The sequence below is a fragment of the Paenibacillus allorhizoplanae genome (assembly GCF_927798215.1).
Classification (GTDB): Bacteria; Bacillota; Bacilli; order Paenibacillales; family NBRC-103111; genus Paenibacillus_E; species Paenibacillus_E allorhizoplanae.
This window is the reverse complement of record NZ_CAKMMW010000018.1, coordinates 1-115,343: the sequence shown is the minus strand read 5'-3', so window position 1 is coordinate 115,343 and position 115,343 is coordinate 1. Positions and strand designations below refer to the sequence as shown.

General features: G+C 45.3%; 104 protein-coding genes, 1 pseudogene and 1 other annotated feature (1 of these 106 running past the window's edge). Of the genes and pseudogenes, 82 read left to right on the top strand and 23 right to left on the bottom strand.

What is annotated here, in order from left to right:
- The 4 genes and pseudogenes from L6I86_RS24810 to L6I86_RS24800 form a co-directional block, all read left to right on the top strand.
- Positions 1-3,608, top strand: a pseudogene (locus L6I86_RS24810) (ATP-binding protein) (its annotated part extends 1,084 nt beyond the left edge of the window); the annotation flags it as partial.
- 48 nt (positions 3,609-3,656) lie between these two features.
- Positions 3,657-4,112 (top strand): sensor histidine kinase, encoded by a 456-nt coding sequence (locus L6I86_RS35965; RefSeq protein WP_420851926.1) that lies wholly within the window; start codon positions 3,657-3,659, stop codon positions 4,110-4,112.
- 145 nt (positions 4,113-4,257) lie between these two features.
- Complete coding sequence (locus L6I86_RS24805; protein WP_236291087.1) at positions 4,258-5,427, top strand: iron-containing alcohol dehydrogenase; 1,170 nt, start codon at positions 4,258-4,260, stop codon at positions 5,425-5,427.
- Positions 5,424-6,344: an EamA family transporter gene (locus L6I86_RS24800; protein WP_236291086.1), complete on the top strand. Its 921-nt coding sequence runs from the start codon at positions 5,424-5,426 to the stop codon at positions 6,342-6,344. Before L6I86_RS24805 ends, L6I86_RS24800 begins: the two co-directional genes overlap by 4 nt.
- A gap of 76 nt (positions 6,345-6,420) precedes the next feature.
- Here the strand turns inward: L6I86_RS24800 and L6I86_RS24795 are convergent, their stop codons facing one another.
- From L6I86_RS24795 to L6I86_RS24780, 4 genes are all read right to left on the bottom strand, one after another.
- A complete protein-coding gene (locus L6I86_RS24795) occupies positions 6,421-6,753 on the bottom strand; it encodes a hypothetical protein (protein WP_236291085.1) in 333 nt (110 codons plus the stop codon).
- Between the two features lie 460 nt (positions 6,754-7,213).
- Complete coding sequence (locus L6I86_RS24790) at positions 7,214-8,101, bottom strand: LysR family transcriptional regulator (protein ID WP_236291084.1); 888 nt, start codon at positions 8,099-8,101, stop codon at positions 7,214-7,216.
- Between the two features lie 78 nt (positions 8,102-8,179).
- On the bottom strand, positions 8,180-8,938 hold the full coding sequence (tatC, locus tag L6I86_RS24785; protein ID WP_236291083.1) for a twin-arginine translocase subunit TatC: 759 nt from the start codon (positions 8,936-8,938) through the stop codon (positions 8,180-8,182).
- Between the two features lie 32 nt (positions 8,939-8,970).
- Positions 8,971-9,201 (bottom strand): MerR family transcriptional regulator, encoded by a 231-nt coding sequence (locus L6I86_RS24780; RefSeq protein WP_082595234.1) that lies wholly within the window; start codon positions 9,199-9,201, stop codon positions 8,971-8,973.
- Between the two features lie 220 nt (positions 9,202-9,421).
- Between L6I86_RS24780 and L6I86_RS24775 the strand changes: the two genes are divergently transcribed.
- From L6I86_RS24775 to L6I86_RS24750, 6 genes are all read left to right on the top strand, one after another.
- A complete protein-coding gene (locus L6I86_RS24775) occupies positions 9,422-11,029 on the top strand; it encodes a flavin monoamine oxidase family protein (RefSeq protein WP_236291082.1) in 1,608 nt (535 codons plus the stop codon).
- Between the two features lie 20 nt (positions 11,030-11,049).
- Positions 11,050-11,610, top strand: coding sequence for a RidA family protein (locus tag L6I86_RS24770; protein ID WP_236291081.1), 561 nt, complete (start codon positions 11,050-11,052; stop codon positions 11,608-11,610).
- Positions 11,611-11,631: 21 nt separating this feature from the next.
- Positions 11,632-11,844, top strand: a complete 213-nt coding sequence (gene tatA, locus L6I86_RS24765) for a twin-arginine translocase TatA/TatE family subunit (RefSeq protein ID WP_056609959.1) — start codon at positions 11,632-11,634, stop codon at positions 11,842-11,844.
- Between the two features lie 195 nt (positions 11,845-12,039).
- The gene (locus tag L6I86_RS24760) at positions 12,040-12,885 is read left to right on the top strand and encodes an AraC family transcriptional regulator (RefSeq protein ID WP_236291080.1); all 846 of its coding nucleotides are present in this window, start codon (positions 12,040-12,042) and stop codon (positions 12,883-12,885) included.
- A 112-nt stretch (positions 12,886-12,997) separates the two neighbouring features.
- On the top strand, positions 12,998-14,797 hold the full coding sequence (locus tag L6I86_RS24755; RefSeq protein ID WP_236291079.1) for a CBM96 family carbohydrate-binding protein: 1,800 nt from the start codon (positions 12,998-13,000) through the stop codon (positions 14,795-14,797).
- A gap of 125 nt (positions 14,798-14,922) precedes the next feature.
- Positions 14,923-15,432 carry a hypothetical protein gene (locus L6I86_RS24750; protein ID WP_236291078.1) on the top strand — a complete coding sequence of 170 codons (510 nt, stop codon included), beginning with the start codon at positions 14,923-14,925 and terminating at the stop codon, positions 15,430-15,432.
- A gap of 48 nt (positions 15,433-15,480) precedes the next feature.
- On the opposite strand, the gene L6I86_RS24745 is transcribed toward L6I86_RS24750, so the two are convergent.
- The gene (locus tag L6I86_RS24745) at positions 15,481-16,551 is read right to left on the bottom strand and encodes a bifunctional 3-deoxy-7-phosphoheptulonate synthase/chorismate mutase (protein WP_236291077.1); all 1,071 of its coding nucleotides are present in this window, start codon (positions 16,549-16,551) and stop codon (positions 15,481-15,483) included.
- A 127-nt stretch (positions 16,552-16,678) separates the two neighbouring features.
- Positions 16,679-17,842: an FAD-dependent monooxygenase gene (locus tag L6I86_RS24740; RefSeq protein ID WP_236291076.1), complete on the bottom strand. Its 1,164-nt coding sequence runs from the start codon at positions 17,840-17,842 to the stop codon at positions 16,679-16,681.
- Positions 17,843-18,043: 201 nt separating this feature from the next.
- On the opposite strand from L6I86_RS24740, the gene L6I86_RS24735 reads away from it, so the two are divergent.
- On the top strand, positions 18,044-18,637 hold the full coding sequence (locus L6I86_RS24735) for a hypothetical protein (protein ID WP_236291075.1): 594 nt from the start codon (positions 18,044-18,046) through the stop codon (positions 18,635-18,637).
- 10 nt (positions 18,638-18,647) lie between these two features.
- Here the strand turns inward: L6I86_RS24735 and L6I86_RS24730 are convergent, their stop codons facing one another.
- Complete coding sequence (locus L6I86_RS24730) at positions 18,648-19,655, bottom strand: LacI family DNA-binding transcriptional regulator (protein WP_236291074.1); 1,008 nt, start codon at positions 19,653-19,655, stop codon at positions 18,648-18,650.
- A 123-nt stretch (positions 19,656-19,778) separates the two neighbouring features.
- On the opposite strand from L6I86_RS24730, the gene fucU reads away from it, so the two are divergent.
- From fucU to L6I86_RS24715, 3 genes are all read left to right on the top strand, one after another.
- On the top strand, positions 19,779-20,204 hold the full coding sequence (gene fucU / locus L6I86_RS24725; protein WP_236291073.1) for an L-fucose mutarotase: 426 nt from the start codon (positions 19,779-19,781) through the stop codon (positions 20,202-20,204).
- A gap of 66 nt (positions 20,205-20,270) precedes the next feature.
- Positions 20,271-21,239 (top strand): aldo/keto reductase, encoded by a 969-nt coding sequence (locus L6I86_RS24720; RefSeq protein WP_236291072.1) that lies wholly within the window; start codon positions 20,271-20,273, stop codon positions 21,237-21,239.
- A 73-nt stretch (positions 21,240-21,312) separates the two neighbouring features.
- Positions 21,313-24,015, top strand: coding sequence for a UxaA family hydrolase (locus L6I86_RS24715; protein WP_236291071.1), 2,703 nt, complete (start codon positions 21,313-21,315; stop codon positions 24,013-24,015).
- Positions 24,016-24,321: 306 nt separating this feature from the next.
- Here L6I86_RS24715 and L6I86_RS24710 read toward each other — a convergent pair whose 3' ends face one another.
- Complete coding sequence (locus L6I86_RS24710; RefSeq protein WP_236291070.1) at positions 24,322-25,170, bottom strand: AraC family transcriptional regulator; 849 nt, start codon at positions 25,168-25,170, stop codon at positions 24,322-24,324.
- 132 nt (positions 25,171-25,302) lie between these two features.
- Here L6I86_RS24710 and L6I86_RS24705 point away from each other — a divergent pair, with 132 nt between their 5' ends.
- From L6I86_RS24705 to L6I86_RS24655, 11 genes are all read left to right on the top strand, one after another.
- Positions 25,303-27,444: an alpha-N-acetylglucosaminidase gene (locus L6I86_RS24705; RefSeq protein ID WP_236291069.1), complete on the top strand. Its 2,142-nt coding sequence runs from the start codon at positions 25,303-25,305 to the stop codon at positions 27,442-27,444.
- The gene (locus L6I86_RS24700; protein WP_236291068.1) at positions 27,441-28,481 is read left to right on the top strand and encodes a glycoside hydrolase family protein; all 1,041 of its coding nucleotides are present in this window, start codon (positions 27,441-27,443) and stop codon (positions 28,479-28,481) included. The genes L6I86_RS24705 and L6I86_RS24700 overlap by 4 nt, the downstream gene beginning before the upstream one ends.
- A 190-nt stretch (positions 28,482-28,671) precedes the next feature.
- Positions 28,672-29,700 (top strand): response regulator transcription factor, encoded by a 1,029-nt coding sequence (locus L6I86_RS24695; protein ID WP_236291067.1) that lies wholly within the window; start codon positions 28,672-28,674, stop codon positions 29,698-29,700.
- A complete protein-coding gene (locus L6I86_RS24690) occupies positions 29,697-31,526 on the top strand; it encodes a sensor histidine kinase (protein ID WP_236291066.1) in 1,830 nt (609 codons plus the stop codon). Before L6I86_RS24695 ends, L6I86_RS24690 begins: the two co-directional genes overlap by 4 nt.
- A gap of 83 nt (positions 31,527-31,609) precedes the next feature.
- Complete coding sequence (locus L6I86_RS24685) at positions 31,610-32,572, top strand: ABC transporter permease (RefSeq protein ID WP_236291065.1); 963 nt, start codon at positions 31,610-31,612, stop codon at positions 32,570-32,572.
- A gap of 20 nt (positions 32,573-32,592) precedes the next feature.
- Positions 32,593-33,456 (top strand): carbohydrate ABC transporter permease, encoded by an 864-nt coding sequence (locus tag L6I86_RS24680; protein WP_236291064.1) that lies wholly within the window; start codon positions 32,593-32,595, stop codon positions 33,454-33,456.
- 58 nt (positions 33,457-33,514) lie between these two features.
- The gene (locus tag L6I86_RS24675; protein ID WP_236291063.1) at positions 33,515-35,044 is read left to right on the top strand and encodes an extracellular solute-binding protein; all 1,530 of its coding nucleotides are present in this window, start codon (positions 33,515-33,517) and stop codon (positions 35,042-35,044) included.
- A 365-nt stretch (positions 35,045-35,409) separates the two neighbouring features.
- Entirely contained in the window at positions 35,410-37,821 is a 2,412-nt protein-coding gene (locus L6I86_RS24670) for a discoidin domain-containing protein (protein WP_236291062.1), read from the top strand.
- Positions 37,822-37,919: 98 nt separating this feature from the next.
- Positions 37,920-38,660 carry a sugar phosphate isomerase/epimerase family protein gene (locus L6I86_RS24665; protein WP_236291061.1) on the top strand — a complete coding sequence of 247 codons (741 nt, stop codon included), beginning with the start codon at positions 37,920-37,922 and terminating at the stop codon, positions 38,658-38,660.
- Position 38,661: 1 nt separating this feature from the next.
- Entirely contained in the window at positions 38,662-39,711 is a 1,050-nt protein-coding gene (locus L6I86_RS24660) for a Gfo/Idh/MocA family protein (RefSeq protein ID WP_236291060.1), read from the top strand.
- 58 nt (positions 39,712-39,769) lie between these two features.
- The gene (locus tag L6I86_RS24655) at positions 39,770-42,118 is read left to right on the top strand and encodes a glycosyl hydrolase family 95 catalytic domain-containing protein (RefSeq protein WP_236291059.1); all 2,349 of its coding nucleotides are present in this window, start codon (positions 39,770-39,772) and stop codon (positions 42,116-42,118) included.
- A gap of 215 nt (positions 42,119-42,333) precedes the next feature.
- On the opposite strand, the gene L6I86_RS24650 is transcribed toward L6I86_RS24655, so the two are convergent.
- Complete coding sequence (locus L6I86_RS24650; RefSeq protein ID WP_236291058.1) at positions 42,334-43,284, bottom strand: hypothetical protein; 951 nt, start codon at positions 43,282-43,284, stop codon at positions 42,334-42,336.
- A gap of 158 nt (positions 43,285-43,442) precedes the next feature.
- On the opposite strand from L6I86_RS24650, the gene L6I86_RS24645 reads away from it, so the two are divergent.
- The 7 genes from L6I86_RS24645 to L6I86_RS24615 all read left to right on the top strand — a co-directional run bounded on the left by L6I86_RS24645 (position 43,443) and on the right by L6I86_RS24615 (position 51,552).
- Entirely contained in the window at positions 43,443-43,895 is a 453-nt protein-coding gene (locus L6I86_RS24645; protein WP_236291122.1) for a cupin domain-containing protein, read from the top strand.
- Between the two features lie 138 nt (positions 43,896-44,033).
- Positions 44,034-44,660 carry a hypothetical protein gene (locus L6I86_RS24640; protein ID WP_236291057.1) on the top strand — a complete coding sequence of 209 codons (627 nt, stop codon included), beginning with the start codon at positions 44,034-44,036 and terminating at the stop codon, positions 44,658-44,660.
- Positions 44,661-44,856: 196 nt separating this feature from the next.
- Positions 44,857-46,215: a response regulator gene (locus L6I86_RS24635; RefSeq protein WP_236291056.1), complete on the top strand. Its 1,359-nt coding sequence runs from the start codon at positions 44,857-44,859 to the stop codon at positions 46,213-46,215.
- Between the two features lie 108 nt (positions 46,216-46,323).
- Positions 46,324-47,751, top strand: coding sequence for an ABC transporter substrate-binding protein (locus L6I86_RS24630; RefSeq protein ID WP_236291055.1), 1,428 nt, complete (start codon positions 46,324-46,326; stop codon positions 47,749-47,751).
- Positions 47,752-47,835: 84 nt separating this feature from the next.
- Complete coding sequence (locus L6I86_RS24625; RefSeq protein WP_236291054.1) at positions 47,836-48,747, top strand: carbohydrate ABC transporter permease; 912 nt, start codon at positions 47,836-47,838, stop codon at positions 48,745-48,747.
- Positions 48,744-49,625 carry a carbohydrate ABC transporter permease gene (locus L6I86_RS24620; protein WP_236291053.1) on the top strand — a complete coding sequence of 294 codons (882 nt, stop codon included), beginning with the start codon at positions 48,744-48,746 and terminating at the stop codon, positions 49,623-49,625. The genes L6I86_RS24625 and L6I86_RS24620 overlap by 4 nt, the downstream gene beginning before the upstream one ends.
- Before the next feature lie 154 nt (positions 49,626-49,779).
- Positions 49,780-51,552, top strand: coding sequence for a cache domain-containing sensor histidine kinase (locus L6I86_RS24615; protein ID WP_236291052.1), 1,773 nt, complete (start codon positions 49,780-49,782; stop codon positions 51,550-51,552).
- A gap of 48 nt (positions 51,553-51,600) precedes the next feature.
- Here the strand turns inward: L6I86_RS24615 and L6I86_RS24610 are convergent, their stop codons facing one another.
- Positions 51,601-52,467, bottom strand: coding sequence for a helix-turn-helix domain-containing protein (locus L6I86_RS24610; RefSeq protein WP_236291051.1), 867 nt, complete (start codon positions 52,465-52,467; stop codon positions 51,601-51,603).
- Between the two features lie 130 nt (positions 52,468-52,597).
- On the opposite strand from L6I86_RS24610, the gene L6I86_RS24605 reads away from it, so the two are divergent.
- Complete coding sequence (locus tag L6I86_RS24605) at positions 52,598-54,100, top strand: L-fucose/L-arabinose isomerase family protein (RefSeq protein WP_236291050.1); 1,503 nt, start codon at positions 52,598-52,600, stop codon at positions 54,098-54,100.
- Positions 54,101-54,363: 263 nt separating this feature from the next.
- Here the strand turns inward: L6I86_RS24605 and L6I86_RS24600 are convergent, their stop codons facing one another.
- Positions 54,364-54,558 (bottom strand): hypothetical protein, encoded by a 195-nt coding sequence (locus tag L6I86_RS24600; protein WP_236291049.1) that lies wholly within the window; start codon positions 54,556-54,558, stop codon positions 54,364-54,366.
- 208 nt (positions 54,559-54,766) lie between these two features.
- Between L6I86_RS24600 and L6I86_RS24595 the strand changes: the two genes are divergently transcribed.
- From L6I86_RS24595 to L6I86_RS24585, 3 genes are all read left to right on the top strand, one after another.
- A complete protein-coding gene (locus tag L6I86_RS24595) occupies positions 54,767-55,768 on the top strand; it encodes an LLM class flavin-dependent oxidoreductase (RefSeq protein ID WP_236291048.1) in 1,002 nt (333 codons plus the stop codon).
- 381 nt (positions 55,769-56,149) lie between these two features.
- A complete protein-coding gene (locus L6I86_RS24590) occupies positions 56,150-56,365 on the top strand; it encodes a hypothetical protein (RefSeq protein WP_171635149.1) in 216 nt (71 codons plus the stop codon).
- A 188-nt stretch (positions 56,366-56,553) separates the two neighbouring features.
- Positions 56,554-57,027, top strand: coding sequence for a GlcG/HbpS family heme-binding protein (locus tag L6I86_RS24585; RefSeq protein ID WP_236291047.1), 474 nt, complete (start codon positions 56,554-56,556; stop codon positions 57,025-57,027).
- 86 nt (positions 57,028-57,113) lie between these two features.
- On the opposite strand, the gene L6I86_RS24580 is transcribed toward L6I86_RS24585, so the two are convergent.
- Genes L6I86_RS24580 through kduI form a run of 4 tightly spaced genes read right to left on the bottom strand, consistent with a single transcriptional unit; the run spans position 57,114 to position 60,377 of the window.
- A complete protein-coding gene (locus L6I86_RS24580) occupies positions 57,114-57,947 on the bottom strand; it encodes a sugar phosphate isomerase/epimerase family protein (protein ID WP_236291046.1) in 834 nt (277 codons plus the stop codon).
- Complete coding sequence (kduD, locus tag L6I86_RS24575) at positions 57,948-58,700, bottom strand: 2-dehydro-3-deoxy-D-gluconate 5-dehydrogenase KduD (protein ID WP_276574892.1); 753 nt, start codon at positions 58,698-58,700, stop codon at positions 57,948-57,950.
- 53 nt (positions 58,701-58,753) lie between these two features.
- Positions 58,754-59,509, bottom strand: a complete 756-nt coding sequence (locus L6I86_RS24570; RefSeq protein ID WP_236291045.1) for a DeoR/GlpR family DNA-binding transcription regulator — start codon at positions 59,507-59,509, stop codon at positions 58,754-58,756.
- A 34-nt stretch (positions 59,510-59,543) separates the two neighbouring features.
- A complete protein-coding gene (kduI, locus tag L6I86_RS24565) occupies positions 59,544-60,377 on the bottom strand; it encodes a 5-dehydro-4-deoxy-D-glucuronate isomerase (protein ID WP_056609867.1) in 834 nt (277 codons plus the stop codon).
- Between the two features lie 205 nt (positions 60,378-60,582).
- Between kduI and L6I86_RS24560 the strand changes: the two genes are divergently transcribed.
- The 6 genes from L6I86_RS24560 to L6I86_RS24535 all read left to right on the top strand — a co-directional run bounded on the left by L6I86_RS24560 (position 60,583) and on the right by L6I86_RS24535 (position 66,497).
- Positions 60,583-60,747, top strand: a complete 165-nt coding sequence (locus L6I86_RS24560) for a hypothetical protein (RefSeq protein WP_236291044.1) — start codon at positions 60,583-60,585, stop codon at positions 60,745-60,747.
- Positions 60,748-60,840: 93 nt separating this feature from the next.
- The gene (locus L6I86_RS24555; protein ID WP_236291043.1) at positions 60,841-61,752 is read left to right on the top strand and encodes an AraC family transcriptional regulator; all 912 of its coding nucleotides are present in this window, start codon (positions 60,841-60,843) and stop codon (positions 61,750-61,752) included.
- A gap of 107 nt (positions 61,753-61,859) precedes the next feature.
- The gene (gene melA, locus L6I86_RS24550) at positions 61,860-63,365 is read left to right on the top strand and encodes an alpha-glucosidase/alpha-galactosidase (protein ID WP_236291042.1); all 1,506 of its coding nucleotides are present in this window, start codon (positions 61,860-61,862) and stop codon (positions 63,363-63,365) included.
- A 133-nt stretch (positions 63,366-63,498) separates the two neighbouring features.
- Positions 63,499-63,816, top strand: a complete 318-nt coding sequence (locus L6I86_RS24545; protein ID WP_057314467.1) for a cupin domain-containing protein — start codon at positions 63,499-63,501, stop codon at positions 63,814-63,816.
- A gap of 76 nt (positions 63,817-63,892) precedes the next feature.
- On the top strand, positions 63,893-65,746 hold the full coding sequence (locus tag L6I86_RS24540; protein ID WP_236291041.1) for a sensor histidine kinase: 1,854 nt from the start codon (positions 63,893-63,895) through the stop codon (positions 65,744-65,746).
- On the top strand, positions 65,739-66,497 hold the full coding sequence (locus L6I86_RS24535; RefSeq protein WP_236291040.1) for a response regulator transcription factor: 759 nt from the start codon (positions 65,739-65,741) through the stop codon (positions 66,495-66,497). The genes L6I86_RS24540 and L6I86_RS24535 overlap by 8 nt, the downstream gene beginning before the upstream one ends.
- A gap of 57 nt (positions 66,498-66,554) precedes the next feature.
- On the opposite strand, the gene L6I86_RS24530 is transcribed toward L6I86_RS24535, so the two are convergent.
- Genes L6I86_RS24530 through L6I86_RS24520 form a run of 3 tightly spaced genes read right to left on the bottom strand, consistent with a single transcriptional unit; the run spans position 66,555 to position 69,451 of the window.
- Positions 66,555-67,610, bottom strand: a complete 1,056-nt coding sequence (locus L6I86_RS24530; RefSeq protein WP_236291039.1) for a TRAP transporter substrate-binding protein — start codon at positions 67,608-67,610, stop codon at positions 66,555-66,557.
- A 45-nt stretch (positions 67,611-67,655) separates the two neighbouring features.
- Positions 67,656-68,948 carry a TRAP transporter large permease gene (locus L6I86_RS24525; protein WP_236291038.1) on the bottom strand — a complete coding sequence of 431 codons (1,293 nt, stop codon included), beginning with the start codon at positions 68,946-68,948 and terminating at the stop codon, positions 67,656-67,658.
- Positions 68,948-69,451, bottom strand: coding sequence for a TRAP transporter small permease (locus L6I86_RS24520; protein WP_236291037.1), 504 nt, complete (start codon positions 69,449-69,451; stop codon positions 68,948-68,950). Before L6I86_RS24520 ends, L6I86_RS24525 begins: the two co-directional genes overlap by 1 nt.
- 219 nt (positions 69,452-69,670) lie before the next feature.
- On the opposite strand from L6I86_RS24520, the gene L6I86_RS24515 reads away from it, so the two are divergent.
- The 5 genes from L6I86_RS24515 to L6I86_RS24495 all read left to right on the top strand — a co-directional run bounded on the left by L6I86_RS24515 (position 69,671) and on the right by L6I86_RS24495 (position 72,906).
- Positions 69,671-69,997 carry an L-rhamnose mutarotase gene (locus L6I86_RS24515; RefSeq protein ID WP_236291036.1) on the top strand — a complete coding sequence of 109 codons (327 nt, stop codon included), beginning with the start codon at positions 69,671-69,673 and terminating at the stop codon, positions 69,995-69,997.
- Between the two features lie 173 nt (positions 69,998-70,170).
- On the top strand, positions 70,171-71,097 hold the full coding sequence (locus L6I86_RS24510; protein ID WP_236291035.1) for a prenyltransferase: 927 nt from the start codon (positions 70,171-70,173) through the stop codon (positions 71,095-71,097).
- A 30-nt stretch (positions 71,098-71,127) separates the two neighbouring features.
- Positions 71,128-71,856 (top strand): DUF6081 family protein, encoded by a 729-nt coding sequence (locus L6I86_RS24505; RefSeq protein ID WP_236291034.1) that lies wholly within the window; start codon positions 71,128-71,130, stop codon positions 71,854-71,856.
- Between the two features lie 120 nt (positions 71,857-71,976).
- Positions 71,977-72,735 carry a C1 family peptidase gene (locus L6I86_RS24500; RefSeq protein WP_236291033.1) on the top strand — a complete coding sequence of 253 codons (759 nt, stop codon included), beginning with the start codon at positions 71,977-71,979 and terminating at the stop codon, positions 72,733-72,735.
- Between the two features lie 30 nt (positions 72,736-72,765).
- A complete protein-coding gene (locus tag L6I86_RS24495) occupies positions 72,766-72,906 on the top strand; it encodes a hypothetical protein (protein ID WP_056609849.1) in 141 nt (46 codons plus the stop codon).
- Positions 72,907-73,072: 166 nt separating this feature from the next.
- Here L6I86_RS24495 and L6I86_RS24490 read toward each other — a convergent pair whose 3' ends face one another.
- Complete coding sequence (locus tag L6I86_RS24490; RefSeq protein WP_171635169.1) at positions 73,073-73,279, bottom strand: DUF1657 domain-containing protein; 207 nt, start codon at positions 73,277-73,279, stop codon at positions 73,073-73,075.
- Positions 73,280-73,474: 195 nt separating this feature from the next.
- Here L6I86_RS24490 and L6I86_RS24485 point away from each other — a divergent pair, with 195 nt between their 5' ends.
- The 18 genes from L6I86_RS24485 to leuS all read left to right on the top strand — a co-directional run bounded on the left by L6I86_RS24485 (position 73,475) and on the right by leuS (position 90,928).
- The gene (locus L6I86_RS24485; protein WP_338113441.1) at positions 73,475-74,335 is read left to right on the top strand and encodes a DUF421 domain-containing protein; all 861 of its coding nucleotides are present in this window, start codon (positions 73,475-73,477) and stop codon (positions 74,333-74,335) included.
- A 24-nt stretch (positions 74,336-74,359) separates the two neighbouring features.
- Positions 74,360-74,830 carry a stage V sporulation protein AC gene (gene spoVAC, locus L6I86_RS24480; RefSeq protein ID WP_056609847.1) on the top strand — a complete coding sequence of 157 codons (471 nt, stop codon included), beginning with the start codon at positions 74,360-74,362 and terminating at the stop codon, positions 74,828-74,830.
- Positions 74,831-74,834: 4 nt separating this feature from the next.
- Positions 74,835-75,854, top strand: a complete 1,020-nt coding sequence (gene spoVAD, locus L6I86_RS24475) for a stage V sporulation protein AD (protein WP_236291032.1) — start codon at positions 74,835-74,837, stop codon at positions 75,852-75,854.
- Complete coding sequence (spoVAE, locus tag L6I86_RS24470; protein WP_056609845.1) at positions 75,851-76,201, top strand: stage V sporulation protein AE; 351 nt, start codon at positions 75,851-75,853, stop codon at positions 76,199-76,201. The genes spoVAD and spoVAE overlap by 4 nt, the downstream gene beginning before the upstream one ends.
- Before the next feature lie 353 nt (positions 76,202-76,554).
- Entirely contained in the window at positions 76,555-77,514 is a 960-nt protein-coding gene (locus L6I86_RS24465) for an AAA family ATPase (RefSeq protein ID WP_236291031.1), read from the top strand.
- A 4-nt stretch (positions 77,515-77,518) separates the two neighbouring features.
- Positions 77,519-78,805 (top strand): DUF58 domain-containing protein, encoded by a 1,287-nt coding sequence (locus L6I86_RS24460; RefSeq protein ID WP_236291030.1) that lies wholly within the window; start codon positions 77,519-77,521, stop codon positions 78,803-78,805.
- Positions 78,798-81,029, top strand: coding sequence for a transglutaminase TgpA family protein (locus tag L6I86_RS24455; RefSeq protein ID WP_236291029.1), 2,232 nt, complete (start codon positions 78,798-78,800; stop codon positions 81,027-81,029). Before L6I86_RS24460 ends, L6I86_RS24455 begins: the two co-directional genes overlap by 8 nt.
- Positions 81,030-81,089: 60 nt before the next feature.
- Positions 81,090-81,866: an alpha/beta hydrolase gene (locus L6I86_RS24450; RefSeq protein ID WP_236291028.1), complete on the top strand. Its 777-nt coding sequence runs from the start codon at positions 81,090-81,092 to the stop codon at positions 81,864-81,866.
- A gap of 206 nt (positions 81,867-82,072) precedes the next feature.
- Entirely contained in the window at positions 82,073-82,567 is a 495-nt protein-coding gene (locus L6I86_RS24445; protein WP_236291027.1) for a YqeG family HAD IIIA-type phosphatase, read from the top strand.
- A 9-nt stretch (positions 82,568-82,576) separates the two neighbouring features.
- The gene (gene yqeH, locus L6I86_RS24440; protein ID WP_236291026.1) at positions 82,577-83,692 is read left to right on the top strand and encodes a ribosome biogenesis GTPase YqeH; all 1,116 of its coding nucleotides are present in this window, start codon (positions 82,577-82,579) and stop codon (positions 83,690-83,692) included.
- Between the two features lie 20 nt (positions 83,693-83,712).
- Positions 83,713-84,573 carry a shikimate dehydrogenase gene (gene aroE / locus L6I86_RS24435; RefSeq protein ID WP_236291025.1) on the top strand — a complete coding sequence of 287 codons (861 nt, stop codon included), beginning with the start codon at positions 83,713-83,715 and terminating at the stop codon, positions 84,571-84,573.
- A gap of 20 nt (positions 84,574-84,593) precedes the next feature.
- Positions 84,594-84,887 carry a ribosome assembly RNA-binding protein YhbY gene (gene yhbY, locus L6I86_RS24430; RefSeq protein WP_056609831.1) on the top strand — a complete coding sequence of 98 codons (294 nt, stop codon included), beginning with the start codon at positions 84,594-84,596 and terminating at the stop codon, positions 84,885-84,887.
- 12 nt (positions 84,888-84,899) lie between these two features.
- On the top strand, positions 84,900-85,487 hold the full coding sequence (gene nadD, locus L6I86_RS24425; RefSeq protein WP_236291024.1) for a nicotinate-nucleotide adenylyltransferase: 588 nt from the start codon (positions 84,900-84,902) through the stop codon (positions 85,485-85,487).
- The gene (gene yqeK / locus L6I86_RS24420) at positions 85,477-86,049 is read left to right on the top strand and encodes a bis(5'-nucleosyl)-tetraphosphatase (symmetrical) YqeK (RefSeq protein WP_236291023.1); all 573 of its coding nucleotides are present in this window, start codon (positions 85,477-85,479) and stop codon (positions 86,047-86,049) included. The genes nadD and yqeK overlap by 11 nt, the downstream gene beginning before the upstream one ends.
- Before the next feature lie 19 nt (positions 86,050-86,068).
- The gene (gene rsfS, locus L6I86_RS24415; RefSeq protein WP_028557974.1) at positions 86,069-86,416 is read left to right on the top strand and encodes a ribosome silencing factor; all 348 of its coding nucleotides are present in this window, start codon (positions 86,069-86,071) and stop codon (positions 86,414-86,416) included.
- Positions 86,413-87,309 (top strand): CvfB family protein, encoded by an 897-nt coding sequence (locus L6I86_RS24410; RefSeq protein WP_236291022.1) that lies wholly within the window; start codon positions 86,413-86,415, stop codon positions 87,307-87,309. Before rsfS ends, L6I86_RS24410 begins: the two co-directional genes overlap by 4 nt.
- A 1-nt stretch (position 87,310) precedes the next feature.
- Complete coding sequence (locus tag L6I86_RS24405; protein WP_236291021.1) at positions 87,311-88,072, top strand: class I SAM-dependent DNA methyltransferase; 762 nt, start codon at positions 87,311-87,313, stop codon at positions 88,070-88,072.
- 71 nt (positions 88,073-88,143) lie between these two features.
- Positions 88,144-88,387: a binding site (T-box leader), on the top strand.
- 81 nt (positions 88,388-88,468) lie between these two features.
- Positions 88,469-90,928, top strand: a complete 2,460-nt coding sequence (leuS, locus tag L6I86_RS24400) for a leucine--tRNA ligase (protein ID WP_236291020.1) — start codon at positions 88,469-88,471, stop codon at positions 90,926-90,928.
- A gap of 28 nt (positions 90,929-90,956) precedes the next feature.
- Here the strand turns inward: leuS and comER are convergent, their stop codons facing one another.
- Complete coding sequence (comER, locus tag L6I86_RS24395) at positions 90,957-91,790, bottom strand: late competence protein ComER (RefSeq protein WP_236291019.1); 834 nt, start codon at positions 91,788-91,790, stop codon at positions 90,957-90,959.
- Between the two features lie 193 nt (positions 91,791-91,983).
- Between comER and L6I86_RS24390 the strand changes: the two genes are divergently transcribed.
- Entirely contained in the window at positions 91,984-92,583 is a 600-nt protein-coding gene (locus L6I86_RS24390; protein ID WP_236291018.1) for a ComEA family DNA-binding protein, read from the top strand.
- Positions 92,584-92,686: 103 nt separating this feature from the next.
- Positions 92,687-93,199, top strand: a complete 513-nt coding sequence (locus L6I86_RS24385; protein WP_068670901.1) for a deoxycytidylate deaminase — start codon at positions 92,687-92,689, stop codon at positions 93,197-93,199.
- A 160-nt stretch (positions 93,200-93,359) separates the two neighbouring features.
- Here L6I86_RS24385 and L6I86_RS24380 read toward each other — a convergent pair whose 3' ends face one another.
- Together L6I86_RS24380 and L6I86_RS24375 are read right to left on the bottom strand one after the other, a co-directional pair.
- The gene (locus L6I86_RS24380) at positions 93,360-94,631 is read right to left on the bottom strand and encodes an MFS transporter (protein ID WP_236291017.1); all 1,272 of its coding nucleotides are present in this window, start codon (positions 94,629-94,631) and stop codon (positions 93,360-93,362) included.
- 12 nt (positions 94,632-94,643) lie between these two features.
- Positions 94,644-95,099 carry a MarR family winged helix-turn-helix transcriptional regulator gene (locus L6I86_RS24375; protein ID WP_236291016.1) on the bottom strand — a complete coding sequence of 152 codons (456 nt, stop codon included), beginning with the start codon at positions 95,097-95,099 and terminating at the stop codon, positions 94,644-94,646.
- A 211-nt stretch (positions 95,100-95,310) separates the two neighbouring features.
- Between L6I86_RS24375 and L6I86_RS24370 the strand changes: the two genes are divergently transcribed.
- The 4 genes from L6I86_RS24370 (at position 95,311) to holA (ending at position 101,147) form a co-directional block, all read left to right on the top strand.
- Positions 95,311-97,884 (top strand): DNA internalization-related competence protein ComEC/Rec2, encoded by a 2,574-nt coding sequence (locus L6I86_RS24370; RefSeq protein WP_236291015.1) that lies wholly within the window; start codon positions 95,311-95,313, stop codon positions 97,882-97,884.
- 261 nt (positions 97,885-98,145) lie between these two features.
- On the top strand, positions 98,146-98,694 hold the full coding sequence (locus tag L6I86_RS24365) for an RNA polymerase sigma factor (RefSeq protein WP_056609807.1): 549 nt from the start codon (positions 98,146-98,148) through the stop codon (positions 98,692-98,694).
- On the top strand, positions 98,691-99,920 hold the full coding sequence (locus tag L6I86_RS24360) for an anti-sigma factor family protein (protein WP_236291014.1): 1,230 nt from the start codon (positions 98,691-98,693) through the stop codon (positions 99,918-99,920). The genes L6I86_RS24365 and L6I86_RS24360 overlap by 4 nt, the downstream gene beginning before the upstream one ends.
- A 207-nt stretch (positions 99,921-100,127) precedes the next feature.
- Positions 100,128-101,147 carry a DNA polymerase III subunit delta gene (gene holA, locus L6I86_RS24355; protein WP_236291013.1) on the top strand — a complete coding sequence of 340 codons (1,020 nt, stop codon included), beginning with the start codon at positions 100,128-100,130 and terminating at the stop codon, positions 101,145-101,147.
- A 65-nt stretch (positions 101,148-101,212) separates the two neighbouring features.
- Here the strand turns inward: holA and rpsT are convergent, their stop codons facing one another.
- Positions 101,213-101,464, bottom strand: coding sequence for a 30S ribosomal protein S20 (gene rpsT, locus L6I86_RS24350; protein WP_056609803.1), 252 nt, complete (start codon positions 101,462-101,464; stop codon positions 101,213-101,215).
- 195 nt (positions 101,465-101,659) lie between these two features.
- On the opposite strand from rpsT, the gene gpr reads away from it, so the two are divergent.
- From gpr to dnaJ, 11 genes are all read left to right on the top strand, one after another.
- A complete protein-coding gene (gpr, locus tag L6I86_RS24345) occupies positions 101,660-102,658 on the top strand; it encodes a GPR endopeptidase (protein ID WP_236291012.1) in 999 nt (332 codons plus the stop codon).
- A gap of 179 nt (positions 102,659-102,837) precedes the next feature.
- On the top strand, positions 102,838-104,067 hold the full coding sequence (spoIIP, locus tag L6I86_RS24340) for a stage II sporulation protein P (protein ID WP_236291011.1): 1,230 nt from the start codon (positions 102,838-102,840) through the stop codon (positions 104,065-104,067).
- Positions 104,068-104,095: 28 nt separating this feature from the next.
- A complete protein-coding gene (locus tag L6I86_RS24335) occupies positions 104,096-104,488 on the top strand; it encodes a DUF3679 domain-containing protein (protein ID WP_236291010.1) in 393 nt (130 codons plus the stop codon).
- Between the two features lie 73 nt (positions 104,489-104,561).
- Positions 104,562-106,376: a translation elongation factor 4 gene (lepA, locus tag L6I86_RS24330; RefSeq protein ID WP_056609796.1), complete on the top strand. Its 1,815-nt coding sequence runs from the start codon at positions 104,562-104,564 to the stop codon at positions 106,374-106,376.
- Between the two features lie 83 nt (positions 106,377-106,459).
- Complete coding sequence (gene hemW / locus L6I86_RS24325) at positions 106,460-107,611, top strand: radical SAM family heme chaperone HemW (protein ID WP_056609794.1); 1,152 nt, start codon at positions 106,460-106,462, stop codon at positions 107,609-107,611.
- Between the two features lie 141 nt (positions 107,612-107,752).
- A complete protein-coding gene (locus tag L6I86_RS24320; protein ID WP_236291009.1) occupies positions 107,753-108,226 on the top strand; it encodes an N-acetyltransferase in 474 nt (157 codons plus the stop codon).
- Between the two features lie 110 nt (positions 108,227-108,336).
- Positions 108,337-109,365 (top strand): heat-inducible transcriptional repressor HrcA, encoded by a 1,029-nt coding sequence (hrcA, locus tag L6I86_RS24315; RefSeq protein ID WP_056609791.1) that lies wholly within the window; start codon positions 108,337-108,339, stop codon positions 109,363-109,365.
- Entirely contained in the window at positions 109,362-110,903 is a 1,542-nt protein-coding gene (locus tag L6I86_RS24310; protein ID WP_420851925.1) for a TCP-1/cpn60 chaperonin family protein, read from the top strand. Before hrcA ends, L6I86_RS24310 begins: the two co-directional genes overlap by 4 nt.
- Positions 110,904-110,960: 57 nt before the next feature.
- Positions 110,961-111,524 carry a nucleotide exchange factor GrpE gene (gene grpE / locus L6I86_RS24305; RefSeq protein ID WP_056609787.1) on the top strand — a complete coding sequence of 188 codons (564 nt, stop codon included), beginning with the start codon at positions 110,961-110,963 and terminating at the stop codon, positions 111,522-111,524.
- A 214-nt stretch (positions 111,525-111,738) separates the two neighbouring features.
- Positions 111,739-113,577: a molecular chaperone DnaK gene (gene dnaK, locus L6I86_RS24300; RefSeq protein ID WP_236291007.1), complete on the top strand. Its 1,839-nt coding sequence runs from the start codon at positions 111,739-111,741 to the stop codon at positions 113,575-113,577.
- A gap of 125 nt (positions 113,578-113,702) precedes the next feature.
- Entirely contained in the window at positions 113,703-114,836 is a 1,134-nt protein-coding gene (gene dnaJ, locus L6I86_RS24295) for a molecular chaperone DnaJ (protein ID WP_420851923.1), read from the top strand.
- The last annotated feature ends 507 nt before the right edge of the window (positions 114,837-115,343 follow it).

Sequence of the window (115,343 nt, the reverse complement as noted above, 5' to 3'; positions counted from 1 at the left end):
ATCATGTTTCGTATCATGCCATTGCAAAAGCGTTGAGAGAACTAGTTCGGCAACTGTTGACAGGTAAAGATGATCAACTCGCTGAATATCGCGTGCAGTTACTTCGAGTACTAGGGTCGAGCGGAAAAGTATTAATCGATCTGGTGCCGGAACTGGAGCTTCTAATTGGTGAGCAACCTGCCGTCAAGCAACTGCCTCCGCAAGAAACGCAGAATCGGCTTCACTTCTTGTTGCAGCAATTTTTGCTATTTTTTTGTGCGAAGGATCGGCCGATCGTGTTGTTCCTTGATGATTTGCAATGGGCGGATGCAGCATCCTTGCAGGTGTTAGATCTACTTTTGAACGATGCACAGTTGAAATACTTCTTATTCATTGGCTCCTATCGGAGTGAGTATGAGAAGAACAGCTTATCCTCCTTGCATGTTCAGCTACTCAATAAGTTGCCCGCGCGTCTTGTTGAGGCACGAATTGTATTACAAGAACTTAACATTCAAGATGTTGGGCAACTTATCGCAGAATCGTTGAAGTCAGAAATAGGGCAAGTCGCTGAATTAGCGGATCTCGTTGTAAACAAAACTGGAGGAAACCCTTTCTTTGTTAAACAATTCCTAACGGAATTGCATGAGCAAAAGTTACTTGCATTTAATTATGAAGTTAATCGCTGGCAATGGGATATGAACGAAATTCAAAAGCTTCGGATTACAGATAATTTAATGTTTCTTCTTGCTGAGAAACTGGAGCGTATGCCTTCGCGAACGCAACGTGTGATGCGTTTGGCTGCTTGTCTGGGTGTTTCATTTGATTTGGAGGCGTTGGGGATTATCATGCAGGCGTCTTATGGTGCGACGTTGCATGAACTGGAAGGGGCTATCCAAAGCGGATTAATAATTCCGGTTGGGATGGATTATAAATTTTTTCATGATGCTCTGGGGAGATCAGTTGCCCGTAATATCCGGTTTGTTTTTGTTCACGACTCGATTCAAGAAGCGATCTATGGCTCAGTGGAAACTGCTAAACTATCTGAGATGCATCATAACATTGCTCAAATGCTGCTAACAGAATTATCAGAAGATGAAATAGAGCAGCGTTTATTTGAAATCGTCAATCATTTGAACATTGGATCGGAATTGGTGACAGAACATCCGGCTTTTATACAGCTTTTTGAATACAATGTTAGTGCTGGGCGTAAAGCAAAATCCTCCAACGCGTATCGATCGGCGCTTCAATATTACAATAAAGCGTTGCAAATTTTGAAACAAATAAAGGGTATGGAATTAGCGGAGCTTAGTTATACCATTCGGTTAGAGAAATCTGAGGTTCTCTATTTGAATGGTCAGGCGGACGAAGCGGAATCCTCCTATGAACAGCTACTGCAAGAAGCTACAACAGTTGAACAAAAACTTGAGCTGTATAACTTGCAGGTGGTTTTATATACGAATGTTGGGAAGCAGCATCAGAGTGTAAAATTAGGCTTGAAAGCTCTGGCGGAGCAAGGGATACGAATCCCTGAAGCGCCAGTAAGCGCAAGCATATTACTAGCTTACCTCGATGTGAAACGGAAGATTGGCTTCAGAAATACGTTGCAGCTTTATGATTTGCCCATTATGGAAGACGCCTATCGATCCAAATTGATGAATCTCATGATGAGCGTCGCTATTTCGGCCTATTTCGTGAATACGAACTTATACGTACTGTTCATGCTTAACATGACCAAGCTTGCTATGAACTACGGGAATTCACCGACAATGGCATATGTGTATGGTTCATATGGCCTAATACTCGGCTCAGGGTTCGGGGATTATCAAGGAGGCTATCAATATGGACAACTTGGTAAACGAATGAATGAGCGATTCCAATCCCATCAATTCCGTAGTAAAAGCTATTTTTCATTCGGATTGTTTGTCACACCGTGGGTGAAGCCTCTTCACAATTGTCTTGCGCTTTTAAAGGATTCCTTCCGCACCGGAATTGAGGACGGTGACTTAGTATTCGCGGGGTACGCACTCACCTATCAAGTTTTGGTTAAAGATTTGCAAGGCGTTGCCCTCTCTGAATTATATGAATATTTAGTGAAAAACTATCGGATTCTGGAGCAGACCAACCATCACGATACATTGCTAATGATGGAAATGCTGCGCATGGTCATTTTGAATTTGGAAGGAAAAACGTTAAATCCTTTGCTTATCGGCAATGATGAAGGGGAAGAAGAAAGATTCGTTCGTAAGTTGGAAGTTCATTCGAATCAAGTTATTATTCATGTATTTAGCGTCAAAAAAATGATGTTGTCGTTCTTATTTGGGCAATATGACGACGCGGTGAACATGGGGAGAATGGCAGAGTCGCGACAAGTAGCGTCCTTTGGATTATTTCATATTCCAGAAAATTATTTCTATTTTGTGTTGTCCATTACGGCGAAGTTCCCTGAAGCTTCATTAAGTGATCGCAAATGGTTTACCAAACAAGTGAAGAAAATGTTGCGGAAAATGGAGAAATGGTCTTCGCATTGTCCGGAGAATTTCTTGCATCTCAGTCTATTAATGCGAGCGGAATGGGATCGTGTTACTGGACACGGTCGAAGGGCGGAGCAAAGATATGAGAATGCCATTCGACAAGCGAGGGAACAGGGCTTTATCCAACATGAAGCCATCGCCTCGGAGTTGGCTGGAAGGTATTATAAACAAATAGGTCGTGAACGGATTGCTAAAACGTATTTCGTTGATGCTTACTTTGGTTATGTGAATTGGGGGGCAAAAGCGAAGGCGGATGATCTAAGGCTTAGATATCCGGCATACTTTACAGGTCGTGCGGAGTCTCTTGATTGGGCGACAACCAAAATCAGTGATTATTCCTTACAAGCAATTGATTTCAAAACTATTATGAATACGTCGCGCTCTCTCTCAAGTGAAGTGAATCTAGAGCAATTGATCAAGCGATTGATGGAGATTGTTACGTATTCTTCCGGTGCAGAGCGTAGTATCCTTGTTCTGAAAGATAAGGATCGCTTGTATGTTGAAGCGGAGATGCTTGCGAGCGCAGGGAAGGATTCCTGTAGGGTGAGCTCTGTTTTGCTCGAAACACGTGATAATGTTCCGCAATCCGTGATCCAGTATGTTGCGCGTATGAAAGAGGGGATCGTGTTAGATGATGCAGAGAAATCAACGCTTTTCTCATACGATCCTTACATTAGACAAGCGGAAAGTAAATCCATCTTCTGCGAACCGATTCTACATCAAGGTAATCTAATTGGCGTCTTTTATTTGGAAAATAATTTAATTCGCAATGCCTTCACATCAGATCGCTTGGATGTGATCAAGTTACTATCCGCTCAAGCTGCGATATCCATTGAGAATGCTAGATTATACAATGATCTGGAGTCCAAGGTAAAAGAACGTACAAATGAGTTAATCTTGATGGAGACTTCGCGGCGGGATCTTTTATCGAACATTTCCCACGATCTAGGGACGCCACTCACATCGATCCAAGGTTATGTAGAAGCGATTCTGGATGGTGTCATTCAAGAACCAGAAGAACAGAAGAAATATTTGAGCGTAGTACATATGCGCATCGTTGGTATTCAACGCTTGATTACGGATTTGTATCAACTGAGCCGACTTGAAACGAAGCAGTTCCATTTCCAACTGGCTTCAACGTCTTGTATGACGATGATTCGTCAGCTTTTTGACAAATATGAATTAGATACTCAAAATGCTGGAATTGCCTACACGTTAAACATGGCGCAGATGAATGGGCAGGACATGCTGACTGTGGATGTGGATCGAATTGAGCAGGTGTATGCCAACATTATTTACAATGCGATTAAATTTTCGACCAAGGGATGTTCCATTCATGTTCAAGCCGAGATAAGGGACCAGCCACGTGAACTCGTTATTCGGGTATCCGACACAGGCGTGGGGATTAGTGAGGAGGATCTACCTCATATTTTCGAGCGGTTCTATAAGGTATCCAAATCGAGAAGTAACTCGGGCGGAAGCGGCTTAGGGCTGGCAATAGCCAAGGAAATCGTGCAATATCACGGTGGGCAAATTTGGGCGGAAAGCCGATTAGGTCAGGGTTGCAGCATTTCATTCTCACTTCCTTTACATCGCATATAAGTGCTCCGAACCGTACATCTTACTAAGAGGTGTGCGGTTTTTCTCATGGAAAGGGGTGTCTATGCCAAAGGTGTTTCCAATGCTATTGAATTCGAGTTGTGATATACTTCTGTAGATATTAGTCATCGAAGGAGTTTACACACATATGCAATCATTTATTCAGTTTAATCCAACACGATTATGGTTTGGCGTAGGTCAGATCAAACAGTTGCAACAAGAGCTAGGAAATACCGGAAAACGCGTGCTGCTAGTTTATGGTGGAGGTAGTATCCGGAGAAATGGTGTATACGATGCTGTGATGAAGCAGCTTCTAGATAGGCAAGCTATTGTAGTCGAAATGTCGGGTGTTGAACCTAACCCCAGGTTGACAACAGTGAAAAAAGGTATTGAGCTATGCCGAGTAAATCAAATCGATCTCATCCTTGCTGTTGGTGGGGGGAGTGTCATTGATTGTGCCAAAGCCATTTCGATAGGTGTTTATTACGATGGGGATGTTTGGGACATCATTACGAGGAAAGCTGAACCGCAGGAGGCTCTGCCTCTGGGGACCGTATTAACAATAGCCGCGACAGGCTCGGAGATGAATAACATCTCTGTCATTACCAATTGGGATCGAAATGAGAAGCGCGGTTGGAGCAGTCCATTAGCTTATCCGGCTTTTTCTATTTTGGACCCAGCTTATACCACAACCGTTCCATTAGATCAGACGGTTTATGGCATTGTAGATATGATGTCACATGTGCTAGAACAATATTTTCACCGCACGGAACATACCCCGATGATGGATCGCTTCATGGAAGCAGTCTTGTTGACTGTTATGGAGGCTGCGCCGAAGCTATTATCGAATCTGGAAGATATCGAGCATCGTGCGACGATTATGTATGCGGGAACTACCGCCTTTAATGGTTTGCTGTCTTGTGGGACAGATGGCGGCGATTGGGCGTCTCATCAAATTGAGCATGGTTTATCCGCGGTTTACGATATCCCTCACGGAGGCGGACTTGCTATTGTATTCCCGAATTGGATGATGCATTGTGCAGAAGATGATCCTTCGCGGATGAAGAAGTTGGCTATATCGGTTTTCGGGATCGATGCCACGGGAAAAACGGATCACGAAGTGGCTCTAGAAGGAATTCAAGCTTTACGGCAATTCTGGGATTCTCTCGGAGCGCCGAGCCAGCTTGGCTATTATGGTATTGATGATCAACGCATCGAAGAATTAGTGCACAAATCATTCATGAAATCTACGATTGGTCAATATAAAGTCATGACTAGAGATACTGTCAGAGATATCTTGATAAGGTCATTAGCATGAAATACTATGTTTATGTATTAGCTGGCGCTTGCAGCTTTGGGTTGTTGTCAACATTCGTGAAGAAGGCCTACGAGTCTGGTTTTCATGTGGGTGAGGTGGTTGGCTCACAGATCTTTTTTGGACTCATCATGATGTGGATCATGGCTTTCGTAACGGCCAAATCAGCTAAACAAGGATCAGCAGAAGCCGAAACGTTTCGTGTCTCACCACGTAATGCCCTCCTGCTCATGTTAGTGGGAACAAGCTCAGGATTAACCGGGATATTTTATTATGCAGCATTGCAATATGTTTCCGCATCATTTGCCATTCTTTTATTATTTCAATTTACATGGATTGGTATCGTATTAGAAGCTATTATGGATCGTAAACGTCCCAGCAAAGATAAACTCATCGCACTTATTTTCTTATTTATCGGCATTATTATGGCAAGTGGTTATCTAAAAGGAAATCTCGAAGCACCCTCGTGGCTTGGAGTGGGGTTGGGCTTGCTATCCGCATTGACGTACGCGGTGTTTATTGCCATGAGCGGTAAGGTTGCTAAGCAAATTGCGCCAATCACAAGAGGTGCTGTGATGCAAACTGGCTCCTTTATCATTGTCATGCTGATCTTCCCACCTCATTTCTTGTGGAATGGCTCCTTGCATGAATCGCTATTGCCATGGGCATTACTGCTAGCCTTGTTCGGTGTCGTAATACCCCCATTGTTCTTTGCCATCGGTGTACCGCGCATTGGCGGTGGAATGGCCACGATCATGAGCGCAGCGGAGCTGCCGACGGCTGTCATTATGTCCTTCATCGTACTCCACGAATCTGTGAGTGGACTGCAGTGGTTAGGTGTAATTGTGACGATGTTAGGCATAGCGTTGCCAGAGTTATTGAAACGAAGACAACGTGCCCATCGTCTTCAAACCGAATAATACAAGCGGATCTCCGAGTAAGCAGGAGATCCATTTTTTTACACAAAAAAAGGCCTATAGGCCTTTAACATGAAAGCTATACAATCGCAAGCTGTTTCACTTCAAGCTTAACTGTTGTTAAGTGAGTGAGCTCAGGGAGCGAGAAATACTCAGCTAATCGACGAAGGCGCATGTAAATCGTTCGTAAAATTACAGAATCCAATTCGGTAATCATTGCTCGATTCGCGATATAGTCGGTCATACTCATTTTGATTAGAAAAGGACTGTTTCTTAAATCTGTAAATTTCTTAGGTTGAAGCGGGTTACCCAAGTTAGTCAAATATTTGGTTTGCTTCAATGCGGATTGGAATCGTTCGACACAGGTTTTGGAAACGGGTATGTACCTTTTGCCGCCCATAGCGTCAGACACAGTAAGTATTTGCTTTTTTTCATCTAAGGAATTACTTTTCAAATAAACAATTTCGTGAGGGGCGACACCCTCGATAAGTAGGCGAATAATAATAGCATCTTGCGGATTGATACATTGTGTCTCGATAAATTGGATTTTCTCTAGTGTAAGAATACGAAATCAACATCCCTTCAAGTTTGAACTTAATTTTCTGCAAATTACATTTGGTTTTCAGAAATAAGCAACTATACATGATATGAGATGTGCGGATGGAATATGCCTAGAACTTTGTTATGAGGTAACTATAGCTGAAAATGTAGGATGGAACAATGAGGGAAAAGCCCTAAATAATGTTAGTCTAATTTCGACAAATTCATCGAGTGCCACATTATTTCGAGCTATAGAAAAGGGGGTAGCTATGGATTTTCGTTGATAGGGAAAGGATCAGAGCTGGTAGGTGGGACATGTATGACTACGGATGTCACATTGCTGCAATAATGGTTTTGAGTTCCTTCGTAAATTCTTTGCAAGGCAGTGAAAGATGTCGGCTCTTTAGGCGCAAGGTTCGGAAGGAAACCCCAAAATCTACACCAGTGACTTCTATTGCAACAATGCTCCCTGTTTCTAAATAAGGGTCATACCGCATCCCTGTCTCCGTATAGAAGCCAATCGCGATTCCTTCAGCAATAATCCGTTTAGCTGCTTCTGAATTTCCTAGCTTAAAAAGAATATTAGGCTCCCCATGCTTTTTGAATATGTTAATTAAGTAATCAGAGGAAATCAAAAGAGGTTCTTGAAGGAGTTCTTCAATAGTGATGCTATTTCGGTGCGCTAAAGGGGATTTTTTACCCACATAGGCCATGATTCGGCAATCCATCAAATGTTCCGAGATTAGCTGCGTGTTGGGGCTTTGATAATTTCTTGCGACAGCAATGAGTCCCAAATCGACTTGTCCACCAAGAACCTCTTGGATGATCTGTGGATAATTCAACTCCATCATAACAAGTTCCACATCCGTGTGCTTATTTTTGAAAATAGCCAGTGTTGGAGGCAATACACTCAAACAGAGACTTGGCACAGAGGCAATGGAGAGAGAGCCTGAAAGTTGATTAAATTGAAAACCTGCTGTTTCGCGAAGCTCTTCTACTTTATTCATGATCTCTATAGCTTTGCTAATAATTAATTTCCCGTCTTCCGTAGGAATGGCTCCGGTGCGCGAACGGACGAAAAGCTTCACGCCTAGCTCTTCCTCTAAGCTGACAATTGCTTGAGAGATGTTCGGCTGGGATACGTGAAGCTTTTCCGCTGCTAAAGAAATGGAACCTGTTTGATTAATTTCAATAATATAAATGAGTTGTTCAATTCGCATAGTTCACCTTTTCTGCATGTCAGTTAACGTAACTATATCCGAATTGATAGAGATGAACAATATGAGAGAAGGACTATTTTAAGAGATACCATATTCAACTTGACTGAGGCTCTGTTCCCGTTGTTGCCCGTTATACACGATGCGAGAAAGTAAAATGCTGATTTCATATAAAGCGAATAAGGGAATAGCTACCATAAGATGAGAGATTAGATCAGGAGGAGAGATGAGACTGGCTGTAATAATTAGAATCAAATAGGCGTATCTGCGTACTTTGTGAAGTAATTTAGGATTCAGCAGCTTCAGCTTCGTGAGGAACATAACGACAATCGGAAGCTCGAAGGCTAAAGACAATGGAATGATAATATTGAGCATAAAGCTGAAATATTGAGCAACACCGTAGGTTTGAGTTAATCCAAGGTTTTCGGTAACGCTCAAAGTAAATTTGATACACATCGGGAACACAACGAAGTAACCGAAAGCTAAACCAATCATGAAGCATAAAAATGTATAGGGGATGTACCGCAGTGTGGCGACTTGCTCTTCTTTAGTAAGTCCTTTTTTAACGAATGCCCATATTTGATAAAGGATAAAAGGAAGCGTTAGCGTGAGAGAGACGGCGAATGCGATCAACATATAAATGCGAAGGCTATCCATCGGTGAGAAGACATGCCAAGTAATATCGGATGCTGTAGAGCTGTGTTTGAGGTAAAGGAGAATCTGCTGGGCAAAAATGAAACCAATAATTAACGTTAGGATTACGGCAATGAGGACGCGAATAATGCGTGTACGTAGTTCGGTTAGATGTTCGACAAGTGACATCATTTCTTTGATCTGCATAGGAGCCCTCCAGTCTAATGGGTATGGAAGTGTTAGGAGCCGGCTAGCATTCGTCTTAATTCTACCGTATGAAAGCCGTCAGTTAGCTTTGTATGTATATCCATAATCGTTTGAATATCCTCGAATGAATATTTGCGAACGCCTCCCTTGCTTCTGTCTGGAAAAATAAGCTTGCGGTCCTCGTAGTATCGAATTTGCCTTTCTGTTAATCCCGTCAGTTCACTTACGATACCAATTTGAATTACCTTTTTCTTTGTCATCATCAGCCTATCCCTCCAGTTAAATGTAAGGTTAACTAACTTATAAGTGACATTAATTAATGAAACTCTATCATTATTTGGAAAAACGATCAAATAGGCATTGGTTATCTTAGTATAAGTAAAATTTATGTCATATTACCTTACATGATATAATGACTATTCATTTCCTCGCTGTTAAGTTTAAGTAGCGGATAGCAAAACTCAAACACGAGGAGATGGATGTATGGAGAAGACACCGATCCAGGAAGATCAAATTACACGCAGACAATTTCTGACAACAGTCGGCAAACTAGGAGGGTCAGCTGCAATATTCAGTGTGATGGGTACTTTAGGACTACTCTCCCCCGAAACGATGAAAGCAGCTGATTATACACCGCCGTCGGGCAGGGATCTTACATCAACAAATCGCAATGGAAAGAAAGTTATCATCCTTGGCGGTGGGATTGCTGGGATGACGGCGGCGTATGAGCTGGGAATGGCAGGCTATCAGTGCACCATCCTAGAAGCGAGAGCGCGTTCAGGTGGACGAGCATGGACAGTGCGCAGAGGTACGACCGTTACAGAAATTGGTGGCACGAAACAGGTGGCACGATTCGACAATGGCATGTACTTCAATGCAGGACCAATGCGAATTCCTCAATTTCATGTGACACTGGATTATGCCCGTAAATTCGGTGTTGCTATCGAACCCTTTAACAATGTGAATGAGAGCGGGTACTACTATAATGAAAATGTAGGCGAGTTGTCTGGCGTGAAAGTTCCTAAGCGGCAGGCCAAAGCAGATGTGCGTGGTTATGTCGCAGAAATGCTGGCTAAAGCTGTTAATCAGAAAGCGTTAGATCTACCTTTGACAACAGAAGAAAAAACGAAGCTAGTTGCGTATTTGAAAAGTGAAGGGGATCTGAATGCGGATCTGTTCTATAAAGGTTCAAGCAGAGCTGGATATGTGGAAGAGCCGGGCGGCAAATTTGACGCTGGTGTTCGCAAGGATCCATTTAGCTTGAAAGCGATTATTAATTCTGGTTTTGGTCAATTTCTCAGCAGTGAGTATGGTTATGATCAGCAAATGATGATGTTCCACCCCGTAGGCGGGATGGATATGATTGCGAAGGCGTTCGAGAAACGCGTAGGCGATAAAATTCAATTTAATGCGGAAGTTCACGAAATTAAGCAATCTTCCGATGGTGTTAAGATTTTGTATAAAGACTTGTTGAGCGGTGCAAATAAAGAGGTTTCTGGCGATTTCTGCATCTGTACTATCCCACTTCCAGTTCTCAAGAACATTAAAGCAGATTTCTCTCCAGAGATGTCAACAGCTATCGCGAATATTAGCTATGCTGCAGCAGGCAAGATTGGCCTTCAATTCAAGCGTCGCTTCTGGGAAGAAGATGAGATGATTTATGGTGGAAGCTCATTAACGAATATGGATATTGCCAATATCTATTACCCGCCGACCGACTATTTTTCTAAAAAAGGAATTCTGTTAGGCTATTATTCATTTGGAGGAAACGCAGATAAACTAGGTAGTATGTCACTTGCAGCTCGCGAGGAATATGCATTAAGCCAAGGTGCGAAGATTCATCCGCAATACCACAAGGAGTTCGAAACTTCGTTCTCTGTGGATTGGAAGAAGGTTAAGTATAATCAAGGTGGCTGGGCCTCCTATACGGCTGACGATCGTAAAAACTACTATCCAACTCTATGTAAACCGGATGGCCGTATTTATTTGGCAGGAGAGCATATCAGTTATATTACTGCATGGCAGGCCGGGGCTATTGAGTCTGCACGTAAAGTCGTTACCGAAATTCATGAGCGAGTAATGAAAGAGTAGAGGAGAAGGAGTGAATCATGATGATTATAACGAAGAAGTGGAAGACGATCGTAGCAGCTACCGTTGGTTCATGCCTGATTTGTGTAAGTGCTTATGCGGCTGGGACAGAAAAATCAAGTAAATACAATGCAGAGCCCATTAACGAAGTTGAATTTTATGGTAATCCAGCTTCTTCCATTGCTGCGGGTGTGTCGGTCCCTGCTGGGGCTTCCTATTTATTTACTAGTGGCACGGTACCACCCGTTATTAATAAAGAAGGCAAGACCGTATATGAGCGTTACGGGGATACGAAAACACAGGGGATTGGCATTCTAAAAGCCATTGAAACGCAATTAAAAGATAAAGGTCTCACACTTGCAGATGTTGCCTATCTTCGTGTCTATGTAACACCAGATGCAGCCAAAGAAGGCAAATTCGATTATCAAGGTTGGTTTGACGCATATGCGCAATTTTTTGGTACAGAAGCTAATCCTGTGAAGCCGGCACGTTCCACGGTTGGGATTGCAAGCCTCGTTAGCTCGGATTGGCTAATTGAAATTGAAGCTGTTGCTGTGTATCCAAAGCGCCATAACCAAGACTAATGAAACGGAGATGATGTGCCTATGCTGCAAAATATTGGATTACCTGGACTCATGTTAATTTTAGTCGTGGTATTGGTATTGTTTGGACCGTCTAAGCTGCCTGAACTTGGTCGAGCTGTAGGTCGTACCCTGCACGAATTTAAAAATTCAGCCAGGGAGCTCGTAGGTGAAGGGAAAGAATCCCCTGAACACTTGGAAGCTCCGGACAAACGCGTAGAAAAGGTCAACGTTTAAGTTGATCTCGTAAACAGATCTTGTTGATTTTCTCTCCAGGAGAAAATGGCAGGATCTGTTTTTTGTGTGCGTGTAACCATCTAAACAAAACACAGGAATTCCTAGAATTTGTACAATTGTTTTATTCAAGAATGTGATAGAGTGTGCTCACGCTTATATTGTAAACGATTTCCAAAAAAACGGGAGGGATAGCTGTTGAAACTTAGCACAAGTGTTGATGTCACCAAAGAGCCCTTTCATCTGAATCATGAGAAATCAAGTCGAAAGCAGTATTGGGAGATCTATCATGCCCATTCATGTATGGAATTCCTCTATGTGTATGAAGGGGTAGGACGTGTGGAAGTGAACAAACGCTGGTACACCATTGAGCCAGGCAGCCTTTTGATTTTCCAACCATTTCAATTGCATCGTATTCAAATCCAAGGTCCCTTTGTTCGATCTATTCTGATGTTTGATCCCTACAGATTGGACACAGCGCTGCGCGCTTTTAGCGGAATTCGTACATGGTTTAATACGCTTTGGAAGCATGCGTTAACCCGTCATGTGATCCCTCAGCAACAGCATCTAGCCAAATTATATGAGCATTTACATAGGAAACTAAGTCGTGTTTCGATGCATAAACAGCAAGAAGAATTTGTCCTATGCTTAATATCCATACTTCAGCAGCTTGAGCCATTTGAAAGTGAAATTTGCGAAGCGCCGAAGGAGAAGATGAAGCTGAGCAGTAATCATACGGCTGGGCAGATCACAGAATGGATTGAAAAACATTACAAAGATAAATTTGATTTACAACGGATGTCGGAGGATTTGCATCTCTCCACCTTTTATTTATCTCATGTTTTTCGGCAGTCAACGGGGCGCACCATAACGGAATTTATTATATCTCGCAGATTAAGGGAAGCCTGTCTCTTGCTTGAAACCACGTCGAAATCGGCTAGTTATATCGCTCAGGAGGTGGGCTTTCAGAATGTCTCTTACTTTTCACGTGTGTTTAAAAACATCCTTGGAACGACACCGAAGTCGTATCGCATGCAGGTATAAAAGACAGCAACACAGTGCAAGTTCTGAACAATAGCGGGAAACATGTGCAGGCGATGATCTCTTATAATTCTATTTGTAAGCGCTATCTAATGGGAGCTGAGGAGGAATAGTAATGAGAAAGCTTTTCAAGAAATACAGAGGTAAGACAGGGATATTTGCCATGCTTTCCACAGTTGTGCTGCTTGCAATTCCTACAGTGGCAGGAGCAGCGACAACCACATTAAGCCCATCTGATGATTCCTATGTGCATGAAGGTAACCCGACAAGCAATTATGGCACAGCCACTTCGTTGTATGTGAAAAATGACCCAGGTGCTTCTCGGTATACGTATCTCAAATACAGTCTCTCAGGCCTTTCGGGTGTAACGAGTGCGAAACTCCGGATTTATGGCAGCGCATCCGCGTCAACCGTTCTATCCGCGTATCAAACGACCGACAGCTGGACACAATCCGCGATTACCTGGAGCACGAAACCAACGGTCGGCAGCTCTGCGGGTAGTGTTGCCATCAATACGACGACGACATACAACGAGATTGATGTGACAGCTTATGTGACTGCGGAAGCGGCAGGAGATGGTGTCGTTTCATTTGCACTGCAAGAAAGTGTAGGTAAATACACCACATTGAATAGTAATGAGAATGCCTCGAACAAGCCGCAGCTTGTTGTCGTTAGCGGTGGAGGTACAGGTGGGGATACCCAAGCGCCAACAGTGCCTGCTGGATTCAATGGGACGGCGGCTTCCAGCAGCCAGATCAATATCAGTTGGAGTGCATCGACAGATAATGTTGGCGTAACGGGATATGATGTGTATCGGAATGGCGCATTCCTTAAGACCGTGACGGGCACTTCCACGAGTGACACGGGTTTAGCGGCGTCTACGTCGTATAGCTACTATGTGAAAGCTAAGGATGCGGCTGGAAATGCTTCAAGCCAAAGCAGCACAATCAATGTGACAACGTCTGCGGGGACGCCACCTACAGGTTGTTCCAATGCACTGACAACAACGGTTGCGATTCAAAATGCGATGAAGAATGCAGTGGCAGGGTCCGTTATTCTGCTTGCCCCTGGTAATTATGTAGGCGATCGTTCGACGAGTGGTGATCCAGGTGGGCAAGGATTATTTTATTCGGATCAAAGTGGAACAGCTTCCAATCCGATCGTTCTGCAGAGCTGTGATGCAGCTAATCCAGCCGTGCTCAAGGGCGTGAATGTGAACGATGGCTCCTATGGTATTCACCTGACGGGCAACTATTGGCAGATTCGTGATGTTGAGATTACGAATGCGCAGAAAGGGATTATCATCGATAACGGGAATAACAATCTGCTGAACAATGTAGAAGTTCATTATGTTGGTGATGAGGGTGTCCATTTCCGCGACGGCAGCTCCTATAATACATTGTCGTACTCGCTTATTTACGATACAGGGTTGTATCAAGCGGGGTATGGGGAAGGTGCTTATGTGGGTTCTGATTCCAGCTCGCCTTATGAGCATGTTGTAACAGGGAATGTGATCAGTCATACGAATTTCGATGGTGGTATTACAGCTGAACATATTGATGTGAAGGAAGGTGCGAGCGGAACGATTATCGAGTACTGCACATTTAATGGTACGGGGATAAGTGGTGCGAATAGTGCGGACAGCTTCGTTGATGTAAAAGGTGTGAATACGATTGTCCGCTACAATCAAGGGTATCGGAATGGCAATGCGAATGTAGTCGATGCTTTCCAAGTCCGTACGCATGGTACGGACTATGCGACAGGTGCGAATAATTCTTTTAACAATAACACCGTAAATTTGGATAGCTCGGCAGGATACGTCGTCTATGCAACGAGTGCGGCAACAGGAACCACAGCGGTGAATGACGTACGTACAGGTGGAGGAAATCTGTATAACTCCAATGTGAACCAATAGGGTAGTGTAGGAGTCCGAGAGGGCTCCTTTTTGCCGTGTATGACAAGCTAAATATCGACATTCTGGCGTAAGTATGGGATTATGAGGAGAAGAGTTTGGTAACTATTACGCAGGGAGTGAAAGGCATGTCACGCAAGTGGGAAAGAATGGTAAGTAAGAATACGAAAAAGGCCAATCAAACTAGATCTAAACAAGGGAAGGCGCCGATTTCAACAGATCCGGATCGTCCGGTCGTATTTAAGGGGAGAAGCATCCTGTTGGCTGCGTTCTTCATCGTAGTTTCGCTCTTCTTGTTATTTACGTTGACGAAAACCGAAGGGGACAAAATGTACTGGTATACAACGCTTAGCTACTTGGTAGTCGGCGTACTTATTTATTTCGTGCGGAGACCGTACTTGCGAGTGACCAAGACGAATCTCTCGAAGCGAGGTCTGGCCCGAGAATTAGTGCTTGGTGCGGAAAATATTAAAGAGATTGTGCACGCACCTGGTCAAATTATCATTGAGCTTACGGGCAAGTCTCCTCGTTGGGTATATAACAAAACATTGAACCGTTTTGATATCGCGGCGATGGCGTCTAAACTGAAAAAATTTGCTGAGACCAATAAAATTTCCTTTGTAGATAAAACCGTATAGGTAAGAAGCCTCCAATTCCACTTGTGTGGGGTTGGGGGCTTTTTTGCATTAAAACAATCCGGATCGCTGAATCGCTGCATAAAATTGGTTGAACTCCTCAATCGTTAGCTGCTGCTGTGCATCGGAAAGAGCAGTAGCTGGATTCGGATGGACTTCGACCATGATTCCATCCGCGCCTGCGGCCAATGCTGCCTTGGCACAAGGTGCGAAAATGTCCTTGCGTCCCGTGGAATGGGTCACATCAACCAGGACAGGCAAATGGCTTTCTTGCTTCAGAATCGGAACTGCCGAGATGTCGAGTGTATTTCGAGTTGCCCGCTCATAGGTTCGGATGCCGCGTTCAATTAACATCACCTGCGTATTGCCGCGAGATAGGATGTACTCGGCAGCATGCAGGAATTCATCGAGCGTAGCAGACAGGCCGCGCTTCAACAGTATCGGAATTCGTACTTCGCCAGCCGCCTTCAGTAGTTCAAAATTGTGCATGTTTCTCGCGCCGATTTGGATCACGTCGATGTACTGTCCCGCGATTTCGATATGTGCGGGATCGACGATTTCGCTGATCGTCTGGAGTCCGAATTCATCGGCGACTTCTTTGAGTATTCGTAATCCTTCCAGACCGAGCCCTTGGAAATCATATGGAGATGTGCGAGGCTTGAAGGCACCTCCGCGCAGCACGGTCACACCAGCGTTTTTTAAAGCTGCAGCAACCGCGCGTACTTGCTCAACACTCTCTACAGAGCAGGGACCCGCGATCATGATCGGTTTACCTCCGCCGATGGCTGCAGGACCAAGCTGAATGATGGTATCTGCTTGTTGCCGCTTACGGCTTACGAGGAGTTGCTTCTTGTGGGCCGTTTGTTGCAGAGTCAGCGAAGCTTGGAATATTTGTTTGAAAAGGTGACGAATTGTTTCGTCATCGAATGGACCAGTATTTCGTGCAACCAAGGTGTCTAGCATTTTCTTTTCGCGTAGCGGGTCGAATTTCGGCACGCCTTGTTTTTCCTTTTCCAGCCCGATCTCTTGGGTAATGCGTGCTCTTTCGGAGAGCAGCTCTTGCAGATTCTCATTTATTTCATCAATTCGATTTCTAAGCTCATTTAACTTCGAATTCTCCATTTATGTTCACCCTTTGGCTTTAAAACATATCAGCTTTATAGCTTTGACTTCTATGCGCTTAAACCAATTTATGTTACAAGGCAGCCGATGTGCAGTATCTTACAGTAAAAAAGTGTTTATATCCACTCTACAGCTCATATCCAATGATAGGATCGAAACGGCTTATATAACGAGCATCAGACAAGGATGCCAACAGCTTATTGCGGCAGTAGATCAGAAATGGGTTCTCGAGTTGTACCATTCGTCCCATCGACCGAGACATCCGCACGATTCGGTTTGTCCGAGCCATTCGTGCATTCTCATATGCTGAAAGTGCTGCCGGAATATCAGGATTTCGGAGGCACCTTGCCAGTACGATGGCATCTTCAATTGCCTGAGCACCTCCCTGTCCCAAATTGGGCAGCATCGGATGTGCAGCATCGCCGAGAAGCGTCACTCTGCCTGAACTCCATTTGGATAGGAGAGGGCGGTCAACGATGTTATGCGCCAGAATGGTCGATGCCTCTGTTGCCTCAATCGCCGACACGACTGGGTTGTACCAACCGTGAAATTGACGCAGCAACTCAGATTGTCTCTCTTTAACCGGAGGTAGTTTTCCTTGTGGTGCATTAATCGCGGCAAACCAGAATACTCGGCCATTGCCGAGGCTGGAGAGCCCGAAACGTTTTCCTGGTCCCAGTGCCTCGAACCCGCCACCCTGAGTTGTGTTGCGCGCCTCCTCCTGTGTACACACGCCTCTTAAAGCAATATATCCCGAATAACGGACTGGGCTTTGACCAAATAGTCGTTCTCGTACGGCAGAGTGAAACCCATCAGAGCCGATAATGACATCTGCATATTCCTGCGTACCATCTTGGAAAACGGCTTTAACTCCTTGTTCACTCTGTGTCCCATCGATCCATTGTTTATTGGTCTGAATAGTTGTTGTGTCTGTTACTGCTTGCACAAGAATCGCTTGTAAGTCAGCTCTATGAATGACATAGCTTTGCGTTCCGTATAGTGCTGCTTGTTTGGCAGCTGGGAGACTCGTAATTATCGTGCCATCCCATTTTCGAATGTCAGCTTGAATAACAGGTGCCCCCACGTTTCGTACTGTTTCTCCAATGCCAAGCAAATCGAGTGCTTTCATGGCGTTAGCTGCGAGCACGATTCCAGCCCCGGCTTCTCTCAGTGATGTTGCCTTGTCGTAAATCGCTACACGCCATCCCTGTTGCTGAAGTGACAATGCCGTGCATAATCCACCGATTCCCGCTCCAATGACTATTGCTTTCCGTGACGTTCCTGCATCCATGTGTATAACCTCCAGCTTCGTTAGATCGCCGCTATAATGCTTAGTCTCATCATAAACAATGAGTCCCCTAATGACCACTCAAAAAAGTAAGCCAAAAGTCATATTCGTTAGGATATAAATGGGTAGTCTCTTTTCGTTGTAGTCATTTTTCTGCTAGATTCGGAATAATAGTTTAGGAGGGAGAAGAAGGGGGAGTATGCTATGCTCACACTAAAATCATGGACGGGCTTGTTTCAACGGGGAGGGGCGGATACGGATATTTACCAGACGGTTAAAGTGAGGGCACCTCGGGATTATTTCGACCGAGCAGATGCTTTTCTGGAGGATATTGTCTATACCTCACAAGAGGAGTTAACTGGAATCAACAAAACATTCCTAGTCAAACTATTATTTGATAATTTTATGGATCATGTGCGCAAGGGCAAGGATTTATATACATACATTTTACAGCTTAGAAGCAAATTTGGAGGTATTGTTGCTTCAGCAAACACGAATGAGCGACCGAACGGTGGAACTGTACCCGGCTTTCAATGGGGACTTTCCTTTCAGGAGGGGCATTCGGATAGTGCTGCTTATCTAACACTTAACGTCAGACTACACCCAGCCGAGACGAATCGGATGCGTGTTTTTTTCGACGATATGAACTGGAAACACCATCAAGCGCTCAACATGGATATGAATGAGCTCTTATCCCTGCTTTTTATTGAATTTATTACGGAACTTCGGAATGGATTAACCGAGGCGACGAAGGAAGAGATTGTAGCGGCTATTGTTCATAAATGGGAAGAACAATAGCTCGCTGTCTCTATGAGAGAGGTTGTGTGGATGAGCGAACAATGAGCTCTGAAGGCAGCATGATTCTTCGAGTTGCATCGCTAGCTGCTCCTTCTATGCGTTCAATAAGTAGTTGCATGCCTAATTTCCCGAATTGGTAAGCTGGTTGTGACGCAACGGTGAGGAATGGATTGATTGCACCTGCGGGTCCGAAGTCGTCGAAACAGACAACAGACATGTCCCTTGGTACTTGTAGGCCGCGTTGGCGCAGGGATTGGATGACGCCAACGGCCAGCATATTATTAGCTGCGAAAATGGCTGTAGGTGGATCATCAAGCTGGAGCAACTCATGGAGTGCAGTCTCATCGTGGAAATCGCGGTAACCTAGATGGAGCACGAGTGAATCATCGGGGGTTATTCCGCCTAGTTGAAGCGCCTCATTATAGCCTATGTATCGCAATCGAGCTGTTGAAACATCTTGTGAACCGTTAACTAAAGCGATGCGCTGATGCCCCTGAGCAATCAAATGTTCAACCAGATTACGGGCACCTTCCTTGCTGTCGCCAAGGACAACATCCGCATCAATACCGGGGATTTCACGATCCAATACAACAAATGGAATCTGATGCTTCTGCAATTGCAGTAAATTGTCATGTGAATGATCGCCTGCTGGTGCGAATAATACGCCATCTACCCGTGTGGATAGAATCATATCGACGTAATCCTTCTCTTTCTCATAGTCCTCATCACTATTGGCAAAAAGCAATCGATAGCCCGCCTTCTTCGCTGCATCCTCAGCGCCTCGTGCTAAGGTCGTATAGAACGGATTGGTAATATCCGTGATGAGAAGAGAGATGAGATTCGTCTTCTGGGAAACTAAGCTGCGTGCCAATGCATTAGGAATATAATGGAGCTCTTCCATGACTTTCCGTACTCGCTTACGCGTCTCTTCGCTGATTCGGCCCGTATTATTGATCACTCTGGAAACCGTCATCGCGGAAACACCAGCCTTCTCGGCGATGTCATAGATTGTTATCACGTGTTAATCTCCTTTGCTAGCCGGTTTATTTCATATTGTATAGAAATAAAGGATTGACAGCAAGGCATAAAGTTGTTAATTTTGAGTTATCGATAACACAATCTTCTTAAGGAGATGATGAGTATGTTAAAAGGGATACCTTCTATCCTTTCGCCAGAGTTGCTCAAAGTATTAATGGAGATGGGGCATGGGGATGAAATCATCTTGGCAGACGGGAATTTCCCGGCAGCCAGTCATGCGAACCGTCTGTTACGTTGCGATGGCCATGGTGTACCGGAATTGTTGAAAGCGGTATTATCCCTGTATCCACTTGATACATACGGTAATGAGCCTGTTGCGCTAATGGCTGTAGTTCCTGGAGATCAAGTTGACACACCGATCTGGGGCGAGTACGAGGGGATCATACGTGAACATACAACACCTGCCATCGAGTACGTGGAACGATTCGCTTTTTATGAGCGGGCGAAGAAAGCTTATGCCATTGTAGCGACGAGTGAAAAGGCACTGTATGCCAATATTATTTTAAGAAAAGGCGTTATTAGTGACTAAATGAATTATCGATAACTCTGAGGTGTTTCAACCTAAATAATACTTAATAAGAAGCGAGGTTACTTTATGTCAACTACATCCCTTTACTCGAATCGACCAATTGGTAGCACTGGCCTGTTTGTCTCTGCGCTTTGTGTTGGTGGAGCTCCGTTTGGTGATATGCCGGAAACCTTTAATTTTAGCGCACCCGAGGAAACCGCTATGGACACAATTCGCGCTGCCTTTGCTAGCCCGATTAACTTTCTCGATACAGCTGCTGCCTATGGTGAAGGCGAGAGTGAGCGTCGAATTGGCAAGGTCATAAAAGAGAACGGCGGACTCCCAGCGGGTTTTGTGCTCGCGACCAAAGCAGATCGGTGTTTACGGACCGGCGACTTCAGCGGGGAGCAAATAAAAAGGTCCATTGAAGGAAGTCTTAGTCGATTAGGGCTGGATCGTCTACAATATGTTTATATCCATGACCCGGAGCATTCCACCTTTGAAAATGTTATGGGAGCAGGAGGGCCGCTTGAGGTGCTGAAAAACTTCAAGGAGCAGGGGGTCATAGATCACATTGGCATATCTGGTGGACCTATCGACATGCTTATTCGTTATGTAGAGACTGGGGAGTTTAGCGCCGTTGAGACCCATAACCGCTATACACTGCTCAATCGCTCAGCTGATCCTTTGCTTGATATAGCCAATCAATTAGGGGTTGCTGTCATTAACGCAGCACCTTATGGCAGCGGAATATTGGCAAAAGGGCCGGATGCCTACGCACGTTATGCGTATAGTGAGGCACCACCTTTGTTAATTGAACGTGCAAGATCCTTAATGAAAGTTTGCCAGGAATATGATGTACCTTTAGCCGCTGCTGCGCTCCAATTCTCCATGCGTGACTCCCGCGTCGCGAGTACTGTCGTTGGAATGAGCAAGCCGGAACGAGTAGCACAGACATTGGAACTTGCCAATTATCCAATTCCTTCAGAGCTTTGGCCTGCACTGGACGACATCGGATATGCTACGGATGATCCCGAATCAGAAAGATTTTCATAAAAATGTTGCGTGCATTCTCTCTTCAGACAATTCGTATTTGATGAGTCATTTTTCAAAAAGGAGATAGGTATCGATGAATGAAATTTACCAATTTGATGAAATTGCTAGACTGCCGTTACCTGGGGATAACTGTGCTGTTGCAACGCGCAATTTGGACGCTGGCACCGTCATTTATTATGAAGGCGAAACCATAATCATAGATTATACGGTTTTGGAAGGTCATCGTTTTGCTGTGAAGACAATTGATCCCGGTGTTGAACTGCTATCTTGGGAAATGCCGTTTGGCGTGGCTCTGCAAGTGATTCAGCCCGGTCAATATGTGATTAATGAGGCAGTGTTAGATGCACTTAGCGGGCGTCAGCTGAAATTTTCACTGCCTACAAGGCCTAATTTTACGGATAAAATTCCGCCATATGTTTTTGCTGAGGCGAATTTTAAGCCCGCACCAGCATCACCCGCTTATTCAGATATTCGCACTTTTATGGGTTATCGCCGCAGTGAACCCCGTGGCGTGGGTACTCGTAACCACATAGTTATATTAGGTACCACCTCGCGTACGGGCAGCTATTCGAAGCAGCTTGCCGCTCGACTACAAGGTGAACTGAAGAACTATCCCCATATTGATGGGATTGTACCTGTGGCGCATACAGAGGGCAGTACGGATAAGCTTAATAACCTGGATTTACTGCTGCGGACACTCGCCGGATTTATCGTGAACCCTAACGTGGGTGCCGTCTTAGTAGTTGATTATGGCAATGAACCGGTAACCAACAAAATGGTGGAATCGTATATACAAGAACACAGCTACCCGATCGATGATGTATTGCACAAGTTTGTGTCGCTCCAGGGCGGCTTTGAACAGAATCTGGCTCAAGGCGAAGCGATTATCAGGGAGTGGCTGCCTACGGTTAATGCGATGCAACGGACGGAGGAATCGATTAGCCACCTGAAAATTGGGCTGCAATGCGGTGGCTCGGACGCCTTTTCCGGTATTTCAGCGAACCCGCTGCTTGGCTGGATATCTGAAGAATTGGTGCGCTACGGCGGCGCTGCCAGCATAGCTGAAACCGATGAATTAATTGGCGCGGAACCCTATATTCTGTCGAAGGTTCGTAACCTTGAAACCGCCAATAAATTCTTGGAACTTGTGAACCGTTTCAAAGAGCGCACGTCTTGGCACGGTGCTAGTGCAGAGGGAAATCCATCTGGCGGTAATATATTTCGCGGCCTTTATAATATTTATCTCAAATCCATTGGTGCTGCCCGTAAGAAAGATCCGATCACTCGCCTCGATTATGCCACAGAATATGGGGAGCTCATGAAAGATGGCGGATACTATTTCATGGATAGCCCTGGCAACGACCTCGAGAGTATCGCTGGACAGGTGGCTGCCGGCTGCAACATGATTTTCTTTACAACAGGTAACGGCTCAATCACCAATTTCCCTTATGTCCCAACGGTCAAGGTCGTCACGACGACGCGTCGCTACCAATTGCTGAATAATGATATGGATGTCAACGCTGGTAAATTTTTGGAAGGTGTGTCCATGGATGAGCTCGGCAAAGAGGTCTTCGAACTGACTATCCAAACGGCTTCTGGTCAGCGCAGTGTCGGTGAGAAGGCGGGTCATTCCCAAGTGCAGATCTGGCGCAATTGGCAGCAAAACGATGCAAGTCAGTTGGATCTATTGCTCCATCCCTATACGCCAACGGGAGAGCCAATTGAAATTCTAGAAGATACAGATGCGTTGGATAGCTCGTATCAATTCTCCGTCACACGGCATCAAGATCGCCAAGCGAGCGACAATATCGGCTTGATCCTGCCAACCAGTCTCTGTGCTGGACAGGTAGCAAATATGATAACGCAGAAGCTGAATAAACAGGGTGTTGGGCAACCTGAGGTCTCACGTTTTGTGGCTTTGGCACATACGGAAGGCTGCGGCAATTCGGGGGGCCAAGCTGAAAAGTTGTATGCCCGAACAATGATCGGTTATATCACACACCCGATGGTGAAGCATTGTTTGCTGCTGGAGCATGGCTGCGAAAAAACCCACAACGACTATATGCACCATCTAATGGAAGAGATGGGTGTTGAAACGAGCTCCCTTGGTTTTGCCAGCATTCAGCTTGACGGCGGAATTACAAAGGTGACGGAGAAGGTAGAAGCGTGGTTTGCCGATCAAGTGGCAGCAGCTGGAGTAACTGAGAAGGAGACAGTCGGTCTGGCAGGACTGCGTATTGGCATCCTAAGTGATGGTTCCATCTCCGATGATGAAGGAGAACAGTTGGTGAAGCTGACTCAAATGGTTGTTGGCGCTGGTGGGTTAGTGGTAATTCCAGAGAACAGCGGGCTACTTTCCACGGCTTCTTATAGCCAAAATATATTGACTTCGACCAATGTCCAGCCGTCAATTGCGTATGGGGAACATGTCCGCCGCAATGGCTTCCACATCATGGAGACCCCGACGGAGCATTGGGTGGAGACGGTTACTGGCCTAGCTGCTACTGGGGTAGAGATCATTATCGCGCTAGTCGGTAATCGCCCGATGCAGACGCATCCGTTCGTTCCTATGCTGCAAATAGCATCAGAAACGGGTATGCAGCAAAACGATGACAATGATCTGGATCTACTGCTCAGTGGAGATCCGAACGCTTGGACGAACAGTATACTCGAGCGCGTCAAACAAGTCATTGAGCATACCTATACGCCTCGTCTCTACCAGCAGGGTAATATTGATTTCCAATTAACACGGGGCTTTTTGGGTGTTTCATTGTGATTTAAATGTGGAATTAGACAGCTGAGGTATGGAAAGAGCCACTCTCAACGTTGGTTGAGGCCACTCAAAAACTTGCGTTTTTTCTATTTGTTAGTTTTGTATATAAAAAGACGACAATTACTCCACTTATCGAGTAGTTGCCGTCTTTTTACTTATTTAGGGACCTTTTGTTCTGAGAACCATAGTCCTTTAGTTTCAATATTCACTTCAGATTCACAGCGAATACAGCCAATGCACCCTGCGACTCCTTAAGGTGACTTTTTCAGTGGCCTTCCGGTATTACGGTGGGTGTTTCTATATCATCTTTTAAAGCACTATGTTGCTTTGATGAGTTTTCACAATACGGTACTCAAGTGGAGAAAGGCTTTCTTGAGATTTAAAAAGACGGCTGAAGTAGTGCAATTCAAACCCAACTGACGCAGCAATTTCGGTCACGCTTAGGGTGGAATGGATGAGAAGTGACTTTGCTTTTTCAATCCGCATCCGATTCAAATACTGCATGGGTGATAATCCAAGCATATTCTTGAACAATTTCGCGAAATAATTGGGCTCTACATGGATAATCAGTGCAAGCTCTTCCAGCTTTATAGGTAAAGAGAGGTGCAGATTTATATATTGAATGACGGTCGTTAATTTTTCAAACGATAGGGGCGATTGCTTGAACATATTGTGGACGCCTGCGCGTTCCAGGAAAAAATGAAGCAATTCTAATAAGGCTGCATTAACCAGTAAAGCAGATAGAGCGTGATTCTCTTTCAGTTGTAGAATTAGCTTTTCAAAGATGTTCTCGATGAGCGGAAATTCATGTTGTGGAATTGTAAGTAAATAGGATGTATCTAACATTTGAAATAGATCGGTATCTCCGATGGATGCTGAGAAATGACACCAATATTTCAAGTAGGTATTTGAGCTAATTGAAGCAAGAGACTGACGTGTTTCTGCTGGAAGAAGCAATAGTTGGCCTGGTTTGGGCTCAAATACTTGATCATCGATTTGAATCCAACCCTCCCCTTCCTTGATGAAATAGAGCTTATGCAAATGGGGAATGAAATCATGTGCACCCCAACTTCGTGGCACTTGAGTCATCGCAGCGCTTACAACATTGGTGCGCAGATTGGAAAGGCACTGTCTCAGTATGTCTGATGTGGTTAACATAGGTTTTATCTCCAAAATATGGGTTATTTAATTTTTAATTCACGATATTCTACAAATTCATTATAGACCAAATCCGTTAAAGTTAGTAAGAAAGAGCACGAGTGTAACATACATAATGGAGGGAATAACAAAATGGATGTATTGGGTAATCAAGCAGTAAGAGGATTATTAAAGAGATTACTTCCTGATCATGCGGATCAGTTCGAGCTTGAAACAATAGGGCAAGAGCAGGGTAAGGATGTTTTTGAAATTGAGAGTTTGGGGAACCAAATTGTATTGCGTGGCTCTAATGGGGTTAGTCTAGCATCGGCACTGCACTGGTATTTAAAATATGTGTGTCATTGTCATATTTCTTGGTCGGGTAATCAATTATCTCTTCCCAATCAATTATCTACGGTTCCGGGCAAGATTCGTAAAGTAACATCCTATCAATTTCGGTATATATACAATTTCTGTACATTTAATTACAGTATGACCTGGTGGGATTGGGAAAGATGGGAACGTGAGATTGATTGGATGGCACTACATGGGATCAACATGCCATTGGCTATGACCGGTCAAGAAGCTGTCTGGATGGCAGTGGGTAAACGCTTGGGATTGACGGATGAGCAAATGTTAGATCATTTAACAGGGCCAGGTTATCTGGCTTGGCACTATATGGGCAACGTCGATGGCATTGCCGGACCACTCCCGCAAAGTTGGATTGAAGGCCAGAAGCTGCTTCAGCAGCGAATAATTGAACGTGAGCGGGAATATGGCATGACCCCTGTCTTGTGTGGATTTTATGGTCATGTGCCCAAATCACTGAAAGAGATCAATCCAGAGGCAAACATTACACAGCTGAAATCTTGGTTTGGTATGCCTGGCATTTATTTTCTCGATCCGAGCGATCCGTTATTTGCCGAGGCAGCTGGATTTTTCTACGATGAGCAGCGCAGGTTATATGGAACAGATCATTTATATGCCATGGATTTGTTCCATGAAGGAAGCTCTCCAGATGCAACAGAAAGCTATTTGATGCAAACCGCTGCAACAGTGAGTAATACGATGTTGCAGAACGATCCTCAAGCGGTATGGGTGATGCAAAGCTGGACGCTGTCGGAGCCTATGGTCAAAGCATTGCCTGATGAGCATCTCTTAATCCTCGATCTTTATGCTGAGGTTAAGCCCGTATGGAAGCGAACGGAGGCTTTTTACGGAAAGCCGTGGATCTGGTGCATGCTGCATAATTTCGGTGGAAGAAATGGGATGTTCGGCAATCTGGAGAGTATCGCTAATGGTCCAGTAGACGCATTGCATGACCCAGGCAAAGGAAGAATGGCTGGAATTGGATTTGCTCCTGAAGCCATTGAAGAGAATCCCGTTATGTACGATCTGCTTGGCGAAATGATCTGGCGTACGGAATCAATAGAGGTAGAAGTGTGGTTAAAGGGCTATACGTTACGACGTTATGGACAATCACATGATCAAGCTGAGGCTGCGTGGGAATTGCTGCGTCAATCGGTGTATTCCGGATTGAATGTGCATGGAAGTGTTGAATCCGTCATCCATGCAAGACCGGCGCTGAGTATTACTAGAGTATGCAACGGCTCTGTCGTCCCTTTTTATGATATCCACACTGTCGTTAAAGCATGGGAGCTATTAGTGGCAGCATCCGATAGGCTAGCAGATTCCGTTACTTTTCAATATGATCTCATCGACGTCGGAAGAGAAGTATTAGCCGGGCTTGCCCATCCGATCTATCTACAAATGATCAAGTCCTTTCAAGCCAGTGATCAAGCTGCGTTCCATCACAATCGAATTTTATTCGAGTCACTAATCGCCGATTTAGATGAATTAGTTGGAACGAACCCATATTTTCTAACAGGGAGATGGATGGAAGCAGCGAAATCCTGGGGAAACAAGGCGGATGAGACGGCGCTATATGAATTTAACGCACGTTCCATTATCTCGACGTGGTGGCCAGAGCCGTTAACATTCGATGATTATGCTCATAAGATGTGGTCAGGTATGTTAAAAAGTTATTATTTGGATAGATGGAAGCAGTTCAATAATAGACTTGAGGAGTCAATTGTTGAACCGACTGCCTTCAACGAGGTTGCATTTGAACAAGATATTCGCGCATGGGAGATTGCATGGATGTATAGATCGAACTCATTTGCCATCGAGCCATTAGGTGACTCAATTGAATTTTCCAAACGTATGTTGGAAAAATATGGACATCAAGTCAATTGTTATTGGGGTCAAAATCAGTTGGAGGAGGATATTCAATGAAATCTATGGATACTGCAAAGTCATTGTTTGAGCGCTTTCTTCCGGCCCCGAGAAATGGCGGTTTTCGCATGCTAGACTATTGGGTTTGGTGTGGTTCAGTTATTAAAGGAGAGGACGGCCGATTCCATATGTTTGCTTCTCGGTGGCCCAAATCACTGCCGATGCATCCAGGATGGATTGTCGCGTCTGAAGTAGTGCGAGCGGTATCGTACACACCTGAGGGCCCATATTCGTTTGAGGAAGTCGTCCTTCCAGCTAGAGGAGCGGAATACTGGGATGGACGGAGTACGCACAATCCTCACATAATGAAAATTGGTCATACGTATGTTTTGTATTATATGGGTTCCACTCATCCGTTCGCGGATGTCATAGGGGAAGAGTTAACCCTAGATGATCCGCGTACGATTGTGGGGCGTTCCAATAAACGAATTGGCATAGCGACGTCAAATAGCGTGTTTGGTCCTTGGCAACGTTACGATACACCCATCCAACCGACTCGGCCAGGCCATTTTGATAGTTTTCTCACAAGTAATCCTGCTCCATGCCTAAATCCGGACGGGTCCATCCTACTTATTTATAAAGCCAGAAGTTATGAGGGTTATAAGCATGGAGAGATGACGATCGGCGCCTCGCGAGGAGACACTTACATGGGGCCATATCAAGTTCAATTAGAAGGACCGATTTTTCCTCCAGAAACCTTCCATCTTGAAGACCCGTTCGTTTGGAAAACAAGTCAAGGTTACGAATTGATTGCGAAAGACATGGACGGCACACTTTGTGGTGAAAAACATTGCGGCATTCATGCCTTCTCGCCGAATGGGATCGACTGGATGCTTCAATCGAATCCTAAAGCTTATTCTCGCACCGTACTTTGGGATGATGGGGTGGTTCAGACGATGGGGAGCTTGGAGCGTCCATTTCTACTATTTGAGAACGGCAAACCGACCCATTTGTTTGCAGCTACGGCAGACGGGCCAGGTGGCTTCCAACAAGCTACGGAGACCTGGAACATGGTGATTCCGATTGGTAATGAATAATGTTATTCTGATCCGCAAAAGACATTTCCAATCTTCAGATTGGCGTAGTAAGAAAAATGAGCTTTTTTTTGAAAGCGTCTACATGTTATAATGCTTCTGGAAAAATGCTATAGCCTACAGATACTATTGGGAAAATGAAATGGAAATTCATCCTGTCATTGTCGGGTGACCGCAAAGGGGCTTCATGAAGATGTATACGATTTTACTTATAGATGATGAGCCAATGATGCTTAAAGGGATGAAATATATGCTAGAGCATTCGGACATTCCGATTCGCTCTATTCTGGAAGCCACGGGAGGCCATGAGGCTATTAGGCTGTTGCAGCAATTTGGTGCAGATTTAATCGTTACGGACATCCGGATGCCTGATATGACGGGCTTGGAGCTTTGCCGTATGTTGTCGGAGCAATTTCCGTTGGTCCCATGTATGATTGTATCGGGTCATGATGAATTTGCTTATGCAAGGGAGGGGCTGCGGTACGGTGTGAAGGATTTTTTGCTGAAACCACTTAACAGGGAGCAGTTTACGGCTTCCCTTCGTCAAATGTTGCGCAAATTAGCGGAGATTGGTCATCCGAACGGAATTTCGACATCCGAGTGGAGAGAAATTGCGGATGCATGGACGGAAGCAGTCGTGCAGGATCATCAAGAGAAACGGGTAGAGGCGGAAGTAAAGTGGCTTGAATGTTTGCGTTACGCCCCTCCTTCTTTGTGCATGATATGGCACGGCATTTTTCACGTAGCATTATTACAGCGGGCGGGGGGCAAGCTGGAACGAGCGATGGATATACCGTTGCTGCCTTTTCAAGGTCAGATGTTAGAGGAACTAATAAACTGGGTCGTTGAGGATTTGAACGCTATATGCGAAGCCATGAAACTACATGCTTACTCGGACCATCAAAAGTTGATCTACAATGCGCAGTTGTATATCCGTGAACATTACAATAAAGAAATTTCTCTGGAGGAACTGGCGTCCTCATTGGGCTATTCAGCTCCTTACTTCAGCCAGTGGTTCAAACAAAAGACGGGGATTTCATATGTGACTTACAGAACCCAATTGCGTATGCAGCGCGCTCAGGAGCTTTTACTCAAAACGGATAAGCCTATTTTGCAAATTGCCTATGAGGTCGGATATAACGATGTGGCCGGTTTTATTCGTACTTTCAAAAAGGAAACCGAGCAAACGCCTACGGAATATCGCAAGGGAGGCTCTTTATGATCCGGTGGCTGTCCCAGAAAAGCTTGTTCCAACAATTCACTTTGGCCATGATTGTCGTCATTTTCATCCCATTAGTCATTATTACCGGATTCAGCTACTACAGAGCAACGGATCAAATTAGCACGCTTGTATCGGAGCTTTTAGAGAAGGTAGTTACGGATGTCAGTCAGCAACTGGACGATGTTATTGAAAACTATGATACGCTTACGCTTTATTTGGCGAATTCCGAACAGGTTAGGAGTTTTGTGGAACAGCCGGCTGACGCCTATTATGAAAAGGTGCGGTTCACCAGCTGGATTGAATCTGAGACGCCATTCCATGATTTCATACTGCAGTCTCCCATTGTGAATAATTTGAATATTGTCGGTAATACCGGAATGTTCTACGCAACAAACCGGCACGCGATGGATGGGGAGGCATTGTCACGCAAAGAATCGATCCTGCGGCGGGCACCAGCGCTTACGGCCCAATATTCACAAAATAACGGGACTAAGATTATCGCCTCTCAAGTATTTCAGGTGAGCCCTGGGGGGGCCTTCTACATTTCCATGGGTAGAGTGGTTCTTGGTAAAAACGATTATACGGTTAAGGGTGTTTTGTTCACGGATATTGTGCTGGATGAGCTGCTGAAATCTTGGAAACGCGAAGATATAAAGGACGGCTACTTATGGATTGTGGATTTGTCGGGACAAATCTTATATCATCCCGATACTTCTTTAATCGGTACTCGGCTTGAAGCCTCCAACTCCCAACGGCTCATTGCCGGAGAACGAGGTCATTTTACATCGACTTCTGACAAAGGGGACAAAACGGTCCATGTTTATTCCGCTTCCAAATACTCCGGGTGGCGCGTAATCGCAACCGTACCGGTTGTTACTTTCGAAGCGCCGATAACGAAGCTTCGCAACTCGATATGGACGTTTTCAATCCTTATCATTCCAGTTATTTTGATTTGTTTTTTCACGTTTACCCGCTCTATTTTAAGACCGCTCATTCGTCTGAAGGCAGGGATGAGGGAAGTTGAACAAGAGCGGTTCGTCCGAATAGAAGGTACAGCGCTGCCTGGTAACGAGATTGGCAGTTTAATAAGCACGTATAACGGCATGGTCACTCGAATCTCGGAACTTATTGAAACGGTCTATAAAGCGGAATTGAAACACCGTGAGGACGAAATTGCTCGGAAAGAAGCGGAATACCACGCTCTTCAGATGCAGATCAATCCGCATTTTTTATACAATACGCTCGGCACGATTAATAATTATGCACTCATTGCCGGCCAAACATCCATTCAGGATATGATTGAGGCATTGGCACATATGTTCCGTTATTCGATTAAAGATTTGGGCGAGCCTGTACAGCTGCAAGAGGAAATTCAACATGTCCATAATTATTTGTGTATTCAAAAGCATCGGCATTCCCGCATGCCTATGATTCGTTGGGAAACCGCCGATTTCGAAGGTTATATTGTGCCTAGACTGATGCTTCAACCTCTCATCGAGAACGTCTTTCAGCATGCGTTTCCAACGATAAAAGAATCAGACGAAATTCTCATACGATGCCAAGCACAAGGTGAATTGCTTCTTGTATCTGTGGAGGACAATGGCCGTGGATTGAGGGAAGCGGTGATGGAATCTACGTTCGTGGATCAACTGGATGGGGCGAACCTTGGGATCGGATTAGTCAATGTGCATAAGCGAATCAGGTTGAAATACGGGGATTCTTACGGACTATTATTGCGTGGAAGTGAAGGCGAAGGAACAACAGTCATCGCAATTGTTCGTTTGGAACCGCCCAAAACATCTGAAATCAAGTCAATCATATCTTAATTCAAGTCATCTTCAAAAAAGAGTTCCTCCGTTATAGTAGATATAGGGGTTACGCTCCCTGTCAACTTAACGGAGGTTTTTTCATGTCGAACAGAGCGAAAGTAACGGCTTATAAAGGAAGAGCAGCTGCAGTAAGAAGATACCAATTGTTCCACGCAATCAGGAGGCATCCGGCGCTATATTGGATGGTATTGCCGGGAATTGTGTATTATATCTTGTTCAAGTATGTTCCTATGCTAGGTATTGTGATCGCTTTTCAAGATTTTAACGTGTATAAAGGGATATTTGGAAGCGAATTCGTCGGTTTTCAACAATTTGAGATTTTGTTTTCTTCCAAAGACTTTTATCGACTGTTGACCAACACGCTGGTTATTAATTTCTATGACCTATTGATCGGTTTTACTTCTCCTATCGTACTTGCTTTATTATTGAATGAGGTTTCGCAAATGATGTTCAAGCGTACGATTCAATCACTCCTGTATTTGCCTCATTTTCTTTCCTGGGTCGTTATTGGAGGATTAGTGACCAGTCAATTGTTGTCGCCCACCACGGGGTTGATCAATCAAATCATAGTAGAACTGGGTGGGACGCCAATTTATTTTCTCGTAGAAAACGCATTTATTCGAAGTGTCGTAGTCGCAGCAGGAATTTACAAGGAAGTGGGCTGGGGTACCATTATTTATTTGGCGGCGTTGGCAGGCGTGAACCCTAGTTTGTACGAGGCAGCGAGCATTGATGGAGCGGGACGGTTTCGGCAAGTATTTTCCATTACACTCCCTACGATTATGCCGGTAGTCAGTGTGCTATTCCTAATGAAGATTGGTCATTTTCTCGATTTCGGCTTTGACCGGGTATGGGTATTTATGAACGGAGCCAATCAAGGGAAAATCGATATTTTTGATACTTACGTTTATAGAGTCGGGCTTACGCAAGGATTATACAGCTACGCGACGGCCATCGGGCTATTCAAGGCGATCGTGGGACTTATCCTGGTACTTTTCTTTAACCATTGGAGTAAAAAAACAACAGGCGAAGGCCTGTACTAAGGGAAACGGCGGGTAACCTTATGAAAATCTCATTATCGAGAAAGCTGTTTATGACATTCGTCTATATAGCCCTTACGATCCTTTGCACGGCAATGGTCATGCCTTTCATCAAAGTGATCGCGCAATCGCTTAGCAGTGCTAAGGCGATCGAAACCGGCACCGTATGGTTTTGGCCTATCGATTTCAATTTGCTCAACTATAGAGCTGTGCTGTCTGATTCAGGTATCATTAGGGCGTTTTATAACTCTACAATCATTACTGTTGTGGGTACGCTAATCAATTTGGTTATGACTTGCCTATTGGCTTACCCTACCAGCAGGAAAGAATTCGAGCACAGCAAGCTTATTTTGTTCATGATCATGATCACGCTTATATTCTCGGCTCCGCTAATCCCTAACTTTTTGCTTGTAAAACAACTAGGCATGCTCGATACCTTATGGGCTGTAATGATTCCAGGTGCGATTAGCAGCTTTAACTTTTTTATACTGCGTTCGTTTTTCAAAAATTTATCCGAGGAACTGATGGATGCCGCCCGAATCGACGGTTGCGGGGAATTAGGAATATTGATGCGGATGGTGCTTCCGCTGTCCAAAGCGTCATTGGCTGCCATCGGCTTATTTTATGCGGTTGGCAATTGGAACAATTTGCAGGGTCCTCTCGTGTATTTGCAAAGTCCCGATATGATTACGCTGCAGGTGAAACTGTACATGATGATCGTTTCGGACGTTACCGTAGTTCCGGATATTCCGGAAATGATTCAGCTATCGCCGGAAGGCATTAGGATGACGACAATCGTAGTTGCAACCTTGCCGATTTTGCTCATTTACCCGTTTTTGCAAAAGTATTTCATTCAAGGTGCAACATTAGGCTCGCTTAAAGAGTAGAACTGCGGTGATCCGGTCGAAAGGCCTACACATATTTGCCAAAAAAAGGAGGATCTCAATGAGAAATAAAAAAGTAAAGATGCTGGCCGCCATGCTATTGGTGACCGTGCTGCTTGCAGCGTGCAGCGGAAAAAATGAGACGACTGGGGGGGATACTACACCGCAATCTGCAAGCCCCACCGCCGCGGCAACGCCATTAAAGTTTTCGATGTCCATTAATGGCGGCGACAATCCTTATATTACAAAAGTAGGAAACTTGGCGAACGATAAGTATGTGCAGGAAATTAATAAACGTGCGAATGTGGAGCTGGACTTTAAGGTGAAAAGCCACAAAAATTACGCTCAGGAAATGCAATTAATGTTTGCTTCCGGCGTTATTCCTGACCTAGTGTTGGATGCCGGGGACACCACTTCGCCTAATATAGCTGTTGCGGTCAATTCCGGGGTTTTTATGCAGCTGGACGAGCTGCTAGAGAAGCATAAGGCGGAGCTGCCGAACCTGATGAAAGCCATCCCTAAGGAAGCATGGGAGCAAGAGAAAGTAGGAGGCAAGCAGTACGGCGTTCCCGTAGCCTATTTAAGCAACGGGCTTAATGAATCGCTGTATATCCGCAAAGATTTGCTGACAAAGTATAATCTGAAAGCGCCGACTACGCTCGATGAGGCTGTACAAGTAATGAAGGTGTTCAAACAAAACGGAATGAAATATCCTTACAGCGGGCGCGAGAAATGGAGTTATACGAGCACATTCATCTATCCGTTCGGCGTGGCCACGAATCGTTGGAATGTCGTGAACAATGAGATGGTTCCAGACACGATTCGGCCGGAGATGAAGGAAGCGCTTGCTTTCAACAGAAAGCTGAGAGAAGATGGCTTGATGGATCCGGAAACGTTAACGACCTCCTCGACGGATTGGACCAATAAGATCAAAACCGGTCAAGTGGGCATGTTCACTCATGTTCCTTCATCATTCAGGGATTGGAACGAGGGACTGAAGGCACATGTAACTGACGGTGAGTTCATCATTATCCCAGCGCTCAAGGGTCCGAGGGGGGCGGCGGGAGCTCCGGTCAGTCCGCTTATTTCCGCATCCATTTATATTAACAAGAACTTTAAAGAGCCGCTTCGCGCTTTGAAATTTTTGGATTGGCTCGCCACCGAGGACGCTCAAGCTTTTTTAAGCTACGGATTTGAGACAAAAGAAAACTTCAAGCTTCCAACCGAAACCGATAAGCTTAACGAGTATACGTTCTTATCCACTTTAAGGTTTGTCCGCGACTCTACTTTCAACAAGAATACGATCGATCTCGATCCGAACGGCAAGGTGCTCAAGGATTTTCTTGCCAATGTAGCACCTAAGGAAGGCTATCATGCCTACAAGGTGCCAAGCGATTTGACGGCGTACAAGAAAGTTCCAGAATTGAAAAATAACGATCTGTTCTACGAATACGCAGCCAAGATTTTCTTGGGACAGCTTCCGGTGGACGCTTTCGACGACTATGTTAAGGAATACAAAAAACGCGGTGGCGAAGAAGTGATCAAGGAAGCGACCCAATTGTTCAAAGATGGTAAACTGATCAAATATTAAGAGAAACGGCACCAGTTAGCCTCTATGCCTTGGACGCGGTTCGCGAACAATTGATTTAATCATAAGATGGAGCTTTCCTCCCGTCATCTTCCTGACAGGGCGGAAAGCTCCTATTGGTTTTCTTCGGGCTCGACATCAACATCTGAAATCAAGTCAATTATATCTTAAATCGAGTCATCCCCAAAGAAGAGCCCCACCGTTATAGTAAATATAGGGATACGCTCCTATGACTATAAATCCCAGCCTATGTAGGGGGTGGAAAATCAACATCAAACAGGACGAACGGCTCCTTAAAGGCTATTGTTTTAAAAATTGTGCCAGTCCCGAATTTATGCGGTATATGTTATTCATGGGAGGGAATTAGGATGAGACCTAACAAACTATTTTCGAAAAAAAGGTTCGCTGGACTAATGGTTGCCGCATTGACATTGGTGGGTATCGTACCTGCTGCGTCAGCCGCATCGAGCTCGTTGGTCTATTTGCAAAACGGGAAATTGGTTTACGAGCCATACGCCAACCAGGGTCAGACGAATGCGGTCAACACGATTCCCGACTTTTCGTACGCGGGGTATATGGGCGGCGGCGTGCCGATTCCTTACGTTCCGGCCAAAATCACCATCAATCCGATAGACGGTGATGACAGGCTGAACATTCAGAACGCGATCGATTACGTTTCAGGCTTGCCTCTGGATGCAAACGGTTTTAGAGGTGCCGTTCATCTCAATGCCGGGACATACGACGTTATCGGCAACCTATCCATCATCGCGAGCGGAGTTGTCCTGCGCGGAGCGGGACAAGGGCTGAGCGGAACGATCATCAAAGATCTGAATACAGGCCTGCAATCCAACTTTTTTTACGTCGGCGAGGTTACTGAAACCGGTGTAGTAGAAGTAACCGCAACCAAACAGAACATAACGACTGCCTATGTGCCGACAGGTGCGCGAACGTTCAATGTTGCTTCCACCGCGGGATATGCTGTAGGCGATCAAATTTTTGTCGTGCGCACGCCGAACGACACGTGGATTAACGATTTGAACATGGCTCAATGGGGCTGGACAACGACGGAGTATACGGTTCAATACGAACGCAAAATTGTGGCGATCAACGGCAATTCGATTACGATCGATGCTCCGATCGTGCAAGCGATGGAAACCAAATACGGCGGAGGGCATATCGTCAAATTCAACGACCCCGGACGCATAAGTCAGGTTGGAATTGAAGATATCCGGTTTGAATCGACGTTTGCCAGCAGTACGGACGAGAATCATGGCTGGGAAGCCATCAAAATGAGATATGTGAAGGATTCATGGGTTTCCGGCGTTACTGCCCGATATTACGGCTTATCCACCGTATCGCTTAACGCTTATGCAACGCGGATTACCGTGCAGGATAGCGCTTATCTGGACCCTAAATCGACGACCGAAGGCGGAAGGAGATACGCATTCAATGCTGCTTATCCTACTTCCAGCAGCAATTTGTTCCAGCGCTTGTACACGCAATACGACAGGCATGCTTTTGTATCCGGTCCGAGAGTTGCGGGGCCGAATGTGTTTCTGGACAGCTTGTCTGAAAATGGCCGTGACGATATCGGTCCTCATCAACGCTATGCAACAGGCTTGTTGTTCGATAACATCAAAGGATCGGAAATCCGAGTACAGAATCGCGGGGGAAGCGGAACCGGCCACGGCTGGGCAGGGGCACAGACGATGTTCTGGAACAGTGTGGCAAGCAGTGAAATGAAGGTGGATAGTCCGCTCGGCGCGAGAAATTGGGGGATCGGCTCTGTTGGCGGCACCCAGACTGGCGCGGGCTTCTGGGAATCTTACGGGGTTCCAGTTATTCCGAGAAGCTTGTATTTGCAGCAGCTGCAGGATCGCAAGGGGGTAGGCGCTGTCACGAACATCGCCATCCCGGAACAATTGAACGGCACGATATGGGATAAATTGTCGGCGTGGAGAGGCGGCAGTAAGCTCAATCAATCGTTGAAAGTAGTGATTCCTGGTTCGGCGGTAACGGCAAGCACCTATCAAGTCGGGAATATACCTGCCAATACGGTGGACGGATCATTGACGAGCCGCTGGGCTTCGGACGGCGACGGACAGTGGATCCAATATGACCTTGGTTCGAACAAACAGGTAGACCTTCTTAAGATCGCATTCTTCGAAGGATCGTTAAAAACGTTTACGTTCGATATTCAGACATCGCTCGATGGTGTGAACTTCACGACGGCACATGCAGGGATCAAGAGTGCGCAGACCAATGCGCTGCAAACGTTTGAACTCCCGGATACTTCTCCTGTTCGGTATGTGCGGCTTGTAGGTCATATGAACACCGCGAGCACGTGGAACAGCTTCAACGAAGTGGAGATCTACTTTCCTCCAGCGAAATTGGCCGTAGCTGCCAATGCGGTGACGGCCAGTACGCATGACGGCAATGTGCCTGCAAATACGATAGACGGCTCCTTGGATACCCGCTGGTCCGCTCTCGGCGATCCTCAGTGGATCCAATACGACCTGGGGTCCAATAAACAAGTAGCGTTCGTTCAAATGGCTTTCTATAACGGCGACGTCAGGACAGCTACTTTCGACATCGAGACGTCGACGGATAATGTCAACTTCACGCCAGTAGCGACAAGGTTACAGAGTACATTTAACAACGGCCTTCTGAAGTTCGATTTTACCGATGTTGGCTCAGCCCGCTACGTACGAATTGTTGGTCATGGAAACTCGGTCACCTTATGGAACGCGTTTACCGAAGTTGAGATTTACGGCATGTAGGGCTACGTAAACAATAGCTTGCACATCGTTGACCGGTAGAGGATGTATGCTCTGCCGGTTAACTACTATTACTTAAATATGAAAGGGAAGTGTTGGTATTGCAAGTTGGTATTGCGGACTACGGGATGAATGTTTGGGATGGTGGTTGTTTCGACTTTATTGAAAGATGCATGAAATTAAAAGAAATAGGATTTGACGGCATTGAAAGGTTGACGGTCTATACGCCAGAAGAAGCTGTGATGAAGGTAGCTCATTTGCGACAGTTAGGAATGAATGTTACGACAGTCCGGGGACCTAGTGTGGAGTTGTCTATTCAATGGACGGCTGGATTAGGCAAAGATTATGTATGGACCCAAGTGTTAGAGAGCAAACAATTCGATGTTTTTTGCAGACAGGCTAACCAGATGTCCGAGGTTTGCCATAAATGGGGGATTCATCCTGCACTGCATAATCATATGGGCACGTTGGTGGAAACACAAGAACAACTGGAACAATTTTTAAAGGAATGCCCTAAGAATCGGTTGGTGTTCGATACGGCACATCTTGCTGCAATGGGTGGAGATGGCGTTGAAATTGTCAAGAAGTACATTGATCGTATTCAAGTTATTCATGTTAAGGATTGGCTATTGTTAAATCCGGACGCTGAACGTTGGCAGGAACGGGGACGATTTTGCGGATTGGGTGAAGGTAATATCGGACTCGATAATATAGAAATTTTAAATACGGCAGTAAAGCTGGGATATAAAGGATGGATTTTCGTCGAGCATGACTCGCATTTACAGGAGCCGTTAATCGATTTAATGAAGAGTAGGCAGTATTTAATGAAAGGTGGATTTTAGAATGAACAATGGTGTGGAGCCAGTAAAGATTGGGATTATTGGATTAGGACGGGCAGGCTACGGCATGCATTGCAAGGAATTAAGGGACAAGACGAATCTATTTCAAATTACCGCAGGCTGTGATCCGATTGTTTCCCGAATGGAAACTTTATCGCAAGAATTCGGCAGCAAAAGTTACGAACGTATCGAAGACTTGGTAAACGATAGCAATGTGGAACTGGTAGATATCGCTTCCCGGTCCAATGATCACTTTACTCACGGGATGATGGCATTGGAAGCAGGTAAAGATATTGTTCTTGAGAAACCGATGACGCTGAATGTTCAGGAAGCTGAGAAATTAGTGGAAACGGCACTCAAAAAGGGGAAAAACATCTACGTTCGACATAACCGAAGATATGATCCCGATTTTCTTCATGTTATGGAATTGATTAACAGCGGTATTCTTGGCGAAATCCATTCGATTAAGCTTAGCCGTCATTCATATAACCGTCGTAATGATTGGCAGACGTTAAAAGAGTTCGGTGGCGGCCAACTGTTAAATTGGGGCCCTCATATTATCGATCATGCACTTTGCTTATTGCAATCTCCGATCATACATATATGGAGCCATTTGGATCAAATCCTTGCAGCTGGAGATGCCGAAGATCATTTAAAGGTGATATTAACCGGGGAGAACGGTCGAATTGCGGATATTGAGATTAGCGGAGCAGTGGCTCTGCCCTCACCTACCTATCAAATTAATGGAAGCAAAGGCTCTTTATCGTTGATTGGTAAAGAAATCCGGCTTAAGCGCCTTCACCCCGATGTGCAGTTCCAACCTATTCATGCGGACCCAGAAACACCTCCACAAATAGGGAATTTTAACAATGTTGAAGAATTGAAATGGGTTGAAGAGGTCATTCCTGTATCACCGGCTATTCAATATGATTTTTGGGACGAATTGTATCGAAGCATTCGCTTTCGCGAATCTTTCCGAATTCAAATTTCTGAAGCCATGGATGTCGTCAAAGTCATATCACAAGTGAGGAGAAATACACGATTCGAATCGTAAATTACTATTTGGAGAGTGACTCTGGCTGATGATATCCAAGGGGAAGAACGAGTTAGTCATGAACTACCCTAGTCCCTGGTGGGGGGCTGGATGGAGAGAAGCGCTGCCATCTGGTAACGGAAAAATCGGTGCTGCTGTCTATGGGAGCGTGCATGAAGAGACGATTTTACTGACACATGAAGATTTATGGGCGGGAAGCCTGACACCTGAATTGCCGAATATCAGCGACAAGCTGCCACAGGTGCGGAGTATGCTTTTGGCTGGCGAAGTGATTCAGGCGAACCCGATTTTATCAGATGCATTAAAAGAATTGGGCTACGAGACCAAGATCGCTTGGCCGCTTCCCTTGTGCGATTTCAAGGTGCGAATGCCATCAAAGGTTGGATTTAAGCAATATGAGCGACGACTGGATATGGAGACTGGGGAAGTAACCGTGTCCTGGCAGGATGGCGATACCCGTTATGGACGTTACTTATTCGTATCCCGTCCGACTGATTTGATCATCTATGAGATCCGTGCTGAAGGGGATGGCCTCATTCAAGCCGACTTCTTCATCGATCTTCATGATCGAAAGGATGTTAGGAAAACAACGACCCTCCTACCGGAAAATATAGAGCTTCAAATAGAAGGCGAGTACTTATTTTTTGCGGCGTCCAATGATGACGCAACGGACTTTGGAGCTGTAGCCAGGATTAGTACGAAGGAGGGAAGGCTGGAGGCATGCGACGGCGTGCTGAAGGTGGAGGGTGCCGAACGCGTATTGATCTACATTCGACTGTTTGTTAAAGGGGAACGGAATGCTGAATGGAGCCGAATCCGATCGCAATTAGCTGGCATGAAAGCCGAGTACAGTGAGCTTCTGCAGGCACATGTACAGGAGCACGGCCGTATTTTCCATGCTTCAAGCTTAGATCTGGGCGTTGAAGGAAATCTAAGGTCGAACGAAGAGCTTCTTCTCGAAGCTTATCGTGGGGAGGCACCTTTGGAAATGGTAGAGAAGATGTGGGCATACGGACGCTATCTTCTGATTTCCTGCTCGCGCGAAGGCGGTCATCCGTGTCACCTCTATGGCTTATGGTGCGGCGAATACGAAGGCTTGTGGGCGTTTAACATGGTTAACGAAAATTTGCAGATGATTTACTGGCAAGCCCTTTCGGGAAATATGCCAGAGCTGCTGCTGACCGTATTCGATTACATGGAAAGATTGATGGACGATTTCCGTACCAATGCACGCTCTCTTTACGGATGCCGGGGGATTTACATTCCTGCCCCAACTGCTCCTGATTCCGGACTACTGAAGCATCCCATACCGCACATTCTCCATTGGACTGGCGGAGCGGGATGGGTTGCACAGCATTATTATGACTATTATCTCTATACAGGGGATTTGGATTTCCTTCGCCATCGTGCGCTGCCTTTTTTAAGGGAAACGGCTATGTTTTATGAAGATTTTTTTATCATTGGAGAAGATGGTTATTATATCAGTTGCCCTTCCGTCTCACCCGAGAATGTTCCAGCGAATTACAGAAGTGGACCGAAAAGTGATGCAACAGCTGAGATAACTATCAACGCTACGATGGATTTTGCCATTGCCAAAGAGGTGCTTCGCAATCTGATTGACGGAGCAGGTAAAGTACATGCATATCCGGATGAAGTCGACAAGTGGAAAGCGATGCTGAAACGTATTCCCCCCTATCAGATGAACGAGGATGGATCTGTTCGGGAGTGGATGCATCCCTATTTTACAGAGTATAACCATCATCGTCATCAATCGCATATTTACCCTGTTTTTCCTGGTATAGAAGTTAATCGCGAGAATGATTCTGAACTGTATGAAGCGTTTATTGCCGCAGCGAAAAAGCGTCTCCTGATCGGTTTGAATGATCAGACTGGATGGTCATTTGCCCATATGGCCAATCATTATGCTCGGATGGGTGAAGGTGATTTAGCGTTGGAATGCCTAGACTTGCTAAGCCGTTCCTGCGTCACTAACAATTTCTTTACATTGCATAACGATTGGCGGAAGATGGGGATTGGGTTGGATATGGACTGGGCACCTTTTCAAATTGACGCCAATATGGGTTGGAGTGCTGCCGTTCAGGAGATGATGCTATTCTCCCTACCCGGTAAAATTTACATTCTCCCAGCCTTGCCCACTCGTTGGAGGAAGGGGAAAGTCGGGCCTCTCCTGACGCGTGGTGCAGTTGAAGTGACCGTGTCATGGAATCAGGATGTTGATTCTGTTCAATTGGAATTGATTTCACGAAACAGCAGTCAGGCGGTTGATGTAATTTTCCCGCAACCCGTCATCCCGATAGACGGATTACGTATGCAAGGAAACAAATTAAGCAATCTTCGATTAGTAGCCGGAAAACCCATACAGCTTAGTTTTAAATTTGGAGTTTGATGGATATAGGAGATAGATTAACTTACATCGTAAATCTGCGGAGATGCGAAGCTGCTCCAAGACATCTTTAACTGTCTCTTTGCGTAAATTTAGTGGTTCTTTGATCTTCATAATTATACCGAAAAAAGGTGCAGTCTCCTCAAAAATATGGAGTGACTACACCTTTTACGGTGACTTTTTCAGTGCCTCACGTTGGTTGAGGTGGCTCTTAATTGTCAACTGTCCAAGTTAGATTCTTCGATCCAATTGATTCGTTTCGTAATCAGGTCAGCCAGGGCAGCCTCTGCGGCCGAAAACTCCTTTTGCAACTGAGAAACGACAGGGCGAATTTTATTCATTGCTGAAAGTGTTTGGCTTTGAGAATTCGTGATCCGACCTTGTACAATCCAGTCGGCAATGAGACCATCAAACCAATAGTCAGCCATTTTCAATGTGCCGCTGATGTCAATCTCAATATGAAAACTCCGATTCAAGTCAGTTAGTTCGTCACGAAAATTCAGAATCTGGTGATTAGCCTGATGAATGAATCGTTTGGCATCATCCACATGACTATGCTTTGCATGGGTGCTTATCATGCCGCCGCCGCCCCATAAGTCCCATTTCCCCCAATTTTCTGCTTTCTCTAAGCTATTGGAGGCATCAGTTAACGAAGCTAGAACAAGCTTTCCAGCAGTCAGTGCTTCTTGTATCTCTTTTACCAAAAGCTTCTGATCGTCGATGTTGTCGTCCATTCGTTCAAGTTCTCTAGATAATAGGGGTGCGTTTAAAAGTGCCTCTTCCTTCGCTGCCATTAGCTTCTTATAGTCGTCTGCAGCACGTTGATAGTTGGCGAGGTCATCACCGACTTGAATCAAAGCATTCTGTGCATCCAGAAGTGCCTGTTTGGCAGTTTCTAACTGAAGAGCAGCGGTAAGTACTTGTTGCCGTTCCATTTCAAGTTGCTCGGATTTACTGCGGAGAATCGTGTGGAATAGATTTGTAAGTGACAATCGCGTTAAACGTTCTACATCTGCCTGCTCCGATTCAAGTTGTAACTCAAGCCGTCCTATGAGACGTTCCTGCTCATATACTCTATTCAGAAGATCTTCTCTTTTGCGTTCTGCTTTGTGCAGTCGAAACATCCGTTCTTTCGCTACCCTCAATTGAAGGTTTAGATTATCTGGCATCTTCTTCCCTCGTTTCCCAGCATTTGTTAGATGGATCACTTTTTCAATACGTGCTATTCCGTTAGGGGTTTCGGAAATTTTTTCGCATACACTTTGTGACTTCCCTATGGTATAATTCTATCTTTGTAAGTTTAGAGAGAAATAGGAGAAATCATATGATTACCAAACAACTGTCACCACTTGTTCAAACGTTAGATTTGAAACCGCACCCTGAGGGTGGATGGTACAAAGAGCTATGGAAAGCCTCATTCGAAATCCCAAAAGAAGTACTCCATGCAGCATACTCGGGTTCGCGATACGCAGCAACTTCGATCTATTTCCTGCTTCACCCAGATGAATTTTCGGAGTGGCACACCGTATTGTCCGACGAGTTATGGTTATGGCACTCCGGCAGCCCGATCGTGCTTACATTAGGAGGAACGAGTGAGCAGCCTAAAGCGACACAGGAAATTATTCTAGGTCCTGATGTGCTGAACGGTCAGCATCCACAGGCACTTGTCCCAGCACATGTATGGCAAATGGCACGACCGCTAGGCGATGAACCCGTTCTGGTTTCTTGTGTAGTTGCACCAGGTTTCCATTATGATGATTTCAGATTAATTAAGAGATGATGATTATACGATTTATTTTGATTAGTGTTATGTAATTTGGTATCGTGAAGATAAGAATCCTTTTAAGCGTAAAGCATACGCCGCTAGCTCATTTTTCCGGAGCTGGCGGCGTTTTATTTTTTGGAGGAGATGATCGCAGTGTTCGAGAAGGAGTATGACATCTTTTGGGAAGAACAAGTTAGGAGTGCAAGTGGTCAAAGGTTGGAAATGTTGCAGAGAGATCTGACAGGAACGAAGAAACTTTTGGAAGTGGCGCTTCTGCCTGTATTGGGATCGTTGGATGGGTTAGTGCTTGAATTTGAGATGACGAGTTTATCAGGTGTGAAGATATATGGTGACGTATTTCACCCTAAGTTAAGAATAGTGTTTGAGGAGGATAGCTACGTCACACACGCTGAGAAAATCACGAGAGACCGGTTTTCATTCGAGAGAGCACGTGCACGCTCAGTTGCGATACTAGGTTACACCTATTTTCCATATAGCCGAGATGAACTAGAAAAGAAACCGACTTTCTGCCAAAGAAATCTGTATGAATTAATCGGCAGAATTGGTAATGCAGATGGTGTCGGGTTGCTACAACTGGCTGTTTACGAGCGGGAAGTTTTGAGGTTCGCCTTGTTAGCTACTAAACCCTTTCGATTAACGGACGTATGTATGTGGCTTCAACTTAAAAGTGAGACTTGCAGAAAAGTAGTCCGAGATTTAGAAACAAAAGGTTTGGTATATCCAATTGGTAGAGGCGTGATTAGAAGTCATAATTCATGATTTCTGAAAAAGCGATAGGTCTCTTGCATCGTAACAAGTAGCGTAAGTCGAAAAAATCGAGTTGCGCATGGGGACCATGGCAAAAAGAGTTGCGTAAGTCGAAAAAATCGACTTACACACTCCATACCCACCATCCACACATCCCACACAATAAACGTAATAAAACACATATTCACATCGATTGTTGTACAATAAAATGGAGTTATGGCAAGTAAATGAACGAGGTGGCAGCATGGTTAATATTTTGGTGGTAGATGATGAGCCGATGATTTGCAAGGGTGTTGCGACGATTTTGAAGCAGTCCAAGTTGGACATTAACGAGGTATTCATCGCGTATAACGGGTTTGAGGCGCTGGATTTTATACATTTGGAGAAAATAGATTTAGTATTTACAGATATTCAGATGGAGAAAATGAATGGCATCGAGTTGATCGAGAATATTTTCTTAGAGGATCCTTCAATTCCGATAGTGATTTTGTCGGCGCATGGTGAGTTTGAATATGCACAGAAAGCGATCCGTTTTGGAGCGAAGGAGTATTTGGTTAAGCCGATTACGCCGCCGCATCTCATTTCTGTTGTGACCAAGCTGTTGAAGGAAAAGGAAGAGAAGGGTCAGCGTTTCACGAATTGGGAAGGCTCGCGTACCCTGCCTGGCCATATGACGCATGAGACGAATTATTATTTAAATGAATTGGTGACAGGGACAATCCATGAGTCCGAGGTCCCTACAATAAAAGAAACACTGGATAATCGCATGAATGGCACGTATTTTAGTATGCTGACTATCAAATTATCATTAGAACGTGGCGGCATTCATGATCAGGAAATATCCACGTTGAAGGATCGCAGTTTGTTGAAATACGCAGCGTTGAACATCATGGAGGAAACCGCGAGTCAGTGGAGCCATCTTGTTTTTAATAATCACAACTCCACCTTCACTTTGCTGCTGCAAATAACAGAAGAGGAGAGCAGAGGCTCGATGCGTGTGAACCAGCTGTTGATGGTGGCTCAAATGATTCATACAAATCTGCTGAAATATTTGAATGTGAAGAGTCAAATCGGCATCAGCCGCATCCGAGAGGGCATTACGCAGTGGCCAGTGATGTATAAAGAAGCGCTCGAGAGCTTAACTTGTTGTGAATCCAATAAGGGTCACTACATGTTCTATATTGAGGATAAGGACAGCATCAATCCGGATCCCGACTTAACCATAGCTGGTGTAGACGAGGCGAACAACCGAATCGTGTATGAGACGAAAGTCTACATAGAGGGTCATTTCTGCGATAAAGGCTTGAAGTTGCAAGATATCGCGGATGCGGTGCATTTAAGCCCGAATTACTTAAGTTATTTGTTCAAAAAAGTGATGGGCTCGAACATCTGGGACTATGTCACGAAGCTGCGGATGGAAGAAGGGAAACGTCTCATTCTGACGACAGATAAACGACGCTACGAGATTTCCGAGGAAATCGGTTACGAATCTCCGGAGCATTTTAGCAAAATTTTCAAAAAACATTTCGGAATTAATATCTCGGAAGTAAAGCAATCAGGTGCGTAACATACGACATACTAAGCGTAATACGACACATCGCCCTCGCCTTGAACTCCCCTTATAATCAAAAATGTAGCAACTACAAGTGAATGTGATTCGAAAGGGGAACCAAACATGAGAGCAAAGAAAGCGTCTACAATGAGTGTGATTGCGTTAACGGTATTGATAGCGGGGTGCAGTTCAAGCAACGGAACATCAAGTACCACAAGTCCAGCTCCAGCGGCAAAAGAGTCCACACCAGCTGCTGCAACGGCAGCACCTGCTGCGAAGAAAGTAACGATTACAGCTCAAAGCTTTAAAGCCGATCAAAAAGAGAAGAATGATCAGTTAGATCAGCGTATTGCTCGATTTAAAACGAAATTCCCGAATGCGGATTTCAAAAAAGACGACTGGCAATACAATCCGCTTGAAATCGGGATCAAAATGGCTTCGAACAGCGCGCCAACGGAGTATACGACGTATGCAACAGAAGGCAAAGTGCTTGTCGATAAGAAATGGGTCGCTGACATTACCGATTCCATGAGTTCATGGGCGCATGCCAAAGATATGAATGATCTGCTTTCCAAACCTTTTGTTGTAAATGGGAAAACATACGGTGTACCGATTGATGGTTACGTCATGACGATCACGTTGAATAAAAAGCTGTTCAAAGAGAAAGGCGTAGACCTTCCGCCAATGGATTGGACATGGGATGATCTGCTAGCCGCAGCGAGAAAAATCAATGATCCAGCGAAAGGGATTGCAGGCTTTATTCCTATGGGTAAAGGGCCGGAAGCGGGCTGGAACTGGACGAATTTCCTGTATGCTGCGGGTGGCGATGTACAGAAGCTAGATAATGGTAAAGTAGTCGGCGTGTTCAATTCGGATGCTGGTTTGCAAGCGCTTGAATTCTACAAGAAACTGAAGGATGAGAATCTGATACCACAGAACTGGGCACTTGGTTATGGCGATGCTTTGAATGCATTTGCTCAAGGGCGTGGCGCAATGGTTATGTGTGGCAGTGGTAACGCAGCGGATACGGCGATCAACGAAGGCGGAATTAGTAAGGATGATCTCGTAGTGTATCCTATGCCTTCGTTTACGAAAGGCGGCAAACATACGGGAGTACTTGGCGGTAACTATCGCGTTATTAATCCGAAGAGTGATAAAGACCAACAAGAAATGGCATTCAAATGGATTACAGATGAGTACTTCACTGACGATTTCTTGAACTCGACGAAGAAAGAAATCGAAGATCGTAAAGGGAAGAACCGCGTGTACATTCCACAACCGATCAACTACTGGAAAGATTCCTCTGATTTCGGTAAAAAGTATACAGATCTCTTAACGAAGTACGATAACGTATTCAAATACGATCCACAATTGCTTGCTCTATGGGATGGTAAGCCAGAAGCGCAATACGAAGCTCAAAAATACTATACAGAAATGGCGAATGTCATTCAAAAAGTATTTACAACGAAAGATGTGGACTTGAAAAAAGCACTGTCTGAAGCCGCGACCAAAGTACAAACGGAAACGTTTGACAAAGTGAAGGTCGAATAGGTAAGCCTAACTGACTTCTACCTGCTGCCGCTTATTCTGGAGTGGCTGTAGGTAGAGGTTTTCTCACTATAAGGAGTGTTTAGGATGGATGCAGAGCTGAGTTCACAACCAATCGTAGCAAGCCGGGTATCGAAAAAGAAAATGAACTGGTATTTATGGGGGACGCTGTTTATTTTACCGGAAGTCGTTTTATTCATTCTCTTTCTATGGGTGCCTATTTTTAAAGGGATTTTCTATAGCTTCTATAACGTTGATTTCGTAGATGGCAATCATTTCACTGGCTTAGCAAATTATGTGAGTATTCTGAAGGATGATCTACTTTGGATTTCAATTAAGAATACATTGATCTATATGGCTTTGGGTATTATTCTGGGCTTCTGGATCCCGCCGTTAGTGGCAATCGCGGTTTCGGAGCTTCGTCGGTTTCAAGGGGCAGCGCGTATCATCAGCTATTTACCTAGTGCAGTGCCCGCCATTGTTTTGTACGGCATGTGGATGTGGTTTTTTGATGCTGTAGGACCGATTAACAGTTTGTTGCAGAAAATAGGCATAGACCAAGTTTCGTTTTTTAGTCCGAAATTGGCGATGTCTTCGATTGTTGTTCTAGAAACATGGCAAAGTTTTGGTGCAGCTACGTTAATCTATATTGCGGCGATCGTCGGGATCCCGAAGGATTTGTACGAAGCCGCTGAAATTGATGGCGCCAGTGTATGGCAGCGTGTTCGCTATATCATTTTGCCTAGCATCAAAACCTTAATGGGATTATTGCTGGTTCTCCAACTGATCACGACCTCTCAAGGCTTCCAAGCACAACTATCGATGACGGATGGCGGTCCGAATAATGCAACGCTGACGTACTTGTTATGGCTTAACCACACGGCGTTCCGTGATTTGGAATTCGGTAAAGCGAGTGCCATGGGCAGCTTGATGTTCTTTGTGCTCATAGGAATGACCATCCTTTACAACGTCATGCAGCGTAGGAGTGAGAAAGCATGAAGCAAGGCGAACGAGGATTAATTTCTCAGCATGATTTCAAAAAAGGATCCGTCAAATTCGGTTACACCCTCATGGTGCTGCTCATCGTGGCGATTGCGGTTACGACGATCTATCCGTTTCTGAATACGTTTTTTGGCTCGCTGAAAACGCGGGAAGAGTTTTTCACGTTTCCTCCTACCTTTTTCCCGAAACACTGGATTTGGAAAAATTATGACGATGCGTTTAACAGCTTCGACCTGCCATTGCTGACTTTTTTGAAAAATACCATATTCATTTATATGGGGAATGTCGTGTGCTCGTTGTTATTTATCGGGCTAGCCGCATATGCGTTATCTCATTTGAAAGTCCCGTTCAAGCGATGGGTAACACTTTTCTTTTTCTCTACCCTGTTGATTCCGCCAGCAACGTACATCGTACCTAACTTTTTGAATTTGAAAAGCTTAGGGATGATCAATACCTATTGGGCCTTCTGGTTGCCCGCGGCGGCAAATGCTTATTTCATGCTGCTGCTCAAAAATTTCTTCGATGGCATTCACAAGGAAGTGCTGGAAGCTGCGCGTATCGATGGGGCAAGTGAATTCAAATCCTTCATTCGGATTGCAATTCCGCTGTCAATGCCAATCATTGGCACGCTGCTCATGCTGTCGTTCTCGACGACGTGGAATGATTTCTACTGGCCGAGCATTGTGATGACGGATAAAAGCATGTACCCGCTGGCCACAGGTATTTATCGTTATGTGGTGTATTCCAACTCGGTCATTCCATGGAGTGTACGTTTTGCAGTGTTGACCATGGCGATGCTGCCGCCGGTACTGTTCTTCTTGATTTTCCAGAAGTTTATGATTCGTGGCTTATCAGTATCCAGCGTGAAAGGATAAGGAGAAGCGTCCTTCAGAATGCGAATTCTGGAGGCGTTTTCTTTTGCGTTTAAAGGAGTTTCTTTCCGGCATAGCGAACGTACTGATAGCCTAACCAACAGCGGTGCTGCTCCTGGCAGCTTGACGGAAAGTTTTTGAAAGGGTGGTAAGAGGGATGCGTAAAATGCTGCAAAATATGAAGCTGATGAAAAAGTTGATCCTGCTGCTTATCGTCTTCGTGGTGATTCCAACGCTCATGTTGGATTTGGTTGTTGCCAAGAAGTTGGAATCCATTACGGAGGAACAAGTAGGGACAGCTCTGCTCCAATTAGTCCGGGGAAGTCATTTGACACTCGACCGCGAAAGCAGCGATTTTGAAGAAAAAACGGAAAAAATTATGATTTCGCAAGAAATCCAACAATTAGTGAGCGTCCCATCATCCTCTGAATATGAGCGTTTTGAAATTTTCAAAGCGTTAGATAAATATTTGAACAATTATTCAACCAATGCGGTGAGATATTCTTTGTTTTTCTCAGATAAGGATAAGTTGTATTCGTTTGTCCCTAATTCAGACCTATTGAATAATGGGGTGTTTTATTCGACAGATATGACGGATCTTTCGTGGTATAAAGCGGTCAGCAATGCGAAAGGGAAGGGCATTATTCGCGTTATTGATAAATTCGGTTATAACCCGAACAACACGCAAACGGTAGCCTATTTGAGGCAACTAAACAGTATTTATAACGGCGAAACGGTTATCGGCTACTTGGTTGTTTCCGGCATTGAAACGCCGTTACAGTTGGATTTCGTCCCTTTTGATAAGTATAAAGATGCCCAAATACTGCTGCTAGATTCCGATAATACGGTCTTGGCGACGAATACCGAAGCCTTCGGGATTGGCTCGAAGATTGGCGTGCCCGAAGGCAAGGAAGAAGGGGTTTATAAGCAGATCGAGAACGGCAATGAGATTATGTCGGTCATACATACGAGTGAATTTACGGGGACGAAGCTGCTGATGCGCGTTCCAGTCCAGTCAATCATTATCGATCATATCAGTGTTCAACGCTTGGTCGATTGGATTATGTTGATTTATTTCTTTATTTTGATTTTGGCGAGTATGTATTTCATTCAATCGATTTTGAAGCCTATTTCTCGATTGGCTCGAATCACGAATTCATATCATCCAGGAAAAGCTTTGGGCATTACCATGCATGCGGAGAGCAAAAATGAGATCGTGCTGCTGAGCAATCATTTCATCCGAATGACCAATCGATTGAATCAGACGATTTATGATCAATATGAGCTTGAATTAAAGCATAAGGAAGTTGAATTGTCGATATTACATACACAAATCAATCCACATCTGCTCTATAACACGTTGGAGTCTGTCTACTGGCATACTTTAATGGAAGGCGCGGCGGAATCGGCGGAAATGATTAAGGATTTGTCGCTCATTATGCGAATTGGCCTAAGTAAGGGTAAGCTGCTCATTCCGGTGATGGAAGAAATCAATCATGCGGAGGCGTATGTGCGGCTCCAGCTGTTCCGCTATGAGTATGCATTCAAGGCGTATTGGGAAATCGAAGAGGAGGCTAAACGGTTTCTAATGCCAAAGGTGCTCTTGCAGCCGATTATTGAGAATGCCATCCTCCACGGAATCAAGAATATGAGCCATGATGGGGAGCTTTGGATCAAGGTGAAGCATACGGAAGGTAAACTGATAATTAGTGTGGAGGACAATGGTTATCGCCCTGCTGATATCGGAATGTTGAATGCCATTTTGCAGGGGAAAGAGAGTAGTAAAGGATTCGGTATTATTAATGTGCAAAAGCGGATTCAGCTGCATTTCGGGGAAGGCTATGGCCTGCAGTACGCGTTGCGGGAGGATCAGGGGGTACGGGCGTGGATTGAGATTCCAGCTGTGTTGGATGAGACGGATTTGAAATAGGAGCAGGGGAGCTGCAAATTGCAAGTACACCCCTTACATCCCACTCTATCAGCGAGGCCGCTGCCATTTCTTGCGATAGACCAGCGGCGTGTCACCGGTACGGTCTTTGAACAGATTGATAAAGTGGCTGACGTTATCGATGCCAATCGTGGTTGCTATTTCAGATACAGGCATATCTGAGTATTTCAAGCGTTCCTTGGCATGTGTCATTCGAATGCTAATCAAGTATTCATGAGGCGAGAAACCTGTATACTGCTTAAACCGTTTGGCCATATGGTATTTGCTAACGGCATGTTCACGAGCAAGCTCGTCTAGAGAAATGGATTCCCAGAATCTGGATTCCAGGGTTTGGCAAATAGCATCGATGTAATCAGGCTTGTCCGATTCGGATAAGCCTATTTGCTGCGCAGAGAGGACGATCTCTGTCAGCAGCTCAACAAGCAATTTCGATGTGAGGAACTCTGTTGATGCGTTTCGTTGTTGTTGGATCTGCAATGTTTGACGTAGTAGCTTGGATACGTGGGACTCGTTGCTTTGCTGCAAAACTGGCTCGTGTGAGGCTGCATAATGCTCGTAATAGGCTGAAGACGCACTCCCGTGAAAATGTACCCATAGAAGCTCGAGTGGTTCCTGGGGATGGGTTGCGTAGTGATGGTAGCTATCACAATGGATGAAAAATAACTGATGAGCTCCTAAAGAATAGCTGTTATCCCGATATCTCAACTGTCCTCTACCACGCAAAATGTATGCAATCAAATAGGAATTAAGACCTTCACGTTCTGTGAAATAGCCTGGAAGCGTATGGAAATGACCTATCTCTTGTACATAATACAGGTTTGTTTTGGCAAACGGGGAAGGGCTGGCGATGAAACGAATCGAGTCTTCCGACCATGCGGTAGTGAAATTTTCTTTCATGAGAGAGGCGCCTCCGAGGCTGTCGCAAGATTCTATTATTATTTACCAAGATTATTGGATGTCATCTTGATTGTAAGCCATTACAATAAGTTTATAAAGCTATTATTTATGGACGAATGGAGATGTTTCGATGTCAATTTACCCAGCAATTAAGGCAAGTCTCAAGCCTCGAATTGGTTTATATTCTGTTGGACTCCGAGCATATTGGGAGCAGTTTCCTGGTTTAAAAGAACGATTAGAAGAATATGGACGCTTTATTGAACACCAAATGGCCGCATGGGCTGACGTGTATTACTATGGGCTCGTTGATACGGAAGGGGAAGGGCGGAAGGCAGGCGATTGGCTGAATGAGCGACAAGTGGATCTTGTTTTCTGCCATGCAGCAACCTACTCCACAAGTTCTACGGTGTTACCGGTGCATCAAATTTGTAAAGCTCCTGTTGTCTTCCTCAATTTACAGCCAACAGCGAGACTTAATTATGAGCAGTCAACGACAGGGGAATGGTTGGCGCATTGTGGAGCTTGTCCTGTGCCAGAGTTCGCCAATGTGTTCAATCGAGCGGGTATCCCATTCCGAGTTGTGAATGGCATGCTGGGGCTCGACTATACGCCAGCCATCTCATTGACGAATGAAGTGACGCATGAGCGCCGTGAAGCGGTGCGTGCGTGGAGAGAAATTGAAGAGTGGGTAAGATCGGCAGGAGTACCTAGGACCTTGCAGCATAGCCGCTTCGGTTTCTTAGGCAATACCTATAGCGGGATGCTCGATATGTATAGTGATTTTACGATGATTTCTGCGCAGACAGGTCTGCATGTGGAAGTGCTTGAAATGTGTGATCTGGACCGCATGCTGCGAGAAGTGACGGCACAGGATGTGAAACGGAAGCTGGGTGAACTGCATGACATGTTCCAGATCAGCGGCGACTCCCCTTCGGATCCGATTGCGAAGAAGCCAACGGAGGAGCAGTTGGAGTGGTCTTGTCGGGTAGCTGCCGCGCAAGAGAAGCTTGTGCGGGCCTATGATTTAGACGCCTTGTCGTACTATTACCACGGTGCGCCAAGTGGTGAATACGAGAAGCTGCAAGGCGGCTTCATTGTCGGTCACTCGCTGCTTACAGCGCGCGGCATTCCTTGCTCAGGCGAAGGAGACCTGAAGACGGCTGTCGCAATGAAAATCAGCGATATTCTCGGCGTCGGCGGCTCCTTCTCAGAAATCGTCGTCGTGGATTATATCGACGAGACAATTCTGCTTGGCCATGACGGGCCGTTCCACATCGCGATTTCCGAAGGAAAGCCGGTTTTGCGCGGCATGGGGTTGTATCACGGCAAGCAGGGCACTGGCGTGTCCGTCGAAGCGAAGGTGAAGACAGGCGCGATCACGACGCTGAACGTGACACAGACTGGCGATGGTAAGCTGAAGCTGATCTCGAGCGAAGGCGAGTCGACGAATGGGCCAATTATGAAGATCGGCAACACGCAGACGCCTGTGAAGTTCCGTGAGCACCCGGATGCGTACATGTCTCGATGGTTTGCAGAAGCGCCGACGCATCACTGCGCGATGTCCATTGGGCACAATGCATCCCAATTTCAGAAAGTCGCAGAGTTGATGAAGTTGAAGCATGTGGTTCTGTAGCTGCTATTGCAACATGAGCGCGGAGTTAGTCGATGAAACCGACTAACTCCCACTCAAAAGAGGCAAAGTGACTGTAGTTAGTCGATGAAACCGACTCCCCACCACCAAAGAAAAAAACGCAACAGTCCGAAAAGGACAGTTGCGTTTTTTTTGTATCCACGTACTTATCGCCGTAACTTTACTACGACATTCCTTCTCATTTCAACCAGATGACAGTGTATGCTCAAATTAATTCGTATATCCACATTCGTGGAAGTGCCTGATTAATTTTGCGGAAAGGAAGATAGATCTTCGGATGAATCAGAAATTCCTGTCACATCAATGTAATGATCGATTGAATCAAGAACCTGACTTAACGGAGATTGAGTAAATATAATGCGATCCGCGTGAATAGCGTTATAGGTGCTATCATCTTTGTTAATTTTGAATCCTCTATAATTCTCGTAAATAGTTTTCATGGCAATCTCTCCTTCGCTAGGATGTATATAATAAAATACCATCTTATGGATAAGTTTGGTAGAGGTGTAAAATAAGAGATTCTGTCACTTTATGAATGTTCATGTGAATTTCACATTAAAATCGTGAACTGGAGAAGATAATAGGTGGATATACGTTTTTTGCTATTCTGTTCTTTTTTATGTTACAGTTATGTGGAGGTGATTTCAAGTGTTAAAATTAAGTATTTTGGATCAATCGCAAATTGGAGAAGGTCGTAATGCCGCGCAGACGTTGGCCGAGACGACTGAACTTGCACAAGAAGCTGATCGAATTGGCTACAGCCGATTCTGGGTGTCGGAGCATCATGCTTCACAAGCCTTGGCGCATTCAAGTCCAGAGGTTCTAATTGCACATTTGGCAGCCAAAACAGAGCGCATCCGACTAGGCTCTGGAGGCATCATGATGCCGCATTATAGTGCATATAAAGTTGCTGAAAACTTCCGCTTGTTAGAGGCTCTCCACCCGGGGCGTATTGATGTTGGGCTAGGTCGTGCACCAGGCGGTATGCCGATATCCACGCGTGCGCTGCAAGAGGGCAAATATACAGGTGTTGACCAATACCCGCAGCAAATCGCTGATTTGACGGGTTATTTATATGATTCACTTCCGGCGGGGCATAGGTTCGCCGCGCTGCATGCATCACCAATTATCCCGACGGCTCCCGAGATTTGGCTGCTCGGATCTTCCTACGACAGCGCAAGAATTGCTGCTGATCAAGGGGCGGCTTTCGGTTTCGCGCAATTTTTTGGAAACGCGGACTGTGAGCAGGCGCTGCGAATTTATCGCGAGCATTTCACACCGTCAATCCTGAATGAGAAGCCTCACTCCCTAGCAGCAGTGTTGGTCATCTGTGCAGATACAGAAGAAGAAGCAAATCAACTGGCGCTAAGCACAGATTTGTTCTTCTTGTCTTTAGGCCGCGGAATGCTGCTTCCCTCATTTCCTTCCGTGAATACGGCCCTCAATTACCCGTATACGGAGAATGACTATGCCATGATTCGTAATGGTCGTCACAGACGAATTGTTGGTACTCCGAAGCAAGTGAAGGAAGAGATCTTGAAGTTGAATGAAGCTTATCAAGCAGATGAAATCATGGTCGTCTCGCCGATTCATAACATCGAAGCGCGATTGCATTCGTATCGCTTGCTGGCGAAGGCTTTCGATTTGTAGAGTTTTGGGCGCCAACGCTCCCCTTGTCAAGCGGCGCTTCACCTGTAAACAAAACGCTTCTAATCCAAACTGCACTCCGTTTGTCTAAAAGGCAATCCCGCCATTCGCCTCGGCATTAACTGGAAAATGTACAGTTAATTTCACTGAATTTGCACGAAAATGGGAAAATAACTGGATTTCATGCAGCTAATTTCTGCGATTTGGTTTGATTTCAGCCAATTGATGAAGATTAGCTGTACATTTTCCAGTTAGACGCTCCAATCAGTGATCTGGTGTGAAATTAGCTACATCTTTTCCATTTATTTTGCAGAGGTTGAAAACCACATTTGCGTTTTTTGGCGACTGCCATTACACTTAAACAAAAAACGGTGGAGTGGTGGCATGAGCAAGAATCGCGTATGGAACAAGGGAAAACGGAATGGTGGAGGCGGGCCTGCACCTGGAACAAGCTACAAAGAGAAGCTTGCAGCAGAGCAACCTTTTAAAGCGGAAGTGATTGATCTTTCGAATCCGATTAATCAAGTGAAGCGCATGAGCCGTGAGAACTGGGTAGAACGTCCGACCCGACCAGCTCGCGCGCAACAGCCGAATAAGTAACTGACAGGACAAAGCCTATCTAATCTCCATTCATGGAGATGGTGAGGGCTTTTTTTTATGCCAAAATTCCCGTTAGCTAGTCACTCATGCGACTTTTTTCGCCTAAAACCTCATATAAATGGAAAAAGTGCCGAAGGTGAGATGGTTACGTACCAATCGGATAGGTTCGAATAAGGAGGCTATGCATCATGAGAACCGTCTTGAAGCTAGAAATCGAGGAAGCGAAGGTGATGATTGCTGCTGGTATTCAAGCTGCGGAGGAGGCTCAGGCGGCAGAAACGATTTGTATTGTTGACGAAGGCGGTTATTTGTTGGCATTAGAGCGAATGAACGGTGCACGCAATACGAGCCCTGAGTTGGCAATGGCGAAAGCTTTTACGGCAAGTGGGCATAGACGTTCTACGCACTTGTTTAATCAGCCTGGCGGGCCAGCGACGATCCATGGGGAAGCGTTTGGCATTCATGCCATGATGCCGGGGAAGTTTGCGATTTTCGTAGGTGGATTTCCTATCGTGGTTAACGGTCAAGTTATTGGCGGGGTTGGCGTGAGCGGAGGGGCTGGCGAGGAGGATATTGCCGTTGGAGTGGCGACCTTGAAGGCGCTACAGCAGCACTTAGGCGATCAATTCGAAGTCCTTACCGATGCGGATATTAAAAAGTGAGAAGAGGCGAGGCCTCGGCCTAAGTAACTTTTGTAAAGAGAAACCCCCCGACACCTCTCCAGGGAGAGGTGTCGGGGGGTAATTCACTATAGCAGGCTTCTCACGTACGAGAACGTCTCTTCAATCGTATGATCTTGGAGCCGCTCTAACGAAATGTCGACTCCAGGCTTATGCGAGTGAAGCTTTGCCAAGAAGGAGGCTGTCTCGAATATTCCTTTACCGGACTCAATTTCATTCTTTCGACCATTGTTCACAACATAATCTTTCAAATGAGTCAGCACAATTCGGCTGCCAAAAGTTGCGAAGGCATGATCCAAGAAAGCTTCTTGGTCCCGTGGCTCAACCACAGTCGGCGGAATTAAATTAACCGGGTCGAAAACAACACCTAATGTGCTGGAAGGCACTTCGGCTAAGATTTGCGCCATTTTCTCAGTGCTAGACAAAGTATGTGTGACAACCGGCTCTAATCCGATGTGAACACCCCAACGCTCGGCCTCTTCTGCTAATTCCTCAACCGTTTGCTTCAGGATGGACCATCCTTTGGCCTCGTAGCCATTAGCGTCCTCCGCAAGATACGTTGTTAGATCACCTGTTTCAGTAGCCACAATGGATGTTCCGAAATCACGGGCGTATCGCAAATGCTCTTTGAATCTATCGATCTCATAACGACGCTGTTGCGGATCGGGATGTATGGGATTGATGTAGCATCCGAGCACGCCAATCCGCACGCCTGCGCGATGAAATTGCTCGCCAATATGATTGGCGAGAGCTGGGCTTAATTTCCCTAGACTTAAATCATAATCGCTAATCGCTTTACTGAGTGCTAATTGAACGAAGTCAATCCCTCGTCCGCTTAACTTTGCGGTCAATTCCTTCAAGGGCAGATGGCCGACGGTATGAGCGAGTGTCCCGATTCCCATCTATCTGGCCATCCATCCGCCGTCCACGCAAAGCACGTGTCCGTTCATATAATCGGAAGCACCCGAAGACAAGAATACAACAGGACCTTTCAAATCTTCAGGTGAACCCCAACGACCTGCTGGAATACGCTCTGTGATAGAAGCTGTACGTTTCTCATCCTTGAGAATTGGAGCTGTGTTATTCGTCGTCATATAGCCAGGAGCAATGGCATTAATTTGAATGCCTTTGCCAGCCCACTCGTTCGCTAATGCTTTCGTCACACCTGCAATCGCATGCTTACTTGCTGTGTACCCTGGCACGTTAATTCCGCCTTGATATGTCAGCATGGAAGCAATATTCACGATTTTACCGCTGCCGCGCTCGATCATATGACGACCAATCAGCTGGCAAAGGAAGAATGCCGAGTTCAAGTTCAGGTCAATCACATCGTGCCAATCTTGACGCGCATGGTCAACGGCTGGAGTACGACGGATAATACCCGCGTTATTTACTAGGATATCGATGCTGCCGTAAATGCCAATCGCTCTAGCAACGACATCCTCAAGGATATCTTCATTGCTTAGATCTGCAGCGATAAGCTCGGCTTTGCCACCTAATGCGCGGATTGCTTCAACAGTTTGAACGCTTTCAGAAGAGGAAACCGCGATGACGTTCGCGCCTGCTTCTGCAAGTCCGATCGCCATAGCTTGGCCTAGACCGCCTGAAGCACCAGTAACGAATGCTGTTTTTCCCGATAGATTAAAAAGTGTCATAATGTACTCCTTTTCCCAAAAAGAAATGATAGATTTCAACTTGCAACTTGCGCTTAACGTGTTTCAATCTGGATGCCTGTTTCGCGGAACTGCTGAGCTGTTTCTTCTGACAACCCGCTATCGGTTAGAATCATAGCCACCTCAGAAAGGGATGCGAAAGTTCGCAACGCACATTGCCCGAATTTGAAATGATCGATAACCCCATAGACGGTTGCGCTGGAGCTGATTAATGCGCGTTTGTACTCGACAAGATCATTCGTATAAATCGTAAAGCCATGCTGCAGGTGCACCCCAGTGGCAGAAATAAACGATTTCTGAATGTTGAGGCCGCGTACATAGTCTACGGCTTCGGGGCCGGCAAGCATGTTGCGTAGACGATAGCCACCTGGCACGACAAGCCGAATTTCATCCTTGTGGACAAGTTCAGAAATAATGTAAAGATCGTTAGTTACAACGGTAAGCGGCTGATTATCCAGCCGCCTAGCAATTTCAAGCGTTGTCGAGCCGCCATCCAGTGCGATAATATCGCGAGGTTGGATGTATCGGAGTGCGAGAGAGGCAATCTCCGATTTCTTGTCCGCATGCTTAATATTCGGTTCTTTCGCAGAGAGAATGCCTAACTGATCACTTTGAGCTAGCATAGCACCGCCATGAATGCGGATAAGCAGCCCCTTTTCTTCCAGCTTGGCTAAATCTTCGCGAATGGTTTTTCCTGTTACTTGTAGACGTTCACTCAGCTCATTCACAGTGACTTCTTTCTGGGCGAGTAAAACTTCCATGATCGTTTCATATCTACGTAATGGATTCATCGGGATTCATCCGTTCTTCTAATGGGTGTACCGATTATTTCAAATCTTGCATAGCAACTGCGTCCATATCGTTGAACATTTGATTTTCGCCAGCCATACCCCAAATGAATGTATAGTTGTTCGTGCCAACACCGCTGTGGATGGACCAGCTTGGTGAGATGACAGCTTGCTCATTGCGCATAACAACGTGACGAGTTTGTTGCGGCTCACCCATCATGTGGAAGACAACTGCATCTTCTGGCATGTCAAAATAGAAATAAACCTCGGAACGACGGTTGTGCGTATGAGTCGGCATTGTATTCCACATGTTGCCTGGCTTCAATAATGTCATACCCATAACAAGCTGACAGCTTTGAATACCGTCCAAGTGGATGTATTTATAAATCGTACGCTCATTGGAAGTATTGATGCTGCCTAGGTGAGCAGGCGTCGCTTCGCTAATCGCTACTTTCACAGTCGGGTACGTTGTGTGAGCTGGTGTGGAGTTGAAGTAGAATTTCGCTGGGTTCGCTGCATCATCGCTTGCGAAGGAAATTTCTTTGGAGCCAAGACCGATGTAAATGCAGTCTTTGGAATCCATTGTGTACGCTGTGCCATCGACAGTGATTGTCCCTCTAGCACCAACGTTGATAATACCGATTTCGCGGCGCTCTAAGAAGTAGTCAGCAGCCATTTCTTTCGTGTCAGCTTCTAATTTAAGCGTTTCAGTTGTAGGCAGAACACCACCGATAATAAAACGATCAACGTGGGAGTAAACTAATGTCACTTGGTTTTCTGTAAATAAGGATTGAATTTGAAATTCGGCTTGTAAACGTTCAGTATCAAATTGTTTAACTTCATTCGGGTGTGATGCATAGCGGATATCCATGGATTAATCTCTCCTTGAGTTGGTTTATTTGTGTTGATATACGTTCATATAGGTTTAATTTACTTCATATCAATCATTTAGGCAAGGAGATCTTGCGTGCGATTTGTGGAAATTAGGGAAGTTGTGAATAAAGTGAGCGGAAAGTGTACAAAACAAGCAAACGGGCACAGTTATTAGGAAGTTAATAAGGAGGAGGCATACATCGATGGACAAAAGTCACTATTTCGACCACGTTTGCAATGATACAATTCCGACACTGCCAGAAGAAGAAGATACAACTCCGACAGATATGTTAAGTGATGCAGTTGCAGAAATTATGGATAATATAAGTCATCCATTTTCGAATGATGATTACACAGATCGAGACTAAAGGATGTAGAAGAATCCCTTCCATTGGAAGGGATTTTCTTTTTGAAGGCAGGGGAGTACAATGACCATATGAACGGATAGAGAGGAGCGACCAATGCCACAATCGACAAGATTATTTCCTACTTTGTTGCCGGATTACCCCTGTCATCCACAGGTGGTTGCTTATTATTTTAAACAATGGCAAGGCTTCCATATGCCCTTTCACCGACATGATGCGACTGAGATCATGTATACCATACAAGGCTTTTGTGAGATTGAGATACAGCTTTCCCCAACACGAACTGAACGAGTCAGATTGAAAAAAGGGGAGTTCATTCTTCTCAATGCCAATATCGCCCATCGACTTATTGTTGAAGATGATGAGCCATGCCGGATGCTCAATGTGGAATTTCGCTTTACACAGCATCAGGGTGTGATGCCCTCTTTACAACATCTTGCCGCGGAAGAGAAACAACTCAACTCTTTATTAGAAGTTAAGACCGCTTATTTAGTGCTGCGTGATCCAGATGAAGTATATCATGTGATGAAAAGTTTGGTGCTTGAGCTAGATAAGCCGGCTGACAAGAGCGAGTCCATGATTCAACTGTTGTTTGCGCAACTGCTGATCCGAATCGCCCGTTTACGGCGTGAATCCGCAAGCAGTAGTTTGGTACAAAGCGAATGGTATGTGAAGAAAAGCATGGATTATATGCATCAAAATTACGATCGCGAGATTCAAGTGAAAGAAATAGCAGGGGCTGTGAATTTACATCCAGGCTATTTACAGCGCATTTTCAAAGCGGTGACAGGACAAACCTTAATGGCGTACTTAACGGAAATTAGAATGGAAAAAGCACAAATGCTGCTGCTTGAAACGGACATTCCGATTGCGGATATTTCTGATTATATCGGAGTGGGCAGCCGTCAGTATTTTCATCTGTTATTCAAGGCGCACACGAATTTAACGCCGACAGATTATCGCAAATCGATGAACACGCACAAACATATGTATCCAGAAGGAAGTTAGGATTTTTGACAATTGAGAAGTGAAGTAGTTAGAAATTTGATAACGTTTTCTCTCTTTGGCTTGGTACAATGTGAAGCATAGACGAAGTGATAGAGAGGGCGATATATATGGCATTTAAGGTAACATTCATTGGCGCGGGCAGTATTGGTTTCACACGTGGACTATTACGAGATTTACTAGCTGTACCCGAATTTCAACATATTCAAGTGGCTTTTACAGATATTAATCCACACAATTTAGAGATGGTGACAGAGTTATGCCAACGTGATATTCATGAGAATGGCTTATCGATTCAGATTCAAGCGACGACAGATCGCAGGGAAGCGTTAGAAGGCGCCAAATACGTACTTTGTACAATTCGTGTAGGCGGTTTAGAGGCTTTTGCAACGGATGTGGACATTCCATTGAAATATGGTGTGGATCAATGCGTAGGAGATACATTATGTGCGGGCGGTATCATGTACGGTCAACGTGGCATTTCTGAAATGCTCCGCATATGCCAAGATATTCGCGAAGTCGCTGCGCCGGATGTTACCTTATTGAATTACGCGAACCCGATGGCTATGTTGACTTGGGCATGTAATAAGTATGGCGGCGTTCGTACGATTGGCCTTTGTCACGGTGTACAGCATGGCCATCATCAAATCGCAGATGTTTACGGGTTGGATAAGAAAGACGTTGACATTATATGCGCAGGCATTAATCATCAAACATGGTATATCCAAGCTTCCCATGAGGGGAAGGATTTGACAGCAGGCTTATTAGAAGCATTTGAAAATCATGCCGAGTATGCACGAACAGAGAAAGTTCGCATTGATATGCTGCGCCGCTTTGGCTACTATAGCACGGAGTCCAATGGACATTTGAGTGAATATGTTCCTTGGTATCGGAAACGGGCAAGTGAAATTGGGGATTGGATTGATATGGGGTCTTGGATTAATGGTGAAACGGGCGGATACTTACGCGTGTGCACAGAGGGACGACGTTGGTTTGAGACGGATTTCCCGAACTGGATGAAGGATCCCGCATTCGTCTATGCGAGCGAGAAACGAAGTGAAGAGCATGGCTCTTACATTATTGAAGGTCTAGAAACAGGCCGCGTTTATCGTGGGCATTTCAACTTGGTCAATAAAGGTGTGATCTCGAATTTACCGGATGATGCGATTATTGAAGCACCAGGCTATGTCGATCGCAACGGCATCTCGATGCCGCATGTCGGTGAGCTGCCATTGGGCCCAGCGGCGGTATGTAATGTCAGTATCTCCGTTCAGCGCTTAGCTGTAGAAGCAGCAGTTCATGGAGACGATAAGCTGCTGCGTCAAGCGTTTATGATGGATCCTCTCGTTGGAGCTGTTTGCAATCCGAAGGAAATTTGGCAAATGGTAGACGAAATGTTAGTCGCACAAGAGGCATGGCTGCCGCAATATGGTCCGGCAATTGCTGAAGCCAAACAGCGTCTTGCAGCAGGGAACCTCATTCCGACGCGTGACTATGAAGGGGCTGCTCGTGTGAAGGTGAAAACGGTCTCTGAGATGCAGCAGGATCGTGAGGCCGCCAACAAAAACGCAGGGGAAGCTGATAAAGGGAAGGATCGCGCGACGACAACTGCGTGAGGTTCGTTTGATTTCAAGTATGTTCATTTGGGTGCTTTTCGGGTATAATTAGTGAGTAAGTGAAGGGCCGCTTGCGGTCCTTCTTTTTTTATTTCAAAGCTGGAAGCGTTTTATAACGAAAGGGGAAAGTCAGATGTCTAATATTGGGGTATGGGAAGCTGCAGAACCAGGCGTGACTCGTTGTATTTTGAAAGCAGAGGTAGGTTTAATGATGATGGAGGTTCACTTCGAACCTGGGGCGATTGGCTATCAGCATAGTCATGTTCACGAACAAATGTCGTATTGCTTGAAAGGCAAAATCGAATTCACAATCGATGGTGTTGTTACGGTTATTGAACAAGGCCAAACGATTTATATACCAAGTGGAGCTAAACATGGTGTTACCGCACTGGAAGATTCAGCGCTCTTAGATGTATTTACGCCAATTCGCGAAGATTTGGTGAAAAGATAACCAGTTGCTCCCGCAACTGGTTTTACTTTGAGTACGATAATTGAATGCGTTTACATATGTTAAATGGAGGCAGACTATGCGAAAAAGGGGACGTAAAGCGTGGAATTGGTTTCACCGCAGCTTATTTTTACGTGATCGTCCACTGACTGTTAAATTGCTCGTATATTCAGCCATGCTAGTTGTGATTCCGCTATGTGTTGTTGGATTCATTTCCTATCAGAAATCGTCAGAGGTGCTTAGGGAAGAAGCGAATCTAAGTAATGAACAAATTATTGAGCAGGTTAAGCTCCATATCGAGTACTACATACGCGATTTCGAAATTGACTCGATCCGCATGCAAAACCATCCAGCCATGCAGCAATTCCTACGGATGACGAGTGAGCAAGAAGTGAAGGAATCCGGCATCCGCGAACCCTTGCTGCAATTATTTCACGATACCGCGTACTCTCGATCGGATATTTCACGCATCCTGCTAGTTATGGAGGATAAAGCGGTTCTGGATACAAGCTACAACAAAAACGTAACACCAGCCATTGAATTAATTCAAGAACCGTGGTTTTCAAGTGTTCCTAACAATAGTGATATTCGGCTTATTATTCGTCCGCCCTCACCACGCTATGAGCTCGAATATGTGCCTGTGCTCTCCATTGTGAAGAGGCTAGTGAGTCCGAATACATTGGAACCGGTTGCAACCTTGATCATGGAAGTGAATTTCAAACGTATTCAAGAAATTGCTGATCGCGTAACGATTGGACGCACGGGATATCTCTCGATCATCGACTCTGCGGGTCACTATATATTTTCCCCAGCCAATGAGGAGATTGGTCAGTTGTCTGAGCTTGAGCAATTACCGATTATTCTCACGCAAGATAGCGGCTCTTACCAAGCATCAACAGGAGATAAACCGTTCTATACGTGGAGTAAATCGTCCTATCTGAATTGGCGATTAGTCACAATGATTCCGGAATCCGAATTGACGCATGGAACGCAGTATATTAGGCAAACCATTTGGTGGACTGTTGTTTTTACACTGCTTATCGCCTATTTAATCGGCATTGGTTTCGCGACAAGCATTGTTCGACCGATACGATCGCTTCAATTTTTTATGAAGAGAGTAAAAGCAGGGGATTTCCACTCTCGCGTAGACATTGAGTCCAAAGATGAGATCGGTCAGTTGACGAATGATTTTAATAAGATGGTTGAGAAGCTACAAGTGCTTTTAGATGAAATTTACTATTCAGAGCTGCGCGAGAAAGATCTACAGCTTCGCCAGAAAGAGACGGAACTGAAAGTGCTGCAATCCCAAGTGAACCCGCACTTTTTGATGAATGCGTTAGAAACGGTCCGAGGTATGGCATTGGAAAAGGATATGACGGATATTTCTGTATTGGTTGCTTCATTGGCTCGACTGCTTCGCTACAATTTGAATCATGCAGGCGCAACGATTTCCGTGCAACAAGAAGTTCATATCTGTGACATGTATTTGCGGATTCAGCAATATAGGTTCCAAGAGAGACTCACGTATTCGTTTCAGATTCCTTCATGGGCAGAGACACAGATGATAGCCAAGTTTGCTCTCCAGCCATTAGTTGAGAATTGTGTCATTCATGGCTTAGAGACGAGTGCGATGCCCGTGCATATTGATATTTCCGCAAAACGTTATGATGAGAAGCATTTTGTAATAGAAATAAAAGATACTGGAACCGGAATACCTGTTGATAGATTGAGGTCCTTACAGCTCGATTTGCGTCAAAAGGATATGGTGACTGCTGTCTCACAGATTGGCATAGTCAATGTACATCGGCGAATTTCGTACTTATTTGAGGAGGATTCTGGCCTTGAACTGGAAAGTAGCGTTGGTGCTGGAACCACAGTTAGGATTAAGCTGCCACTGAAGCTACATGGAGAGGGAGGGGCTAGTCGTGTATAAAATCATACTAGTGGATGATGAGAAATGGGTCCGTGTTGTGTTGCGGAAAGCTGTTGAGCAGACCAAGCTGCCTGTAGTTATTATGCAGGAATGTGGAAATGGGTTAGAGGCACTTGACGCGCTTCAGCATCATCAAGCAGATCTCGTGATATCTGATATTAAGATGCCCGTTATGGATGGAATTGGATTAGCGGAGCAACTGGCACTTAAATCAGTGAATGTCATTTTAGTCAGTGGGTATGATGATTTTCAACTAGCCCAGAAAGCCATTCGGCATGGCGTGAAGGATTTTTTGTTAAAGCCTGTTGAAACGGAAGCCATGGCAGATTGTTTGCGCAGATGGATTCAAGAACGTGAGTCGCGGGAAGAGGCCTTACGTACTGATATTTCCGTAATAAATTCAGATGAACTATCCGCTATTGCACGCGTTCAGCAATTCGTTATGGCGAATGTGCATAAAGAAATTTCGTTGACTGATGCAGCGACACTGGTACATCTCAATCCAAGTTATTTGAGCCAGCTTTTTAAGCAGCAAACCGGAGGCAAGTTCGTTGATTTCGTCATTGAAATGCGAATGGATGAGGCGAAGCGATTGCTTGTAAAAACATCCCTGCGTGTTTCGGAAATTGCGGAAAGACTTGGATATGCGGATATTTCTTACTTCAGTACTACGTTTAAGAAGATCACCACGTACTCCCCGCTAGAATATCGTAAAAGTGGCGGAATGCCAAAAGAAAAAGGACACATGTGAGGCGCCTTTCACCTCCATGTATCCTTTTTTTTAATTCAGGCTTACTATTTTACTATTTTACTTTCTCGCTTTTTCAATCGCTTCCAGAGTTTCTTTATATTCACTCCGATATTTTTCGATAACAGGCTTCACAGCATCTTGCCAAGGCTTAAGGTCGGAAACATCTGTAATCGTGACGCCAGCTGCCTTTACTTTAGCTTCGGAATCCTTCTCGAATTTATCCCATTCGGCTTTTTGCGTTTTGACGGACTCCTGAGCGGCTTTCTTAATCAAATCCTTATCTTCGTTTGAAAGTTTATCCCAAGCTACTTTGGAAATCAGCAAAACTTCAGGTACACGTTGATGTTGGTCTAGAATGAGATTTTTGGCTTGTTGGAAATGGTTGGAAGAGAAATAGCTTGGATAGTTGTTCTCTGCGGCATCAATGATTCCGGTCTGTAAAGCATTGAAGACATCACCGTAGGGCATAGGTGTTGCATTTGCGCCAAGTGCAGCCATGAGATCGATATTGACTTTATTTTGAATGACACGTATTTTGAGTCCCTTAAGATCGGCTAAAGTTTTAATCGGTTTCTTCGAGTAGAAATGTCGCGCACCAGAGCTATAGTAGGCGAGTCCCTTCATACGGGAGGTCTCCAGGCTATCCAGAAGCTTCGTCCCTTGCTCACTCTCTAGAAACTTCCATTGATGAGCGTCATTGTCGAAAATATAAGGCAAGCTGAACACTTCATATTGCTTGTTGAATCCGCCTAGAGCACCTGTGCTGACGCGGGTAAATTCGATGGCGCCGAGCTGGACTTGCTCGATAACTGCTTTCTCTTCACCTAACTGGGAAGCGGGGAATACATCGATTTTGATGCGACCATCTGACGCTTGATTGACTAGCTCGGCGAATTTCTTATCGCCAATTGTTGTCGGGTAATCAGCCGGGTGCGTTTCAGCTAAACGGAAATTTAATTTAGGTCCATCACTTTTTTTCGTTGCTGAAGCGGGTGTAGTTGTTCCGGGTGCTGAAGTTGAGCTGTTGGTAGGTGTGCTGCCGCAAGCTGAAAGTAACAAACTTGTACCAATGACTGTACTGAGGATGGAGAAATATTTTCTTTTTATATGCATGTCGATTATCACCCTTTGTCGGAAAGTTAGGTAGATCCATTCAAGCTATTTCATAAGATTAGGCAGCCACATGACGAGACCAGGTATATAGGTGAGGATCATAAGGACGATACACATGACATAGAAGAATGGCATCATCGCCTTCGTGCCTTCAGAAATCGAAATATTCCCTATCGCGGATCCAACAAACAAGACGGTCCCGACAGGCGGGGTTAGTAGTCCAATGCCTAAGTTTAACATCATAATGATGCCGAAGTGAACAGGATCCATGCCAAGAGCAGTCACGACTGGAAGTAAAATTGGTGTCATAATTAAGATCAACGGTGCCATATCCATCGGAGCGCCTAGTACTAACAAAAGGACATTGATAATTAACAAGATGATAATGGGGTTATCTGTTATACCAAGCAGCAAATCAGTTAACATCCCAGGAACCTTAAGAAAAGCAAGTACATAACTAAAGGTAGCGGAAGCTGCAATTAAAAAGAGTACCATGGAAACCGTTCGAAAGGTACGCTTCAGTATAATCCACATACGGCTGATTGGAATATCCCGATAGACGAGAAACGTAAGGATGAAAGCATATAAACAAGCGAGCGCGCCGCTTTCCGTTGCTGTAAACCATCCAGTGAATATGCCGCCCAAAATAATGACCGCAGTCAGAAGTGACAGAAGTCCGTCACGAACGATTTTTGGAATTTCACGTAACGGAACCGTTTCACTCTTGGTATAACCGCGTTTAATCGCAATGATATAGCTTGTAACCATGAGGGATACACAGAGAATGAGACCAGGGACTATGCCTGCGAGGAACAAAGAAGCAATGGAGATGCCGCCGCCTGCTGCAAGGGAATAAAGGACAAGGTTGTGACTCGGTGGAACAACAACGCCTTGAATGGCGGCAGAAACTGTGACGCCTACGGCGTAGTCCGTGTCATATCCTTTCTTTTTCATCATGGGAATCATGACAGAGCCAATAGAAGAAACATCGGCTATCGCGGAGCCTGAGATATTACCGAAAAACATACATGCCACACAGTTCACCATAGCAAGTCCCCCGCGAATCCCCCCAACAAGAACCTGAGCAAGATTGATAAGTCGAAGAGCCATCTGTCCTTCACTCATGATCTGGCCAGCAAGGATGAAGAAGGGGATCGTCAGCAAGGAGTAAGAGTTCATGCCTTGAATCATGGTTTGGCCTACAGTTGCAAGTGGAACTTTTAAGTAAACAAGAGTAAGCAGAGATGAGCCTGCCAACGCTAAGGAGATCGGAAAACGCAGGACGATCAGACCAACGAAGGTGACACATAAGATGAGAATGGCAATGGTCGAGTCCATTAGTGGGTGCCTCCTTCCTTTAAATTGACATGCCGTTTCGTTTCAATCCCAAATAGCTGCAAAAGTGCATAAGCACAAGTCATGACGCCAGTAATCGGCATAATGACATACAACGTACTGTTGGGTAGACCTGTTGCTGGCAGTTCGGATTCGTGCATCATGACAGTGAAATCCCAGCCGTATAGCACGAGATAGATACCAAATGTGAGAATCGTGATTTCAATGAGCTTATCAAGCGCTTTATTTAATGAAGCTGGAAGCTTGTGTGTGAAGGAATCAATGCCAAGATGAAGCTTCTCTCGAAAACCAATCGCGATTCCCATGAATGAAAACCAGACAAGCAGTAACATAGTGACTTCTTCGGACCAGAAAAAAACGAAATTGAATAACTTACGCGTCATGACCTGAGCGGTGACGATGATGATCATACTCAGTAAACCGATAAGAGATGCCGACTCGATAAAGGTATCGATACCAAGAGCTATTTTTCGGAACAATCGCATCGTGAAATGGACCTCCTTTCTCTATTTGTAAGTGCTTCCATTTGCGATGTCTTTAGTATAGCGGTCAGTTTCTTGGGCAGGTACGCCATAGTTTTTAGTTTTTTTTGTAATATTTTTAGAATCGTTGAAAGTGAAGATCAGTATTGACTGGCGATTGACGGCAAAGTAAAGTTGAAATTATGAAATCTACCATATATGAAAAAGGAAGGGTTGAGCCTTATGCAAAATAGCGGTAAATTTGCTTGGACATGGACGATTCGCGAAGAAGTTCTTGAGGAATATGTGGAAATGCACTTGGCTCCTTGGCCAGAGATTATGGAGGAACATAGTAAAGCAGGAATCCGAGATTACTCCATTTTTCAAAATGGTGCACAATTTTTCTATGTATTCTTGTGCGATGATATAGATGCTGCTTTCGCCTATCTGGCTGAGAGTGATGCCTGTAATCGGTGGAATGCCATTACGTCCAAAATGGTTGTAGGCTCCTTCGATTTCCGCGAAGCCGTTCCGATTACGCCGATGCGTGAGGTTTTCTATCTGAAATAAGTTATTTTGGAAGAAGGATGACTAGAGATGATTCTAGCATCCTTTTCTCGTTTTCCGACTATTTACAGAGATGGCATACCGTGGTTTTAGGGGAATTGAAACCTACTTGAAGTACTACTAGGATTGGGATAGTATGAATAGCAGAGCAATTTTTGTTGAAAGGGACGTGAGAAATGAATAACCTCAACTTAAGTTTATTATTAAAAGCATCACGATTTCGGGTTATTCCAGTCATGGTTATTCCTGTCGTTTTAGGTGGATTAGGAGCAATCGTATGGAACGATACATTTCATCCTATCTTATTTGTGCTAACTTTCATTGGGTCAATTGCTGCGCACTTATTCTCGAATATGATTAATGACTTATGGGATTTTCGTAATGGCATTGATACAGCAGCCAAGGAAACAGCCTCAACGATTTCGACCAATTCAGGTTTTTTAGCCAATGGTACCATTGCAGAGCGAACGTTTAGTTTTCTGACATGGTCATTATTTGCAGTAGCCCTTATTTGTGGTCTTATCTTAAGCATAAGCAGCGGCTGGCTCGTACTCGTTTTCGGTGGTTTAGGTGCTTTGATTGCCTATTTCTATGTAGCACCGCCTATTAAATTTGGTTATCGCGGCAAAGGATATAGCGAGATTGCTATTTTGCTATCATTCGGCATTCTACCTACTTTAGGCAGCTATTATGTGCAGACGATGCAAGTCGATTATCGACCGATTTTGCTATCTTTGCCGATCGGCCTGTTGACTACATTAATTCTATTTAATCATCATTTCCTTCACTGGGAATCAGATCAAAGCGCGGGGAAGCGAACGCTAGTTGTTGTCTGGGGCGAGAAGAGAGCGCTCGTATTCTCCAAATGTTTATTCGTACTCTCTTATTTGGCTTTGATTTTGTGCGTAATAGTAGGCGTTTTCCCTTACTATGCCCTGCTTGCTTTAGTGACAGCCATACCATTTTATCGGGTATATGGTAATTTGAAGTCAGAGAATCCTTCACCGGCCTATCTGCCATTAATGGGTGCTTCACTAAAAGCAACAACCAGAGGCGGCTTGATTATGATGCTGGCTTTGGTCGTCCAAGCTATTTTTCAATGAGAATATTACAACAAAGTGAGGTCATAAGCGATGAGCAAGCAATTTACAATAGGTGATTTCCACACCATTTTATCTGAAGGCGAAGTTTGGAAAATAGGTGGGTTCCCGATGCCAGATGGGTCCTTCTGGGAATTCAGAGAGCCGAATGCGACGATTATTGTTCGAAATGGCATTCTATATGCACGTGCGCCGCTTAGCCGCAAAAATGACTATGTACAATTTCTAGATAACGCAAAGCATATGTATTATTCAGCTCAAGATGTTGAGGTGCCCGAAGAAGGAGAAATTTCATTCGAGCTTCAAATCCGTGCTCGCACGCAAAACACAGAGCCAAACGATTTATATGATGGCTTCGTCTCCTTGAATCTGCTTGATTTCACGACAGGCGCTGCGCTAGATTTCTTTGCTGGGAATGATAAGTATGCGAGTGTATATGCCGTACTTCCTTTCCCGGGTGTACAAGTTCCTGAGACAGACAAAACGCGCTTCTTCTGTATTTTCAAAGAGGAAACGAATTTCCAACCACGTGAATTCAATACGTACAAAATTACGTATCACCGCGGCAATGACGAAGTCATTTTCTATGTGAATGGTATCGAAGTGCGACGTGAGACAAATGTACCGATCAAATTCAATCGCTTCACAGTTGCCTTAGGTATGATGACGGAGAAGGATTTGACACCACAAGGCAGTGTCTCCTTGCATGGACAGACGATTATCGGCGAGTGGTCACCTGTAACAGTTACTATAACGGAATAAGAAGAAATACATGAAAGAGCTCGAACTTCGTTTCTGAAGTCGGGCTCTTTTTTGCACGCTCCTGCCTATGGGTGAATACACTGGAGTACTCAGCAATTAGGCTTCTTAGGAGGTACAGGTATGCGGAAATATACCGTCAAACAGGACCCTCGCGATTTTCGTGATTTCACATACAGGAGTGTCAATTATATTCGGGAATCTCAATTGCCGAGGCAAATCGATTTACGGGGCAAACTCACTCCGATTGTCAACCAAGGTTCTTTAGGATCATGCACATCAAATGCAATTGTAAGTGGTTTGCGAGAGTATTGGCTGCAATCTGAAGAAGAGAACCCAACGCGGCTATCACGCCTTTATCATTACTGGCATGAACGTGAGTTAGAAAATACGGTAAATCGTGATGCAGGGGCGACAATCCGTGACGGCATGAAAGTGTTGCATAAAACAGGCGTTTGTCCAGAGGAAGTATGGCCGTATAAGATTGCTAATTTTAAAGAAACACCGAATTATCAAGCGGAGTCTCTTGCTAGATATTATCGTATTGAAGGCTATCATCGCATTCATGATTTAGCAGGGATGAAGGCTGCGCTCGCGGATGGCTCTCCGGTTGTATTTGGAATATGGCTGTATGACTCATTTGAAAATAAGAAAGCTTCCAGTACTGGGAAAATTCCATATCCCAATCGGAAAAAGGAAAAACTTCTTGGCGGTCATGCGCTGCTTGCGGTTGGCTATAAGGATGGTAAGGAAAAAGGAAAAGGTGTTATTATTGCACGAAACTCATGGGGAACCGCATGGGGAGACGCAGGATACTGCTATATTCCTTATTCTTTTTTCAGTAATAAATCACTGACCTTTGATTACTGGACTGGTAAATAAATTTGTCTAATATAGAGGAGGCCTATTTCGATGATGAGTGTGGAAGATGCGAACAAGATCATAGCTTTCTTATCAGCAGCCTATTTCGCGACCTCAGATCCGGAAGCACAAAAGGAATTTAATCGGTTAGCCAATGAAGTGAGGAAAGCTTCGGGACAGCCGCCGCAATGAGTATCGGAAGGAATTTCAATGAAACGAGGGACGGCACTCATGCCAAAGGACCAACTGAAATTGCTCATTCTCATTTTATTTGTATTGCTAATTCTACTTCTTAGTTTGTTTTTTTGAAAAAAGAACAAACAGCCGCTGCGTTTTCCGCGCAGCGGCTGTTTGGCGTTTAAAAACCTTTGTATTGTGGCTCTTCATTCTCTAATTGCTGGACGCGATTGGCAACTTGATCTACGATTTGCTGGGTCGATTGGGCCGCTGTCTCATATAATTGCTTGGCCTCTTGATTTTGTGTGCTTAGTGCGAAGGTTTCAAGACTGGCTTGGGCACTTTTTAAGGATGCCAAAGTGGTTTTAACGTCTGAAGCTACTGTCATGTCGTATACACTCCTCAATTTGATAATGGATGAGAACAAATCAACGCCATATGTGCTCTCTTGTTTGCGGTTGTTAATATGCCCCCAATGTAAGTTATGCATGTTAACAAATAAATCCAATTTAGAGCAATAATAGTTAGGGGGCAAATGACACATAATGTAGATATTGAAAGTTGAAGAAGGGGGAGGAATGATGTGCCGGACTGGATACTTATTGCGATTCGAGCATTAAGTACCTTGATGTTTCTGTTTGTATTGACGCGGATTCTAGGTAAAAAACAAATTTCTCAGCTCACTTTCTTTGAATATGTGATAGGAATAACGCTCGGGGATCTAGCTGGGAACATTTCGACTGACGTTGAAGCAAATTATTTACATGGTGTAATTGCGATTCTAATATGGGTGCTTGTGCCATTAGTGCTGGAATTATTAACGTTAAAGAGTAAGATCCTTCGACTTTGGTTTGAAGGCAATGGCCGAGTTCTCATTAAGGATGGCAAGATTCTAGAAGGTAATTTAAAAAAGGAACGTTACACAGGGGATGAATTACTCGAACAGCTGCGTACAAAAGGTGTATTTCGGGTCGCGGATGTGGAATTTGCGATGCTGGAGTCCAGCGGTGATTTGAGTATTCTTCTGAAGAGTGAGAACCAACCACTAACGCCAAAGCATTTAGGGCTAAAGCTTCCTATAGAGAAACCAACTCAAGCCGTTATGATGGATGGTGTTATTCAAAATGAGCCCTTAGCTGCAGCGGGGAAAAGTAGAGGCTGGCTGCAAGATGAGCTTGAAAAAATGGGTGTGGCGAAAGAAAATGTATTTCTTGGACAAGTTGATACACATGGTGAATTAACCGTGGATCTTTTTGATGACAAAGTAGTCATACCGGCATCTACCGAACGCCCTGCCGTACTTGCGTGCCTGAAGAAATGTGAAGCAGATCTAGAGTTGTACGCATTGACGACGCAGAATTCTGAGGCAAAACAGATGTATGAAACATGTTCCATGCAGTTAAATCAAATTATCCAGCAGGTACATACGATTCTCAGAGCTTAGGTTTTGAGGGAATAGGAGTAAGTCATGCCTAACAACAAGAAGAAAAACTTAACGATGACACAACAGGAGTACCAAAAATTAGCTAAGCAGCAAGAACCCAAAAGACCTGTACTTAAAAATTGCGGAAGAGCCTTTCTGGTAGGTGGGACAATTTGCTTGATCGGTGAGTGCTTTATGCATTTGTTCATAAATTGCTTTGGTTTTACGGAGAAGACCGCCGGCAACCCCACCGTTGCTGTCATGATAATTATCTCGGTTATCTTAACAAGCTTGGGTATTTACGACAAAATCGCACAGTGGGCAGGTGGTGGAAGCTCTGTCCCAGTTACTGGCTTTGCGAACTCACTATGTTCCGCAGCAATTGAGCATCGTGCTGAGGGGCTTGTGCTCGGTGTTGGCGGCAATATGTTTAAATTAGCGGGTTCTGTCATAGTTTTTGGAACAGTGGCCGCCTTTTTTGTAGGGATTGCACATCTGATCTTCACGGGGGGCTGACAAGATGCTGAAGGGACACCAAAGCTGGCTATTTGAAAATCGGCCTGTCATTCTTTCAACAGGCACTGTTGTTGGTCCTGATGAAGGAAAAGGACCGCTCAATGAAGATTTTGATATCGTCCACGGCGATTTGACTGTTGGTCAAAAAACGTGGGAAAAAGCTGAGAAAGCGTTGCTGGAGGAAGCTGCTCAGCTTGCACTGACGAAATCCGGCCTTACCGACGGCCAAATCCAGTTCTATGTTGGGGGAGATCTGATGAATCAGATCATCTCCAACACGTTCGCTGCGCGGACACTGAATATCCCTTATCTAGGGATATTCGGTGCTTGCTCCACGTCGATGGAAGGGCTAGCGTTAGCTGCTCAACTAGTAGACTCTGGTGCAGCCAACTATGTCATGGCTGGCACGTGCAGCCATAATTGCACGGCGGAGAAGCAATTCCGTTATCCTACGGAATATGGGTCTCAGAAGCCGCCGACGGCGCAGTACACCGTCACTGGCGCTGGGGTGGCCGTGCTTGGGAGGACTGGTGACGGCCCTGTCGTCACCGCGGCCACGATCGGACGAGTCGTGGATATGGGGATCACGGATCCGTTTAATATGGGCGCTGCCATGGCGCCTGCCGCTGTCGACACGATCCAAACACATTGCCGCGAGTTGAATCGCGACCCATCCTATTACGATCTTATCGTGACGGGGGACCTCGCATCGGTGGGGATCAGCATTGCACGTGAGCTCTTTCACAAGCATCAATTCCCTATCGAGCAGACAACCTATAGCGATTGTGGATTAATGATCTTTGATCGAGAAACGCAAACGGTACAAGCTGGGGGGAGTGGTTGCGGTTGCTCTGCTACGGTGACCTATGGGCACTTATTAAAGCGTATGGCAAAAGGAGAATTAAAGCGAATCCTCGTTGTCGCAACAGGTGCCTTGCTTTCACCAATTTCATTCCAACAAGGTGAAAGTATTCCCTGTATCGCACATGCTGTTTCCATAGAGTCTGGAGGTTTATACGTATGAGTTTTTTCTGGGCATTTGTTGTTGGAGGAGCCATCTGTGTACTGGGGCAGCTGATGATGGACGTTGGGAAATTAACACCAGCCCACACTATGAGCACGTTGGTTGTGCTAGGTGCGATTGCCGATGGCTGCAATTTATATGAACCGTTGATTGCCTTTGCTGGCGCTGGTGCGACAGTGCCGATCACGAGTTTCGGGAATGCACTCGTTCATGGGGCTCTGGAAGAACTGCATAAGGAAGGCTATATAGGTATTATTACAGGTATTTTCAAGGTGACCAGTGCAGGGATTTCCGCTGCGATCATCTTCTCCTTTTTAGCTGCTTTGTTTGTGAAACCCAAGGGTTGAAGCAGGCTGATGCGGAAGGCTAAATATAATGCAAAAAAGACGCCAGGAGGCGTCTTTTTTTGCGTTTATGTATCGTTTACGGTGGTGGGCTTTTGGAATTGTTTCGGTAATTCGTCTAGGGCTCATTTACGTGGTTAATTTTAACAAATAACTTTAGAGGATTTACAAGTATACGGAAGAAAAAGTTTCCTGTAAACTAGATTTACGTACATTTCCTTTGTTTTCTGAGCGAAACAGAAGATGAAGCAGGTTCGTACCAAAAAAGCGATGTTTACGCATATAAGCTTTCGATGAAAACTCAGAAGTGCTTACGAAGCAAGTTTTGCAAGCAAAACTCTAAGGAGGATCAACACATGGAAACTGCCACCCAGCATCATGTAGAAGTACTAGCTAGGCTGAAAGCAAATTTAGAATCATGTATTCTTGGCAAAAGTGCCGAAATTGAATTGTTGCTTACTGCGATGTTGGCAGGTGGTCATGTTCTGCTTGAGGATGTCCCAGGGACAGGTAAAACTGTACTCATTAAAGCGCTGGCGAAGTCTATTAATGGTCAATTTCGCCGTATTCAATGTAACCCGGACTTATTGCCAACGGATATAACTGGCGTATCTATATATCACCCTAAAAAAGAGGAGTTTCTTTTCCGATCTGGGCCGATTATGACTAATATTTTATTAGTTGATGAAATTAACCGTGCGACGACCAAAACGCAATCAGCTCTTCTTGAAGCGATGGAAGAACAACATATTACGGTAGATGGTGATTTGCATGAACTGCCATCCCCGTTCCTCATGCTAGCCACTCAGAATCCGATTGATTTTGAGGGAACGTATACATTGCCAGAGGCACAATTAGATCGATTTATGATCAAGTTGAGCTTAGGCTACCCAAGTGAAGCTGCTGAGAAAATGATGATAGCTTCCCAAAGCAAGGTACATCCGATGGAAGCGCTGCATGCCATTGTGGATACGAAGCAAGTTCTTGAAATTCAAGAGCAGGTTCGCCTGGTGCATTTGGATGAAGCCGTGGCTGATTACTTGGTTACAATTTCGAGAAAAACACGGGAACATCACGCGGTCTTCCTCGGTGCGAGTCCAAGGGCTACGCTATCGTTGGTATTAGCCTCCAAAGCCTATGCCTTCTTACATGGTCGCGATTATGTCATCCCAGATGATATTAAATATTTAGCTCCTTTTGTACTGGGTCACCGTATGATCCTTCAAATGGAAGCGCGTATGGATGGTGTAAGTATCGCCTCTGTGCTCGCGACGATTTTTGAGCAAGTACGGGTTCCGGTTAGATTGGAGAAGTGAGCCTATGAAACGACCGGTATTCAAACGATTCGGGGAACTCACCCGGCTTCCGGCACCTTTTTGGCTACTTGTAACTTGCTTGGCGGCTAGCTTGTTATTCATGCTATTTCAAGGTGGCAAGTTGGCTTCCATGCTGTTCATAACGATGACTTTTTTAACGATCTATTTACTCTCTGGGAACTGGAGCGGTATCAGACGTGTACAGGGGACTCGGAAGCTTACGAATACAAGCGTAGAAGCCAAACTGGAGGCAGGACAATCTTTACAAATTCAGCTCGGTGTCCAATTACCAGGCTATTGGCCAGTTCCCTACGTGATGATTAAAGATCAGCTTATACGTCAGAATGGGGACGAATCTGTTTTCGAAGGATCTATCGTTCCGGACTGGAAACGTCGGGGTGAATTCACGTATAGCACGCCTCCGCTTCGGAGAGGGTATTATCGTTTTGGAGAAACGGAATGCTTGACCGAAGATATTTTCGGCTTTTTTCAGCATAAAGGTCGATTAGATCTGCAACAACCGATAACTGTGTATCCCCAAACCGTTACGATTCGCGAATGGGCGCAATTTCATCAAATGCTCAAAGGTATGCAGCATCACTCAACGGCGACGAGCGCACACCGGGAAACGACTCAAATCAATGGTGTTCGTGAGTACATTTATGGTGATCGCCTTTCACGTATACACTGGAATGCAACGGCGAAGACAGGGACTTGGAAGTCGAAGGAGTTCGAGCGAGAATCCTTGCCGAAAACCATCGTTTTATTGGACCGAACTGCTCGAGCATACCGAGATGCGGCCGAATTTGAGCTAGCAGTGTCTGTTGCAGCATCTCTATTCCGATACGGAACTGGACGCGAAATGGCACTTGGTTTACTGTCGATTGGCAAGGAATTTACTTACTTTGAACCGAAGCACAGTCAGCATCATTACAAGGAAATTGTTAAACATCTCGTTGGTGTTGATGCGGATGGTTTTCAAACGCTAGGCCAGATTTTGAAGGAACGTTCACAGGATTGGCCTGCAGGTAGTTTAATTGTGCTCATTTCTCCTCAAAAAGGTAGTGCAATGCTGCAGATGTTTCAGCAAATGGCACTGCTTCAAATGAAGCCATGTCATATTTGGGTTCATGGTCAAGCAGATCAAGCTTTCAGCCCACAGGGTGTGGAGCATATTTCGGCACATGAGGATTATATTAAGGCCATTCGCTCACAAGGCTATATGGGGTATGAAGTAAGTCAATTGACGGACTTGCCTAACCTCTTGGGAGGGGCGAAACGGTATGCCTAACACATGGTGGAGCAGAATTCTTCTCAAGGATTGGGCATTGCGCGTATCTGCGATATTCGTGGGGATATTCCTTTACCAATTTCTGATTTGGATTATGAAAGAAGATGGTTTGTGGCTTCCAGAGACGGTTACGTTCGTTACCTGGACCTTAGTTCTTACTACAGCGACCTACTGTATTCCCAAAATAAAAGACGGCCCACGAGGGTTTCTCCAATTCGTTCTTATCATCTGGTTCCATGGTTTGGGCATGGGCTATCATTGGGTAGCCGTACATATTACAACATGGAAAGAGGCGCTTCGTTTCATTGGACTTAATGCGGGGCAGCTTGAACCGTATATTTGGTTTAGTTTGGGAGCATGGATCATTTATTTATTCGCCATGTGGTCCGTTCAATCAAGGTTCCGTATTGTTGTCCTTATCTTTGTTAGCATTTTGTTTTTTGCTGTACGTGATTCCTTTAGTATGATTTTTCTGTGGCCGCAAGTGGCGATGATTATGCTTTGTGGATTTCTGCTTTTAATTGTGAGACATTTCTCCCAATTGAAGAAGAAAGCGCCAGACGTTTGGGAAACGATTTCCGATTATCCGTCTTCATTTACCGTTCCTATTCTTATTTTAATTGGTGTGATTACTTTAGCAGGCGTATTCGCTCCGACTGTAAATCCTATACTGACAGACCCTTACACAGCTTGGAAAGTGAGTCGTGGGGAAACGGTGCCGTTGCTTGGCAAAGGGGTTAGCATTGCCACATCTACTGCGGATGCCTCATCCGGCTATAGCCGAGATGACAGCCGCCTGGGTGGTGGATTTCGATTTGATTACACGCCGGTGATGACCGTTGAATCTACCAAACGAACCTACTTTCGTGGGGAAACCCGATCGATGTATAATGGTAAAGGATGGGAGCTTGGGCCGACGGAGAAGAGATTGCCTGCGTATCGGGTGAATTTGAATCCGTTACCGCTAGACCCACGTTTTGATGTATCACAATTGAAAACACAAGAAGTTACTCAAAGTGTTGTGATGGATCGAGATGAGACGTTCCCGGTCTTATTCGGGGGCTATGCCATTCAGAAAATAGTGGAAATCAATCAAGGTGAGAATCCGTTCCAACGCATCATTTGGACACCGCGACAATCGGAACTTCGATTTACGGGACGGACTAATTATCCGAAAGACTACTCGATCGTTGTCCAAGAGCCGATTCTAGAGGAAGATCTACTGCGTCAAACGCAGCAAGATTTTACCAACAAACCGGAGTGGGCAGAATACCTGCAAGTTCCTGTAGATTTACCTGAGCGAGTGAAGCAGTTAGCGCTTGATATTACGAAATCCGCGACTAATCCTTATGATAAAGCGAAATTGATTGAGAAGTATTTATCCGAACATTATCCTTATACGAATACGCCTGATGAAACAAAAGGGAAGAGCAAGGATTTCGTGGATCGTTTCTTATTCGAAGTGAAACAGGGATATTGTGACTACTACTCGACTGCAATGGCTGTCCTCACACGATCGCTTGGATTACCTACTCGTTGGGTGAAAGGATACTCCTCAGGCGCTTCTTCGATTGCTGACGACATTCGCGAGCAGGGTATATTGAGCCAGTTAGGAGCAACACTTGATTTAGACGGTGCTGGCACTTATACGGTTCGCAACTCAGATGCGCATTCTTGGGTAGAAGTTTACTTTGAAGGCTTTGGCTGGATCTCTTTCGAGCCAACCTCCGGCTTTGCGTTGCCTAATGTGTTCCCTGAAGCAGCACCTGTTGTAGAAGATTTACCCACAGACACTGAACCTAGCACATTGCCTGAAGAAACAACAGAAGCAGCAAGTTTCACATGGCTCTGGCTGACATTAAGTGGTGTAGTTGTCGCAGCACTTCTTGCTGTTGCTGTATTCTTTTTAGTAAGAAGCGAGGCGTGGCATAATTGGCGTGCTCGCAGGAAACAGCTGCAAGTCGTGAATTTTAATCAGAAAATCATCGTTGAATTTGAAAGAATGCTCCGTGCTTGTCGTCGTAAAGGATATACGCGATATGAGTATGAAACGGTGCGCGAAGCAACGACCAGGTGGTCGACGCAGAGCAAGTGGATGAAGAAAGAGCTGGAAACTTTAATTGAACTGTTCGAACGTGCAAAATACAGCCAATTAGCCGTGTCTGAAGTTGAATATCAACAAGCAAACCAATTAATTATCCGTGTAAAAGAACAAATTAAATGATGAGCCGAAGCCACTCTCCCATCTAGGAGGGTGGCTTCCTATGAGAGGAGATTTATTCAGATGGCGTTTATCGATTGTCATTTTCATTCAGAATCCCTTGGTGTCGCAGTTTCCATGCATGTCATCTTACCTCAAGTTGCCAAAAGTCAGATTGGACTAGCCTCACATGCTTTTGGTGGAAAGCACCCTACTCTCTTTTTGTTGCATGGATTGTCCGACGACCATACCATATGGATGCGTAGAACATCCATTGAGCGCTATGCTTCTCAGCATGGAATTGCTGTGATTATGCCAGCTGTAAACCGCAGCTTTTATGCAGATATGGCGTCAGGTCCAAAGTATTGGGAGTTCATTAGTGAAGAATTACCTGTGTTAGCAAGATCATTCTTTCCTTTAGCCGAAGAACGAGAGTTGAATTACGTGGCCGGTTTGTCTATGGGGGGTTATGGCGCGATGAAGTTGGCACTTGCGCATCCGAATCGGTATGCAGCGGGAGCGAGTTTGTCAGGAACCGTAGATATTGTTGAGCGCGCTAATGCATTTCCGAATGATTTTCAATTAATTTATGGCGATGTGACGACGATAAAAAATACCCCAAATGATTTATTCTATCTCGCCAATCAGCTTGTTGCTAGTAAACAAGAGCAACCTAAGCTCTATCAATGTTGTGGTACTGAGGATTTTCTATATGAAGATAACATTCGATTCAGGGATTATTGCCTAGCACAAGGGCTGGCAATTACCTATGAAGAAGAGTCCGCCACCCATGAATGGGGATATTGGGATCGCAAAATTCAACGCGTTTTAGAGTGGTTGCCGTTGCCAACAAGAGACTAGTGAGAAAAACTTCAATCGAAGTCGTTCGAGGATGATAGACCGCGTTCTAAATGTTGTTTTTATCGCCAATACGAATTTGTTCTTCCGTGTCGGAAAACTATAAATTCTTATGTGGTGAGAAAATATGTTCTTTTCTTTTTGCAACAAACGAGGCACTATGATATAGTTTCACGTATATGTCAAGGAAGCAGTTGGAGGGAATTTGTTTGCTGAAAAAGCTTGTACCCAGACAGTCTGTTCATACAATTTATGATATTGATGCCAATCACCTATGGGGATTCGGTATTCGCGGAATTATAACGGATCTTGATAATACACTTGTCGGTGCACGTGATCCACATGCGACACCTGAGTTAATAGAATGGCTGAATCATTTGCAGCAGATCGGCTTCAAAGTTGTTATTGTGTCGAACAACCACCATAACAGAGTTTCGACCTTTGCTAAGCCACTGGGCATTCCGTTTATTCACCGTGCCAAAAAACCGACGAATGCTTCCTTCCATAAAGCGATGAAGCTGCTTGGAACGAATGTGCGACAGACTACTGTTATCGGGGATCAAATGCTGACAGATGTGCTTGGAGGCAATCGAATGGGGTTATACACGATCCTAGTTCAACCTATCTCAAGAAAAGATGAAGGCTTCTTCACAAAAGTGAATCGGCAGATTGAGAAATGGGCTCTAGCAAGGATGAAGAAATAGGGAGGTTTCATGAGTACAGAAACAATACAACATTGTGCGGGTTGCGGCATTGGGCTGCAAACAGAAGTCAAAAGTAAGCTGGGCTTTATTCCAGAGGTTGCTTTGCAGAAGGAACCTTTGATTTGCCAGCGCTGTTATCGGATTAAGCATTATAATGAGTCTTCGAGTATTACCCTTCAACAAGACGACTTCCTGAAATTATTAGGACATGTTGGTCAAACGAAGGCGTTAGTCGTGAAGATCGTGGATATTTTTGATTTTGAAGGCAGTATGATTAGCTCACTTGCCCGATTTATTGGGAATAATCCCGTTCTACTCGTAGTTAACAAAATTGATTTACTTCCGAAAGTGACGAATGCCAACAAAATCATTAACTGGGTGCAGCGCAGAGTCAAGGAAGAGAACCTTAAGGTTGTTGATATCGTGCTTTGCAGCGCGAAGAAAAACATCGGTTTCGATCGTGTTATTTCGGCTGTACAAGAATATCGCGGCAACATGGACGTTTACGTGGTTGGTGCTACGAACGTAGGGAAATCGACGCTCATTAATCGTCTGATCAGTGATTACAGTGATCTGGAAGCCGAATTAACGACGTCACAATATCCGGGAACTACACTTGATCTAGTCAAAATCCCTCTGGATGACGGGAAATTCATTATTGATACACCTGGGATTGTGTACAAGCATCGTCTTACGGAGGTAGTTAAGAAGCGCGATTTAACGCCACTCATGCCGGACAAACCGCTGAAACCAATGGTATTTCAACTTAATGAGGGACAAACCTTATTCTTCGGTGCGTTAGTTCGTTTTGATTTTATCCAAGGTGAGCATCAATCCTTCACCATATATACGTCAAATGCCATTCAGATTCATCGTACGAAGCTAGAGCGAGCGGATCAGTTATATGAAGAACATAAGGGTGTTATGCTGACTCCTCCGGCGCAGGCGGATCTTGAAGAGCTTCCGAAGCTGGTCAAACATCCGTTGCACATTCCGAAGGGGAAACAGATGGATGTGCTGATCTCTGGTTTGGGATGGATTAAAGTGAACAGCCTTGCTGGTGCTCAGCTTGCTGTGCATGCACCGAAAGGTATCAAAGTTATTACACGGGAGTCGTTGATTTAGAAGAGAACATGGGGGAGATCATGGATAAACTTCGGACGATCGATAGTCATACAGTTTTATACGGGGTTTTCGGGGATCCGATCAGGCATTCTCGTTCACCGATTATGTTGAATCGTGCTTTTCAGGAAGCGGGCATCAATGGCGTATATGCAGCTTTTCACGTGAAGCCAGAAGCGCTTGGCGAGGCAGTTCGGGGAATTAGGGCACTTGGTTATCGCGGAGTGAATGTGACGATTCCGCATAAAGTTGATGTCATGAACTACCTTGATGAGATCGATGAAGGGGCTTTAATCGTTGGCGCAGTCAATACCATTGTGAATGAGAATGGTAAGCTCAAAGGCTTTAATACCGATGGGATCGGGTATGTTCGTTCTTTGAAGGAAGAGACGGGAATCGAGCTCAAAGGTAAACGAGTTCTTGTACTTGGTGCTGGCGGCGCGGCGAGAGGTGTTGCTTATGCACTTGCGAAAGAAGGAGCGAGCTGCATTTATATCGCGAATCGTACCAAGGAGCGTGCAATCGAATTGGCAGCCACAATTGGCGCATTCACCGAAACCGTTGGTTTAGGGATGGACGAGCTGGATAACGTTGTGGACAATGTGGAATTCGTGCTGAATACGACTTCCGCTGGTATGCATCCTAATGTTGATGAGCTCCCTTTACCGCTTCACCTGCTACGGCCGCATCACCTTGTTAGTGATCTTATTTATAACCCGCGAATCACGAGATTTCTTCGTGAAGCGGAAGCCGTTGGGGCGCGCATTCATGGCGGGCTCGGCATGTTTATTTATCAAGGCGCGTATGCCTTCGAGTATTGGACAGGTACACCTGCGCCGGTTTCGGCGATGAGACAGGTGGTAGAACAGTCGTTAACTGAATAAGAATGAATAGAGGGACATCAATGTTATCAGGCAAACAAAAAAGATATTTGCGCTCTTTGGCGCATCATGTAGATCCAATTTTTCAAGTAGGTAAAGGTGGCGTGAATGAGCATTTGATTCGTCACATCAATGAAGCAATTGAAGTTCGTGAATTGATCAAAATTACGGTTCTCAACAACAGTGGAGAAGATCGTCAAGAGGTCGGAGCTGAATTATCCGAGAAATCTGGCGCAGAGCTTGTTCAGGTTATTGGGAAAATCGTCGTGCTTTACAAAGAATCGCGTGACAATAAGAAGATTGAACTGCCGCGCTAATGAGGTGGACGTATGCTTGTCGGAATTATGGGAGGTACGTTCGATCCCATTCATACCGGTCATTTAATCGCAGCTGAACGTGCGAGGGTGGAAGGGGGCTTGGACGAGGTTTGGCTTATGCCAGCGAACGTCCCGCCGCATAAACCTAATGCCCCGAAAGGAACGAGCCAGCAGCGTTGGGAGATGGTTTGCCTTGCTGCAGAAGGCAATCCTTTTTTTCGTCCTATCGATATCGAAATTAACAAAGGCGGCGTATCCTATAGTATCGATACGATCGAGCTGTTGAAATCGCAATATCCGGACATCGCGTTCACTTACATTATTGGCGCGGATATGGTTCAGTATTTGCCGCAGTGGCATCGCATCGATGACATCGTGCGGCATATTCATTTTATTGGATTAGCTAGACCTGGTTATGAGCTGGACTTGAAACAGCTTCCCGAACATATCCGAAACCGAGTGAAGCTTGTTCCGATGCCCCTCGTTGAAATTTCATCGACAGCTATTCGGGCGTTGAGACTGAAGAGGGATCCTGTCAGGTATCTTGTGCCAGATAAGGTTGGGCAATTCATGGAGGTGAATGGCTTATATGAAACGTGAAGAACTCATGGCAGCTGTGAAGGAGCAAATGCCGGAGCGGCGTTGGCAGCATACGCTTGGTGTGATGGAAACGAGCGTTATGCTGGCAGAACGATTTGGCGGGGATGCGGTCAAAGCGGATGTTGCAGCGATTTTGCACGATTATTGCAAGTATTGGCCTACTGGGGAGCAAGCTAAGATTATTCGTGAGAACGATTTACCGCAAGATTTGTTAGTTTTCGATAAGGAGTTATGGCATTCACACGCAGGGGCTTTCATTGCGAAGACGCAATTCGGAATCGACGACGAGGAAATTTTAGATGCAATTCGGTATCATACGTCTGGTCGAGAACAGATGACGCTGCTTGACAAAATTGTTTGCTTGGCGGATTATATGGAGCCAGGTCGTGATTTTCCAGGAGTCGAAACTATTCGTGAACTGGCAAAAACGAGTCTTGAACGCGCGTTGATTGCTGGTTTCGACTCCACGATCAACTTCTTGATTTCCAAAGGAAAGCGCATTTATCCATTAACAATTTTGACACGGAATGATTTATTGGAACAAATACAACTACACACCTAATGACATGGAGGATGATTGCATGAGTAAAAACCCAGAAGAAATATTAGCATTCGTTGTTGAGGCAGCGGAAGACAAGAAAGCGGCAGATATCGTTAGCCTGAATTTGAAAGGCGTATCCTTAATCGCTGATTATTTCGTTATTTGTCACGGGAATTCGGAAACACAAGTTCAAGCGATTGCGGGCGAGGCTCGTAAAAAAGCACACGAACATGGTGTTCATATTCGTGGGTTTGAAGGCGTTGATACCGCAAGATGGGTACTGCTTGATTTAGGGGATGTTGTTCTCCACGTTTTCCATCGTGATGACCGTGAATACTATAACATCGAAAGACTTTGGTCCGATGCTAAAGTTGTGGAGCGCGTATGAGAATGGAAGCAGGATCCCTTGTTACCTTAGAGGTAGCAAGGGAAGTTCCACCAAACGGCTTCTTCCTGAGCGATGGTTATCAGGATTTTCTGCTCCCTTACGCAGAAATCGTAGGTAATCGAATTAGTCCGGGAGATAAAGTGGAAGTGTTTTTATTCCACGATACGCAGGATCGAATCATGGCCACTATGAAACGTCCACTACTGACCATGGGTCAGGTGGGACTTTTAGAGGTTGTTGATATTCATCCGCGTTTCGGCTATTTCTTGGAAATGGGTCTAGGACGTCATCTGCTTTTACCATACCGGAATGTACCTGAATTCGAGGATCTTCGTCCTCAAGTTGGGGACAAAGTGTATGCAACGCTTGCGCATGACCGACAAGGCCGATTAATTGCTAAGTTGGCGCTTGAAGAGGATTTGGCTCCACTTTGTGTAAGAGCACCTTCAAGTTGGACGAACCAATGGGTGAAAGCACGCGTGTATCGCCCTCTGCAAATGGGTACTTTCGTCATCTGTGAAGCAGGTGTCCTTGGATATGGCGTCATTGGGCTTATCATCCCACAAGAGCGAACACGTTTACTTCGCGTAGGTGAGCAAGTGGATGTAAGGATTGCTTTCGTCCGTGAAGAAGATGGACGAGTTAATCTATCCATGAGGCTTCCTAAGGAAAAAGGACGCGATGAAGATGCAGATCGCATCCTTGAAGTGCTGCGTGAACGCCCAGGAAATGCGATGCCATTCTCGGATAAAACACAAGCTGATGTTATTAAAGATAAATTCGGACTAAGTAAGGCAGCCTTCAAACGTGCCTTAGGTAAACTTATGAAAGATGGGCTCATCTATCAGGAAGCAGATTGGACCTATCTGAAACAAGAGGAGACGCAAGGCTGAGATGAGTTACGAAAAATTCGCCTACACGTACGATCGCTTGATGAACAGCATGCCGTATGAAGACTGGCTTCGATTTGTGAAGGAAAGTTTCGTGCGGTTTGGTGTAAAGCCTGCAACGCTCGTTGATTTAGGTTGCGGAACAGGTAATTTGTCAATTCCATTGGCTTCTGAAGGTATTCAGGTGACTGGCATAGATCTGTCCGAGGATATGTTGGCTGTCGCTGAGCAGAAGTATAGCGAACAACCCAGTCAGCTTCGCGGCGGTGGCATTCGTTGGATTCAGCAGGATATACGCGAATGGGAACTTGGCGAGGAAGTGGATATGGCGATCTCGTTTTGTGACAGCCTCAACTATTTACTAGAGGAAGAAGACATCGTGGATGCTTTCCGTCAAACATGGGCGGGACTTAAGCCAGGTGGGATATTCCTCTTTGATGTACATACGCCACAGCAATTGTTCGCATATGCAGAATCGCAGCCCTTTTTTCTAAATGAAGACGATGTTGCTTACATATGGACAAGCGAATTAGATGAGGAACGTGTTCAGATTGAACATGATTTAACGATCTTCGTCAAGGACATCGGCCAGCAGGAAACCTTCCGTCGCATTGATGAGACGCATGAACAAAGAGCATATCCCTTGCAGTGGCTGGAACAAATGCTGATCGAGGTAGGTTTTCGTGAGGTACATCAAGCAGCTGACTTTACATGGGAGCAACCTACTGAGAAGACAGAGCGCGCTTTCTTCATTGCGAAAAAATAATGCCGACGGGATTCGTCATCGGCTTGACAGTGCGGCATTATTTTACATATAATCAAAGCTAATCAGTTGTATGGAAAGCTTAGATGAGGAATAGTACCTTGTACAGCATCTTTCAGAGAGTCGGAGCTAGGGTGTGAGCCGGCAGATGTTAGTCTTGAGAACTCGCCTCGGAGCTAGAAGGTGAACCGCCTGATCCTGGATCAGATGCGCTAGCTGGATCGTCTCACCCGCGTTAAGGGGCAGAGTGAACACAGGTGAAGAACGCCTTGTGTTAACTAGGGTGGTACCACGGGAATTATACCTCTCGTCCCTAGCGATATCCGCTAGCGATGTGAGGTTTTTTTGTGCGTATAGGCATACATGAGCAGAGAGCAACTTAAGGAGGCATGGAAGGTCATGACACAGGAATTGAAAGAAACGAAAGAACAACAGGGCTATAATCCGCAAGCGATTGAACCCAAATGGCAGGCTTACTGGGATGCGAAGAAAACTTTTAAGGTATTGGAAAATTCGGATAAGCCGAAATTCTATGCGTTGGATATGTTCCCATACCCATCAGGAGCTGGCTTGCACGTAGGTCATCCAGAAGGCTACACAGCGACAGATATCGTTTCCCGTTTTAAACGGATGAGAGGCTTTAATGTCCTTCACCCAATGGGCTGGGATGCGTTCGGACTTCCTGCTGAGCAATATGCCTTAGACACAGGGAATGATCCTCGCGAATTTACGAAGAAAAACATTGATACGTTCCGCCGTCAAATTAAATCACTGGGCTTCTCCTATGATTGGGATCGGGAGATTAGTACGACGGATCCGGAGTATTACAAATGGACACAATGGATTTTCATCCAGCTGTACAATAAAGGGCTTGCTTACGTCGACGAAGTGCCAGTTAACTGGTGTCCAGCGCTAGGTACGGTTTTGGCTAATGAGGAAGTCATCGATGGATTGAGCGAACGTGGTAACCATCCAGTAATTCGGAAACCGATGCGTCAGTGGATTTTGAGAATTACGGAGTATGCGGAACGTTTGCTTGAAGATCTTGAGGAACTTGATTGGTCTGAAAGTATTAAAGATATGCAGCGTAACTGGATTGGTAAATCGACTGGTGCTGAGGTTCAATTCGCGATTGAAGGTCATGCGGAGAAAAGTTTAACGGTTTTCACTACGCGTCCAGATACACTCTTCGGTGCAACTTATTGTGTATTAGCGCCGGAACATGAGCTTGTAGCGCAGATCACAACTGAAGCGCAATCAGCTGCGATCAAAGAATATCAAGAGAAAGCTTCACGTAAAAGCGACTTGGAGCGTACAGATTTGGCGAAAGACAAATCCGGTGTGTTCACAGGGTCTTATGCGATCAATCCGGTTAATGACACGAAAGTGCCGATCTGGATCGCTGATTATGTCCTTGGCGGTTACGGTACTGGGGCGATCATGGCAGTTCCAGGTCACGATCAACGTGACTGGGAATTTGCGAAGCAATTTGATTTGCCAATTATCGAAGTGGTTCAAGGCGGAGACGTGGAGAAGGAAGCCTATGCAGGCGACGGCAAGCATGTGAATTCTGGTCCAATCGATGGATTGAACATTGAGCAAGGCATTAGCCACATGATCGCTTGGTTGGAGCAAAATAGCAAAGGCCGCGGCAAAGTAACGTATCGTTTGAGAGATTGGCTGTTCAGTCGTCAACGCTACTGGGGTGAGCCGATTCCAATTCTTCACCTTGAAGATGGCACCATGAAACCTGTTCCTGTGGATCAACTGCCATTATTGCTTCCACAAGTGGATGAAATCAAACCATCCGGTACTGGGGAGTCACCGCTTGCTAACGTTTCTGAATGGGTGAATACGATTGACCCAGAAACGGGTATGAAAGCTCGCCGTGAGACGAATACGATGCCGCAATGGGCGGGAAGCTGCTGGTATTACCTGCGTTTCATCGATCCAAAGAATGATCAAGCCTTCTGTTCAGATGAGCTGCAAAAGCAATGGTTGCCAGTTGATCTATATATTGGTGGAGCGGAGCACGCAGTTCTTCACTTGCTGTACGCACGTTTCTGGCATAAAGTGCTTTATGATCTTGGTTTTGTGCATACCAAAGAGCCATTCCATAAGCTTGTTAACCAAGGGATGATTCTTGGCGAGAACATGGAGAAAATGAGTAAATCACGCGGCAATGTTGTGAATCCAGATGATATCGTGAGCGATCAAGGTGCGGATACACTTCGTATTTATGAAATGTTCATGGGACCATTGGAAGCGACTAAACCGTGGAATACAACGGGTGTAGACGGAATCTACCGTTTCTTGAATCGCGTGTGGAGACTGTTCGTTGATGACAACGGTCAAGTTCACTCCAAAATTAGCGCAGATGAGATGCTAGGCAGCGATACATTTAAACGTACATGGCACCGTTCGATCAAAAAAATTACAGAAGATTTCGATGCGCTTCGCTTCAACACAGCGATTAGTCAAATGATGATTTTCGTAAATGAAGCTTACAAAACAGAGCGCTTGCCACTGGAAGCGATGAAAAACTTCGTGCAAATGCTTTCCCCGATCGCACCTCACTTAGCAGAAGAGCTTTGGGAGAAATTAGGCGGCGTAGAATCCATTACGTACGAAGCATGGCCAGCTTATGATGAAGCATGGACCGTGGATAATGAAGTTGAAATCGTTGTTCAGATCAATGGGAAAATTGTTGATCGCGTGATGATTTCCAAAGATACAGATGAAGCAGCGATGGAGAAAATGGCTTTTGAACTCGACAAAGTCAAAGAAGCGACCGCCGGAAAGGCCGTTCGCAAATTGATTGTTGTAAAGGGTAAATTAGTCAATATCGTCGTTGGTTAAGAAATGAAGGTCTAATGCGTTGGGAAGGCTACTGCTTTTGCTTTAAGGTGAAAAGCTGCTCAGCCTTCTCAATGTCTTCTTCATATTTCGCATGTGTAGCATTAATTACTTGAGAGAAAACTCCGCAAAGCTCTTTTTCCAAAATACGCAAACCCTCTGCCGTGATGCCTCCAGGAACAGATACCCGCTTTTGTAAGCTAACAGGGTTGAAGCCTCCCGTTGTAAGTAACTTTCCTGTACCTAACGTCATTTCACTTGCCAGTAATGTGGCCTCTTCAGCAGAAATACCTGTTTCTTCTACAGCCGCATCAATGAATGCTTGAATAAAGCTAGCTAGAAAAGCAGGTCCACAACTAGATAAATCTGATGAAATTCTCGTATAATTCTCGGATACACGTATGGGTGTAGAAATATGTGTAAAAATGTTTTCAAGCCATTCTTTATCTTCAGGCTGCATGCGATTTCCATGAATACATAACGTAGCACCACTTAAAACGTAGTTCGTGATACTTGGTATGATTTTACTAATTTTAGCTGGTAAAAGACCTTCTAAATGCTTAATCAGAATAGGACTCGTGATGGATATTATAAATTGAGAGGAAAGCACGTCCTCTTTGATTTCATCAATAACCTTTATGAATTCAGATGGTTTCACACATAAGAAAATCAAATCACTTCCACGCACGACTTCTCGATTCGTTTCAGCCACGTGCAGGCCAGGATAGTTCTCCGCAAGTAGTTCAACTTTACGTGATGTGCGATTGCTAGCAATAATTTGCTCGGGATTGAATGCCCCGGAATGAATGAATGCTTCAATCAGTATACTTCCCATACTTCCAGTACCGATGAATCCAGCTTTCATCAAGTGATCCCTCCCGATAAAATCAGTCTTTATACGAATACCAACCTATAATCGCGGTCGCTCAGCCATGAAAGGCAAGGATAGAGGTCCAAGCATCGTCTCATCCGTATTGTGACTAGTCGTGTGGTCAATGGGACGCTTTTTCATGTATATGGTTGCCCAAACGCAAATATGCTAAGAAAGAAGGTAGTATGTGGATTTATTTGGAAATAAAATAAAGAAAATTGGGCTGATTCTTGGTGCTGTCTCGCTTTTTGTTTGGGTTGTGTGGCCATTTCTACGTGGAGGACAGGCAACCATTCAAACAGCGTTCATGCCGATCAATGCCCAGATGGAAGAATTGCTTGTGCAAGGGGAGAATGAGAAAAAAGCGGCAACAGGGAAAGCTGCGTCCGTCGGTAATGAAAAAGCTAGAGTAACACCAAAGGCGAGTTCGAATGAATCATCGTCATCTTCAGAAGTGATATCCACACCCTCAAGTTCAACGGGAGCAAGCACGCAAACTTCGCCTCCATCTTCAGAGACTCATCCAACCTCCGCTGCTAGTCCTGTACCTCCAATACCTGCACTTCCATCGAATGAAGCTCAAAAGAGACTTTTAGATTTAAACACGGCTACGTTGGAGCAGTTAGATAAACTGCCGGGGATCGGAGAAAGTAAAGCCAAAACTATTCTCGAGTACCGTATGAAAAAGGGACGTTTCAAGCGAGTCGAAGAACTCAAGGACGTGAAAGGGATCGGAGATAAAATGTTTGAGAAGCTGAAAGGGTTCATATATGTAGGGCCAGTCTAGCGTCGTCTTTTCATTTCTAGCAAAATATGAGAAAATACTAGAAATCGTTTTAACTTCGCAAATAGTAATGGAAAATCTAGTCATCAGGAGGGAGTCAATCATCATGAGCATCCGGAAAGATTGGGATACGTATTTCCTCGATATTGCCTATATGGCCTCCACACGCTCACGGTGCAATCGTAGACATGTTGGAGCAGTACTCGTTCAAGGAAAGAAGTTGCTCGGAACAGCGTATAATGGCGCACCGATGGGCGTAGCAGATTGCACGGAAGCAGGCTGCATGCTTGTGGAAGAAATCGAGCTGAAGGTCGTTGCCGATGTAGAAGAAGTCGTGCGGAAACACCGTTGCATACGTACCATTCATGCAGAGCAGAATTTATTGCTTTTTACCGATCGGGAAGATCGCGAGGGTTCTACCGTATATGTGACGGATCAGCCTTGCTGGACCTGTGCTAACATGTTGGCTAACAGCGGAGTGACAGAGATCGTGTTTCATCGGGGGTATCCGAAGGATCATGAGAAGGTTAGCGAGTTGATGGGAGCTAGAGGCATCTCGTTCCGTCAGTTGACCGCATATGAGCCGCCTGCAGGTACGGTATCGGAGGTAGTGAATTAATTAGCACGCTGCCAGCTTTGACGAAGCCTAGAAAGCACGCGTTCATGCAAATGTGCTTGTTTGATTCGTATTCGAGAGCTAGGGAATTAGTCATTGTGTTGACAACCCCCATAGCTGCTTATACGGCAGTGCCTATGCTTGAGCGACTACATATAAAGGTTTACAACATTACGGCCTGTTCTTTGTGCTTTTTAAGTTGTCGCTGTATACGAATAGCGAATAAAGCGGCAATGAAGCAGGTAAGACCAGCAATAAAGAAAGCTTGCGAGTAGCTGCCAAGCCAGTCACGCATTATACCGGCACCATACGCGGCAAAGGAGGCACCGATCTGATGAGCCACCACAATCCAGCCGAAAATCATGCCAGATTTTTCTTTACCGAATGTTTCTCCTGCAAGTTTAGCAGTTGGCGGTACGGTTGCGATCCAATCGAGTCCATAAAATACCGAGAACACGACTAGCATGTACGGAGTAGTAGCCAATGCATACGGTAAGAATATGAGGGATAAACCGCGTAGACCGTAGTACCAGAAAAGTAGCCAGCGGCTGTCGAATCGGTCAGTTAACCAGCCAGATATCGTTGTTCCGAATAAATCAAAAGCGCCCATCATGGCTAGAAGTCCGGCAGCGGCGACTTCCATCATCCCGTAATCTCCGCAAGCGGCAATGAGGTGTGTGCCTATCAAACCATTTGTCGAGAATCCACAAATGAAGAAGGTGCCCGCGAGCAGCCAAAATGTTTTATTTTTACTTGCAATAACGAGGTTCTGGATGGGGGTGAGAAATACATTGCCCCTGAAAGGCTCTGGCTTTACAACCTCTGTGGCACCGTATGGCGCTGCACCAACATCTGAAGGATTATTCTTCATCCATATGGCTACCAGAATAAAGACAACTACGATAGCGGCTACCGCTGCATACATCGCATACCGCCAGCCGTAATCGGAAGTCACCTTTGCAATTAATGGGAGAAATAGCAACTGACCCGTTGCTGCACTTGCTGTTAGTATGCCAACTACGAGCCCCTTACGTTTGACGAACCATAGATTGCTGACAGTGATACCAAGCACGTTTGCCATCATTCCACTTGCAAGTCCGGAAACGACTCCCCACAGCAAATCGAACTGCCACAAGGAATTAATCAGCGGCGTAACGGCAAGGCTGGCACCTAGAACGGACAGTGCGAGCAATACAACCTTGCGGATACCGAAGCGCAATAACAGTGCTGCAGAAAACGGACCAACAAGTCCATATAGTAAAATTCCGATAGAGGCAACACTTGATATAGCCCCACGGCTCCAGCCGAATTCTTCTTGGAAAGGGATCATCAAGACGCTTGGCATGGAGCGTATGCCTGCTGACACAAGTAATGTGACGAACGTTAGCAACACAATAATCCAGCCGTAATAAAACTTGCTTTTTGTTTGATTCATAATCTACACCTCTTATATTTCTAATTTCTCACTGGCCGATTCCAAAGATTGCGTCAAGATCGTAGCGACCTCATCTCCAAGAATAGCCTTATAGGTCCGAAGAAGCTCTTTCGATGCTGCACGAAGCGAAGGTTCGATTTCAATAGCTTTTTCTGTGGGAAAGACGAGTACAGTTTTTCCTTTAACTTGGCGCTCCACGAGTCGTTTTTGCTCCAGTTTATCGATAAATCTGGTAAGAGTAGATGGCGTAATATAGAGCTTTTCTGAAAGCTCTTTCTGTGGAATTCCAGGTTTTGCAACAACCAGTCTGAGTAAATAACCGTAAGCAGGTGCAAGCCCTGTTGTTGCAAATGCATCGTCGGCCATTCGGCTAATGGCCCGACTTAGCCGATTCGTAGTGAAGTATAAGCATTGATGCAAAAAAGCTTCATTGTTATCCGTTTCTGTTACTTGAGCTTTCTTAGTCATATTAAGACCTCCGATGTATTTTGTATGTACAACGAATATAATCCAAGTGCTTTCGCCTGTCAATTGTATTTATGAAACAAGATGGATTTAGAAATGTGAACGGAATGTAGTTAAGGGGAAGAACCTCTTTCTATTGCAGCCATTGTGGGTGCGTTAGAAAGAGGTTTTTTATTTGGGATCGTCAGAAAGTGAAAATGAAGGAGGATCTCCAATGAAAAGACCAGTTGTTCAAGGATGCTGTCTGTGGATAAGTGGGTATGTGCTCGCGATCTATACTGAGCTCCCGTGGCTGACATGGATGACAAGCGCGCTGCTGTTAGCCGCGCTTGTCATCCTCTACGCGCTGCGCCTGCCTGGTCGGCAGACGCTGGGCGCCTTGCTGCTGGTCGTAATAGCCTACGGCTATTATCAAGGGACCGACCAGCGCAACATCACTTCGCTGCCGCTGGCGCAGCAGCAGCAGATCAGCCCTGACGGCAGCGAGGCCACGCTGCTCGGCCGGTTTGCCAGCCCTGTCACCATTGACGGTGACAGGGCCAGCTTCACTCTGGAAGCGGAGTCCGTCCGCTTCCATGACAACACCGCTTTCCCACTCGGCGGGGAAAGCGTGCAGGTCTCGCTGCGCCTGATGGAGCAGGCGCAACAGACGATCGCGTCGGGCTGGCGCCGCGGCGACGCCCTCACGCTAACGGGGACGCTGCGCAGCCCGTCCCCGGCCCGCAACTTCGGCGGCTTCGACTACCGCCGATATTTGCGCCTTCACCACACCCATTGGCTGCTTTCAGCCAAAGGGGTGGATCAGGCGCAGGTGCAGCCTGCGGCAGCGCACTTCAGCGTCGTCCAGATGCTACGCTGGAACGACGAGCTGCGCGCTGCGCTCAGCAGGTGCATGGACGTGATCTTTCCCGCGTCGCAGGCGGGGTTCATGAAAAGCATGTTGATCGGCCTTACGGACGATCTGGACCCAGAACGCTTCCAGCAATTTTCACAGCTGGGACTAACACATATTTTAGCAATCTCAGGCTTGAATATTGCCGTATTTTTAGGCGTATGCATCTGGATCTTGCGCCGTTTTAAAGTCGCCAAAGAATCTTATCTGCTCATCTGCATGGGCTTGCTCCCGTTCTACGTCCTCGTGACTGGGGCATCGCCGTCCATAGTCAGGGCAGGGCTAATGTCGATGATCGCCCTGTACGCAGCTCGGCGCGGAGGTATGAAAGAGGTTTTGCACATACTAGCCGTAGCAGCGTGGGCTATGCTGGTATGGGACCCTTACTTTTTGCTGGATGTAAGCTTCCAGCTTTCCTTCCTAGTCACACTTGGACTCATCCTCGGTGTGCAACGAGTAACGGTATTGCTCACACCTTACTTAACTTCTCCTACACTCCGAAACACCCTCGCCATCACACTCGTATCCCAATCCGTCTCTTTTCCGGTTTCCATTTACTATTTTAATCAATTTTCCTTGTTATCTTGGATAGCGAATGCCGTGTTAGTCCCTGTAATTAGCATGATCGTGTTTCCAGCAGGCTTGGTTGCTTTAACGATAGGTCTCATTTACATTCCTTTAGGTCAAAGAATAGGACTACTCATCTCCTGGCTGAATCAAGCTATATTTTGGATTACGGATCAACTACAACAGATTCCTCATCTGACGATGATTTGGCCATCGCCAAGTATGGCTTGGATCTGTTTTTACTATGGATTTCTAGTTATGATCTATTTACTCTGGCAGCGTAGTTACCTACATTCGAAAGATAAGATACCTATTATATTGGAGGTTAGTACGAGGAGAAGCACACAGGGAATGCCAATTAAACTCAGTCTACTTCTTGCAATAAGCGGATTTCTCATCCTGTTATGGATGGGGTATTCACCGAATCGCTTTCAACGAACAGGGCTTGTGCAATTTATCGATGTTGGACAAGGTGATGCCATTCTAATTCGAACGCCTTACGGTCGGCATTTATTAATCGATGGAGGAGGGACACTCACATTCCATAAGGCAGGTGATGACTGGAAAATCCGCAAGGATCCGTATGAAGTAGGGCGTAAACTGCTTGTTCCTCTCCTCAAGAAACGGGGGATACAAAGATTAGATCTTCTCGTGCTTACACATGAGGATGCTGATCATAGCGGCGGTTTACAGGCTGTTATTGAACAAATTCCAGTGAAGCAATTTCTATTTAACGGAACATTTAAGGAAAGCAGCTCGATGACGACCTTTTTTTCGACATTGGTTCAAAAGGATGTTCCCTTATTACCTGCGCAAGTAGATGATTGGATCGACATCGATCCCGTCACAAAGTTACAGGTGATTTATCCACTTGAAACGAATCCGACAATGATTGAAGTTGTCAAAGAGCAGAATGCGAGATCTGTTGTCTTCTTGCTTGAAATGCAAGGAACACGTTGGCTGTTCACAGGGGATATGGAGAAAGAATCCGAAGCAGCAGTGCTGGATTATTTACGTGATCATCCTGCTTTAGTAGGTTCCTCCAACTCTGCCGCCCGAATCATTAGCAGCAATAACAAAATCGATGTTCTTAAAGTTGCCCACCATGGCAGTAAAACCTCAACGACTTCAGAGTGGTTGACCTACTGGAAACCAGCTGTGGCAGTAATCTCAGTGGGTGCCATGAATACCTACGGCCATCCTTCTCCAGAAATTACAGATCGCTTGGTCAATGAGAACGTAGCCATTTATCGGACTGATCGAATGGGGGAAGTACAGATGGAGGTGCGGAATTCAGGGATTTTCACACGAATGAAATTATGGAAATAAGAGGAAGGTTTAAACTATCACTCCCACCGCAAGTATAGTCCTAGAAGCAGCATTTCCTGTTGGAATGTTCTTCTAGGGCTTTTTCTTTTGCAAAAATCAACTATTATGAAACTAATTTTCATTTTTTACGTCTAAAAGATGTTATGTGGCTCATTATTTGTTATTCTGATAGATGCAAGTTATTAATATATTTATTCTAAAAAAATTGCAACCTTATGAGATGCCATTGCGTCTGTAAGAATGCAAGGGGGAGGGATCCCAGTGATAGCACCCGAACTGGTAAGATCAGCACAAGCCGGTGACCGTGATGCGCTCATTACCCTATTGCGAGAGATTGAGTCTCACGTTTATCGGACGGCTTTTTATATTTTGAATAATGAACAGGATGCGCTTGATGCTTCGCAAGAGGCTCTTCTTCGGATTTATACCAAAATTAATTCCTATGAAGAAAAAGCCTTGTTCAAAACGTGGGTGCAGCGGATTGTTACGAACATCTGCATCGATAAATTTCGCAGAGCGAAACCAACGGTTTCTATGGATGAGCATGAGATGACTTTTACAGCTGATAATGATGTAGAACAGGAAATATTGACAGGCTACCTAGCTCAGGATATTAGAGAGGCAATTGAAAAGCTTCCCGAACACCATCGCACTGTAGTTGTTCTACGTTATTTGCAGGACTTTTCGTATCATGAAATTGCAGAATCGCTAAACTTACCACTCAATACGGTGAAGTCTTACTTATTCCGAGCTAGACACACCTTACAGTCGTTACTCCAAGATTATCAGAAAGGAGGTGTTCGGGGATGAAATGTCAAGAGGTGATGATGTACATGCAAAGACAGCTAGATGGAGATTTAGCTCCAAAAGAAGAAAATGAGCTGCATGCTCACCTTATGCATTGTTTGGACTGTGCACAGATGTTTGAGCGTCTGCAGGCATTGTCGAACGAATTGTCCCAGCTTCCTAAGGTTAAACCGCCTTTCAGTTTGGTTGATGCTATTATGCCACAGCTGCTTGAATTGGATAAACAAAATGAGGTGTCAATGACGGACAATGTCGTTGTCTTCCCATCGAAGGTTGCTAGGGTAGAGTCAGAAGTAGACCGGCCTATGCTTTCAGGAATGAGCCGATTTAAAGAACAGTTCTCGTGGAAATTCGCAAGCGGTGTTGTTGCCGCGGGATTGATTATTGGATTTTTCGCATTTAATATGCAGAAACCTGTTATCGACAATGCGGACGGTATTATGTCTCGTTCAAGCTCTGATTCCAAAGCTGCAGCGGAGAAGCGTGTAACGGGAATTTCAGATACGAATCAACAAATAGGCAGCGATGACATCGCTAAAACCAAGGAAACTACTGCGACAAATGAAGGAACGCCAGTTGCGCCAACGGCCGATTCATTTGCAAAAGGGACAAACACAGCAAACACTGCTACTGGCAACGGTGGGAATTCGCCGCAGGCTACTTCCAACGCACAGCTAGAAAAACCAGGTGCATATACTTCGCCAACGAATGGTGGTGACATGCAGACGAACAAGGTATCCCCATCTACTTCTGCTCCAGAGCGGTTGAGAGATCCAGATGCATCTGTTCCAAAGTCGGATAAGATTGATTCCAATGCTGAGGCCGCTACGCCTGCCGCAGGCTTAAGCGTACCGCAATCATCGTTAGAGCCGAAGTCAACGGAGTCACCAGTTAGGAAAACAGCGCCGGCACCAAGCGTTGATCCTTCGAGTTCAGACCGAATAAGTGCGAGTCAAGGTATCCTCTCCTATACCGTTCCTCAAGGGGAGGCTAAGCTAAAGTCTACAACGGGTACTTATGATGCAACGATTGAAGACCGGCACGTGGTCATTCGAAACACCCTTACGCTTGAGCTTGTATTTGCTTCCGAGCATGTATGGCAAGCAGAAGATCAAATCAAGTTGTTGGAATGGTCGAAGGATGACAAGCTGTTTTATGAAGTTATTAGTAAAGGATTGCTTCAAACGATTCTAATCGATGTCAAAGAAAAAACAGAAGCCAATAAATAACAAGGAATTTCGTTGCACCAATTTGGCTGAAATTGCGTAAACTATCTTAGGGAACATGGAACAGTTCATTCATCCACACGAGTTAAGGTTTCTAGGGCCTTGAATCGGTGTTTAAATAGACTGGCGAAGGGATTGCATCAAAGTCTTCGGGCTTTGACGTAATCCCTTTGTTGTTGTTAAAATAAACAGGAGGGGTGAATGCTAGTCATGGATGTCAAAAGAGCATTAAAAGATATACAAGCAGGCCGCCCAGCGTCCGTTTATTTATGCTACGGACCTGAGAAATATAAAATGCGCGAATTTATTCAGATTTTAACAGATTCATTAATGGGGCCAGAAGACCGGGAATTTGCAGTGAGTAAATTTGATTTGAGTGAAATGCCACTTTCATCTGCGCTAGATGATGCAGAAACGTTACCTTTTATGGTACCGAAGAAACTGGTTATTGCTAAAAATGCAATGTTTTTCACTGGAGCGAAGGAAAATACGAAGCTAGAGCACAATATGGATCGCTTAACAGACTATTTGAAATCACCAGCGGAACATACGGTTGTGGTGTTCACAGTGGATGCCGATAAATTGGACGAGCGTAAGAAGATTGTAAAGGCTTTAAAGGATATGGAGGCCGCTGTGCCGTTCCTTTCTTTGAGCGCAGAGGAATTGACGGATTGGGTTGCTAAACAAGCCAATACGCTTGGCTTTACATTCTCAGGTGGCGCGGCAGACCAGTTGATCTTGTATACCGGAGGCAATTTGCAATCGTTATCGGCCGAACTTGAGAAGATTTCCTTATATGTCGGTGCCGAGGGAGTAGCTTCATCTGACGTTATAGATCAATTGGTCGCTCGGAGCACGGAACAGAACGTATTCATACTTATTGAAGATATCGTGAATGTGCGGTTGGAGCGGGCATTTGTGATCTTAGAGGAGCTTCTGAAGCAGAGAGAGGAGCCGATCAAAATCGCGTCGCTTATCGCCAGACAATTCCGGATCATGTTGCAGGTGAAGGAGCTTGGCAAGCAGGGCTATTCACAGCAACAGATGGCTTCACAAATTGGCTTGCATCCTTTTGCGGTTAAAGTTGCCGAAGGGCAGGCACGAAAATACGAGGGGCAGAAGCTGAGCCGAATTATGGGTGAGCTTGCTGATCTTGATTTGCAGATGAAAACGGGGAAAATTGATAAAGTGTTAGGGTTGGAATTATTTCTTCTTAGGCTGGCTGCCTAGGAAGAACAATGGAAAAAAGACTAATTCTCCTAGGAGAATTAGTCTTTTGCTTTTATGTCCGTGAATTACGCTTGAGCCGAAAGAGCGTTTAGCTTTTTAGCTAGACGGGACTTCTTGCGGTTAGCGGCATTTTTATGAATTAAACCTTTAGAAGCAGCTTTGTCTAATTTCTTAGAAGCAGAAACTAAAGCTTCAGGGGTCAAAGCTGTTTCGAAAGCTTTCACAGCAGTACGCAAAGCGGACTTGTGGGAAGCGTTGCGAAGACGACGCTTTTCGCTAACTTTTACTCGTTTAATAGCGGATTTAATGTTTGGCATGAAATTCACCTCCTACTTACAAAACACGTTCAACGTTACATTTGTATGTTTGCTGACAACTTTAAGTATTCTACCATGCAATATTTCAAATTGCAAGAGCTGTCAATAGGTTTTCAGTGGTCTTTATCTCTGCATAACGCCGCGGCATCTGTCACACAATAAGCAACACAGCGCAAGTATGAAAGGGGACCTCCAATGGACTTAGGCATATTTAACACACAGACCGATCTTGCACTCGATGCAAGGGATATGGCCCATGCAGCCAATCAGGGGCAACCGATTCCTGGTATTGAACAGGAGTTCACACGGGAAAACGGGATCCGCGTAACCAAAATAAACGTCCTGAACGAAGAAGGCTCCAAAGCGCTTGGAAAGCTTCTGGGTCATTATATAACGATTGAGGTACCCGCACTCCGAGAGAAAGACAGTCAGCTTCAAGATCGCGTGGCGACGAAGCTCGCTCAGGAGTTTGAGCAGTTTTTACGACATGTCGGTATTCCGAAAAATGCGAAAGCCCTGATTATTGGACTAGGCAATGGAAATGTGACTCCCGATGCCTTGGGGCCACTCGTCGTTGAGAATATTATGGTGACGCGTCATTACTTTGAACTTGTACCTGAAGATGTGAGTCCGGGCTATCGAGCTGTAAGTGCTGTAGCCCCAGGGGTACTCGGCACAACGGGGATCGAAAGCAGCGACATCGTGCAAGGGATTGTGGATAAATCCAAGCCTGATTTCATCATCGCTATAGATGCGCTAGCATCTAGATCCTTGGATCGTGTCAATACGACCATTCAGATCGCAGACACCGGTATCCATCCAGGTTCAGGAATTGGCAATAAGCGCAAAGGCTTGACGAAGGAGCAACTGGGTATTCCAGTTATTGCGATTGGGGTCCCTACCGTTGTGTATGCCTCAACGATTGTGAACAATGCTTTTGATCTTATGCAGAAGCATTTCAGCGGTCAAACGAGTAATACGGGGCAAATTTTCGGACTTTTGGACAATATCAACGAAGACGAGCGGCTGCAACTGGTCAAAGAGGTGCTAAACCCCGTAGGACACGACCTACTCGTTACGCCGAAGGAGATTGACCAATTTATTGAGGATATAGCCAATATCATTGCCAGCGGTTTAAACGCGGCTTTACATGACGCTGTAGATGTCGATAACGTAGCTGCGTACACGCATTAATGAAACTAGAGAACTGAGCCTACTTATGTGGGGCAGTTCTTTTTGTCGTTCATGCTGCCTATCAAAATCAAGTAGAGAACCTTCCATCCTTTTCTATTAAAAAAATCTAGCGAAAACTAGTTCTATCGTTCGGGCTCGTTTCATAGATTGAATTAAGATAGTTTAGGAGGAATCAAACTATGAAATGGACATCAGCCACATGGAATTTCAGCCAAGTTCGCAAAACCTTTCAGAGCGCCAGTTCCGTCGGGAAAACGTTTATGGTTCTTAGCACCTCGACCTTAGCTCTATTCGTACTAATTGGTCTGGGTGGCGTCCTACAAAGCAGATTAATGTCTACATCGCCTGTTTCATCCATGAAAGGTCTCGCCGCCTCTGTCACGAATCAGTTTTTTATCGATATGTTGGGTATGGAAGTCCCTCATTTAAATAAGGATCAGAAAAAGTTCACTTTCTCCCAACACAACGTGTTTCACTTCGCTTTTCAAATGATGACGGATATTAATCCGAGTGATCCAAAAAGCTTAGTCGCAAGTGAAGTGCCTGGTATGGAGTTGAATAAGTCGACAGTATTGGTAAGAGGGAGCGAAACGAATCCAAGCGCCCCCTACGATCTAAATCCGATATCCAGTGATTTGGAAGCGGAAGCTAGATTTCCACAGCCATCGCCGTCCGTGGAGCCGACACCAATTAGCTCTTCATCCCCTTCTCCTAATGCAGTTGCACAACCACCGAAAACAGCTGGCGATAATATCGCCTTTATCTATCAAACACACAGTAATGAGTCCTTTCTACCAGAGCTGAAAGGTGTAACCGATCCAGATAAAGCCTACAGTGATAAAGTGAATATTATCTCCGTGGGGCAACGGTTAGCTCAGAATTTAGAGAGAGATGGCATTGGTGCTGTGCATTCTTCAACTGTTTATCCTAGTACTGTCAAGGGGTTTGAATATCCGTATTCCTACAAGTATTCAGCCAAAACGCTTCAGGAAGCAATGACTTCGCATAAGGATTTACAGTACTTCTTCGATATTCATCGCGATTCAGCAGCGCGCAGTAAAACAACAGCAACGATCGAAGGCAAGGATGTCGCACAAGTCTATTTTATAATCGGCGGAAAAAACCCAAACTGGAAAAAGAACGAAGAATTTGCAAGAAAAATTCATCAAGTGCTGGAAGAGAAGCACCCAGGCGTCTCGAAGGGGATTCATGCGAAAGAAGCAAGCGAGGGCAACGGGTTGTACAACCAGAACATTTCGCCGAATAGTATTTTGATCGAGGTGGGTGGGCCTTACAATACCCTTGAGGAATGCTATCGGACGACAGATTGGCTGGCTGAAGCGATATCTGAAGTAATTTTAAACGCGAAAAAAGTGGATGCACCCGTGACTACACCTAAAAACTCGTAAGCGAGTTAACATTGGAGGAGGGAATAAAATGAGGCTGAGGCACTTTTATATCAAGGTTGGCTTGTTTGGACTCTTGCTGTTGTTTTGTATTTTGTTCGGCGTCAGTCTAGCTTCCAACGGCATGGAACGCATAGAAGGTCCTCAGCCTTCCTCCAAAGCAGCCCAACAAGTTGCGCCAACGAAGGCACCGGGAAAAGTAGTAACGACGGTTGCCCAAGTATCGCCTACGCCTACACCACCTAGTAAAGACACGGTTGTAAAAGGGAAACAGACGACAGAGACACAAGCTGAACCTGTTGCCATTCATGATAATTCATTGAATCGTGTAGGGAATAAATTAGGCGAACTTTTACAAATAACGGCGCACCATGGCATTAAATTGTTTATTTCTTTGTTTGATGCTGTTTTAGGCAAAGGCTAGGTGTGCATTGCTCCGACTTCCCACAACTGCTATAATGAAAATTATTTGCATGTAGTGGGGGTTAGTCTTTAGCATGACGGACATTCGAGAAAGACAACAAAGAATTCGCAACTTTTCAATTATCGCTCATATCGATCACGGTAAATCAACGCTAGCTGATCGCATTCTGGAATATACAGGTGCATTGTCTTCACGTGAGATGCAAGAGCAAGTTCTCGACCAGATGGATCTGGAGCGTGAACGTGGAATTACGATTAAGCTGCAAGCGGTGAGATTAGGTTACCGTGCTGACGATGGTGTCGATTACATCCTTAACCTAATTGATACACCAGGACACGTAGACTTTACTTATGAGGTTTCACGAAGCCTAGCGGCTTGTGAGGGCGCATTGCTGGTTGTTGATGCGGCTCAAGGAATTGAAGCTCAAACATTAGCAAACGTATATCTCGCATTGGAAAATAATTTAGAAATTTTACCAGTTATCAATAAAATTGATTTACCAAGTGCGGACCCTGATAAAGTAAAGCAAGAGATCGAAGACGTGATCGGGCTTGACGCAAGCGATGCTGTACATGCATCAGCTAAAGCTGGGATCGGTATTAAAGAGATCATTGAGCAAATTTGCTTGAAGGTACCGGCACCGCAAGGTAATCCTGACGCACCACTGAAGGCATTGATTTTCGACTCGCACTATGACAGCTACAAAGGTGTTATCGTATATGTGCGTGTTGTGGACGGCGCGATCAAAGCAGGCTCCAAAATCAAAATGATGGCAACAGGCAAAGTATTTGAAGTTATTGAAGTAGGTGCGTTCAAACCTAGAATGTCATCGGTTCCTTCCCTTGAGGTCGGAGATGTTGGTTTTATTGTTGCCGGTATTAAAAATGTTGGAGACACCCGTGTCGGTGACACGGTAACGGAAGCAGATCGCCCTTCGCCTGAAGCGCTGCCAGGTTATCGTCGCATTAACCCAATGGTTTTCTGCGGATTGTATCCAATCGAAACGACCGATTACAACGATTTGCGTGAAGCGTTGCAAAAGCTTGAACTAAATGATGCTTCCTTGCGTTTCGAGCCTGAAACTTCGACAGCATTAGGCTTCGGCTTCCGTTGCGGATTCTTAGGACTCTTGCACATGGAAATCATTCAGGAGCGGATTGAACGTGAGTTCAACATCCCATTGATTACAACGGCACCGAGCGTTATTTACCGGATTACGTTAACCAATGGTGATGTCATGGAAATTGACAATCCATCGAACTATCCGGATCCACAACGAATTGATTTCGTTGAGGAGCCTTACGTAAAAGCTTCTGTCATCGTGCCTAATGATTATGTGGGTACCATCATGGAGCTTTGCCAAGGTAAACGCGGTGAATATATGAACATGGAATACTTAGATACGAATCGCGTTACATTGACTTACGAGATCCCGCTATCTGAGATTGTCTACGATTTCTTCGATATGCTGAAGTCAAGGACGAAGGGCTATGCTTCCTTTGACTATGAAGTTAGTGGTTACAAGAAATCCAATCTCGTGAAAATGGACATCTTGCTCAATTCCGAGCAAGTCGATGCACTTTCCTTCATCGTTCACAGAGATACAGCCTATCATCGTGGCAAAATCATTTGTGACAAGCTCAAGGAGCTTATCCCGCGGCAAATGTTTGAGGTGCCGATTCAAGCGGCAATTGGACAGAAAATCGTCGCGCGTGAGACCGTTAAAGCAATGCGTAAGAACGTACTTGCGAAGTGTTACGGTGGTGACATTTCCCGTAAGCGTAAATTGTTAGACAAGCAAAAAGAAGGTAAAAAACGCATGAAGCAAGTCGGTAGCGTAGAAGTGCCGCAAGAAGCGTTCATGGCTGTTTTGAAAATCGACGAATAGATGCATGGAACTCAAAGCTGGGGTGGCAGCGTACGCTGTCCCTTGGCTTTTTGTCAATTGTGACCGTGGAAAGGAATACCCTTATGTTAGTTACTTATACAACGCCTACGGCGGTGTACATTCATATCCCTTTTTGCACAAATAAATGTCATTACTGCGATTTCAACTCGTACGTGCTCAAAGGCCAGCCTGTGATGGAATATCTAGATGCGCTTGAGCGTGAAATGGAGCTCACGGTAAGGAACCATCCTCCTCAGAAGGTGGAGACGATCTTTGTCGGCGGAGGGACGCCAACTGTGTTGCTTCCAGATCAAATGGAACGCTTCTTGCGCATCGTACGCACTTATTTCCCAGCGGACAGTACAGAAGTCGAATTTTCGATGGAGGCTAACCCGGGAACAACGGACGAAGATAAACTTGCTGTCATGAAAGCTGGCGGTGTAAATCGCATCAGCTTCGGTGTGCAATCGTTTAACAATGATATTCTTGCGGCAATCGGCCGTATTCATAATACAGATGATGTGCATAGAAGCATTGCCAATGCGAAAAAGCTAGGCTTCGATAATTTATCGATCGACCTGATGTTCGGACTTCCGAAGCAAACGGTGGAAATCATGCAGGCTACATTAGATGAGGCGCTATCGCTCGATTTGCAGCATTATTCAATATACAGCTTGAAAGTAGAAGAAAACACGTTATTCCACACCTTGTTCAACAAAAATCAACTGCCGCTCCCAAGTGAAGATGAGGAAGTCGATATGTACGAGTTGATTATGAAAAGGCTGGAGGGAGCGGGTTACAAGCAATATGAAATCAGTAACTTTGCCAAACCGGGCCGCGAAAGCAGACATAATACGATGTACTGGCGCAACCGTTCTTATTACGGATTAGGCGCAGGTGCACACGGGTATATGAATGGTAAGCGTCATGTGAATGTGAAGGGCATCCAACCGTACATTGATGCAACGAAGCTTGGATTACCGATCATGGAGCAATTCGATGTTACTCCACAAGAAGCGATGGAAGACTTTATGATGGTTGGCTTGCGGCTGCTTGAGGGTGTGCGAAGCAACGACTTCATGGATCAATTCGGAGAGACGATCGAATCCCATTTTGGAGCTACCCTGCAAAGCTGGATAAACAAAAAGCTGATTGAGCAAACGCCAGAGGGATATCGTTTGTCCAAACACGGCATTTTGTTAGGAAATGAAGTCTTTGCCTCGTTCTTAAGCTAAACCGAAATAGCGCAAAAAACGCTTGTGCATTTATACGTATTGTTGTATATTTATACATGAATCCACAAGCGAAACAGCGGAAATCCGCAGGGCGCTGGCGTGGCTTTTATGCATTTTTGTGCGAATGGTGGGTGGGGAAGCGTGAATACATCAACTACGGTGTCCGTAAGAAAAGCTTCAGTGGATGATATCGATAAGCTTTTTGAAATTATACAGGGGTATGCCAAGCAAGGCATCATGCTGCCGCGGAGCAGGGAAATGCTCCAAGATCAAATTGATACGTTTGTTGTCGCTGAATTTGATGGCTTATTAATAGGCTGCGGTTCATTGACGAGACTAGGACCAGATCTTGTTGAGATTCGCTCACTTGGGATGACGCCTGGCTACAAGGGTCAAGGGATCGGTGGCAAGCTGGTTAATTTCTTAGTTGAAGAGGCAAGAAGTCAAGGAATTATTAAAGTTATGGCACTTACTTATGAAGTGGCTTTCTTTCTGAAAAACGGCTTTACACTCGTTCCGAAGGAGATTTTTCCTGAGAAGGTTTGGAGAGACTGCATGCATTGCAAAAAACAGTATTGTTGCGACGAAATCGCCGTACTTAAACGTTTGGATTGACTTGACAACAGACCTTAGGGTCTGTTATTTTTGTATTAGGATTTAGCACTCACTAAATACGAGTGCTAACGAAGGTGGCAAATAGTGAGAAGTGAGGAGGAGGGGTACTCATGTTGACAGAGCGCCAACGCATGATTTTAAGTGCAATCATTGATGATTACGTTCGTTCAGCGGAGCCAATTGGTTCGCGAAGTATTTCGAAGCGTGGGAATGTTGGTTTTAGTCCAGCGACCATACGTAATGAAATGTCTGATCTCGAAGAAATGGGCTATCTTGAGCAGCCTCATACGTCCGCAGGTCGTATTCCTTCACACAAAGGTTATCGCTATTATGTCGATCATTTGTTGAAGCACGGCTCCTTGCAAAGTCATGATTTGGACTCCATGAAGGGGGCTTTCGCAGAACGTATTCAAGAGATGGAAGGTGTTATTCAGCACGTTGCTGGCATGCTCTCCAGTCTTACGAATTACACGTCTATTGTGCTCGGTCCTGAAGTATTTAGCACGACATTGAAGCATATCCAAATCATTCCGATCTCGGATACAACGGCTGTTGCGATCCTAGTGATGAATACGGGTCATGTTGAAAATAAGACTGTAACGATACCCGAAGGGATTCCGATGTCGGAAATCGAGAAGGTCGTTAATATTCTGAACACTAGGCTTAAGAATGTGCCATTGGTTCAGTTTAAATCGAAGCTCTACAATGAGATTTCTAATGAGTTAAGTAAATATGTCACTGGCTATCAAGAGCTTCTTGGTTTGGTGGAAAGTGTGCTTCAAAGTGATGAGAAGGACCGTGTATTCCTTAGTGGGATGACGAATATGCTTACACAGCCTGAGTTCAAGGATGTGGAGAAAGTAAAGAGCATTTTTGATCTGCTGGAAGAAGCACCAACCCTTATCAAGTTATTTACTCCGTCAAATGAAGGCATTGAGATTAAAATTGGTGCTGAGAATAGTATTGAAGCCATATCGAATTGCAGTTTAATTACAGCTTCCTATTCCATTGGCGGTACGCCGCTTGGAACGATTGGTATTTTGGGACCTACCCGCATGGAATACGGTAGAGTCATTGGCTTAATGGAACATCTATCGAAGCATATGGAATTGGTCCTAGGACGTTGGTATGGCAAATGACAGGAGTCAAACCTATGCACGGTGAAAGTGAAGAACGTTACTCTACATTAGTGAATAATGCGGCGGCTGTCAGAGCGATTTGTTCCGCTGTCGAAGGAACCTTAGGTCCTAAAGGACTAGATACCATGTTAGTTGGCGGCCAAGGTGATGTCATCATTACTAACGATGGTGTAACCATATTGGAAAAGATGGATGTAACTCATCCTGCTGCTAGGCTAATGATTCAAGTCGCTCGCAGTCAACAACGCCAAATTGGCGATGGCACAACGACAGCCACAGTGCTTGCCGGAGCCATGGTGCAAGAAGGCGTCGCACAAGTTACTCGCGGCGTTCCTGTTGCCAAGGTTGTCACTGGCATGCTACAGGGCATTGAATTGGCCGTAGCGAGCTTGCAGGGCCGTAGTCGTCAGATTGTTGGCCTTGGAGATCGCGCTCTGCAGCGGATCGCTTACACGGCAGGTCGCGAGCAAACGGACATCGCTAAGCTTATCATTCAAGCAGCGGAAGCGGTCGGTGAGGCGAAGCTGCGAGAAGAAGGCTATCGCTTTGCGGACAGCGTGCTCGCACATGAAGAAGCGAGCAGCGAGGTTTGGACCGGCATTCTGCTGAACCAGAAGCCGATGAACCTACATCTCGAGCATGACCGGCGAGATGCTCGCATCCTCGTGCTGCATGATGCCCTGGAGCCTGAGGCGGTCAGCGAGGAATCGCTGGTCACCGAGGCAGGCTTCCAGCGCTACATGCAGCTCCGGGAGCTCTTCCGCAGCAGCCTCGGCTCGCTGCTGGAGCTTGGCGTCGGGCTGATTGCATCAGACCGCGGAGTTGACCCTGAGGCGGAGCAGTTTTGCTCCGACCATGGCATCCTCGTGCTGCAGCGGCTGTCCCGCCGGGACTTGCAGCTGCTGAGCGAGCACACCGGCGCTAGGCCGGTGCGGCGCACGGCGCTGCGCAAGAGCGCGCCAGAGCTGAGCGCTGCGCTCGGTCACGCGGGCTATGCCGCGTATGACGAGCGGCTGGAGCGCGTTCGCGTGGCGCGCGGTCACGGCGAACAGCACGTGACCGTGATCGTTGGCGCCGCGACGCGCGAAGCGGCGCATGAGCGCTCGCGTATCGCGAAGGACGCTGCGTCAGCCGTCCAAGCCGCCGTACGCGGCGGGTACTTGCCTGGCGGCGGCGCAGCGGAGATGGCCGTCGCGCATGATCTGGAGCGTGTGCGCGAGACCATGAAGGGCATGGAGGGCTTTGGTGTGGCCGCTGTCGCGGGAGCACTGCGCAAGCCACTGTCGCAAATCGTCGTGAATGCAGGCTACAATCCGCTCGAGAAGGTTGAAGAGTTGAAAGCGGCCCAGCTTGCGCAGGATACGGACAGCCTAGGGATCGATTGTGATACGGGGTTGATCACGGATTTTGTGGAAGCAGGGATCATGGATCCGACAGATGTGAAAATTCACGCTCTGCAAGCGGCTGGGGAAGTAGCTGCCGCGGTACTGCGTATCCATACAGTGATTAAGATGAAGCAGCCTTTTGAAGAGAACTAAAGATGGGCAAACTAAACCCAAATCCATCGTGTATTATGTTTAGGAGGTGAAGGACAATTGAGTACTGGAGATAACAAAACAGTCGAACAAGACATTGACACTACATACGCAGCCGATAACGAAGCAACGACTGATGAAGCTGGTGTAGAAGTTTCCGAGGAAGCTACAGTATCTAGCGAATTGGAACAGGCGCGTGTGCAAGCCGAAGAAAACTATCAGCGTTTATTACGCGTTCAAGCGGACTTCGACAACTTCCGTCGCCGTGCAAGAGCGGAGAAGGAAGATTTCGCGAAATACGCTTCGCTAAAATTGATTGAGCAGCTATTACCGATTGTGGATAACTTTGATCGCGCGCTGTCTTCAAGCAAAGAGACGAAGGATTTCGACGCATTGGTGAAGGGCTTGGATATGACTTACCGCGGTATTGATCAACTATTAACTGCTGAAGGGCTTAAGCCTATCGAAGCTGTTGGTCAACCGTTCAATCCTGAATTCCATCAAGCCGTGATGCAAGTGGAATCCGAGGAGCATGAAGAAGGTATCGTCGTTGAAGAATTGCAAAAAGGCTATATCTTGAAAGATAAGGTCATCCGACCAGCAATGGTTAAAGTTAGCGTATAAGTCTAATTTTGATCACGAAGTAGTCCAAGAAGCTTATTCGACATCGAATATTGAATTCAGCCGGAAATTCCGGTGCTCACGTAGTTTACACTACGCTCCGCTCCTCATTTCCTAGCTTCTTTCAATCTTCTCGGTGCTGAAAACCAGACTAAAGGATCTTATTCCATTCTAAAAAACTAATGACGTTCCTAGGGGACATAAGGAGGATCTTTACATGAGTAAAGTAATTGGTATTGACTTAGGTACTACAAATTCTTGCGTTGCCGTTATGGAAGGCGGAGAAGCCGTCGTAATTCCAAATCCAGAAGGTAACCGCACAACGCCATCCGTTGTAGGTTTCAAGAAAGATGGCGAGCGCGTAGTTGGTGAAACTGCTAAGCGTCAAGCGATCACAAACCCAGACAAAACAATCAGCTCCATCAAGCGTCACATTGGTACGAACCACAAAGAGCACATTGATGGCAAAGACTACACGCCACAAGAGATCTCTGCAATCATCCTGCAAAAGCTAAAAGCGGATGCAGAAGCTTACCTTGGCCAAACGGTTACACAAGCAGTAATCACAGTTCCTGCTTACTTCAACGACAGCCAACGTCAAGCTACGAAGGATGCTGGTAAAATTGCTGGTCTTGAAGTTCTTCGTATCGTCAATGAGCCAACTGCAGCAGCACTTGCATACGGTTTGGAAAAAACAGAAGATCAAACAATTCTCGTTTATGACCTTGGTGGCGGTACATTCGACGTATCCATCCTTGAGCTAGGCGATGGTTTCTTCGAAGTTAAAGCAACAAGCGGCGACAACAAATTGGGCGGCGATGACTTTGACCAAGTGATCATCGATTACCTCGTTGCTGAATTCAAAAAAGAGCAAGGCATTGACCTTTCCAAAGATAAAGCAGCTGTACAACGTTTGAAAGATGCAGCTGAAAAAGCGAAAAAAGAACTTTCCGGTGTTTTGACTACGACGGTTTCCCTTCCGTTCATCACGGTAGCAGACGGCGTTCCTCAGCATTTGGAGTTGAACTTGACGCGTGCGAAGTTCGAAGAGCTTTCCGCTGGTCTAGTTGAAAGAACGTTAGGACCAACTCGTCAAGCACTTCAAGATTCCGGTTTGTCCACAAGCCAAATCGATAAAGTTGTTCTTGTTGGTGGATCCACTCGTATTCCTGCGGTTGTAGAAGCGATCAAGAAATTAATCGGTAAAGAGCCACACAAAGGTGTTAACCCGGATGAAGTTGTTGCCCTTGGCGCAGCTGTTCAAGCTGGTGTCTTGACTGGTGAGGTGAAAGACGTTGTTCTTCTTGACGTAACACCACTTTCCCTTGGTATCGAAACAGCAGGCGGCGTATTCACGAAAATGATCGACCGCAACACAACGATTCCTACTACGAAATCACAAGTGTACTCCACTTATGCAGATAACCAAACTAGCGTAGAGATTCACGTACTTCAAGGTGAGCGCTCCATGGCTAGCGGTAACAAAACACTTGGCCGCTTCATGCTAGGTGACATTCCTCCAGCTCCACGCGGCGTTCCGCAAATCGAAGTAAGCTTTGATATCGATGCGAACGGTATCGTTAACGTGTCTGCTTTGGATAAAGGAACAGGCAAAAGCCAAAAAATCACGATCACTTCTTCCAGCGGCTTGAGCGATGCAGAAGTTGAACAAATGGTGAAGGATGCGGAAGCGCATGCTGAAGAAGATCGCGCACGTAAAGAGCTTGTAGAAGCTCGTAACGAAGCTGATCAATTGGTGTATTCCGTTGACAAAACGATCAAAGATCTTGGCGACAAAGTAGACCAAGGCGAGATTGACAAAGCGAATGCAGCGAAAGAGAAAGTTACAGCTGCTCTTGCTGGCAACGATCTTGAAACGATCAAAAAAGCAACAGAAGAATTGACTGAAGTCATTCAACAACTTTCTGTTAAATTATATGAGCAAGCTTCCCAAGATCAAGGCCCAGGTCCTGATGCTGGCGCAGGCGAAGCACCTAAAGGCAGAGAAAATGTTGTAGACGCGGACTACGAAGTGGTTGACGAACCTAAAAAATAAACATATTCTAACTAAATAGAAGTTTAAAGAAGTTTTTTAAACACTGTTTGTTACGCATGGAACGTTAGAGTCAAAGCCAACTGGAGTTTCTCCACGGCTTTGACTTTCCGTTTGTAGTCTTGAACATGGGAGTGGAACAAGTGAGTAAACGTGATTATTACGAGGTGTTAGGTCTCGGGAAGAATGCTTCACAGGAAGAGATCAAGAAGGCTTACCGTAAAATGGCACGTCAATATCACCCTGACGTGAATAAAGCGGCAGATGCAGAAGATAAGTTCAAAGAAGCGAAAGACGCCTATGACGTTCTGAGTGATGATCAGAAGAAAGCGCAGTATGATCAGTTCGGTCACGTTGATCCGAATCAAGGATTTGGCGGCGGTCAAGACTTCAGCGGCGGCTTCGGGGATATTTTTGATATGTTCTTTGGCGGTGGTGGCGGTGGTAATCGTCGTAATCCGAATGCCCCACAACGCGGTAATGATTTGCAATACACGATGACAGTGGAATTCAAAGAAGCCATTTTCGGCAAAGAAATGGATATCAACATTCCGCGTACTGAAAATTGTGATACATGTCATGGTTCCGGTGCCAAAGCTGGAACAAAGCCAGAAACATGTGGCGGCTGTCATGGTAGCGGACAACAAGAAGTGGTTCAGAATACAGCATTTGGCCGTATTGTGAATCGCCGCGTGTGTACGTCATGTAATGGTTCCGGTAAAATCATCAAAGAAAAATGCGGAACATGTCATGGCGCTGGTAAAGTGAAAAAAACTCGCACCATTCACATCAAGATTCCAGCTGGGGTAGATGATGGTGCTCAACTTCGCGTTTCTGGTGAAGGTGAAGGCGGAACACGTGGAGGCCCGTCAGGTGATCTTTATGTTGTGATTCGTGTGAAAAACCATGAGTTCTTCCAACGTGAAGGTAATGATGTGTACTGTGAAGTGCCATTGACTTTCATGCAGGCGGCGCTTGGGGATGAAATCGAAATCCCTACGCTAACTGAGAAAGTGAAACTCAAGATTCCAGCAGGCACGCAAACCGATACGTACTTCCGTCTGAAAGGCAAAGGCGTTCCGCATCTTCGTGGATTCGGTCAAGGGGATCAACACGTGAAGGTTATCGTGATGACACCGACGAACTTGTCAGAAGATCAGAAGGATTTACTGCGTCAGTTCGGCAAGCAAAGCGGCGAGCATACGCATGAGCAAAGCCAGTCTATTTTTGAACGTATGAAAAGAGCCTTCTTAGGCGACTAGATAACTATGGCACCTCAAGTGTGTGGATACCAGATTAATCTGTGCATTCACGCGTTTGAGGTGCTTTTTGCTTTGAAGTGAATTTCTATCATTTCAGTGGATTTATTTATGGGGCACTACTTAGTGGTTTCTCCCGAATCCGAACCCGCTCAGAAGACAGACACGTAGCACCCATGCACCCATGCACCCAGCACCCAGCACCCAGCACCACCGCCTAACGGACATGGCAGACGCTATTTGTTTAAAATCAGGGCATTTGGAGAGCTAACGGACACAGATATCACTATTGGGGTGAAAATCAGCTTGTATGGGGCATTTCACCGAAATAGCTGCAATAGTGTCCGTTAGCCATAGAAAAGGTGATTTTTATGCGAATTAGCGATCGCTGTGTCCGTTAGGGGATGAAATCGACCATTGAAGAACCTGAAAACATAAGTAGCCCCACACCAGTTACCTCGTACTAGCGTCCATCATCCATCAACTAGCAACTAGCACCCAACCCCCAAC

What these genes read in the sequence shown, in the direction of transcription:
- L6I86_RS35965 (WP_420851926.1), top strand. Translation starts at nt 3,657, where the DNA reads ATGACGATGATTCGTCAGCTTTTTGACAAATATGAATTAGATACTCAA.
- L6I86_RS24805 (WP_236291087.1), top strand. Translation starts at nt 4,258, where the DNA reads ATGCAATCATTTATTCAGTTTAATCCAACACGATTATGGTTTGGCGTA.
- L6I86_RS24800 (WP_236291086.1), top strand. Translation starts at nt 5,424, where the DNA reads ATGAAATACTATGTTTATGTATTAGCTGGCGCTTGCAGCTTTGGGTTG.
- L6I86_RS24790 (WP_236291084.1), bottom strand. Translation starts at nt 8,101, where the DNA reads ATGCGAATTGAACAACTCATTTATATTATTGAAATTAATCAAACAGGT.
- tatC (WP_236291083.1), bottom strand. Translation starts at nt 8,938, where the DNA reads ATGCAGATCAAAGAAATGATGTCACTTGTCGAACATCTAACCGAACTA.
- L6I86_RS24780 (WP_082595234.1), bottom strand. Translation starts at nt 9,201, where the DNA reads ATGATGACAAAGAAAAAGGTAATTCAAATTGGTATCGTAAGTGAACTG.
- L6I86_RS24775 (WP_236291082.1), top strand. Translation starts at nt 9,422, where the DNA reads ATGGAGAAGACACCGATCCAGGAAGATCAAATTACACGCAGACAATTT.
- L6I86_RS24770 (WP_236291081.1), top strand. Translation starts at nt 11,050, where the DNA reads ATGATTATAACGAAGAAGTGGAAGACGATCGTAGCAGCTACCGTTGGT.
- tatA (WP_056609959.1), top strand. Translation starts at nt 11,632, where the DNA reads ATGCTGCAAAATATTGGATTACCTGGACTCATGTTAATTTTAGTCGTG.
- L6I86_RS24755 (WP_236291079.1), top strand. Translation starts at nt 12,998, where the DNA reads ATGAGAAAGCTTTTCAAGAAATACAGAGGTAAGACAGGGATATTTGCC.
- L6I86_RS24750 (WP_236291078.1), top strand. Translation starts at nt 14,923, where the DNA reads ATGTCACGCAAGTGGGAAAGAATGGTAAGTAAGAATACGAAAAAGGCC.
- L6I86_RS24745 (WP_236291077.1), bottom strand. Translation starts at nt 16,551, where the DNA reads ATGGAGAATTCGAAGTTAAATGAGCTTAGAAATCGAATTGATGAAATA.
- L6I86_RS24740 (WP_236291076.1), bottom strand. Translation starts at nt 17,842, where the DNA reads ATGGATGCAGGAACGTCACGGAAAGCAATAGTCATTGGAGCGGGAATC.
- L6I86_RS24735 (WP_236291075.1), top strand. Translation starts at nt 18,044, where the DNA reads ATGCTCACACTAAAATCATGGACGGGCTTGTTTCAACGGGGAGGGGCG.
- fucU (WP_236291073.1), top strand. Translation starts at nt 19,779, where the DNA reads ATGTTAAAAGGGATACCTTCTATCCTTTCGCCAGAGTTGCTCAAAGTA.
- L6I86_RS24720 (WP_236291072.1), top strand. Translation starts at nt 20,271, where the DNA reads ATGTCAACTACATCCCTTTACTCGAATCGACCAATTGGTAGCACTGGC.
- L6I86_RS24715 (WP_236291071.1), top strand. Translation starts at nt 21,313, where the DNA reads ATGAATGAAATTTACCAATTTGATGAAATTGCTAGACTGCCGTTACCT.
- L6I86_RS24710 (WP_236291070.1), bottom strand. Translation starts at nt 25,170, where the DNA reads ATGTTAACCACATCAGACATACTGAGACAGTGCCTTTCCAATCTGCGC.
- L6I86_RS24705 (WP_236291069.1), top strand. Translation starts at nt 25,303, where the DNA reads ATGGATGTATTGGGTAATCAAGCAGTAAGAGGATTATTAAAGAGATTA.
- L6I86_RS24700 (WP_236291068.1), top strand. Translation starts at nt 27,441, where the DNA reads ATGAAATCTATGGATACTGCAAAGTCATTGTTTGAGCGCTTTCTTCCG.
- L6I86_RS24695 (WP_236291067.1), top strand. Translation starts at nt 28,672, where the DNA reads ATGTATACGATTTTACTTATAGATGATGAGCCAATGATGCTTAAAGGG.
- L6I86_RS24690 (WP_236291066.1), top strand. Translation starts at nt 29,697, where the DNA reads ATGATCCGGTGGCTGTCCCAGAAAAGCTTGTTCCAACAATTCACTTTG.
- L6I86_RS24685 (WP_236291065.1), top strand. Translation starts at nt 31,610, where the DNA reads ATGTCGAACAGAGCGAAAGTAACGGCTTATAAAGGAAGAGCAGCTGCA.
- L6I86_RS24680 (WP_236291064.1), top strand. Translation starts at nt 32,593, where the DNA reads ATGAAAATCTCATTATCGAGAAAGCTGTTTATGACATTCGTCTATATA.
- L6I86_RS24675 (WP_236291063.1), top strand. Translation starts at nt 33,515, where the DNA reads ATGAGAAATAAAAAAGTAAAGATGCTGGCCGCCATGCTATTGGTGACC.
- L6I86_RS24670 (WP_236291062.1), top strand. Translation starts at nt 35,410, where the DNA reads ATGAGACCTAACAAACTATTTTCGAAAAAAAGGTTCGCTGGACTAATG.
- L6I86_RS24660 (WP_236291060.1), top strand. Translation starts at nt 38,662, where the DNA reads ATGAACAATGGTGTGGAGCCAGTAAAGATTGGGATTATTGGATTAGGA.
- L6I86_RS24655 (WP_236291059.1), top strand. Translation starts at nt 39,770, where the DNA reads ATGAACTACCCTAGTCCCTGGTGGGGGGCTGGATGGAGAGAAGCGCTG.
- L6I86_RS24650 (WP_236291058.1), bottom strand. Translation starts at nt 43,284, where the DNA reads ATGCCAGATAATCTAAACCTTCAATTGAGGGTAGCGAAAGAACGGATG.
- L6I86_RS24635 (WP_236291056.1), top strand. Translation starts at nt 44,857, where the DNA reads ATGGAGTTATGGCAAGTAAATGAACGAGGTGGCAGCATGGTTAATATT.
- L6I86_RS24630 (WP_236291055.1), top strand. Translation starts at nt 46,324, where the DNA reads ATGAGAGCAAAGAAAGCGTCTACAATGAGTGTGATTGCGTTAACGGTA.
- L6I86_RS24625 (WP_236291054.1), top strand. Translation starts at nt 47,836, where the DNA reads ATGGATGCAGAGCTGAGTTCACAACCAATCGTAGCAAGCCGGGTATCG.
- L6I86_RS24620 (WP_236291053.1), top strand. Translation starts at nt 48,744, where the DNA reads ATGAAGCAAGGCGAACGAGGATTAATTTCTCAGCATGATTTCAAAAAA.
- L6I86_RS24615 (WP_236291052.1), top strand. Translation starts at nt 49,780, where the DNA reads ATGCGTAAAATGCTGCAAAATATGAAGCTGATGAAAAAGTTGATCCTG.
- L6I86_RS24610 (WP_236291051.1), bottom strand. Translation starts at nt 52,467, where the DNA reads ATGAAAGAAAATTTCACTACCGCATGGTCGGAAGACTCGATTCGTTTC.
- L6I86_RS24605 (WP_236291050.1), top strand. Translation starts at nt 52,598, where the DNA reads ATGTCAATTTACCCAGCAATTAAGGCAAGTCTCAAGCCTCGAATTGGT.
- L6I86_RS24600 (WP_236291049.1), bottom strand. Translation starts at nt 54,558, where the DNA reads ATGAAAACTATTTACGAGAATTATAGAGGATTCAAAATTAACAAAGAT.
- L6I86_RS24590 (WP_171635149.1), top strand. Translation starts at nt 56,150, where the DNA reads ATGAGCAAGAATCGCGTATGGAACAAGGGAAAACGGAATGGTGGAGGC.
- L6I86_RS24585 (WP_236291047.1), top strand. Translation starts at nt 56,554, where the DNA reads ATGAGAACCGTCTTGAAGCTAGAAATCGAGGAAGCGAAGGTGATGATT.
- L6I86_RS24580 (WP_236291046.1), bottom strand. Translation starts at nt 57,947, where the DNA reads ATGGGAATCGGGACACTCGCTCATACCGTCGGCCATCTGCCCTTGAAG.
- kduD (WP_276574892.1), bottom strand. Translation starts at nt 58,700, where the DNA reads ATGACACTTTTTAATCTATCGGGAAAAACAGCATTCGTTACTGGTGCT.
- L6I86_RS24570 (WP_236291045.1), bottom strand. Translation starts at nt 59,509, where the DNA reads ATGAATCCATTACGTAGATATGAAACGATCATGGAAGTTTTACTCGCC.
- kduI (WP_056609867.1), bottom strand. Translation starts at nt 60,377, where the DNA reads ATGGATATCCGCTATGCATCACACCCGAATGAAGTTAAACAATTTGAT.
- L6I86_RS24560 (WP_236291044.1), top strand. Translation starts at nt 60,583, where the DNA reads ATGGACAAAAGTCACTATTTCGACCACGTTTGCAATGATACAATTCCG.
- L6I86_RS24555 (WP_236291043.1), top strand. Translation starts at nt 60,841, where the DNA reads ATGCCACAATCGACAAGATTATTTCCTACTTTGTTGCCGGATTACCCC.
- melA (WP_236291042.1), top strand. Translation starts at nt 61,860, where the DNA reads ATGGCATTTAAGGTAACATTCATTGGCGCGGGCAGTATTGGTTTCACA.
- L6I86_RS24545 (WP_057314467.1), top strand. Translation starts at nt 63,499, where the DNA reads ATGTCTAATATTGGGGTATGGGAAGCTGCAGAACCAGGCGTGACTCGT.
- L6I86_RS24540 (WP_236291041.1), top strand. Translation starts at nt 63,893, where the DNA reads ATGCGAAAAAGGGGACGTAAAGCGTGGAATTGGTTTCACCGCAGCTTA.
- L6I86_RS24530 (WP_236291039.1), bottom strand. Translation starts at nt 67,610, where the DNA reads ATGCATATAAAAAGAAAATATTTCTCCATCCTCAGTACAGTCATTGGT.
- L6I86_RS24525 (WP_236291038.1), bottom strand. Translation starts at nt 68,948, where the DNA reads ATGGACTCGACCATTGCCATTCTCATCTTATGTGTCACCTTCGTTGGT.
- L6I86_RS24520 (WP_236291037.1), bottom strand. Translation starts at nt 69,451, where the DNA reads ATGCGATTGTTCCGAAAAATAGCTCTTGGTATCGATACCTTTATCGAG.
- L6I86_RS24515 (WP_236291036.1), top strand. Translation starts at nt 69,671, where the DNA reads ATGCAAAATAGCGGTAAATTTGCTTGGACATGGACGATTCGCGAAGAA.
- L6I86_RS24510 (WP_236291035.1), top strand. Translation starts at nt 70,171, where the DNA reads ATGAATAACCTCAACTTAAGTTTATTATTAAAAGCATCACGATTTCGG.
- L6I86_RS24505 (WP_236291034.1), top strand. Translation starts at nt 71,128, where the DNA reads ATGAGCAAGCAATTTACAATAGGTGATTTCCACACCATTTTATCTGAA.
- L6I86_RS24500 (WP_236291033.1), top strand. Translation starts at nt 71,977, where the DNA reads ATGCGGAAATATACCGTCAAACAGGACCCTCGCGATTTTCGTGATTTC.
- L6I86_RS24495 (WP_056609849.1), top strand. Translation starts at nt 72,766, where the DNA reads ATGATGAGTGTGGAAGATGCGAACAAGATCATAGCTTTCTTATCAGCA.
- L6I86_RS24490 (WP_171635169.1), bottom strand. Translation starts at nt 73,279, where the DNA reads ATGACAGTAGCTTCAGACGTTAAAACCACTTTGGCATCCTTAAAAAGT.
- spoVAC (WP_056609847.1), top strand. Translation starts at nt 74,360, where the DNA reads ATGCCTAACAACAAGAAGAAAAACTTAACGATGACACAACAGGAGTAC.
- spoVAD (WP_236291032.1), top strand. Translation starts at nt 74,835, where the DNA reads ATGCTGAAGGGACACCAAAGCTGGCTATTTGAAAATCGGCCTGTCATT.
- spoVAE (WP_056609845.1), top strand. Translation starts at nt 75,851, where the DNA reads ATGAGTTTTTTCTGGGCATTTGTTGTTGGAGGAGCCATCTGTGTACTG.
- L6I86_RS24465 (WP_236291031.1), top strand. Translation starts at nt 76,555, where the DNA reads ATGGAAACTGCCACCCAGCATCATGTAGAAGTACTAGCTAGGCTGAAA.
- L6I86_RS24460 (WP_236291030.1), top strand. Translation starts at nt 77,519, where the DNA reads ATGAAACGACCGGTATTCAAACGATTCGGGGAACTCACCCGGCTTCCG.
- L6I86_RS24455 (WP_236291029.1), top strand. Translation starts at nt 78,798, where the DNA reads ATGCCTAACACATGGTGGAGCAGAATTCTTCTCAAGGATTGGGCATTG.
- L6I86_RS24450 (WP_236291028.1), top strand. Translation starts at nt 81,090, where the DNA reads ATGGCGTTTATCGATTGTCATTTTCATTCAGAATCCCTTGGTGTCGCA.
- yqeH (WP_236291026.1), top strand. Translation starts at nt 82,577, where the DNA reads ATGAGTACAGAAACAATACAACATTGTGCGGGTTGCGGCATTGGGCTG.
- aroE (WP_236291025.1), top strand. Translation starts at nt 83,713, where the DNA reads ATGGATAAACTTCGGACGATCGATAGTCATACAGTTTTATACGGGGTT.
- yhbY (WP_056609831.1), top strand. Translation starts at nt 84,594, where the DNA reads ATGTTATCAGGCAAACAAAAAAGATATTTGCGCTCTTTGGCGCATCAT.
- nadD (WP_236291024.1), top strand. Translation starts at nt 84,900, where the DNA reads ATGCTTGTCGGAATTATGGGAGGTACGTTCGATCCCATTCATACCGGT.
- yqeK (WP_236291023.1), top strand. Translation starts at nt 85,477, where the DNA reads ATGAAACGTGAAGAACTCATGGCAGCTGTGAAGGAGCAAATGCCGGAG.
- rsfS (WP_028557974.1), top strand. Translation starts at nt 86,069, where the DNA reads ATGAGTAAAAACCCAGAAGAAATATTAGCATTCGTTGTTGAGGCAGCG.
- L6I86_RS24410 (WP_236291022.1), top strand. Translation starts at nt 86,413, where the DNA reads ATGAGAATGGAAGCAGGATCCCTTGTTACCTTAGAGGTAGCAAGGGAA.
- L6I86_RS24405 (WP_236291021.1), top strand. Translation starts at nt 87,311, where the DNA reads ATGAGTTACGAAAAATTCGCCTACACGTACGATCGCTTGATGAACAGC.
- leuS (WP_236291020.1), top strand. Translation starts at nt 88,469, where the DNA reads ATGACACAGGAATTGAAAGAAACGAAAGAACAACAGGGCTATAATCCG.
- comER (WP_236291019.1), bottom strand. Translation starts at nt 91,790, where the DNA reads ATGAAAGCTGGATTCATCGGTACTGGAAGTATGGGAAGTATACTGATT.
- L6I86_RS24385 (WP_068670901.1), top strand. Translation starts at nt 92,687, where the DNA reads ATGAGCATCCGGAAAGATTGGGATACGTATTTCCTCGATATTGCCTAT.
- L6I86_RS24380 (WP_236291017.1), bottom strand. Translation starts at nt 94,631, where the DNA reads ATGAATCAAACAAAAAGCAAGTTTTATTACGGCTGGATTATTGTGTTG.
- L6I86_RS24375 (WP_236291016.1), bottom strand. Translation starts at nt 95,099, where the DNA reads ATGACTAAGAAAGCTCAAGTAACAGAAACGGATAACAATGAAGCTTTT.
- L6I86_RS24370 (WP_236291015.1), top strand. Translation starts at nt 95,311, where the DNA reads ATGAAAAGACCAGTTGTTCAAGGATGCTGTCTGTGGATAAGTGGGTAT.
- L6I86_RS24360 (WP_236291014.1), top strand. Translation starts at nt 98,691, where the DNA reads ATGAAATGTCAAGAGGTGATGATGTACATGCAAAGACAGCTAGATGGA.
- holA (WP_236291013.1), top strand. Translation starts at nt 100,128, where the DNA reads ATGGATGTCAAAAGAGCATTAAAAGATATACAAGCAGGCCGCCCAGCG.
- rpsT (WP_056609803.1), bottom strand. Translation starts at nt 101,464, where the DNA reads ATGCCAAACATTAAATCCGCTATTAAACGAGTAAAAGTTAGCGAAAAG.
- gpr (WP_236291012.1), top strand. Translation starts at nt 101,660, where the DNA reads ATGGACTTAGGCATATTTAACACACAGACCGATCTTGCACTCGATGCA.
- spoIIP (WP_236291011.1), top strand. Translation starts at nt 102,838, where the DNA reads ATGAAATGGACATCAGCCACATGGAATTTCAGCCAAGTTCGCAAAACC.
- L6I86_RS24335 (WP_236291010.1), top strand. Translation starts at nt 104,096, where the DNA reads ATGAGGCTGAGGCACTTTTATATCAAGGTTGGCTTGTTTGGACTCTTG.
- lepA (WP_056609796.1), top strand. Translation starts at nt 104,562, where the DNA reads ATGACGGACATTCGAGAAAGACAACAAAGAATTCGCAACTTTTCAATT.
- hemW (WP_056609794.1), top strand. Translation starts at nt 106,460, where the DNA reads ATGTTAGTTACTTATACAACGCCTACGGCGGTGTACATTCATATCCCT.
- hrcA (WP_056609791.1), top strand. Translation starts at nt 108,337, where the DNA reads ATGTTGACAGAGCGCCAACGCATGATTTTAAGTGCAATCATTGATGAT.
- L6I86_RS24310 (WP_420851925.1), top strand. Translation starts at nt 109,362, where the DNA reads ATGACAGGAGTCAAACCTATGCACGGTGAAAGTGAAGAACGTTACTCT.
- dnaK (WP_236291007.1), top strand. Translation starts at nt 111,739, where the DNA reads ATGAGTAAAGTAATTGGTATTGACTTAGGTACTACAAATTCTTGCGTT.
- dnaJ (WP_420851923.1), top strand. Translation starts at nt 113,703, where the DNA reads ATGGGAGTGGAACAAGTGAGTAAACGTGATTATTACGAGGTGTTAGGT.